The 114,498-nt window shown below is 67.1% G+C and carries 96 protein-coding genes and 1 riboswitch (2 of these 97 running past the window's edge); of the genes, 44 read left to right on the forward strand and 52 right to left on the reverse strand.

All coding sequences use genetic code 11. From position 1 onward, the window contains the following. Positions 1-722: the 3' portion of an IclR family transcriptional regulator gene (locus ACUTR7_RS19755; RefSeq protein ID WP_012207743.1), read on the forward strand. It extends 79 nt beyond the left edge of the window; only the last 722 of its 801 coding nucleotides appear in the window; the start codon falls outside the window, past its left edge; it ends in the stop codon at positions 720-722. Between the two features lie 134 nt (positions 723-856). Here ACUTR7_RS19755 and ACUTR7_RS19760 read toward each other — a convergent pair whose 3' ends face one another. The 20 genes from ACUTR7_RS19760 to ACUTR7_RS19855 form a co-directional block, all read right to left on the reverse strand. Further along, the gene (locus ACUTR7_RS19760) at positions 857-2,143 is read right to left on the reverse strand and encodes a TRAP transporter large permease (RefSeq protein ID WP_047327929.1); all 1,287 of its coding nucleotides are present in this window, start codon (positions 2,141-2,143) and stop codon (positions 857-859) included. Positions 2,144-2,277: 134 nt separating this feature from the next. After that, on the reverse strand, positions 2,278-2,793 hold the full coding sequence (locus ACUTR7_RS19765; protein ID WP_013800419.1) for a TRAP transporter small permease: 516 nt from the start codon (positions 2,791-2,793) through the stop codon (positions 2,278-2,280). 150 nt (positions 2,794-2,943) lie between these two features. Next, a complete protein-coding gene (locus ACUTR7_RS19770) occupies positions 2,944-3,930 on the reverse strand; it encodes a TRAP transporter substrate-binding protein (RefSeq protein ID WP_016450058.1) in 987 nt (328 codons plus the stop codon). A 232-nt stretch (positions 3,931-4,162) separates the two neighbouring features. Continuing rightward, positions 4,163-4,495: a helix-turn-helix domain-containing protein gene (locus tag ACUTR7_RS19775; RefSeq protein WP_013800421.1), complete on the reverse strand. Its 333-nt coding sequence runs from the start codon at positions 4,493-4,495 to the stop codon at positions 4,163-4,165. Beyond that, positions 4,492-4,836: a type II toxin-antitoxin system RelE/ParE family toxin gene (locus ACUTR7_RS19780; protein ID WP_445609615.1), complete on the reverse strand. Its 345-nt coding sequence runs from the start codon at positions 4,834-4,836 to the stop codon at positions 4,492-4,494. The genes ACUTR7_RS19775 and ACUTR7_RS19780 overlap by 4 nt, the downstream gene beginning before the upstream one ends. A 152-nt stretch (positions 4,837-4,988) precedes the next feature. Further along, entirely contained in the window at positions 4,989-6,491 is a 1,503-nt protein-coding gene (gene putP / locus ACUTR7_RS19785) for a sodium/proline symporter PutP (protein ID WP_445609616.1), read from the reverse strand. A 79-nt stretch (positions 6,492-6,570) separates the two neighbouring features. Next, positions 6,571-10,608 (reverse strand): trifunctional transcriptional regulator/proline dehydrogenase/L-glutamate gamma-semialdehyde dehydrogenase, encoded by a 4,038-nt coding sequence (gene putA / locus ACUTR7_RS19790; RefSeq protein WP_445609617.1) that lies wholly within the window; start codon positions 10,606-10,608, stop codon positions 6,571-6,573. 200 nt (positions 10,609-10,808) lie between these two features. Continuing rightward, on the reverse strand, positions 10,809-11,858 hold the full coding sequence (locus tag ACUTR7_RS19795) for a fimbrial protein (RefSeq protein ID WP_445609618.1): 1,050 nt from the start codon (positions 11,856-11,858) through the stop codon (positions 10,809-10,811). Between the two features lie 646 nt (positions 11,859-12,504). After that, the gene (locus ACUTR7_RS19800) at positions 12,505-15,597 is read right to left on the reverse strand and encodes a fimbria/pilus outer membrane usher protein (RefSeq protein WP_445609619.1); all 3,093 of its coding nucleotides are present in this window, start codon (positions 15,595-15,597) and stop codon (positions 12,505-12,507) included. Between the two features lie 274 nt (positions 15,598-15,871). Then, the gene (locus ACUTR7_RS19805) at positions 15,872-16,633 is read right to left on the reverse strand and encodes a fimbrial biogenesis chaperone (RefSeq protein ID WP_445609620.1); all 762 of its coding nucleotides are present in this window, start codon (positions 16,631-16,633) and stop codon (positions 15,872-15,874) included. 113 nt (positions 16,634-16,746) lie between these two features. After that, a complete protein-coding gene (locus ACUTR7_RS19810) occupies positions 16,747-17,337 on the reverse strand; it encodes a fimbrial protein (protein WP_123695492.1) in 591 nt (196 codons plus the stop codon). Positions 17,338-17,972: 635 nt separating this feature from the next. Then, positions 17,973-18,770, reverse strand: a complete 798-nt coding sequence (locus tag ACUTR7_RS19815) for an HAD-IIB family hydrolase (RefSeq protein ID WP_043820300.1) — start codon at positions 18,768-18,770, stop codon at positions 17,973-17,975. Positions 18,771-18,856: 86 nt separating this feature from the next. Further along, the gene (locus tag ACUTR7_RS19820) at positions 18,857-20,731 is read right to left on the reverse strand and encodes a hypothetical protein (RefSeq protein WP_445609621.1); all 1,875 of its coding nucleotides are present in this window, start codon (positions 20,729-20,731) and stop codon (positions 18,857-18,859) included. Between the two features lie 51 nt (positions 20,732-20,782). After that, positions 20,783-21,760 (reverse strand): glycosyltransferase, encoded by a 978-nt coding sequence (locus tag ACUTR7_RS19825; protein ID WP_445609622.1) that lies wholly within the window; start codon positions 21,758-21,760, stop codon positions 20,783-20,785. Between the two features lie 5 nt (positions 21,761-21,765). Beyond that, entirely contained in the window at positions 21,766-22,116 is a 351-nt protein-coding gene (locus ACUTR7_RS19830; protein ID WP_034397334.1) for an EamA family transporter, read from the reverse strand. Positions 22,117-22,137: 21 nt separating this feature from the next. Then, positions 22,138-24,153, reverse strand: a complete 2,016-nt coding sequence (locus tag ACUTR7_RS19835) for a hypothetical protein (protein ID WP_445609623.1) — start codon at positions 24,151-24,153, stop codon at positions 22,138-22,140. After that, the gene (locus ACUTR7_RS19840) at positions 24,150-25,970 is read right to left on the reverse strand and encodes an ArnT family glycosyltransferase (protein ID WP_445609624.1); all 1,821 of its coding nucleotides are present in this window, start codon (positions 25,968-25,970) and stop codon (positions 24,150-24,152) included. Before ACUTR7_RS19840 ends, ACUTR7_RS19835 begins: the two co-directional genes overlap by 4 nt. Positions 25,971-26,188: 218 nt before the next feature. Continuing rightward, the gene (locus ACUTR7_RS19845; RefSeq protein ID WP_445609625.1) at positions 26,189-27,217 is read right to left on the reverse strand and encodes an acyltransferase family protein; all 1,029 of its coding nucleotides are present in this window, start codon (positions 27,215-27,217) and stop codon (positions 26,189-26,191) included. 24 nt (positions 27,218-27,241) lie between these two features. Further along, the gene (locus tag ACUTR7_RS19850; protein WP_192368250.1) at positions 27,242-28,870 is read right to left on the reverse strand and encodes a peptide chain release factor 3; all 1,629 of its coding nucleotides are present in this window, start codon (positions 28,868-28,870) and stop codon (positions 27,242-27,244) included. A 146-nt stretch (positions 28,871-29,016) separates the two neighbouring features. Next, positions 29,017-30,414, reverse strand: a complete 1,398-nt coding sequence (locus tag ACUTR7_RS19855; protein ID WP_445609626.1) for a hypothetical protein — start codon at positions 30,412-30,414, stop codon at positions 29,017-29,019. A gap of 207 nt (positions 30,415-30,621) precedes the next feature. On the opposite strand from ACUTR7_RS19855, the gene kdpF reads away from it, so the two are divergent. From kdpF to ACUTR7_RS19910, 11 genes are all read left to right on the forward strand, one after another. Next, positions 30,622-30,720 (forward strand): K(+)-transporting ATPase subunit F, encoded by a 99-nt coding sequence (gene kdpF, locus ACUTR7_RS19860; protein WP_034397326.1) that lies wholly within the window; start codon positions 30,622-30,624, stop codon positions 30,718-30,720. Positions 30,721-30,834: 114 nt separating this feature from the next. Continuing rightward, entirely contained in the window at positions 30,835-32,541 is a 1,707-nt protein-coding gene (gene kdpA, locus ACUTR7_RS19865; RefSeq protein ID WP_445609627.1) for a potassium-transporting ATPase subunit KdpA, read from the forward strand. 77 nt (positions 32,542-32,618) lie between these two features. After that, positions 32,619-33,353, forward strand: a complete 735-nt coding sequence (gene kdpC / locus ACUTR7_RS19870; RefSeq protein WP_043820205.1) for a K(+)-transporting ATPase subunit C — start codon at positions 32,619-32,621, stop codon at positions 33,351-33,353. A gap of 3 nt (positions 33,354-33,356) precedes the next feature. Next, positions 33,357-35,441: a potassium-transporting ATPase subunit KdpB gene (kdpB, locus tag ACUTR7_RS19875; RefSeq protein ID WP_097205631.1), complete on the forward strand. Its 2,085-nt coding sequence runs from the start codon at positions 33,357-33,359 to the stop codon at positions 35,439-35,441. Between the two features lie 83 nt (positions 35,442-35,524). Next, positions 35,525-36,388: a TorF family putative porin gene (locus ACUTR7_RS19880; RefSeq protein WP_445609752.1), complete on the forward strand. Its 864-nt coding sequence runs from the start codon at positions 35,525-35,527 to the stop codon at positions 36,386-36,388. 34 nt (positions 36,389-36,422) lie between these two features. Next, positions 36,423-39,137 carry a DUF4118 domain-containing protein gene (locus tag ACUTR7_RS19885; protein ID WP_445609628.1) on the forward strand — a complete coding sequence of 905 codons (2,715 nt, stop codon included), beginning with the start codon at positions 36,423-36,425 and terminating at the stop codon, positions 39,135-39,137. A 26-nt stretch (positions 39,138-39,163) separates the two neighbouring features. Further along, positions 39,164-39,907, forward strand: a complete 744-nt coding sequence (locus tag ACUTR7_RS19890) for a response regulator (RefSeq protein WP_202758777.1) — start codon at positions 39,164-39,166, stop codon at positions 39,905-39,907. A gap of 7 nt (positions 39,908-39,914) precedes the next feature. Then, a riboswitch (S-adenosyl-L-homocysteine riboswitch) is annotated at positions 39,915-39,999 on the forward strand. Positions 40,000-40,069: 70 nt separating this feature from the next. Then, entirely contained in the window at positions 40,070-41,500 is a 1,431-nt protein-coding gene (ahcY, locus tag ACUTR7_RS19895) for an adenosylhomocysteinase (RefSeq protein ID WP_013800445.1), read from the forward strand. A gap of 157 nt (positions 41,501-41,657) precedes the next feature. Next, entirely contained in the window at positions 41,658-42,845 is a 1,188-nt protein-coding gene (locus ACUTR7_RS19900) for a TlyA family RNA methyltransferase (protein WP_202758776.1), read from the forward strand. 22 nt (positions 42,846-42,867) lie between these two features. After that, complete coding sequence (gene metF / locus ACUTR7_RS19905) at positions 42,868-43,695, forward strand: methylenetetrahydrofolate reductase [NAD(P)H] (RefSeq protein WP_034397320.1); 828 nt, start codon at positions 42,868-42,870, stop codon at positions 43,693-43,695. Between the two features lie 78 nt (positions 43,696-43,773). Beyond that, positions 43,774-44,691 carry a septal ring lytic transglycosylase RlpA family protein gene (locus tag ACUTR7_RS19910; RefSeq protein WP_445609629.1) on the forward strand — a complete coding sequence of 306 codons (918 nt, stop codon included), beginning with the start codon at positions 43,774-43,776 and terminating at the stop codon, positions 44,689-44,691. A 7-nt stretch (positions 44,692-44,698) separates the two neighbouring features. Here ACUTR7_RS19910 and ACUTR7_RS19915 read toward each other — a convergent pair whose 3' ends face one another. Continuing rightward, complete coding sequence (locus tag ACUTR7_RS19915) at positions 44,699-45,571, reverse strand: 23S rRNA (adenine(2030)-N(6))-methyltransferase RlmJ (RefSeq protein ID WP_063328516.1); 873 nt, start codon at positions 45,569-45,571, stop codon at positions 44,699-44,701. Positions 45,572-45,818: 247 nt separating this feature from the next. Here ACUTR7_RS19915 and rplM point away from each other — a divergent pair, with 247 nt between their 5' ends. The 7 genes from rplM (at position 45,819) to ACUTR7_RS19950 (ending at position 54,594) form a co-directional block, all read left to right on the forward strand. Beyond that, positions 45,819-46,247 (forward strand): 50S ribosomal protein L13, encoded by a 429-nt coding sequence (rplM, locus tag ACUTR7_RS19920; RefSeq protein ID WP_012207711.1) that lies wholly within the window; start codon positions 45,819-45,821, stop codon positions 46,245-46,247. Between the two features lie 10 nt (positions 46,248-46,257). Beyond that, positions 46,258-46,650, forward strand: coding sequence for a 30S ribosomal protein S9 (gene rpsI, locus ACUTR7_RS19925; RefSeq protein ID WP_012207710.1), 393 nt, complete (start codon positions 46,258-46,260; stop codon positions 46,648-46,650). Positions 46,651-46,864: 214 nt separating this feature from the next. Beyond that, positions 46,865-47,239, forward strand: coding sequence for an iron-sulfur cluster insertion protein ErpA (erpA, locus tag ACUTR7_RS19930; protein ID WP_013800449.1), 375 nt, complete (start codon positions 46,865-46,867; stop codon positions 47,237-47,239). A gap of 116 nt (positions 47,240-47,355) precedes the next feature. Beyond that, positions 47,356-48,798 (forward strand): multidrug transporter subunit MdtD, encoded by a 1,443-nt coding sequence (mdtD, locus tag ACUTR7_RS19935; RefSeq protein WP_043820192.1) that lies wholly within the window; start codon positions 47,356-47,358, stop codon positions 48,796-48,798. Positions 48,799-49,077: 279 nt separating this feature from the next. Further along, positions 49,078-50,691 carry a xanthine dehydrogenase small subunit gene (gene xdhA / locus ACUTR7_RS19940; RefSeq protein ID WP_047218459.1) on the forward strand — a complete coding sequence of 538 codons (1,614 nt, stop codon included), beginning with the start codon at positions 49,078-49,080 and terminating at the stop codon, positions 50,689-50,691. Position 50,692: 1 nt separating this feature from the next. Next, positions 50,693-53,119, forward strand: a complete 2,427-nt coding sequence (gene xdhB / locus ACUTR7_RS19945) for a xanthine dehydrogenase molybdopterin binding subunit (protein ID WP_445609630.1) — start codon at positions 50,693-50,695, stop codon at positions 53,117-53,119. Between the two features lie 176 nt (positions 53,120-53,295). After that, positions 53,296-54,594 (forward strand): NCS2 family permease, encoded by a 1,299-nt coding sequence (locus tag ACUTR7_RS19950; protein ID WP_012207705.1) that lies wholly within the window; start codon positions 53,296-53,298, stop codon positions 54,592-54,594. 87 nt (positions 54,595-54,681) lie between these two features. On the opposite strand, the gene ACUTR7_RS19955 is transcribed toward ACUTR7_RS19950, so the two are convergent. Next, entirely contained in the window at positions 54,682-55,836 is a 1,155-nt protein-coding gene (locus ACUTR7_RS19955) for an anhydro-N-acetylmuramic acid kinase (RefSeq protein WP_445609631.1), read from the reverse strand. A 103-nt stretch (positions 55,837-55,939) separates the two neighbouring features. Next, positions 55,940-57,334, reverse strand: a complete 1,395-nt coding sequence (locus ACUTR7_RS19960) for a peptidoglycan DD-metalloendopeptidase family protein (RefSeq protein WP_012207703.1) — start codon at positions 57,332-57,334, stop codon at positions 55,940-55,942. Between the two features lie 167 nt (positions 57,335-57,501). Between ACUTR7_RS19960 and tyrS the strand changes: the two genes are divergently transcribed. Then, positions 57,502-58,734, forward strand: coding sequence for a tyrosine--tRNA ligase (gene tyrS, locus ACUTR7_RS19965; RefSeq protein WP_012207702.1), 1,233 nt, complete (start codon positions 57,502-57,504; stop codon positions 58,732-58,734). 127 nt (positions 58,735-58,861) lie between these two features. On the opposite strand, the gene ACUTR7_RS19970 is transcribed toward tyrS, so the two are convergent. After that, the gene (locus tag ACUTR7_RS19970) at positions 58,862-59,836 is read right to left on the reverse strand and encodes a LysR substrate-binding domain-containing protein (protein WP_012207701.1); all 975 of its coding nucleotides are present in this window, start codon (positions 59,834-59,836) and stop codon (positions 58,862-58,864) included. Positions 59,837-59,940: 104 nt separating this feature from the next. Here ACUTR7_RS19970 and glmU point away from each other — a divergent pair, with 104 nt between their 5' ends. Together glmU and ACUTR7_RS19980 are read left to right on the forward strand one after the other, a co-directional pair. Continuing rightward, a complete protein-coding gene (glmU, locus tag ACUTR7_RS19975; RefSeq protein ID WP_445609632.1) occupies positions 59,941-61,371 on the forward strand; it encodes a bifunctional UDP-N-acetylglucosamine diphosphorylase/glucosamine-1-phosphate N-acetyltransferase GlmU in 1,431 nt (476 codons plus the stop codon). Positions 61,372-61,465: 94 nt separating this feature from the next. Further along, positions 61,466-62,326 carry a sensor histidine kinase gene (locus ACUTR7_RS19980; protein ID WP_445609633.1) on the forward strand — a complete coding sequence of 287 codons (861 nt, stop codon included), beginning with the start codon at positions 61,466-61,468 and terminating at the stop codon, positions 62,324-62,326. 25 nt (positions 62,327-62,351) lie between these two features. Here the strand turns inward: ACUTR7_RS19980 and ACUTR7_RS19985 are convergent, their stop codons facing one another. Together ACUTR7_RS19985 and ACUTR7_RS19990 are read right to left on the reverse strand one after the other, a co-directional pair. Then, on the reverse strand, positions 62,352-63,512 hold the full coding sequence (locus ACUTR7_RS19985; RefSeq protein WP_445609634.1) for a diguanylate cyclase: 1,161 nt from the start codon (positions 63,510-63,512) through the stop codon (positions 62,352-62,354). Positions 63,513-63,729: 217 nt separating this feature from the next. Then, positions 63,730-64,245: an Lrp/AsnC family transcriptional regulator gene (locus ACUTR7_RS19990; protein ID WP_097205653.1), complete on the reverse strand. Its 516-nt coding sequence runs from the start codon at positions 64,243-64,245 to the stop codon at positions 63,730-63,732. A gap of 137 nt (positions 64,246-64,382) precedes the next feature. Here ACUTR7_RS19990 and glmS point away from each other — a divergent pair, with 137 nt between their 5' ends. From glmS to ACUTR7_RS20005, 3 genes are all read left to right on the forward strand, one after another. Then, positions 64,383-66,302, forward strand: coding sequence for a glutamine--fructose-6-phosphate transaminase (isomerizing) (gene glmS / locus ACUTR7_RS19995; protein ID WP_013800458.1), 1,920 nt, complete (start codon positions 64,383-64,385; stop codon positions 66,300-66,302). Between the two features lie 257 nt (positions 66,303-66,559). Then, positions 66,560-66,718 (forward strand): hypothetical protein, encoded by a 159-nt coding sequence (locus ACUTR7_RS20000; protein WP_016448437.1) that lies wholly within the window; start codon positions 66,560-66,562, stop codon positions 66,716-66,718. A gap of 345 nt (positions 66,719-67,063) precedes the next feature. Next, positions 67,064-68,110, forward strand: coding sequence for a hypothetical protein (locus ACUTR7_RS20005; protein WP_063328508.1), 1,047 nt, complete (start codon positions 67,064-67,066; stop codon positions 68,108-68,110). A 90-nt stretch (positions 68,111-68,200) separates the two neighbouring features. Here the strand turns inward: ACUTR7_RS20005 and ACUTR7_RS20010 are convergent, their stop codons facing one another. The 9 genes from ACUTR7_RS20010 to ACUTR7_RS20050 all read right to left on the reverse strand — a co-directional run bounded on the left by ACUTR7_RS20010 (position 68,201) and on the right by ACUTR7_RS20050 (position 81,125). After that, positions 68,201-70,318 (reverse strand): TonB-dependent siderophore receptor, encoded by a 2,118-nt coding sequence (locus ACUTR7_RS20010; protein ID WP_202760287.1) that lies wholly within the window; start codon positions 70,316-70,318, stop codon positions 68,201-68,203. A gap of 176 nt (positions 70,319-70,494) precedes the next feature. Then, positions 70,495-72,990: a TonB-dependent siderophore receptor gene (locus ACUTR7_RS20015; RefSeq protein WP_445609635.1), complete on the reverse strand. Its 2,496-nt coding sequence runs from the start codon at positions 72,988-72,990 to the stop codon at positions 70,495-70,497. 142 nt (positions 72,991-73,132) lie between these two features. Next, positions 73,133-74,194: a FecR domain-containing protein gene (locus tag ACUTR7_RS20020; protein ID WP_445609636.1), complete on the reverse strand. Its 1,062-nt coding sequence runs from the start codon at positions 74,192-74,194 to the stop codon at positions 73,133-73,135. Beyond that, complete coding sequence (locus tag ACUTR7_RS20025; RefSeq protein WP_012207690.1) at positions 74,191-74,706, reverse strand: sigma-70 family RNA polymerase sigma factor; 516 nt, start codon at positions 74,704-74,706, stop codon at positions 74,191-74,193. Before ACUTR7_RS20025 ends, ACUTR7_RS20020 begins: the two co-directional genes overlap by 4 nt. A gap of 137 nt (positions 74,707-74,843) precedes the next feature. Continuing rightward, a complete protein-coding gene (locus ACUTR7_RS20030; protein WP_445609637.1) occupies positions 74,844-77,369 on the reverse strand; it encodes a TonB-dependent siderophore receptor in 2,526 nt (841 codons plus the stop codon). A gap of 97 nt (positions 77,370-77,466) precedes the next feature. Beyond that, positions 77,467-78,420 (reverse strand): FecR domain-containing protein, encoded by a 954-nt coding sequence (locus ACUTR7_RS20035; protein WP_445609638.1) that lies wholly within the window; start codon positions 78,418-78,420, stop codon positions 77,467-77,469. 2 nt (positions 78,421-78,422) lie between these two features. Next, positions 78,423-78,902: a sigma-70 family RNA polymerase sigma factor gene (locus ACUTR7_RS20040; RefSeq protein ID WP_051941123.1), complete on the reverse strand. Its 480-nt coding sequence runs from the start codon at positions 78,900-78,902 to the stop codon at positions 78,423-78,425. A gap of 301 nt (positions 78,903-79,203) precedes the next feature. Next, positions 79,204-80,265 carry a helix-turn-helix domain-containing protein gene (locus ACUTR7_RS20045; RefSeq protein ID WP_445609639.1) on the reverse strand — a complete coding sequence of 354 codons (1,062 nt, stop codon included), beginning with the start codon at positions 80,263-80,265 and terminating at the stop codon, positions 79,204-79,206. A 221-nt stretch (positions 80,266-80,486) separates the two neighbouring features. Beyond that, entirely contained in the window at positions 80,487-81,125 is a 639-nt protein-coding gene (locus tag ACUTR7_RS20050) for a TetR/AcrR family transcriptional regulator (RefSeq protein ID WP_445609640.1), read from the reverse strand. A 140-nt stretch (positions 81,126-81,265) separates the two neighbouring features. Here ACUTR7_RS20050 and ACUTR7_RS20055 point away from each other — a divergent pair, with 140 nt between their 5' ends. Genes ACUTR7_RS20055 through ACUTR7_RS20090 form a run of 8 tightly spaced genes read left to right on the forward strand, consistent with a single transcriptional unit; the run spans position 81,266 to position 88,405 of the window. Further along, positions 81,266-82,612: an NAD(P)/FAD-dependent oxidoreductase gene (locus ACUTR7_RS20055; protein ID WP_445609641.1), complete on the forward strand. Its 1,347-nt coding sequence runs from the start codon at positions 81,266-81,268 to the stop codon at positions 82,610-82,612. Further along, complete coding sequence (locus ACUTR7_RS20060) at positions 82,609-83,361, forward strand: DUF1365 domain-containing protein (RefSeq protein WP_445609642.1); 753 nt, start codon at positions 82,609-82,611, stop codon at positions 83,359-83,361. Before ACUTR7_RS20055 ends, ACUTR7_RS20060 begins: the two co-directional genes overlap by 4 nt. Continuing rightward, a complete protein-coding gene (locus ACUTR7_RS20065; RefSeq protein ID WP_445609643.1) occupies positions 83,358-84,626 on the forward strand; it encodes a class I SAM-dependent methyltransferase in 1,269 nt (422 codons plus the stop codon). Before ACUTR7_RS20060 ends, ACUTR7_RS20065 begins: the two co-directional genes overlap by 4 nt. Next, positions 84,623-85,258, forward strand: coding sequence for a hypothetical protein (locus tag ACUTR7_RS20070; protein WP_445609644.1), 636 nt, complete (start codon positions 84,623-84,625; stop codon positions 85,256-85,258). The genes ACUTR7_RS20065 and ACUTR7_RS20070 overlap by 4 nt, the downstream gene beginning before the upstream one ends. A gap of 18 nt (positions 85,259-85,276) precedes the next feature. Next, positions 85,277-86,605, forward strand: a complete 1,329-nt coding sequence (locus ACUTR7_RS20075) for an MFS transporter (protein ID WP_445609645.1) — start codon at positions 85,277-85,279, stop codon at positions 86,603-86,605. Beyond that, the gene (locus tag ACUTR7_RS20080) at positions 86,602-87,162 is read left to right on the forward strand and encodes a DUF3833 domain-containing protein (protein WP_063328496.1); all 561 of its coding nucleotides are present in this window, start codon (positions 86,602-86,604) and stop codon (positions 87,160-87,162) included. The genes ACUTR7_RS20075 and ACUTR7_RS20080 overlap by 4 nt, the downstream gene beginning before the upstream one ends. Positions 87,163-87,167: 5 nt before the next feature. Continuing rightward, complete coding sequence (locus tag ACUTR7_RS20085; protein ID WP_096916793.1) at positions 87,168-87,959, forward strand: SDR family NAD(P)-dependent oxidoreductase; 792 nt, start codon at positions 87,168-87,170, stop codon at positions 87,957-87,959. A 5-nt stretch (positions 87,960-87,964) separates the two neighbouring features. Beyond that, positions 87,965-88,405 carry a nuclear transport factor 2 family protein gene (locus ACUTR7_RS20090; RefSeq protein ID WP_013800474.1) on the forward strand — a complete coding sequence of 147 codons (441 nt, stop codon included), beginning with the start codon at positions 87,965-87,967 and terminating at the stop codon, positions 88,403-88,405. Here the strand turns inward: ACUTR7_RS20090 and ACUTR7_RS20095 are convergent. Beyond that, the gene (locus ACUTR7_RS20095) at positions 88,389-89,756 is read right to left on the reverse strand and encodes an aminotransferase-like domain-containing protein (RefSeq protein ID WP_445609646.1); all 1,368 of its coding nucleotides are present in this window, start codon (positions 89,754-89,756) and stop codon (positions 88,389-88,391) included. The genes ACUTR7_RS20090 and ACUTR7_RS20095 overlap by 17 nt on opposite strands. A gap of 69 nt (positions 89,757-89,825) precedes the next feature. On the opposite strand from ACUTR7_RS20095, the gene ACUTR7_RS20100 reads away from it, so the two are divergent. From ACUTR7_RS20100 to ACUTR7_RS20110, 3 genes are all read left to right on the forward strand, one after another. Further along, positions 89,826-90,230 carry a VOC family protein gene (locus ACUTR7_RS20100; RefSeq protein WP_445609647.1) on the forward strand — a complete coding sequence of 135 codons (405 nt, stop codon included), beginning with the start codon at positions 89,826-89,828 and terminating at the stop codon, positions 90,228-90,230. 63 nt (positions 90,231-90,293) lie between these two features. Further along, positions 90,294-91,151 (forward strand): PhzF family phenazine biosynthesis protein, encoded by an 858-nt coding sequence (locus tag ACUTR7_RS20105; RefSeq protein ID WP_445609648.1) that lies wholly within the window; start codon positions 90,294-90,296, stop codon positions 91,149-91,151. Positions 91,152-91,173: 22 nt separating this feature from the next. Continuing rightward, complete coding sequence (locus ACUTR7_RS20110; protein ID WP_445609649.1) at positions 91,174-91,734, forward strand: DinB family protein; 561 nt, start codon at positions 91,174-91,176, stop codon at positions 91,732-91,734. Here the strand turns inward: ACUTR7_RS20110 and ACUTR7_RS20115 are convergent. The 9 genes from ACUTR7_RS20115 to ACUTR7_RS20155 all read right to left on the reverse strand — a co-directional run bounded on the left by ACUTR7_RS20115 (position 91,704) and on the right by ACUTR7_RS20155 (position 101,256). Then, positions 91,704-92,462 carry a glycosyltransferase gene (locus ACUTR7_RS20115; RefSeq protein WP_445609650.1) on the reverse strand — a complete coding sequence of 253 codons (759 nt, stop codon included), beginning with the start codon at positions 92,460-92,462 and terminating at the stop codon, positions 91,704-91,706. The two genes, ACUTR7_RS20110 and ACUTR7_RS20115, sit on opposite strands and share 31 nt — an antisense overlap. Then, a complete protein-coding gene (locus tag ACUTR7_RS20120) occupies positions 92,459-93,067 on the reverse strand; it encodes a class I SAM-dependent methyltransferase (RefSeq protein WP_445609651.1) in 609 nt (202 codons plus the stop codon). Before ACUTR7_RS20120 ends, ACUTR7_RS20115 begins: the two co-directional genes overlap by 4 nt. After that, positions 93,064-93,822, reverse strand: coding sequence for a PIG-L deacetylase family protein (locus tag ACUTR7_RS20125; RefSeq protein WP_202758823.1), 759 nt, complete (start codon positions 93,820-93,822; stop codon positions 93,064-93,066). The genes ACUTR7_RS20120 and ACUTR7_RS20125 overlap by 4 nt, the downstream gene beginning before the upstream one ends. Beyond that, complete coding sequence (locus ACUTR7_RS20130) at positions 93,810-94,898, reverse strand: acyl-CoA dehydrogenase (RefSeq protein ID WP_445609652.1); 1,089 nt, start codon at positions 94,896-94,898, stop codon at positions 93,810-93,812. Before ACUTR7_RS20130 ends, ACUTR7_RS20125 begins: the two co-directional genes overlap by 13 nt. Positions 94,899-95,009: 111 nt before the next feature. Continuing rightward, complete coding sequence (locus ACUTR7_RS20135; RefSeq protein WP_445609653.1) at positions 95,010-96,536, reverse strand: alpha,alpha-trehalose-phosphate synthase (UDP-forming); 1,527 nt, start codon at positions 96,534-96,536, stop codon at positions 95,010-95,012. Next, complete coding sequence (gene otsB, locus ACUTR7_RS20140) at positions 96,533-97,306, reverse strand: trehalose-phosphatase (protein WP_445609654.1); 774 nt, start codon at positions 97,304-97,306, stop codon at positions 96,533-96,535. Before otsB ends, ACUTR7_RS20135 begins: the two co-directional genes overlap by 4 nt. A 100-nt stretch (positions 97,307-97,406) precedes the next feature. Then, a complete protein-coding gene (gene ctaD / locus ACUTR7_RS20145; RefSeq protein ID WP_445609655.1) occupies positions 97,407-99,956 on the reverse strand; it encodes a cytochrome c oxidase subunit I in 2,550 nt (849 codons plus the stop codon). Continuing rightward, on the reverse strand, positions 99,935-100,873 hold the full coding sequence (locus tag ACUTR7_RS20150) for a cytochrome c oxidase subunit II (RefSeq protein ID WP_445609656.1): 939 nt from the start codon (positions 100,871-100,873) through the stop codon (positions 99,935-99,937). Before ACUTR7_RS20150 ends, ctaD begins: the two co-directional genes overlap by 22 nt. Beyond that, positions 100,870-101,256 (reverse strand): c-type cytochrome, encoded by a 387-nt coding sequence (locus ACUTR7_RS20155; protein WP_445609657.1) that lies wholly within the window; start codon positions 101,254-101,256, stop codon positions 100,870-100,872. Before ACUTR7_RS20155 ends, ACUTR7_RS20150 begins: the two co-directional genes overlap by 4 nt. Before the next feature lie 72 nt (positions 101,257-101,328). Between ACUTR7_RS20155 and ACUTR7_RS20160 the strand changes: the two genes are divergently transcribed. Beyond that, positions 101,329-102,207, forward strand: coding sequence for a c-type cytochrome (locus ACUTR7_RS20160; protein WP_043821625.1), 879 nt, complete (start codon positions 101,329-101,331; stop codon positions 102,205-102,207). A gap of 7 nt (positions 102,208-102,214) precedes the next feature. Here the strand turns inward: ACUTR7_RS20160 and ACUTR7_RS20165 are convergent, their stop codons facing one another. The 3 genes from ACUTR7_RS20165 to ACUTR7_RS20175 are packed head-to-tail and all read right to left on the reverse strand — an operon-like array spanning position 102,215 to position 103,355. Continuing rightward, positions 102,215-102,448 (reverse strand): hypothetical protein, encoded by a 234-nt coding sequence (locus tag ACUTR7_RS20165; protein ID WP_096914134.1) that lies wholly within the window; start codon positions 102,446-102,448, stop codon positions 102,215-102,217. A 34-nt stretch (positions 102,449-102,482) separates the two neighbouring features. Then, entirely contained in the window at positions 102,483-103,004 is a 522-nt protein-coding gene (locus tag ACUTR7_RS20170) for a low affinity iron permease family protein (protein ID WP_043821626.1), read from the reverse strand. 27 nt (positions 103,005-103,031) lie between these two features. Then, on the reverse strand, positions 103,032-103,355 hold the full coding sequence (locus ACUTR7_RS20175) for a hypothetical protein (protein ID WP_043821628.1): 324 nt from the start codon (positions 103,353-103,355) through the stop codon (positions 103,032-103,034). A 271-nt stretch (positions 103,356-103,626) separates the two neighbouring features. Between ACUTR7_RS20175 and ACUTR7_RS20180 the strand changes: the two genes are divergently transcribed. After that, positions 103,627-103,833 (forward strand): hypothetical protein, encoded by a 207-nt coding sequence (locus tag ACUTR7_RS20180; protein WP_013800491.1) that lies wholly within the window; start codon positions 103,627-103,629, stop codon positions 103,831-103,833. Positions 103,834-103,897: 64 nt separating this feature from the next. Here the strand turns inward: ACUTR7_RS20180 and ACUTR7_RS20185 are convergent, their stop codons facing one another. Next, positions 103,898-104,248 carry a hypothetical protein gene (locus ACUTR7_RS20185; RefSeq protein ID WP_013800492.1) on the reverse strand — a complete coding sequence of 117 codons (351 nt, stop codon included), beginning with the start codon at positions 104,246-104,248 and terminating at the stop codon, positions 103,898-103,900. Between the two features lie 332 nt (positions 104,249-104,580). Here ACUTR7_RS20185 and ACUTR7_RS20190 point away from each other — a divergent pair, with 332 nt between their 5' ends. Then, a complete protein-coding gene (locus ACUTR7_RS20190; protein ID WP_445609658.1) occupies positions 104,581-105,546 on the forward strand; it encodes a ferritin-like domain-containing protein in 966 nt (321 codons plus the stop codon). Positions 105,547-105,582: 36 nt separating this feature from the next. Here ACUTR7_RS20190 and ACUTR7_RS20195 read toward each other — a convergent pair whose 3' ends face one another. Next, complete coding sequence (locus ACUTR7_RS20195) at positions 105,583-106,995, reverse strand: short-chain fatty acyl-CoA regulator family protein (RefSeq protein WP_445609659.1); 1,413 nt, start codon at positions 106,993-106,995, stop codon at positions 105,583-105,585. A 117-nt stretch (positions 106,996-107,112) separates the two neighbouring features. On the opposite strand from ACUTR7_RS20195, the gene ACUTR7_RS20200 reads away from it, so the two are divergent. The 3 genes from ACUTR7_RS20200 to acnD are packed head-to-tail and all read left to right on the forward strand — an operon-like array spanning position 107,113 to position 111,392. Next, positions 107,113-107,511, forward strand: a complete 399-nt coding sequence (locus tag ACUTR7_RS20200; RefSeq protein ID WP_012207660.1) for an acyl-CoA thioesterase — start codon at positions 107,113-107,115, stop codon at positions 107,509-107,511. Then, positions 107,508-108,704 carry a bifunctional 2-methylcitrate synthase/citrate synthase gene (gene prpC, locus ACUTR7_RS20205; RefSeq protein ID WP_445609660.1) on the forward strand — a complete coding sequence of 399 codons (1,197 nt, stop codon included), beginning with the start codon at positions 107,508-107,510 and terminating at the stop codon, positions 108,702-108,704. The genes ACUTR7_RS20200 and prpC overlap by 4 nt, the downstream gene beginning before the upstream one ends. Positions 108,705-108,764: 60 nt before the next feature. Continuing rightward, positions 108,765-111,392, forward strand: coding sequence for a Fe/S-dependent 2-methylisocitrate dehydratase AcnD (gene acnD, locus ACUTR7_RS20210; protein WP_445609661.1), 2,628 nt, complete (start codon positions 108,765-108,767; stop codon positions 111,390-111,392). Here acnD and ACUTR7_RS20215 read toward each other — a convergent pair. Together ACUTR7_RS20215 and ACUTR7_RS20220 are read right to left on the reverse strand one after the other, a co-directional pair. After that, entirely contained in the window at positions 111,380-112,294 is a 915-nt protein-coding gene (locus tag ACUTR7_RS20215; RefSeq protein WP_043821638.1) for a LysR family transcriptional regulator, read from the reverse strand. The two genes, acnD and ACUTR7_RS20215, sit on opposite strands and share 13 nt — an antisense overlap. Positions 112,295-112,437: 143 nt before the next feature. After that, positions 112,438-113,004 carry a TetR/AcrR family transcriptional regulator gene (locus ACUTR7_RS20220; protein WP_034397250.1) on the reverse strand — a complete coding sequence of 189 codons (567 nt, stop codon included), beginning with the start codon at positions 113,002-113,004 and terminating at the stop codon, positions 112,438-112,440. A gap of 137 nt (positions 113,005-113,141) precedes the next feature. Between ACUTR7_RS20220 and ACUTR7_RS20225 the strand changes: the two genes are divergently transcribed. Both ACUTR7_RS20225 and ACUTR7_RS20230 read left to right on the forward strand, forming a co-directional pair. Beyond that, positions 113,142-114,371 (forward strand): efflux RND transporter periplasmic adaptor subunit, encoded by a 1,230-nt coding sequence (locus ACUTR7_RS20225; protein ID WP_445609662.1) that lies wholly within the window; start codon positions 113,142-113,144, stop codon positions 114,369-114,371. Positions 114,372-114,397: 26 nt separating this feature from the next. After that, positions 114,398-114,498: the beginning of a multidrug efflux RND transporter permease subunit gene (locus tag ACUTR7_RS20230; protein WP_445609663.1), read on the forward strand. It continues 3,079 nt past the right edge of the window; only the first 101 of its 3,180 coding nucleotides appear in the window; the start codon lies at positions 114,398-114,400; its stop codon lies off the right edge, out of view.

The following is a 114,498-nucleotide window of genomic DNA, read 5'->3' on the forward strand; positions in this document are numbered from 1 at the left end:
CCCTGGCCGTGCTCGATTTCGTGACCCAGGCCGAGGCCCCGCCGGGCCTCATGGACATCGCAGCCGCGCTCAACCTGCCCAAGGCCACGGCCTCGCGCCTGTGCTCCCACCTGGAGGCGCGGCAATGGCTGTTGCGCCATGAGGGTGACCGCAGCTTCTCCCCGGGCCCCAAGCTGCTGAGCCTGGCCGTGCGCGCCCTGCAAGCCGACCCGCGCCAGGCCCTGCGCCATGAGCTGCTGTCCCAACTGGTCGCGCGGCTGGGCGAGACCTGCAACCTCACCGTGCTGGACGGCACGCGCGTGCGCTACCTGGACCGTGTCGAGACCCACTGGCCGCTGCGCATCCAGCTGGAGGCCGGATCGATGGTGCCCATCCACGCCACGGCCAGCGGCAAGCTGTTCCTGGCCCATATGCCTGCGGCCCGGCGCGCCGCCATTCTGGACAGCGTGGAACTCACCGCCTGCACGGCCAACACGCTGACCACGCCCGAGGCGCTGGCGCAGGAGTGCGCGCGCATCGTGCGCGAAGGCCACTCCTGCGACCGCGAGGAATTCATGCGCGGCATGATCGCCGTGGCCGTGCCCGTGCGCGATGCCAAGGGCCAGTGCCGCGCCACGCTGGCCGTGCATGCGCCCGAGGCGCGCATGCCGCTGGCGCAGGCGCTGGAGGGCCTGCCGCACCTGAAGGAAACGGCCCAGCGCATGGCCGGCCTGCTCTTCTGAGGCGCTGGGCACCCCAGAAAAAAGGCCCCCACGCTACCCTTGCTGCGCAAGGTCCGCTGCCCCCCAGGGGGGCGCTTTTTGCCTTGGGGCGGCCCGGCGGCAAAAAAAAGGGCCTCACTCGGAGGCCCTTGTCGTCACTGGAAGCCCAGCGTATGCGGCAACCAGGTGGACAGCGCGGGGATGAAGGTCAGCAGGCACAGCACCACGAAGTGGGCCAGCAGGAACAGCGGCATCTCGCGCGTGAGATCGGTGATGGACACGCGCGTGGCCACCGAGGTCACGAACAGCAGCCCGCCCACGGGCGGCGTGATCATGCCCAGCGTCAGGTTCACGATCACCACCATGGCGAAGTGCGTGGGATCGATGCCCAGGCTGAACGCAATGGGCGCCAGGATGGGCACCAGGATCATCACGCCGGGCAGCGGCTCCATGAAGATGCCGAACACCAGCAGCAGGATGTTCACCGCGATCAGGAACAGGGTGGGCGACAGCTCCCAGCTCACGATCAGCTCGGACAGGTACTGCGGAATGCCCTCCACTGTCAGCACCCAGGCAAAGGCGGCCGAAGTCGCCATCACCAGCAGCACCGAGGCCGTCAGCATGGCCGAGCGCGCCGCAATGCCCGGCAGCGCCGACCACTGCAGCGTGCGGTACACCCACTTGCCGCAGACCAGGGCGTAGAACACGGCCACCACCGACGCCTCGGTGGGCGTGAAGATGCCGAAGCGGATGCCCACCACGATGAGCACGATCAGCATCAGCGCGGGAATCGCCTTGAAGCTGTTGATCCACATCGTGCGGCCGTCGGGGCGCGGCTCGGTGGAGCGGTAGTCGCGCTTCCTGCACACCCACCAGTTCACGGCGGCCATGGCCAGCGCGATCAGGATGCCGGGAATGAAGCCGGCCATGAACAGCCCGCCCACCGACACGTTCTCATCCTGCAGCGCGTAGATGATCATGCTCACCGACGGCGGAATGATGGGCCCCACGATGGCCGTGCTGGCCGTCAGCGCCGCCGCGTAGGAGCGTGCATAGCCGGCCTTGTCCATCATCTTGACCATCATCGAGCCGGGGCCGGCCGCATCGGCCAGGGCCGAGCCCGAAATGCCCGAGAACAGCGTCAGCGACAGCACATTGGCATAGCCCAGGCCGCCGCGCAGATGGCCCACGAACTGCGCGGCAAAGCGCAGCAGCACATGCGTGAGCGCCCCGCCCGACATCAGCTCGGCTGCCAGGATGAAGAAGGGCACGGCCATCAGCGGAAAGCTGTCTATGCCCGTGAACATCTCCTTGAACACGATGAGCTGCGGATAGCGCCCCCCCACGAAGACGGCCAGCGCAGCGGAGATCGCCAGCGCGAAGGCCACCGGAAACCCCAGCGTGAGCAGGACGATGATGGCGATGAAAAGCGTGATACCCATGATGTGCGTTCGAATCAGTTATTCATGGCAGAGCGATGGAACTGACACGCTCCAAGGCAGGAGACACCAAGCAAGGGCCGCCCCGCAGCGAGGGTGTCGTCCCCTGGGGGAAGGCGCGCAGCGACTCAGGGGGGTCATATGGATGCGGCTGCGTCGGCATCCATCTCATCCGACTCCGCGAACGAGCCGTCTGCGATATACCCGCGCGCAATGAACAGCAGATGCACCAGCATCAGCACGAAGCCCACGGGCATGGCCGCGTAGACGAAGGAGATCGGAATGTCCGTGGCCGCCGTGGTCTGGAAGCGCGTGGCCCAGACGTACTGCGACGAGGCCACCGCCATCACCGCGCAGAACAGGCCCACGCCCAGCACCACGAGGCGGCGAAGCCATTGCGCCTTGCGCGTGCCCACCGAGCGGTGCAGGTTGTCGATGGCCACATGGCCGCCGAAGCGCAGCACCAGCCCCGCGCCCAGGAAGGTGACCCAGATCATCATGTGCCGGGCCACTTCCTCGGCCCAGACAATGGAGTCGCCCGTGGTGTAGCGCAGCACCACATTGGCAAACACGATGCAGGCCATGGCCAGCAACAGCACGATCAGCAGCCAGCGGTTGCAGGCCACAAGGGCGCGTTCGATTCGGTTGAGCATAGGAGTGGGCGAGGGCAGGAGGGGAGTGGCGCAAGGGCCGGGCTGCCGCCGGATGTCAGATCATCGGCGCAGGCGCCGTGCGGGGCCACAGGTGTTGCCCGCAGCGGGGCGCCCTGCATTGCGGGCCGCAGCCCGCAATGCGTCAGGGGATTACTTGGCGTTGGCGATGGTATCCAGCGTCTTCTGGCCGAACTTTTTCGCGTATTCCTTGTAGGCCGGCTCCAGCGCGGTGCGGAAGGCGGCCTGGTCCACCTTCTCCACCACCTGCATGCCGTGGCTCTTGGCCTCTTCCACTCCCTTCTTCTCCACCGTGTCCACGAACACGCGCGAAGCGATGGCACCCGACTTGGCGCCCTGCGTGAAGGCCGCCTTCTGGCTGTCGTTCAGCGTGCCCCAGAACGAGGGCGACACCAGCAGGGCCATGGGCGCGTACACATGGGCCGTCAGCGTCAGGTGCTTTTGCACCTGCCACAGCTTGGCCGAGGCCAGCACCGAGATCGGGTTCTCCTGGCCGTCGATCGTGCCCTGCTGCAGCGCACCGATCACCTCGGGCCAGGACATGGGCGTGGGCGATGCGCCCAGCGTGCGGAAGGCCGTGATGTGCACGGGGTTCTCGGTCACGCGGATCTTCAGGCCCTTGAGATCGGCCACGCCGTTGACGGCGTGCTTGTTGTTGGACAGGTGGCGAAAGCCCTGCTCGCCCCAGGCCAGCGCGACCAGGCCGCGCTTGCTGAACTTGGCCAGCAGCTCCTGGCCGAAGGCGCCGTCCAGCACGGCGCGCGCATGCTGCGTGTCGCGGAACAGGAAGGGAATGTCCACCACGCCCACATCGGGCACGAAGTTGCTGATGGCGCCCGTGGAGACGATGGCCGCCTCCACCGTGCCCAGCTGCAGGCCCTCGATCAGCTCGCGTTCGCCGCCCAGGGCGGACGCGGGGAACTGCTTGAACTTGTAGGCGCCGTTCGTGCCCTTTTCCACCGCATCGGCCCAGGCCTGGGCGGCCGCGCCGTAGTGCGAATTCACGGCCAGGGCGTAGCCCACCTTGACCTCCTTGGTCTGGGCCAGTACGGCGCCAGCCGAGGCAGCCGCCATGGCGGCCACGCAGGTCGAAAGAAGGGTGCGGCGGATCATTTGCATAGCGGCAGTCTCACTTGTTGTGTGTTGAAAAATGGCCCCCACGCTCCCCTTGCAGGGCAAGGTCCGCGGTCCCCCGCAGGGGGCCGCTTTTCATCCTGGGGCGGCCCGGCGATGAAAAAAAGAGCCCATGGATTGTAGTGACCACTCCCCTTGTGGCGACCACGTACAAAGCGCTCGTCATGTGCGTTGAGGTGCATCTGATTTGGCGATGTCGTGGGCAGCGATCGGCATATCAACCAATGGACAGACGCACCGGCTTTCCCACGCGGCTCAACATTTCAACCAGGGCGTCAATGGTGAACTTTGCAGTCTTTCTGTTCACCACATCCGAGATGCGCGGGCGGGACACCATCAGGATCTCTGCCGCGTCTGACTGCTTCAGGTGATGCTGTGCAATCCATTGCGCCAGCTCCGCCATCAGTTGCTCCTTGAGAAGATGGGTGTCGTTGATCTGCTGGCGCGATGCAGCTTGCAGCTTCAATGCCTCGTCTTCAGGAAAGCCCAGCTCCAGAAAGAGGTTTGCCTTCGCCTTGGTCACATGGCGGATTTCTGTATCGATCTTCATTTGTTGGCCTTTCTCATGTGGACCACGGCACTGTAGCGCGCCGATGCGATGTCCTTGTCGTGCCGGCTTGTCACCTGTGATTTCTTCTGGAAGCAGTGCAAGACATAGACCGCTTCCTCGAACTTGGCCACATACATCACCCGGAACGCTCCGCTGGCGTCCCTCACGCGGATCTCCCGTGTCCCGGCGCCCACGTCGTCGAAGGGTTTCCAGTCCTCCGGTTCCTGGCCTGCCTGAACCTTGCTCAACTGAAAGCCCGCATCTCGCCTGGGGCCTGCGGGAAAGTCCCGCAGGTCGTCGTATGAGGATCCGACCCAGCGGATGTCTTTGTCCTGCTCCATGGAATATCCTTGTATAAAATTTTATACAGGCATGCCGAAGGCGTAAAGCGGCTGTATGGTCTATTGATTGCGTGCATCAAAGCAAAAACGCCCGAGGCGCAGGCATCGGGCGTTTTGCGTCATGGCAGGGGTGCCGTCTTCGTGCGCACGGCTCAGCGTGCCCCGATCTGCTCGAACTCGCTCTCCACCGCCGCATGCGCTTTCAGGATGCTTTGCGAAGGCGCAGGGCCCATGCGGCTGACGACCACCGTGGCCAGCCAGGCCAGGATGAAGCCGGGGATGATCTCGTACAGGCCCAGCCAGCCGAACTGCTTCCACACCAGCACGGTTACGGCGCCGGTGATGATGCCGGCCAGCGCGCCGCCGCGCGTCATGCGGCTCCAGAACAGCGACAGGATGATCACCGGGCCGAAGGCGGCGCCGAAGCCGGCCCAGGCGTAGCTGACCATGCCCAGCACCTTGGAGTCGGGGTTGCTGGCGATGGCGATGGCGATCAAGGCCACCAGCAGCACCATGGCGCGGCCGATCCAGACCAGTTCGATCTGGCTGGCGTTCTTGCGCAGGAAGGTGCGGTAGATGTCCTCGGTCAGGGCGCTGGAGCACACCAGCAACTGGCACGACAGCGTGCTCATCACGGCCGCCAGGATGGCCGCCAGTAGCGCGCCCGAGATCCAGGGGTTGAACAGCTGCTTGGTGATCTCCATGAACACCGTCTCGGCATTGGCGTTCACGGCAGCGGCGCCACCGGGGTTGGCCGCGAAGTAGGGGATGCCGATGAAGCCCACGGCCACGGCACCGGCCAGGCACAGGATCATCCAGGTCATGCTGATGCGGCGGGCCGAGGGAATGGTCTGCACCGACGATGCCGCCATGAAGCGCACCAGGATGTGCGGCTGGCCGAAGTAGCCCAGGCCCCAGGCCAGCAGCGAGACCACGCCCACGAAGCTGGCGCCACGGAACAGGTCGAACTTCTCTGCCGCCACGATGGCGTGCAGGTCCTGGCCCGGCTGCAGATGGCCCTGCACGGCCAGCCAGGCGATCACGGGCGCCAGGATCAGCGCCGTGATCATCATCGAGGCCTGGATGGTGTCCGTCCAGCTCACGGCCAGGAAGCCGCCGATGAACACATAGGCGATGGTGCACAGCGCGCCCACCCACAGGGCCGTGCTGTAGGGCATGCCGAACATGTTTTCGAACAGGCGCGCGCCCGCCACTACGCCCGAGGCGCAGTACAGCGTGAAGAACACCAGAATCACCACGGCCGTCACGATGCGCAGCACGTTGGAGTGGTCCTCGAAGCGGTTGGCCAGGTAGTCGGGCAGGGTCAGCGCATTGCCTGCACGCTCTGTGTACAGGCGCAGCCGCGCCGCCACCAGGCGCCAGTTCAGGTAGGCGCCCAGGATCAGGCCGATGGCGATCCAGGCTTCCGACAGGCCGGACAGGTAGATGGCGCCGGGCAGGCCCATCAGCAGCCAGCCGCTCATGTCCGAGGCGCCGGCCGACAGCGCCGTCACGAAGCTGCCCAGGCTGCGGCCGCCCAGGATGTAGTCGGAAAGATTCTTGGTGCTGAAGTAGCCGATGGCGCCGATGCCGAGCATGGCGACCAGGTAGATGGCGAACATGATCGCCGTCGGGTCGTTCCAGTTGAATTGCATTGAAGTGTCCTGCGTTGGTCGTGTTTTTTCGGGTGGTGCGGGGCGCTTGCCAGGGGCCGGTTGTGCCGGCCCCGGCGGTTCAAGCCATGGTCATGAGCTGTGCATTGCCGCCTGCGGCGGCGGTATTGGTGCTGATGGATTGCTCGTGGAACAGCGCGGCCAGGTCATAGCCGCGGCCCGCATGCAGCTCGTCGCTGTTGCGGCTTTCCACGCGCACCAGGGCACCGTCGCGCGCGGCGACCTGGGCGCAGACCTGCAGCAGGGCGTCGCCGTCGCCCTCGAACAGCAAGGCCGCCATGGGCGCTGCCGAATCGGCCAGGGAGTCGGCGCTGGCGCTGTGCAGCCATGGCACACCGGCATCGCCCGCAGCGGCGCGCAGCACCTGCCAGGTGGCGGCGCAGCCGCTGTCGGCGCCTGCTCCGTTGTCGGGCAGCACGGCATGGCAGGCGTTGCCGCTGGCCAGGGCTGCTGCCACCTGGGCCACCAGGCCCAGCGGCGTGCGCGGCAATGCCCAGACGGGGCCGCGCGGCAGCAGGCGGTAACGGTTGGATTCGCCCGTGGGGCCGGGCAGCAGCATGGCGGCGTCAAGGCGCGAGGCGGCCAGGGCCTCGTCGCAGGCGGCCAGGGCCTGCACCTGCTCATCGGCGGACATGTCCTGGGGCGGGGCCTTGGACAGCGTCTCGCGCAGCAGGCCCAGCAATTGCAGCGGTGCCTGGGCGGACGACTCGGCCCGCGCAAAGACGGACAGCGCCGCGCTGGCCGGCCCCTGCGCCAGTCGGTGCAGGTACAGCGGGCCGCCGGCCTTGGGGCCGGTGCCGGACAGGCCCATGCCGCCAAAGGGCTGCACGCCCACCATGGCGCCGATCACATTGCGGTTCACATAGATGTTGCCCGCATGCACGCGCTGGGTGAGGTGGGCAATGGTCTCGTCGATGCGGCTGTGCACGCCGAAGGTCAGGCCGTAGCCGGTGGCGTTGATGCCATCGACCAGCGCGTCCAGCTGCTCGCGCTTGAAGCGGATCACATGCAGCACGGGGCCGAAGACCTCGCGCTGCAGGCGCGTGGTGCTGTCGATCTCGATGAGGGCCGGGGCCACGTAGTGGCCATTGAGCACGCCGTCCTTGCGTTCCACGCGGGTGACCTTCTGGCCCGCTGCGGCCATCTGCTCTATGTGCTGCTCGATCTGGCGGCGCGCCGCATCGTCGATCACGGGGCCCACATCGGTGCTCAGGCGGTCGGGGTTGCCCAGCTTCCACTCCTGCAGCGCATCGCGCAGCATGGTCAGCGTGCGGTCGGCCACCTCGTCCTGCAGGCACAGCAGGCGCAGGGCAGAGCAGCGCTGGCCGGCCGAATCGAAGGCCGAGGCCAGCACATCGGCCACCACCTGCTCGGCCAGGGCCGAGGAGTCCACCACCATGGCGTTCTGGCCGCCGGTCTCGGCAATCAGCGGAATGGTGCGGCCTGCAGGCGACAGGCGGCGGGACAGCTGGCGTGCAATCAGGCGCGCTACCTCGGTGGAACCCGTGAACATCACGCCCGCCACCTGGGCATGGGCCACCAGGGCTGCGCCCACGGTCTCGCCCGTGCCCGGCACCAGTTGCAGCGCGTCGCGCGGCACGCCAGCCTCGTGCAGCAGGGCCACCATGGCGGCGGCCGTCAGCGGTGTCTGCTCGGCAGGCTTGGCCAGCACCGTGTTGCCGGCGGCCAGGGCCGCAGCCACCTGTCCGCAGAAGATGGCCAGCGGGAAGTTCCAGGGACTGATGGCCAGCACCACGCCCAGAGGGCGCTGCGCGGCGTTGTCGAAATGCGCGGCCGCCTGGGCGCCGTAGTAGCGCAGGAAGTCCACGGCCTCGCGGACCTCAGCCACGGCGTTGGAAAGGGTCTTGCCCGCCTCCCGCATGATCAGGCCCATCAGCGGCTGGCTGCGTTGCTCCAGCAGGTCGGCGGCGCGGGCCAGCGCGTCGGCACGGGCGGCGGGCGGTGTGCCGGCCCAAATGGGCGCGGCCTGCGCGGCGCGCGCGGCGGCGGCTTCGGCCTCGGCCGCCGTGGCCTCGCGCACCCAGCCCACGATGTCGGACAGCTCGGCAGGGTTGCGCATGGGCTGCCAGCCTTCGGTACGCGCCGGGTCGGCAGGCAGGTCGGCATCCGCGGGGGCGGCCAGATAGGTCTGGCGCGTGCTGTGCAGCAGCGCGGCGGCCAGCGATGCCAGTTGCTGCTCGTGCGCCAGGTTCAGGCCCTGGGAATTGGCGCGGGCCTGCCCTGGCTTGTCTCCCTGCTGCGCGAACAGATCGGCCGGCAGCGCAATGCGCGGGTGGGGGGCGCCCAGCCGGCCTTCGTTGCGCGCGATCTTCATCACCTCGTCCACCGGGTCGGCCACCAGGTCGGAGACCGGCACGGAGGCATCGCCGATGCGGTTCACGAACGAGGTATTGGCACCGTTCTCCAGCAGGCGGCGCACCAGATAGGCCAGCAGCGTCTCATGGCTGCCCACGGGCGCATAGATGCGGCAGGGGCGGGCCAGCTTGCCTTCGGAGGCCGGGCCCGTCACCTGTGCGTACAGCGGCTCGCCCATGCCGTGCAGGCACTGGAACTCGTACTGGCCGCTGTAGTAGCTGCCGCCCACGGCCTGGGCCAGGTGGTAGATGCTGGCCAGGGTCTGTGCGTTGTGCGTGGCGAACTGGGGATAGATGGCATCGGGCGCATCCAGCAGCTTGCGCGCGCAGGCCAGGTAGCTCACATCGGTATAGACCTTGCGCGTATAGACCGGGTAGCCGGCCTGGCCGCCTTCCTGGGCGCGCTTGATCTCGCTGTCCCAGTAGGCGCCCTTGACCAGGCGCACCATCAGGCGGCGGCGGCTGCGGCGGGCCAGGTCCACCAGGTAATCCAGCACCTGCGGGCAGCGCTTCTGGTAGGCCTGGACCACAAAGCCTATGCCGTTCCAGCCCTTGAGCGAGGGCGCGGCACACAAGGCCTCCAGCAGGTCCAGCGACAGCTCCAGCCGGTCGGCCTCTTCGGCATCGATGTTCATGCCGATGTCGTACTGCTTGGCCAGCTCGGCCAGCTGCAGCACGCGCGGCAGCAGCTCGGCCATCACGCGCTCGTACTGCGCGCGGCTATAGCGCGGGTGCAGGGCCGACAGCTTGATGGAGATGCCAGGCCCCTCGAAGATGCCGCGCCCGTTGGAGGCCGCGCCAATCGCGTGGATGGCCTGCTCGTAGGCCTGCAGGTAGCGCTGTGCGTCGGAATCGGTGGCGGCCGCCTCGCCCAGCATGTCGTAGCTGTAGCGAAAGCCCTGTTTTTCATAGGCGCGGCTATTGGCCAGCGCCTCGGCAATGTCCTGGCCCGTCACGAACTGCTCGCCCATCAGCTTCATGGCGCGGTGCACGCCCTGGCGGATCAGCGGCTCGCCGCCCTTGCCGATCACGCGCGTCAGCGCCGACGACAGGTTCTTCTCGCTGCTGGTGGACGTGAGCTTGCCCGTCAGCACCAGGCCCCAGGCCGCCGCGTTCACGAACAGCGAGGGCGAGCGGCCCACATGGGCGCGCCAGTCGCCCTTGCTGATCTTGTCGCGGATCAGCGCATCGCGCGTGGCACGGTCGGGAATGCGCAGCAGCGCCTCGGCCAGGCACATCAGCGCCACGCCTTCCTGGCTGGACAGCGAGAACTCCTGTACCAGCGCCGCCACGCCGCTGCCGGCCGGCGCATCGCGCAGGCCCTGCACCAGCCGGGTCGCCAGCTCGCGCACCTTGTCGGCCTGCTGGGCATCCTGAGCGCGTGCCAGCGGCAGCAGCACCGGCAGGCACTCGGGCTCGGGTCGGTGCCAGGCGGCCGTGATGGCAGCGCGCAACGGCGTCTGCGGCAGGATGGACTGGGCGAATTCCAGAAAAGGTTGTACCTCTTGGCCAGCGTTGGGTTGCGCCTCTTCGATCGCGACATCGCCAGGGCTGTCGCCTGCGCCTGCAAGCCGGATGGTGGTTGCGCCGCGCTCCAGCGCATCGACGTACTGAACGACGGCCTGTTTGATCAGCCAGTGCGGTGTGCGACCCATCTGCTGGGCTGCGACGCGGATGCGCTCGCGCAAGGCGTCGTCGACTTTGATGCCTACGGTGGTGGACATAATGGATTGGAAAGGGAAAGAGCTTTTTCGATGACTGGGGTGCAACCGGATTCGGCGTGATTTCACATGGGTTGCACCTTTTTTGATAGGGGGTAAACCCTTTATATTTACTCAGGCAAGCTGGGTCCCATGGAGCCCGTCCAGGCGGGCCGCTCTCACGGCTTCCCGGGTCGTCCTGCGGATGGCTCCAGCGCCTGCGCTTACTGGTAATGGATGGTGAACTCTGCGGAAGCGTTGGCGCTGCCGGGTACAACCCGGTCTTCCGTCTGCACGTAGCGTCCCTGCAGCGGAATCGAGAACGCCGTCTGCCCTTGGGGAACGTCGCCCGCCAACCATCGGCTGGTGTCGTCCGCCTCTGCGCCGAACCGCACCGGCTTGCCGTTGCTGAGGATTTGCGCGGCAATGCCTCGTGCCGTGGAGGTCCTGTTCAGCGTGAGGTTGGAGGACGTGTTGTTGCGGTCGGTCACATCGGTCAGTGTCACGTACACCTGCGTTGCGGTCCCTGTATCGCCGCCCGAGCAGTCCAGCTGAATGTTCTGTTCCTCGCTGCTGGCGCTGGTGGCTCCCACGCCACCGGACGACCTTATGAGCACGGCGCCCATGTCGAACCTTATTTCTTTCATCCTGACCTTGCAGGTAGGAACGCGGGGACGAATGACGACCGGGGCCGCGAAACGAAAATCGACCAGCAATTGTCCGGCCGCATCATTGGCACGGGATTGAGCGAATGAGCCAGATAAGATTCCACCACTGGTGATAGGGCCCGTTTTTATCAATTCGATATCATAGTAAAAGCTTGCTTCATTCCAGTTTCCAGATATCTTTGGGTCTTTTGAGTAGACTAGGAAAGGGAAAGGTATTGTGAAGGCGCTTAATCTTATCTTGATGTTCTTGATGGTTCCAGGGGCCGCATAAAGTCCATTTTCTTGGGGGCCGATGCCTGTAAGGTAGTCTCTCATTCCAGTTGTTTCAGGTGTTCCATTTGTTTCAGATTTGCATTGAAATTGTGGCTTCTCGGAGTTTAGGATTTTATTGGTGAGTTTCAATAGGCCGCTGTATTTGAAGATGGTGCTTCCAATGTCGTAGTCACCAGGTGCGAAATCAGGAACCGTCATGCCTGCAAGCTCGGCCGTGAAGTACGGCAAGCCGTCGCTGGTGTTCAATTTGCACAAGGCCCATGTTGAAGGGGTAGTCAAGGCCCAAGTCAATGGAATAAATGAACTTTTGAGGATGCGAAGTGCATTTTTCACGGAGTTTCCTTTCGAGCATCGGGTAAGGTCTGCCCAATGCACGCATGAACGTTGGTTCCCCAAAGGCTCAGAAGTATCAGACCGTGCTACTGATAGCTCATCGTGAATGTGGCCGCGCACCATTGGCCTTGCCCGGCGTCACCTGGGGAGCGGTGTTCAGATGGCGGGCCTCAAGGGAATATCCAGTTTGCCTTGCCAGAATACGGCGCTGCCTGCAAACCACTGGTTGGTATTGCCTACGGCTCTGCGAAGTGGTGCCCACGGGCGTGGAAGACGAAAAATGCACATTTCCCAAAAGAAGATTGATAGGGGGCGGATACCTGAGGGGTAATTCTTAATGGGGTGCTTATTTGAAAATAGACCAAGAGTTGGCCAGAATTGCTGCCGGCACGGTATTGCATATTGAACCGCTCATTTTTTCAATCTGCTGCGCAGCCGAGCCGCCGGTTGCAGCCGTCAAACGGCAAGCAGGCGTGGCAACACGAGCCAATGACTGCAAGAGTGCGTTGTGTACGGTACGGCCGCGCAGTGCTGCGTGCCGCTGGCGCGTAAAAGGGCACTATCGAAATGCTTGTCGGTTGCCGCACCATGTGGCGTTTCCTGGGCTAGCGCGAACCCTCTTTTGGGAAGAGGGTTCGCCTCAGATTCAGGTCTTGTCAGCCGCCTTCAAGGCGCTGATCTTCAGGCTGGGCTGCAGGATGGCCAGCGGACGGTCAGCCCGCAGGGTTTGCTGCGGCGGCTTGTGCTTGCCGGTGCCTGCGTCGTGCCCTGCCGCCACGGGAGTTCTGCCCGTGTTGCTGGTGACTGGCACCGTGGTGGGCAAGGCGCTGATCTTGACGCTCATGCGCAGGCCGTCCAGGTTGCGCTCCAGCTTCAGTGCCTGCTGGCTGTCGCTCGGCTGTGTGGCACGAGCGGGCAGCACTGCCGCCGTAGTGACTGCCGGGGCGCTGGCGACTACCGTGGCCGGTGCCGTTGCTGCCGTACGTTCCTGGGTCATGCCGGCCAGAGCCACGGCCGACGCAGCGTTGGAGGCCGGGGCGTCTGCCACGGCTGTCTTGGCATTGGTGGTTGCGGTTGAGGTTGCCGCGGTCTTGCCCGGCTTGGCCGATGCCACGTCGGTGGCCGCAGGCAGCAGCTTGTTGCTGGCCACGCAGGGCAGTTCCAGGCTTTGCGGCGGCTGGTAGGTGGTGCTGCGCTTTCTTTCAGGCAGGGTATAGGAGAGGTTGCAGCCCACCATGCCGGTGTCGGTCTTCCACTGCACCTGCAGCTCGCCCTGGTCTGACAGCCCGCGCGCCAGCAGCTTGCCGGCCTGGCCGATCACGCCTAGTTCCTTGCCGTCCATGTCCAGCACGCTGGCGCCAAAGGGCACAGGCATGTTGCCTGCCTGCCGCGCGCGGATCACGGCCGAGCGGCCATAGGCTGTCTTGAACACCAGCAGTGGCACGGCGCCGGCCAGCGGCGCGACGTGCTGGCTAGTCTCCTTGAGTTCCACGTCCGTCGACAGGCCCTTGGGATCGATGGAGACCTCGTTCATCGAGAACGGCGTCAGATACGGGACGACGGCATAGCCCCGGCTGTCCACCTTCACTCCGGGCGCGTTGTTGATGCGCGCGCCTTCCGCGTTCTTGGCCTCCACGATGGCAAAGGTGTCAGATACCGATTGCGACAGCGTCACGCCGCCCGGGTGGGCCACGATGGCGCCACGCGCGCCTACCGAGAACTGCTGGTAGCCGCTGCTGGCGCTGACGCTGCCGCTGAGTTCGGTCTGCGATGCGCGGTAGGTGGCGTTGGCGCTGGCACTGGTGCTGCTGCCATTCATGCCACCGGTGTTGTGGTTGGCGCTGAGGCCGTAGGAGATGGCGTTGTCGTCGCCCAGCAGCCCGGACAGGTTGGCCTGGGCCTGCACGCGGCCGCGCGAGTCGCGGTTGGTATTGGTGGAGAGCATCATGCCGCGCTCCATGCTCAGCGGAATCGACAGGCCCACGTGCAGGAACGTGTTGGACTGTCCCCAGGCATCGCGCTGGCGCGCCGCGGAGAGGTTGTAGGAGATGTTGCGGAACGAGTTGCTGTAGCCAATGGCGTAGTCGACGTTGGAGCCCTGGCGGTTCCAGTACTTGGCAGTGGACGCCGTGAGGCTGAGACTGCCTCCCCCGGGGCCAAACTGCTGGCCCATGACCAGGGAGGCGCGGTTGCGAGGCCGGTACAGGTCCGTGGAGGGCCGTAGCAGATTGGCCTGATCCCGTGCGCGCATGGCGTCGTTGAGGCCGAAGAATCCGTTGGTGGAGTAGCGATAGGCGGCAATGGCCACGTGGGTGCCGGTCTGCGCAAAGGACTTGGCGTAGCTGGCACGCAAGCTCTGTCCGGAAAAGGAGCCGTCATTGGGAATGCTGGTGGAGGCGTGCGTGATGTCTGCACCAAAGGCACCCCAGGGCGTGGTGAGCGCCGCGCCAATCATGGGCGAGATATGGCCCTTGGCCACGGACACACCGCCGTAGCCGGTCAGCATGTTGGTGAAGCCGTGCTGCCAGGTCGCCTGCGAGAACAGCGGCGAGGTATTGGGCAGGTGGCGCACCACGCCCGCCGTGAGGCTGTAGCGGTCCTGCCCCTCGCGCAGCGACAGCGGCACGGCCGCGTAGGGCACGGCAAAGCTGCGCACGGCGCCATTGGCCTCGGTGATGCTGACTTGCAGGTCGCCACCGTAGCCCGTGGGATAGAGGTCGTTGATGACGAAGGCGCCGGGCGCCACCGTGGTTTCGTAGAGCTTGATGCCGTTCTGCGTGATGGTGACTCGGGCATTGGTGTTGGCCACGCCGCGCACCACGGGCGCGTAGCCGCGCTGGGAGTCGGGCAGCATGCGGTCGTCACTGTTCAAGCGTATGCCGCGAAACGAGGTGGAGTCCATCAGGTCGCCACCCGTGTAGGTGTCGCCCAGTATGAGCTGGGAAGACCAGTCGGCAATGTCGCGCTGTGCGTAGGTGGAGATGTTCTGGTAGTTGCCCCGTCCAGTGTCCGCCCAGCTGAAGGAGCCGTTGTGCCGGAAATGCCAGCGGTCGATGTTGACGCCGCCGTTCAGGCCCAGATAGCTCTGAGTGGTGTTTTCTGCGTTGCTGGAGCGCCCGTGGTAGGTGTTGAACTGGTAGCCGAGCAGGCCGACAGGCACGCCGGCGCTCCATTGGTCGGGGCTGACATAGCCGCGCACCGAGCGGCGCAGCGAGGCCTGGGGCACGCTCAGGTCCAGTCGCTGCTTGCTGAAGTCGAAACTGGTGAAGGCGCCCGCGATGATCTGGTCCAGACGGTTGCAGCCACCGTCGGCCACCAGCTTCAAGGCGGCCTCGGGCGGCAGGCGCGAGAGGTCGATGCCCACCTTCTCCAGCAGTGCTTTGTCCAGGCAGGGCAGCGCGTCCTGCGAACCGGCCAGTGCCTTGAACTGCACTTCGCTGCGGCCAACCCAGTTGCCGTTGATGTAGATGTCTGGGTTGTAGCTGCCTGCCGTGACCACGTTGGCGCGCGAGTAGCGCGAGACGTCAATGGTCTGCTTGCCGGTGTTCAGAAAGCTGGGGTCGAAGTCGACGGCAGCCGGCGTGGGCTGCCACTGGCCGGTGGACGTGGAGGTCGTGACTTCCTTGACCTGCTGGCCCTGCTGGGCTTCGGACTGCCAGCACACCAGCACGGAGAGCAGCAGCGCATGGCCGGGCTTCAGTTGGAAATATCCGGCAGGGCCTTGGCCTGGCCCCGGCATTGTTCCTTTTCCTTGCCTTGTATGCCGGCTTTTGATTCCCTTTTCTGAATCTGGAAAGACTGGCCTGATCATTTGCTTATCTCCTAATGCTGTGCGCCCGATGCAAAGCGAACGGCCAAGGCCGATGTGCCAGTCCCGGTAAAGAGACCGATGCAGTTTTGCTGGGTATTAACGCTGTGTATCGGTGTGCTGGCCGGGCTGAAAATGCAGTGGCGTTAGATAATCAGACCGGAGAGGACGGGGGATTCGCGTGGCTTTGCTCGCATTGCCCTGTTTATTGGGCGGAATTGCCAATTATGGCTTCGTGGTTGAGACTGGCGCCCCAATCATTGATGCTGCTGAACATCACCGTGGCACCGGTCGCACCAGCCATATTGGCACCCGCAGGTTCCTTGATTGGGAAGGTGGCCACCTGGCCGGGAAGAACAGGCCCGACACCTGCCTCGAAGGATTTACCGTTGAGCTGCACTTCAACGCCAGCCACATTGACCACAAAGGCGCTGGGATTGCGTGCGTTCAACACAGGCTGGTTTTTGGCGTCAACGCCTGCCGACCATTGAAGCAGGGCAGGAGCCTCCTGGGCATTGCCGGGCAGATTGCTGGGCCGGTACATGAGCTTGACACGAGTGCGAAAGGCGAACTGGAGATTGTTGGAGTCGCCTTCCATTTTCGCCTTGGGCGGGACGTCCAGCACGTTGAGCCAGAACAGGGATTCCTTGTCAGCAGGCAGTGCTTCGCCCGAATAGATGATGCGCAACGTCTGGGTCTTGCCCGCCTCGATGCGCATGATGGTGGGCGTGATGACGAAGGGAACGTCGATGTTCTCAGGCGATTCCTGGTTGTTGCCCTTGTCCAGCCAGGCCTGCACCAGGGCAGGTTTGCTGCCTTCGTTGGTGAGCTGGATGGTGGCTTCCTTCTCGCCACTGGGGAAGATGATGCGCGTGCCCGTCAATGTCACGCTGGCCTGTGCCGCCGTTCCAAGAAGAAGGGACAACAGGATGGCAGCAAGCCCATATGAACGTTTGATCGTCAGCATCGGAGAACTCTCTGGGTTTTGAGCGAAAGAATGGGGCCGGGCCCATGTCAGAAAAGCAGAAGACACGGCATATCGACCACCGCAAGGCAGCCGATATGCCTGAAAGTCAGTGATTACTGATAGACCAGCGAGTAGGTCACCGAGGTGTCGGTACGTCCGGCCGTCACGGGGCCGGTGGCCACGTATTCGGAGGCGAAACGCATGACGGCCCGGCCCGTGCCACCGACCTTGTTGTCGATGTCCACAAAGCGCGACTGGGCGGAACCGATCTTCAGGCGCTCGTTGTTGCTGGGATCCACGATGGCGATCTGGACACCGGAGGCCACGGTGGGCGCACCAGTACCGCTGGCAGCTGCGGGCTTGAGCATGCCGGTGACCAGGTCCACGTTGGGTCCGGCTTCGAAGAACACGGCGACCTTGGAGACCGGCGTCGTGGCGGTGGCGCTGGAGGCCAGCTCACAGCCACTGAGTTCCAGCGAGAACGCCTGGCGGCCGACGGTGGCGCCCACGGTGGCCAGCTGGTTGTTCGCCACGTTGGGCAGCTTCACGCCGTCCTTGGCGGCGCCGGCGACCGTGGTGTCCACCTTGCAGGTGGTGGTGACCACCTCGCCCGTGAAGTTGATGGTGCCGTCTGCTGCTTGAGCGGTGTTCGTGGCCATCATGACCAGGCCGGCAACCGATGTCAGCAATGCGATCTTTTTCATGGGTATTCCCTCGAGTTGAAGAGATAAATGAAATTCCAGCAGCGATGAATGCGCTGGTGGAATAAGAGACTGTGTGAATGTTTGAGTGGTTAATAAATCATCAGTGTTCCATGTTCACCTCATCAATCCAATGGTTGGTAACTGTCAGCATGGTCAAGGATTTGCAGGGGTTGCGATCATGCTGGAATAGGTGGTGGCGCTGACATGGAGAAATTGTTCGGATGAGGGAGCGTTGGCGAGGGATGGGCGAGGTTTGTTTCTCTGGCATGTTTGAAGTTGAATTTTTCAAATACACCAGTGCCCAATGGCGCGGATGGGATGCAGGAGAGAATCTGTCAAAGAAAAAGGCGAAACAAAAACCTGTTCTTTGGGTATGTGATGGATTCTAGGTGTGCACCGCCGCTATATGAAATAGGGCGCATTCTGATAATTGATGCTTGATCTAGGAATAGTCCTAGATTTGCTCTGTCGAATGGGGGAAAGAGGGTGCACAGCCCGCCTGCGCCGGGCGGTTGGCTGTGCTGAGGGTGATGGTGTCTGCGGGGGGAGCGCGGGTCGCGCAGATCAGGAGGGGCCGATGGGGGTGGTCGAGGGCGAAGGCCCGCAAGGGCTGCACCGACCCTCGGCCCTGTGGATCAGGGGCGCTGGGTCAGCAGGTACTGCGCCATTTCGGCAAAGCCGTCTCCACGCTCGGCCTGGGTGACGTGGCGAGGCAGGTGCTTGAGCTGGGGCACGAAGCGCGCGATGTTGGCCACGCCCAGGCTGTGGGGCATGTGCTCGAACATGAGCTGGTCGTTGGTGGAGTCGCCGATGTAGATCCAGCGGTCCAGCGTGGCGTCGAGGTCGATGTCGAACAGGGTGCGCAGGATCCATCGCGCGCCTTCGAGCTTGTTGTGCGCACCGAACCAGCCGTTGATGTGGATGGAGCTGACGGTGGCGTTCATGCCCGCCGCCTTCATGATGGCCACGCAGCGGTCAATGTCCTGCTGGGGCATCTGGGTGAATTCGCTGTGGTCCACGGCAATATCGCATTCGCGGCCCGCCGAGTCGGTGGCGCGCAGCGCCCCGGGCACGGTGGCCTCGATCTCGGCCAGCACCTGCTGCATGCGCGCGTAGTTGGCGGTGCGCGTGGCCTCGTCCTGCTGGTAGAGCTTGTCCAGCCCGCCCTGCGCATTGCGCCGCAGGGCCACGGCGCCGTTCTCGGCCACGATGGCATCCACGGGCCAGGCCTGGGCAAAAGGCTCGCTCCAGCCCACGGGCCTGCCCGTGATCGGCACCACGCGCAGGCCGGACTGCTTGAGCCGGGCGATGGCATCGACGACATGGTCCGGCACCACGCCCTCGGTGGTCAGGGTGTCGTCGATGTCGGTGAGGATGCCGAGCGGCGATGCGGGAGGTGTCCAGAGGGACAGCGGCTGGAGGGTTGTAGGCACGGTCGTCAAAATGCAAAAAGCCGCCCGGGGCGGCTTGTAAAAGGGCAGCGTTTGCGCGCACGGACCGTGCGCGCAAGGGCTCCATCCTACTGCCTGGCGAATTCGACGATGGCCTTGTAGAACTTGTCGGAGCCGTCCTTGGGGTTGTCGGGGGACAGCTCCATGCGGTTGACGCCGTGTTCGGCCGCGCCCTTGAAGCGCTGGTTGATCACCGAGAAGTAGTAGGGGCTGATGAAGGTGGCGCCTGCGTCATAGTGGGCCTTCAGCGCGGCCAGGTGCGTTCCGTCAAGTTTCCATTGCTGCGGATTGAACTCGGGCGCGCCGTAGCCGCTGCCGATCTGGTGCTGCTTCATGAAACCGCGCAGCCAGTCGCTGTTTGTGGCGCCGCCGTACATGTTCAGGCCCTGCTTCCAAGGTGCCTTGCCATCCAGGGTCTGGGTGGAGGCGAACAGCTGCGGATTCCACGAGGGGTTCACATCGGGAATGATTTGGTGGGAGTAGAGCTTGGCGGCGGGCAGGCCGGCAGCAATGGCGCGTTCGTGGAACACCGCAAGCTGTGCGTACACCTGCGATTCGCGGTAGTGGTTCCAGTCGCGGGCCAAGGGGTTGTAGTAGACGTCCTGCAGTTGCGCCGGCATGTCGAGCCACGACCGCACGCCCTGCTTTTCCAGTATGGACGTGGGCGGCATCCAGCCGAGCCGCCGGGGGTACATGTTGACGATCTTGCCCTGATTGCGCGGAACGACAACGAAGTTGGCATTGGCCAACTGGTATTTGCGGCCCTTGGACTCGGCCACGACCTGGACGATGTGCTGTCCAGCGGACAGGTTGCTGAAGTCGAGGTTGTAGCGGAACCCGGTGTTGGGGCTGGTGATGTTGTCCACGGCGCGGTAGACGTCCAGCCGGTTGAGGCCGCGGGCCATGGGCCCTACCAGCTTGCCGTCCAGATAGAGATCCAGGCGCTCGATTGCCTGCTTTGGGTCCCACAGCCAGCCGCCCACGGGAAGTGTGCCGTCGGCGAATGCGTCGTAGTGTTCACCGAAGCCGTTGAGCTTTTCCTTGCGTATGTCCTTGGAGGGGGCCGGAATGACGTCGAACGACGCGTAGTCCAGCCCGGTCTGCGCCTTGAACTGGGCAATGTCCTTGTATTTGGTGCGAAGCCATTGGCGAAAGCCTGCGACCGAGCCCGGGCTGTAGTCGGTGACACGGATGTCCTGATAGGCACCCATGCCGTTCTCGAAGTCCGGGAACATGTGGTGCAGTTCACCGGGCAGGGTATAGGCAATGATGCGGTCCTGTACGGGCTTGGGCAGCTCCCGGATCTTCCTGGCCATGTATTCAAGGGCCTTGAAGCGGTAGTGGTTGACGGGAACCGAAGCATCCGTCGAGAGCGTGTAGGGCAGGATGCGGTAGCCGAAATAGCCCAGTTCCAGAGGCTTGCCGTCGCGTAGCTGCATCAGGTTGACGGGGTCCTTGGCCAGCTCGGCGGCAATGGGGCCGACCGAGTCGAAATGGTCTGCCGAGAAATACAGCACGACCGGACGCTGCACCTTGCGGATGACGTTCAGGAAGCTGTCCACCTTGGCTTCGTCGATTTCCCAGCCCTTGGCCGTGCGCTGGTACAGCCCCAGCAATTGCAGTGTGGCGGTGTAGCCGATCTGCACGTTGCCCTTGGGGCCGCCTGGCTCCAGCGTGTCCAGCAGGCGGTTGACGGCAGCGGAGCCGTCCAGCTTGCGCTGCTGGCAGAAGGCATAGGCCTCGTCCATGGACTTGATCCTGGTGTCTGCAACGGCTTCATCGCACAGGAGCATGCCTTCCACCGTGGGCGCGATGACCAGGGGCTGGCTGCGCGTGGCACCAGAACCTGTCTGTGCATGGGCTGCCATGGATGCCAGGGCAAGGCCTGCGGCGATCAGCGTGGATGCGTATGGAGGGTGGAAGGTGCGAGGCAGGTGGGGCATGGATGGGCTGGTGGACAGGACTGGATGTGGCAGGCCGCGAAGACGGCGCGGTCAGGCGACGGCTTCGTCTTCGAGGGACAGGCTGACCGGCTCGGTGGGCACGCTGCTCACGTCGTAGTGCAGAAAGGCGATCAGGCACTGGATGCCGATGATGATGGGCAGCGCCGCCAGCATGACGGTTCCGCTGGTGGCGGGATGGCTGGTGCTGTTGCTGACGATCCAGCGCCAGAGGCCGAAGAAGGTGCCCAGCAGCACAAGCATGACACCGCTCAGGCTGTAGAGCGTGCCCACGTTGAAGTCTCGCACCAGGTAGTTGTAGACATAGCGTCGCCACAGGCGCGAGGCGTGCTTGCGCAGGAATTCGGGCAGCACCTTGCCGATCTTGAGGTTGGACTCCTCATCGGCATAGACCGAATCCATGGGCACGTCCTTGACGACGGCGCGCACGGTGTTCAGGCGGAACAGCATGTCAGTCTCGAAGAAATACCGGCTTTCCAGCTTGTCCAGCGGCAGCTCGGCCAGCACGCAAGTGCGCACGGCGGTGTAGCCATTGGTGGGGTCCATCACGTTCCAGTAGCCGCAGCTGAGCTTGGTCATGAAGGACAGCACGGCATTGCCGAACAGGCGTACCGGAGGCATGTCCTGTACCGACTCAGGCCGGTAGAAGCGGTTGCCTTTGGTGTAATCGGCCTGGTGGCGCAGCAGGGGACGCACGAACAGCGGCAGCAGCGAGGGGTCCATCTGGCCGTCGCCGTCGATCTTCACCACGATGTCCATGCCGTCGGCAATCGCCGCCTTGTAGGCCGTGACGATGGCGCCGCCCACGCCCCGGTTCTCGGGGTTGTAGAGCACGCGCACGCGTGGGTCCGTGTTGTTCTCCTCGATGAAGCGTCCGCTGCCGGCAGGGCAGGCATCGTCCACGGCATAGATGGCCTCGACTTCGGGGCCGATGGCGTTGATGACACCGAGCACATGCTGGGTGACCTTGTAGCAGGGGATGGCGACGGCGATGCGCATGGGAGTGGACATGGGTCTCAGGATGCGTGGGCGGTAATGGTGATTCCGGCAAGGATGAGGGCGCCGCCCACCAGCGTGGGAATGCGGATGGGTTCGTTCAGGAACAGCCACCCCAGGCAGGGAACGATCACGAAGGCCAGTCCCATGAAGGGGTAGGCCAGATGCAGCGGCGCGTGCCGCAGCACCCAGATCCATACCAGGGTGGTAATGCCGTAGAGGGCCAGAGCGGTAATGAGCCAGCCGTTGAAGACCCAGTGCTGCCAGGTGGCAGCCTCGGGTATGGACAGCGCGGCTTTCTTGAAAAGCATCTGTCCGAGCGAGATGCCCAGGACGCACAGGATGGTGATGCTGGTGAGAAACGGAGTCATGTCGTGGATTCGAAGAGGGCGTCAGCGAGGTTCGTTGCGGTAATAGGGGTCGATGGGCACGCCGTGCTGAACCAGGGCCCGTGCCGCCTCGGGAAGCGTGGACCTTAGCAGCTCCGCCCCAGACCAGGTGATGACGGTGTCCTTGGGGCAGTGGAAGGTAATGATCAGCTTGCCTGGTCCTGCCGGGCGAAGATGGTCGTTTCCGTGGAGGGCGTAGGTGTGGGCTTTCCCATCGGGGCGCAGCCGCAGGGCGGTATCGGGCTCATACCAGTCGTTCGACTGATAGGCGTTGGAGACCTGTACGGCGGCTTTGCGGCAGGTGCGGGCTTCTTCTCCCTGCAGCTCGATGGCGAAGCGCGCTCGCCAGATGGCATCCATGGTGCGATGCGGGGAAAGGATGCCGGGCTCCTTGATTTCCAGCGGTATGACCAGGGCGGCCGGGCTGGTGGTCAGCTTCCACCGGCCCTCGCCGAGGTCCGTGGCATCCTGGGACTGAAGGGCGCCCATGGCGGTGCGGTCCAGTGCCATCTCCACAGGGCCGGGCCGATACGGGTCCATGCCCCAGGTTTCGTGACGGGCCGTGTAGCGTGCGAGCGCAGGCGGCAGCAGTGCGAGCACCAGCACGATGGCCACCTTGCGCGGCAGCCATTGCGCCAGCTGGCGCAGACCCCTGGCCGCAGAGCCGGAGGATGTGGCCAGCGCGGCAGGTTTTTGCAGCAGGATGGCGCATGCCACGCCGCACAGCAGCATCAGCCAGGGCTCCAGGAAAAAGAGGTTGTAGCGCGTGTTGTAGAGCACAGGCGCCAGTTGCGCCGCCATGGCCAGCACCAGAATGAGCAGTGTCAGCAGGATGGTGAGCCGCTCCGGCTCGCGCCCTGGAGGGCCGGGCAGCCGCAGGCGTTCGCCCTTGGGGCGTCGCCGCGCCTGGAGAGCGAGCGAGATGGCGGCAAAGCCGATGGCAAGCCACTCGAAGACCCGCAAAGCGCGCAGTTTGCGCAGGAACTGCAGTTCGGGCGTGCTGTAGATCAGCCAAGCCTTGATTTTGTGGGCGAAGAACACGGCGTTGTCCATTAGCAGGGTGTTCTTGACGATTTCCAGGCCCACACGGGCATTGATGCGGTCCGACTCGTGGGCAAGGGGGTTGGTCGTGGTCATGTCGGAGGCCGTCTGCGGGACGAGCGATGCGTCGTAGCCAAAGCCCGAGTAGACGGGCTCCAATCCCATCTTGGAGGGGCTCAGGCCATAGAGCAGGCCCGAGCCTGCTCCCGTGCCCAATCCCCAGACACCGAAGCAGGTGCCGTTCTTCACTACAACTGCGGCGGGCAGCAGGATGGCGGCCAGCAGTGCCACGCAGAGGCGGCGATCAATGATGCGCGAAAGGCAGCGCAGAGTGCGGCCAAGCGCCGGGCCGCGCCAGGCAGCGTATGCCGTCAGCACCAGCGCAGCGATCAGGGCCGCCAGTGTGAAGACCTGCAGAACAGGGCGCGACAGCAGGGTGATGGTCAGGCCGATGGCGAACAGGCCTAGCAGCAGGCGAGGCCGCCGCCCTCCCAGTGCGTATTCAATGCCCGCTGTCATGCACAGCATCAGGCCGAAGAGATAGATCGATTCGGTCAGTACCTGCGGAATGAACGAAGCCAGTGCCGGGTAGCTGACCAGCAGGCTGGTCGCGATCACCCCGGCCCACAGTCCGCCCAGCCGCGTGGCGCAGCGCCACATCATCAGAACGCAGGCAAGAAAGAGTACGCAGTTGGCCAGTTCGACGCGCGCATGGTCGGCGCCCCATACGGCGGCCCAGATGTAGCCCAGCGGGGCGACGTAGTAGCTGGCGGGGTCGGTGGTCAGGAAGGTCCAGGGGTCTGCAAGCAGCTTGCGGGCGTTGGGAAGGTAGGTCCAGTAGGCGTCGCCGTTGATTTCGGCATCTGCTGAAGGAAAGTAGCGGATCAGCTGTTTGGTTGCTGCATGCAGAATCCAGGCCAGCCAGGCAGCCGTGAAAAGCCGAACCGTACGTTCTTTGTTATGTGCGGTGAAAGTCATTGCTCAGTGTGTGCTGACAGGGAGTTCAGCCATTGCCCCAAGCTGGCTTCATGCAGTTCCATGGCAGAAAAGCGCACGCTCGTGTCTGTACTGCATTCGAATTTAATACGCAGCTGTGTGCTGGGGGTTGCATGCTGCATGTTGTTGAGGCCCCACGCGAAATCGGGTTCGCCACGCCAGCCTCGCAACCGAATATGCGTCGTCTTTTCTTCGCCTTGCTGGCTGGTGTGGGTCAGCCATGCCTGTGAGCAGCGACCGTGCATTTCCTGAACACGCAGACGGACTAGCTTGCTGCCGTCGAGGGCCGAGAACTGTGCGCGCCATGTCACGGAAAACACGTTGCCCGAGGCAATAGCCGCAGTTTCCTGAAATGGATTGCCTTGCAAGCCATCGACCATGATTTCATCCAAGGCTGCGGATCTCATAAGCTGTTGAGGCGCGTCGTTCACCTGGGGCAGTGCGGGGGGGCTATAGCGTTGGTGCCAGGCACCGCCCAGGACACTTGCCACAATGATCGCGGCTGTGCATGAAATGAAAAGTTTCCGACGAGGTAAGCTCCAGAGCATGCCTGCACCTGCTGCGGCAAGCAAGGTTAATCCTGTGTCGAGCGCACTGACGCTGTATCGCTGATTGTAGAGAACGGGGATGTGGACAGCCCATTGATAGATAAGCACGCCTGCCAGTAGCCAAGTCATAGGCTTGTGGCGGCCGAGCCAGGCACCGCAGATTGCCAGCACCAACAGAAAGATCCGCCATGCTCTCTCCGAGTAATTGCGTAAATGACTTTTGCTAAAAAATAGAAAAGTAGCTGCCTTGTCAAGGTGTGTTTTGAACAATGAGGCGAGTGGCAATGATGAAGCAATTTTTCTATGGGCCTGCGTCAGAATGGAGTCGCCTTCAATGGATAAGTGACTCATTTGTGTGGGGCTGCTATGCGCAAGACCAAAATAGGGCGGTTCTTGCCCTCGCAGCATGGGATTGATTCCGAAAAAGAGTGCTGCTCCTGCCCCATTTGCGATAGTCAGTTTGTGAAATTTCTGAGCATTGGCCGCCATGTAGGCGCCAATGCAAATCAGCGCTATTACGTGCGCGAGCAACAGCTTTTTCCAGGGTAGAAGGTGACGCCATCGTGCCGAAATAGCTAGGATGCACAGGGCCACAATGGCCGAGGGAATCCAATACATGTAGGTGGCTCGCGTCAAGGTCGCCATTCCCAGAGCAAGGCCGGCCAGCATGGGGGAAATCCATGCGAGCACTTTGCCTGCATGTCGATCCATACAGCAGGCGCTGGCCCAAAGCCATAGTGCCACCAGAAACAGGTATGGAGGCTCTGCCATCAGCCAAATGCTGATTAAGACCAGAACTGGTGAACAGGCACAGAGCCAAGCTGCCACAGATGCGGCCACGAAGCCGAAGCTGCGTCGGGTTGCATCGAAGAGCAGAATTACCGAGGTTAAAGCCAGAGTTAAATTGAAAGTCTGGATGGTTACCACATCTGCATGTGCCAGTGCCATGTAGACAAAAATACCAGGAGCGGCTGCCAAAATATCGGGGCTGTTCCAAAAGGACGTGGAATCCTGCAACAGTCTACGGGCCAGCGGCAGATAGGTGTACTCGGTATCAAACCAAAGAAAGCCGTCTGCCACGATAGGGGTGGCCCGTGCCACATAAATCATCAATGGAAGAACCAAACCAATCAATAACCAGCGCATATCGGTATTGCGCTGTTGCGCGGGAGGCATCTGAGATGGCTGGTTCAGGATTTGTTGCATTTCAAATTCAGTACTGTTTTCCCGAGTGCCGATGTCGCCGCCCAAGGAAAATTTTCCCAGAACAGTGCACCGCATATGTGGCGCACCCAAAGTCTTCTCGTTTGAAGGTGTTACGGTAGGTGCCATAGAAGACCATTGTTCCGGCTACCGCATAGTTATGGCCTTCATGGGTGCAACTCCATTGTATACGGGGTGTGCGTTGGTGCAAAATGGGGTATATAAGACGCAAGAATATCTGCCAGAATTTCTGGAATGGAAAAACGTCATGGCTTTCGAGGTTTGAAGTTCATCGCGCCTTTTTCCACGGTATGCCACGAAAGGTAAGCCAAACTGGTAGTGATGGCGATGGACAATAGCATGGTACCCATCAACCCCCCAGTTGGCCATAACCATTGCAGAACAGCTTGTTGCGTTGGAAAAGCAATCAGATAGATCCCATAAGAGGGATCGCCCCAACGGCCAAAGGACCTTATCACGGGCGTAGACAGCGAGCCGAGGTAGATGAGAAGGTATGGAACAGCAATCGTGAATCCAAGATAGCGATAGCCGAATTTCCATATCGCCATGCCAACGCACACCAAGATGATGGCAGTCATTAGTGGCCGCTTGCTCCAGAGTGGCTGCAGCATAAACATCGCTGAGCCCAGCAAGAAGTAGACCATCATTTCGCGCTTGACCTTCCAGTCCGCATGAAAATCAGGTCCATATTTGGACTGGTACCAAATGAATGTTGCCAAGACTGCCAGTACCCAGAAAGCCCGCGAGCGCAAGGCACCCAGAACACCGGCGCAAGCAAGAATCACGTAGCACTGCACCTCAAAAGATATGGTCCACAGAGATCCATTGATTGCTCTCGGGTAGATGTTTTTCTCAAAAACTCCGGGTAGCCAGCCCTTGTTTTCCAGCCAGATGTTGGACAGATATTCACGCGTCAATGGAGAGCGCAGATACTCGCTTGGCGGCAGTGTCGTGAGCGACGTTCCCATGACATAGGTCGTGAGAAGAATGACAGCTATGAGTGCTGGCCATAAACGTAAAGCACGGCGTAAGCTGAAGCGCAATAGATGCGGGTCATTGTGCCAGCTTGCGGTAACGAGGTAGCCGCTTAATACGAAGAACGCAAGCACTGCAAAACCGCCCAGGGTGTGTATGCCCAGTACCAAAGGTTCGAATTGCCCGGTAAGCGCATGGTGGTGACTGACGAGAACCGCCAGTGCCGCAACGATTCGAATGGCATCGAAATTGTTGGTGTGGGAAACGGGCCGATGAAGATTGGGGGTGCTTGCTGTCATGCCTATGGTATGGTCTGTCTTTGGTCAGTTTCCGGATTGCAACGCCAACCCCGCATGCTCGCGCAGCGGATGGAAATGGATCTTCGGAAACCGCTCCTGCGCCAATCGCACGTCATAGGGTGACGTGCACAGATAGGCCAGCGTATCGGCAGCATCGCGCGCCATGCGCAGCGGGTAGGCGTTCTCGAATTCGCGCAGTTCGGCCGGGGTGTCGGCCGTGATCCAGCGGGCGCCGGTGTACTGGCAGCCTTCCAGGCGGATGTCGCAGTCGTATTCGGCGTTCAGGCGGTGCTGGACGACTTCGAATTGCAGCTGGCCCACGGCGCCCAGCAGCATGTTGCCGCCGGCCTCGGGCTTGAAGACCTGGATGGCGCCTTCCTCGCCCAGCTGCATCAGGCCCTGCTGCAGCTGCTTGGTGCGCAGCGGATTCTTGAGCACCACGGTCATGAACATTTCCGGGGCGAAGAAGGGCAGGCCCGTGAATTGGAGGTTGGTGCCGTCGGTGATGGTGTCGCCCAACTGAACGCCGCCGTGCGTGGTGAAGCCGATGATGTCGCCCGCATAGGCTTCCTCCACGGCTTCGCGGCGCTGGCTCATGAAGGTCACGACCGATGTGGGGCGCAGCTCCTTGGCAGTGCGCTGGACCTTCATCTTCATGCCGGGCGTGTACTTGCCCGAGGCCACGCGCACGAAGGCGATGCGGTCGCGGTGGTTGGCATCCATGTTGGCCTGGACCTTGAAGACCACGCCGGAGAAGCCTTCGTCCTCGGGCTGGATGATCTTTTCCACAGGCTGCTTGTTGACCAGCAGCGAGCTTTTGCGGGGGCCGGGCGGGGGCGACATGTCCACCACGGCATCCAGCACTTCCATGACACCGAAGTTGTTCACGCCGGAGCCGAAGAAGACCGGCGTGAGCTTGCCTGCCAGGAAGGCCTCGTGGTCCCAGGGGGCCGAGGCGCCCTGGGCCAGTTCCATGCTTTCCAGCGCATCGTCGAAGGACTGGCCGAAGCGCGCGCGCAGCTTGTCGGCCTCGGCCAGGGGGATGGCCTCGAAATCCTGCGGGCGGCGTTCGCTGCCGGGCTGGAACACCGTCATGGTCTGGGTGAGCAGGTTGATGATGCCGCCGAACTGCCGGCCCTGGCCCACGGGCCAGGTGACGGGGCAGCAGGGCATGCCCAGTTCGCGCTCGACTTCGTCGAGGATGTCCAGCGGATCGCGCACTTCGCGGTCCATCTTGTTGACGAAGGTGATGATGGGCGTGTCGCGCTGGCGGCAGACCTCGATCAGGCGGCGGGTCTGCGATTCCACGCCGTTGGCGGCGTCGATGACCATCAGCGCCGAGTCCACGGCCGTGAGCACGCGGTAGGTGTCTTCCGAAAAGTCCTTGTGTCCAGGGGTGTCGAGCAGATTGACCACGTGGTCGCGGTAGCTCATCTGCATGACCGAGCTGGCCACCGAGATGCCGCGCTGCTTTTCGATTTCCATCCAGTCGGAGGTGGCATGGCGGCTGGCCTTGCGGCCCTTGACGGCGCCCGCGATCTGGATCGCGCCCGAGAACAGCAGCAGCTTTTCGGTCAGCGTGGTCTTGCCCGCGTCGGGGTGGGAAATGATGGCAAAAGTCCGGCGGCGCCGGGTTTCCAGGGCGTAAGTCAAGGGGAAATCCAGGAGATGGGCTGTCGAGAGCGCACGGGTGTCCGGCACCCGTGGCGAATCGGCGCATTTTACAGAGCGTGGGCAAAAGATGGCTTTTACACGGTGTCCCTGATTGGCCCATGCATTGACCTGCCGCCTGGGGGCTGTTACGACCTGTTTTCGTGCGCTGACGAAATCATTATGGGAATGAGTACCAGCGGCATGGTGAAGAAAAGCAGTAAGTAACGATATTCGCCTGCCGAAGCGAATGCAGCGATACCTGCCAGTTGAAACGCCAGGGGAATTGTCACAAGCAGGGCTGGCAGGTCCTTGCCGCGGCAACTGCGCCACAGCAGCAAGGCCAGCAGGCCCATGCCCAGCCAAGGTGTCCACAGCAGCCACCGCCAAGCGTAGCTATATCTGTGCACGGCGCGCAGTGCCTGTTCTGCCTGGTCCAGCCCGAACCGGCGCATCTGCGACTGTGTCTGGGTGCGCTTCAGGACGTATTGCGCATAGTCGAGCGCAGGAAATCCACCCTGCGCAAGCGCCGCAGCCAAAAAAACGTTCACACGGCTGGCCACCACGTCCGGCAGGTTGTGCCACAGGTTGTAGCGGAAGAATTCCTGCACCAGTTCCTTGCGCTGGTCCTCGGGCAGCCCGAAGAGCTGGGGGCCTGACGGATGGAACACCAGCATGTCCCAGTAGGCTGGGTCCGAGTAGGTGAGCAACAGCTCCCGGGGGCGGTAGCTGTCGAGGATTTCCAGGGTGCGCGCGGAAAGCTTGGGCTCCTGCAGTACCCAAGGGTCGTTCATGAGGGGCTGCTTTTGCCATAGATCGTTCATGGCCCTGGGCTGGAGCAGCTTGACGGTCTCGAAGAGGACCAGTGAATCCGTGGCGCTTTGCGCGGTCGATTTGTGCAATTGGGTTCCTGCATAGACCGTGGCGCACCAGAACGCGATGATGGTCCCGAGATACCAGCGGCTGCGGCGGTCGGCGAGAAACAGGGCCAGCATGGCAGGTGCCAGGAAAACGATCCCGTTGGCGCGCACGAACACGGCGAAGGGCAAGGCAAGGGCAATCACGGCCAGGGATGCCCGACTGTGCTGGCGCCGGCTGCACAGCAGCCAGAGCTCGAACAGCAGCGCGCAAGAAGCCACGGCGAAGATGGCGTCCGGGTACAGCGTGCCTGTGAAATAGACCATGTGCGGCGCCGCGCAGATGAAGAGCAGCAGAAAGACGCACAGCGCGCGGTGCCGCGAGGTCCAGTACCAGCCCAGCATGCGGGCGAAGAACATGGCACACAGCAATATCAACGCGATGATGGGTACTTCCACCAAGTGGGTGGCGCCGTAGGTGAGACGGATGAAGTAGTACCACAGCACCCCTTTGCCGGAGCGGAATTTGTCCGGGTTGTCCACTTCCATGAGGACGGCCGCACTGTCCTCGCCCAGCACGCCGGGCCAGAAGATCAGCAGCCATCCCAGGTACAGGAGGCTGAGCAAACCCCAGAAACGAAGGAAAGTCCTGCCATCGGTTGCCTGGCCTGTCGTGGAAGTGTTTTTCACTGGGAGTGCAGGGGTCATAAGGGTGGGATGGCAGAGCGTGAAGGGCGGGGTTCTGAACCGTTCGATAAGAGGCATTGGTGGACATCTTGATGCCGTCTTGATACGGCATGCCGCAATCTCAATCCGCTTTTGACAGCCCCGGCCCTAGAGTTTTCCCCATCGCAACAACAGGTGCCGCAAAGCGGTGCCGATGCGGGAGAAATTCCTATGACCCTGACCGAAATCACCGGATGGCTGGGCGCCTTGGGCGCCCTGGCTCTGTTTGTCTACCTCGGATACGCATTGCTGCGGCCCGAGCAGTTCTGAGGTGGCGCAGATGCAAGACCTTATCTTTATCGCCCTGAGCCTGGGCTGCTTCGGGGGCCTGCTGGCCTTCGTGGCGGCGCTGGGCCGGATTTGACTGCCTGAAAGGAGACCGCCATGTGGTTGACCTGGATGGAATATGCACTGGTGCTGCTGGTGATGACGGCGCTGGCCGTGCCCATGGGGCAGTGGCTGGCACGCTGCTTCACGAGTGAGCACCATGTCTGGATCGAGCGGCTGAGCTTTCGCGCCCTGGGCGTGAACCCGGCCGAGCACATGGGCTGGCAGCGCTACGGGCTGGCGCTGCTGCTGTCCAACGGCGCCATGCTGCTGCTGGGCTATGCGCTGCTGCGCGCGCAGGGCTGGCTGCCGCTGAATGCGCTGGGCAATGCGGCACAGACGCCGGATCTGGCCTTCAACACGGCCGCGTCCTTTGTGACCAACACCAACTGGCAGGCGTATTCGGGCGAGAGCAGCCTGTCCAACGCCACGCAGATGGTGGCCATCACCTTCATGATGTTTGCGGGTGCTATCACGGGCGTGGTCGCGGCTGCGGGCTTCATCCGCGGCCTGGCGCGCTCCAGTGCGTCGGACCTGGGCAACTACTGGGTGGACTATGTGCGCGTGCTGTGGCGCGTGATGCTGCCGCTGAGCTTTGTGGTGGCCCTGGTCTATGTGTGGCAGGGCGTGCCGCAGGCGCTGGACGGCCAGGTCTGGGCGACGACGCTGGAGGGCGCGCGCCAGCAGATCCTGCTGGGCCCCGTGGCCAGCCTGGAGAGCATCAAGCACATCGGCACCAACGGCGGCGGATTCTTCGGCATGAACGCGGCCCATCCGTTCGAAAACCCCACGCCGCTGACCAATGCCATCCACATCCTGGGCATGCTGCTGATTCCCTCGGCCATGACCTATGCCTTCGGCTCCATGCTGCTGCGCCGCCGCCAGGGCTGGGTGCTGTTCGGCGCCTGCCTGGTGATGTTCGTGGGCTTTCTGGCGCTGGTGTTCACGGCCGAGCAGGCCGGCAATCCGCTGCTCACGGCCGCAGGTGCCGACCAGCAGATCAGCGCCACCCAGCCGGGCGGCAACATGGAGGGCAAGGAGCTGCGCTTCGGCATCGCCGACACGGCGCTGTTCGTGGCCACGACCACGGCCGCGACCACGGGCTCGGTCAATGCCATGCATGACTCGCTGACGCCGCTGGGCGGGCTGGTGCCGCTGGCACAGATGATGCTCAACTGCGTGTTCGGCGGTGATGGCGTGGGCCTGATCAACCTGCTGCAGTACGCCATCCTCACGGTCTTCCTGGCCGGCATGATGATCGGCCGCACGCCCGAGTTCCTGGGCAAGAAGATCGAAGCGCGCGAGATCAAGCTGGTGATGCTGGCCGTGATGGCGCACCCGATCTCCATCCTGGGCTTCACGGCGTTGGCTGCGGTCTGGCCCGACACCATGGCCAGTCTGACCAACCGGGGGCCGCACGGCTTCTCGGAGGTGCTCTATGCCTATGCCTCGGGCACGGCCAACAACGGTTCGGCCTTTGCGGGCCTGAATGCGAACACGCCGTTCTTCAACACCACCATCGGCCTGGCCATGCTGGCGGGCCGGTATCTGACGCTGCTGCCCATGCTGGCCCTGGCCGGCAGCCTGGCGGCCAAGCCCACCGTGCCTGCGGGGCCGGGCACCTTCCCGACGGCCACGCCGCTGTTCATGGGGCTGCTGGTCTTCGTGGTGGTCGTGGTCGGCGGGCTGACCTTCCTGCCTTCGCTGGCCCTGGGGCCCGTGGTCGAGCAGCTGCAGATGCTGTCAGGACAGGTCTACCCCTGAATCCCTGAGCCAGCTGAGCCCTTTTTTTCTTGGTCGCCGGTTCTGCCTTGGCAGGGCCGCGCGGCGGAGGTTTCGAGATGCAAGTTCAAACACATACTTCCGGCCCCTTGCCGGTGCTGCGCGCTGATGCGCAGGCCCAAGCGCAGGCCGTTCCAGGCGGGCTGCGCTCGCTGTTCGGCCCCAGCCTGCGGTCGGCACTGTTCGTCGCCGTGGTCACGGGCCTGGCCTATCCGCTGGTCACCACGCTCGTGGCCCAGGCCGCGTTTCCCAAGACCGCCAATGGCAGCCTGGTCATGCGCCAGGGCTCGGTCGTGGGTTCGGCCCTGATCGGGCAGGAGTTCGCTTCGCCGCGCTATTTCCAGGGCAGGCCCAGCGCCACCACGGCGCCTGATCCCGACAAGGCCGATGCCACGGTGGCCGCGCCTTACAACGCTGCGCTGTCGGCCGCCACCAACCAGGGGCCGACCCATGCGGCGCTCAAGGAGTCCGTGGCGGCGCGCGTGGCGGCCTACCGCGAACTCAATGGCCTGGCTGCAGATGCTGCGGTGCCTGTGGATGCCGTGACGGCCTCGGCCTCCGGCCTGGATCCGCACATCTCGGTGGCCAATGCCGAGCTGCAACTGCCGCGCGTGGCCCGCGAGCGCCAACTGCCCGTGGCCAAGGTCCAGGAACTGTTGCGCCAGCAGGTGGAGCCGCGCGTGCTGGGCCTGCTGGGCGAGCCGCGCGTGAACGTGCTGCAGCTGAATCTGGCGCTGGACGATCTTTCGGCCGCGACGCTGCAGCCTGCGGCAGTCCATGCCGCCAAGGAGTAAGCCATGTCGCGCAAAACTGCTTTGTCCCTGTTCGATCCTTCGCTGGTGCGCCAGGCGCTGGGTGACTCCGTCCGAAAGCTGGCACCCAGCGCGCAATGGCGCAACCCGGTGATGTTCGTGGTCTACCTGGGCGCCATCTTCACCAGCCTGCTCTGGGCCCAGGCCCTGGCGGGCGAAGGCGAGGCGCCTGCGGGCTTCATCCTGGCGATTGCGCTGTGGCTGTGGTTCACCGTGCTGTTCGCCAACTTTGCGGAGGCGCTGGCCGAGGGGCGCAGCCGCGCCCAGGCCGCCAGCCTGCGCAGCATGAAGCGCAGCACCGTCGCCAAGAAGCTGGAGCAGGCCAACTACCAGAGCCGCTGGCATCCCGTGGGTGCCGAAGAACTGCGTTCGGGCATGTGGGTGCTGGTGGAGGCCGGCGACACCGTGCCGCTGGACGGCACCGTGATCGAGGGCGTGGCCTCGGTGGACGAGAGCGCCATCACCGGCGAATCGGCCCCCGTGATCCGCGAGGCCGGCGGCGACTTCTCTTCGGTCACCGGCGGCACGCGCGTGCTGTCGGACTGGCTGGTGGTGCAGATCACCGTCAATCCCGGTGAGTCCTTCCTCGACCGCATGATCTCCATGGTGGAGTCGGCCCGCCGCCACAAGACGCCCAACGAGCTGGCGCTGACCATTTTGCTGGTCGGGCTGACGCTGCTGTTCCTGCTGGTCATCGTTACGCTGCGGCCCTATTCGTCCTTTGCGGTGGAGCTGACGGGCAGCGGCCAGGTCGTGGGACTGACGGTGCTGGTGGCGCTGCTGGTGTGCCTGATCCCGACCACCATCGGAGGCCTGCTGTCGGCCATTGGCGTGGCGGGCATGAGCCGCATGATGCAGGCAAACGTGATCGCCACCTCGGGCCGCGCCGTGGAGGCGGCCGGCGACGTGGACGTGCTGCTGCTGGACAAGACCGGCACCATCACGCTGGGCAACCGCCAGGCCAGCGAGTTCCTGCCCGCGCCCGGCGTGACGGCCGCGCAACTGGTGGATGCGGCGCAGCTGGCCTCGCTGGCCGACGAGACGCCTGAAGGCCGCAGCGTGGTCGTGCTGGCCAAGGAGATGCATGGCCTGCGCGAGCGCGACCTGGCCACGCTGCATGCGGTCTTCGTGCCCTTCACGGCCCAGACGCGCATGAGCGGCGTGGACATGCCCCAGCCGGACGGCGCCACGCGCAGCCTGCGCAAGGGCGCGGCCGACGCCGTGCGCCGCCACGTTGAATCCCTGGGTGGCCAGTTCCCGCCCGCCATGCTCAAGGTGGTGGAGGATGTGTCACGGCGCGGCAGCACGCCGCTGGTCGTGGCCGACGGTGCCCGCGTGCTGGGCGTGATCGAGCTCAAGGACGTGGTCAAGCACGGCATACGCGAACGCTTTGCCGAGCTGCGCCGCATGGGCATCAAGACCGTGATGATCACGGGCGACAACCCGCTCACGGCGGCGGCCATTGCGGCCGAGGCCGGCGTGGACGACTACCTGGCCGAAGCCACGCCCGAGGACAAGCTGCGCCTGATCCGCGAACATCAGGCCGCCGGCCGGCTTGTGGCCATGACCGGCGACGGCACCAACGACGCACCTGCCCTGGCCCAGGCCGACGTGGCCGTGGCCATGAACAGCGGCACCCAGGCGGCCAAGGAAGCCGGCAACATGGTGGACCTGGACAGCAATCCGACCAAGCTCATCGAGGTCGTGGAGACCGGCAAGCAGATGCTGATGACGCGCGGCGCGCTGACCACCTTCAGCGTGGCCAACGACGTGGCCAAGTACTTCGCCATCATCCCGGCCGCCTTCGTGGGTACCTATCCGCAGCTGTCGGCGCTCAACGTCATGGGGCTGGCCAGCCCGGGCTCGGCCATCCTGAGTGCCGTGATCTTCAACGCGCTGATCATCATCGTGCTGATCCCGCTGGCCCTGCGCGGCGTGCCCTACCGTGCCATCGGTGCCTCGGCCCTGTTGCGGCGCAACCTGCTGATCTACGGCCTGGGTGGCCTGGTCGTTCCCTTCATCGGCATCAAGCTGATCGACATGCTGCTGGTGGCTCTGAACCTGGCGTGACCCTGTGCGGCCCGCCTGCCCGGCCGGGCAGGCCCCGCTTTGCTCTTCTCTTCAAGAAAACCAAGATGAAATCCGTTTCTTCCATGACGGCCGCTGGTGCCGTCCCCCATTTCTCCCTGGCCGCACTGCTGTCGCTGGCGGCCGCATCCTGCCATGCGCAGGCCGAGACCTCCCCCGTCAGCGCTGCCAGCGCCGCTGCCCAGGAATCGCCCGCACCCGCCTACGCCCTCACCGGCAGCGTGGCGCTGCTCAGCGACTACCGTTTCCGTGGCATCTCGCAAAGCTGGATGGGGCCGGCGCTGCAGGGCGGGCTGGAGCTGTCGCTGCCGCGCGGCGCCTACCTGGGCGTGTCCGGCTCCAGCGTGTCGCGCCACAGCTATCTGGATGGCCGCGCGCTGGAGCTGGACCTGTACGGCGGCTGGCGTACCGAGCTGCTGCCGGGCTGGACGGGCGACATCGGCCTGCTGCACTACAACTACCCCGGCGCGCGCGTGCCCCGCGGGGATGGCAGCGGCGGCGTGCGCTACGACACCACCGAGGCCTATCTGGGCGTCACCAACGGCGGCTTCAGCGCCAAATGGTCGCTGGCGCTCACGCCTTACTTCGGGCTGCGCGACAGCACGGCGGCCACGGCCTTTGCCGAGGCGCTTCCCGGCAGCGGCAGCTCACGCGGCAGCAGCTATCTGGACCTGAACTACCAGCACCCGTTGGGCGACTGGGCCGTGCTGGGCCTGCATGCCGGCCACACGCAGGTGCGCAACTACAGCGAACTGTCGTATGCCGACTGGCGCGTCTCGCTGGCCCGCAGCTGGGGACCGTGGACGGCCACGCTGGCCTGGGCCGGCACCTCGGCCGACACGCGCTACTACCGCGCGGCCAACGCGGCGGGCCAGATGCAAAGCCTGGGCCGCAGCGGCTGGGTGCTGTCGCTGTCGGCGGCGTTCTAGTGTGGGAGCACGCTCTGGTGCTAGGCTGAGAACCATGCCCATTTCGTCCTCTGCCGAGCCGGCGCCGCCCGGTCTGCCGCGCCCCGATCCCGACGCCCTGGTCGCGCGCCTGCGCCATGAGCGGGCGCAGGAGGGACGGGGCAAGCTGCGCATCTACTTCGGATCGAATGCAGGCGTGGGCAAGACCTACGCCATGCTGGCCGCCGCCCAGCGCGAACGCCAGGGGGGCCGCGAGGTTCTGGTGGGACTCGTGGAAACCCATGGCCGCAAGGAAACGGCGCAGCAACTGCATGGCCTGGAGCAACTGCCGCTGCGCGAGCTGCCGCATCAGGGGCGGACGCTGCGCGAGTTCGACCTGGATGCGGCGCTCGCGCGGCGGCCGCGCGTGCTGCTGCTCGATGAACTGGCGCACAGCAATGCGCCGGGTTCGCGCCATCCCAAGCGCTGGCAGGACGTGCAGGAGCTGCTGGACGCAGGCATCGATGTCTGGACCACGATCAACGTGCAGCACCTGGAAAGCCTGAACGACGTGGTGGGCGGCATCGTGGGCATCACGGTGCGCGAGACCGTGCCCGACCAGATCTTCGACGATGCCGACGAGGTCATCGTCGTCGACATCTCGCCCGACGAGCTGCTGCGCCGCTTGAAGGACGGCAAGGTCTACATGCTGGAGCAGGCCGAGCGGGCCTCGCGCAACTTCTTTCGCCGCGGCAACCTGCTGGCGCTGCGCGAGCTGGCGCTGCGCCGCACGGCCGATCGCGTGGACGAGGACATGCGCGACTACCGGCGCGAACGCTCCATAGGCACGGTCTGGCCTGCGCGTGAGCGCCTGCTGGTGGCCGTGGCAGGACACGCGGGCGACGACGCCCTGGTGCGCCAGGTCGCGCGCATGGCGCGCCGGCTCGATGCGGACTGGATGGTGGTCTACGTGGACGCGCCCCAGCGCCAGCACCGCCCACGCAGCGTGCAGGCCGCCGTGCTCAAGACCCTGGCCCTGGCCGCGCGCCTGGGGGCCGAGACGGCTACGCTGCCGGGCGCCGATGTGGCCGAGGCCCTGGTTGCCTTCGCGCGCGAGCGCAACGCCAGCCGCCTGGTGCTGGCCCAACCGCCGCGCCCGGCATGGTCGCCCTGGCGCTGGTGGGGCCGCAGCCTGCCCGACCGCATCACGCACCTGCATCCCGATATCGATGTGCTGGTGCTCTCCGGCGGCTCCAGCGCGGCCCGGACCGAGGCCGCTCCTGCCGCGACTTCCGCGCTGCCGCGGCGCGCACCGCTGCCGTGGAAGGGCTATGCCGGCGTCACCCTGGCCTGCCTGGCCGCCACGGCGCTGGCCGAGCAGCTGCTGCGCGTCTTCGACCCGGCCAACGTGGTCATGCTGTTCCTGCTCATCGTCGTGCTGTCCTCGCTGCGCTGGGGGCGGGGCCCCGGTGCCTGGGCCGCGCTGCTGTCGGTACTGTGCTTCGACTACTTCTTCGTGCCGCCGCGCGGCTCCTTCCATGTCAACGACACGCAGTACCTGTTCACCTTCGTGCTGATGCTGGGCGTGGCCCTGGTCTGCGGCCAGCTCATGGCGCGGCTGCGGCATGAGGCGCGCGTGGCGGCCGAGCGCGAGCGCCGCGCAGGCGCCCTGGCACGGCTGGCGCGCGATCTGTCGGGCGCGCTCACGCAGGAGCAGGTGGTGGAGATCGCGCTGCGCACGGTCTCGGGCGTGTTCGACGCCCAGGCCGGGCTGCTGCTGCCCGATGCCGACGAGCGCCTGCGGCCCGCGGGCGGCGGCCCCTGCCCCATGGATGACAGCATTGCGCGCTGGGCCATGGACCATGGCCAGCAGGCCGGCCAGGGCACGGACACGCTGCCGGCCGCACCGGCCCGCTATGTGCCGCTGGCGGCACCCGTGCGCATGCGCGGCGTGCTGGTGCTGCAGCTGCGCGCGCCGCAGCGCCTGGAGGTGCCCGAGGAGCAGCGCCTGCTGGAGGCCTGTGCCAGCCAGGTGGCGCTGGCGCTGGAGCGTCAGCACTTCGTGGCCGTGGCCCAGCAGACCCAGATCGCCATGGAGGGCGAGCGCATGCGCAACACCCTGCTGTCGGCCGTCTCGCACGACCTGCGCACCCCGCTGACCACCATCCTGGGCGCGGCCGAGGCCGCGCAGCGCCATGTGCCGCCGGGCGGCGCGGCCGACATGCTGGAGCAGGTCCGCATCCAGGCGCAGGCCATGCAGCGCCTGGTGGAGAATCTGCTGGACATGGCGCGCCTGCAGCAAGGCGGCGTGCACCTGCAGCGCGAATGGCTGCCGCTGGACGAAGTGGTGGGCAGCGCGCTGCGCCAGATGCGCGCGCGCCTGGGCCAGCATCCCGTGAGCACCGACGTGCCCGCCAGCCTGCCGCTGCTGCAGCTCGATGCCCTGCTCATGGAGCGCGTGCTGGTCAACCTTCTGGACAACGCCGCCAAGTACACGCCGGCCGGCACGCCGCTGGCCATCAGTGCGTGTGTGCAGGATGGCGAACTGCTGCTGTCCGTGCGCGATGGCGGGCCGGGCCTGCCATCCCACCTGCCGGTGGAGACGCTGTTCGAACCCTTCACGCGCGGCACGGCCGAGTCCACCGTCTCGGGCATCGGCCTGGGCCTGGCGCTGGTGCGCAGCATTGTCGAGGCGCATGGCGGGCGCATCGAGGCTGCCGCCGCACGGCCCGGCCCGGGCACCATCTTCACGCTGCGCTTTCCCGTGCCCGAGCAGCCTGCGCTGGATTAGAGTCCCGCCATGCACGAAAGCACTCCATGAGCACGCCCGCCAACCGCATCCTGATGATCGAGGACGACCCCGGCATCCGCCGCTTCGTGCGCCTGGTGCTGGAAGACGAAGGCTGGCAGGTCTTCGAGGCCGACAGCGCGCGCCGTGGCCTGATAGAGGCGGCGAGCCGCCAGCCCGATCTGGTCATCCTCGACCTGGGCCTGCCGGACGCCGATGGCAAGCAGGTCCTGACCGAGCTGCGCGGGTGGTCCTCCGTGCCCGTCCTCGTGCTCTCCGCGCGCGAGCGTGAGGACGAGAAGGTGGCCGCATTGGATGCCGGCGCCGACGACTACCTGGTCAAGCCCTTCGGCGTGCCCGAGCTGCTGGCCCGGCTGCGCGTGATGCTGCGCCGCCGCCAGCAGCTGGGCGCCGCCGGTGGGGCGGGCGGCACCGCCGCGTCCAGCAAGGTGCACTTCGGCCCGGTGCAGGTGGACCTGGCCACGCATGAGGTGCGGCGCGCGGGGCAGTTGGTGCACCTCACGCCCATCGAATTCCGCCTGCTGGCGGCCCTGATCGCCGCCCAGGGCCGTGTGATGACCCACCGCCAGCTGCTGCTGCAGGTCTGGGGCCCCGAGTACCTGAGCCGCGCCCACTACCTGCGCGTGCACATGGCCAATCTGCGCCAGAAGATCGAGGACGAGCCGGCCCAGCCGCGCCACCTGGTGACCGAGCTGCAGGTGGGCTACCGGCTTGTGGGGCTGGGCGGTGAGGCATCCCCGGGATCGGTATAATCGGCGCCTCTCCGAGGAGCGTTGCAGCGGCCCCCACACATCAGGCGTGGTCGCGAGGCTCGGAGTCATACCTGCAACGACGCTCGCCCACGCTTTCTGTGCGGTGAGCTTTTTTTCGTCTCCCGCAGAACGTGGTTTTTCATTCATCTTTTGGAGAAAACCATGAACGCTGCTGTTCGTCCCGTTTCCGCCGACACGGCCATCGCTGACATTTCCCTCGCTGCCTGGGGCCGCAAGGAAATCCTGATCGCCGAAACCGAAATGCCCGGCCTGATGGCCACGCGCGAGGAATTCGCCGCTGCCCAGCCCCTCAAGGGCGCGCGCATCACCGGCTCGCTGCACATGACCATCCAGACGGCCGTGCTGATCGAGACGCTCAAGGCCCTGGGCGCCGAAGTGCGCTGGGCGTCGTGCAACATCTTCTCGACGCAGGACCACGCTGCTGCCGCCATCGCGGAAACCGGCACGCCCGTGTTCGCCATCAAGGGCGAATCGCTGGCCGACTACTGGGACTACACCCACCGCATCTTTGAATTCGGCGCCGCCGGCACCGAAGGCGAAGGCCCGAACATGATCCTGGACGACGGCGGCGACGCCACCATGCTGCTGCACCTGGGCATGCGCGCCGAAAAGGACCTGTCCGTGCTGGACAACCCCGCCTCCGAAGAAGAGAAGATCGCCTTCGCCGCCATCCGCGCCAAGCTGGCCCAGGACCCCACCTGGTACACGCGCAAGAGCGCCCACATCATCGGCGTGACCGAAGAGACCACGACCGGCGTGCACCGCCTCAACGAGATGTCGGCCAAGGGCACGCTGAAGTTCCGTGCCATCAACGTCAACGACTCCGTCACCAAGAGCAAGTTCGACAACCTCTACGGCTGCCGCGAATCGCTGGTGGACGGCATCAAGCGCGCCACCGACGTGATGATCGCCGGCAAGGTTGCCGTGGTGGCCGGCTACGGCGACGTGGGCAAGGGCTGCGCCCAGGCGCTGCGCGCGCTGTCGGCCCAGGTCTGGGTCACCGAGATCGATCCCATCAACGCCCTGCAGGCGGCCATGGAAGGCTACAAGGTCGTGACCATGGAATGGGCGGCAGACAAGGCCGACATCTTCGTGACCACCACCGGCAACCGCGACATCATCCGCCACGAGCACATGGTGGCCATGAAGAACGAAGCCATCGTCTGCAACATCGGCCACTTCGACAACGAGATCGACGTCGCCTCCATCGAGCAGTACCAGTGGGAAGAGATCAAGCCCCAGGTGGACCACATCACCTTCCCTGACGGCAAGAAGATCATCCTGCTGGCCAAGGGCCGCCTGGTGAACCTGGGTTGCGCCACCGGCCACCCCAGCTTCGTGATGAGCGCCTCGTTCGCCAACCAGACCATCGCCCAGATCGAGCTGTTCACCAAGCCCGATGCCTACGAGGTCGGCAAGGTCTACGTGCTGCCCAAGATCCTGGACGAGAAGGTCGCCCGCCTGCACCTGAAGAAGGTCGGCGCCATGCTGACCGAACTGACGGACGGCCAGGCTGCCTATATCGGCGTGAGCAAGCAGGGCCCCTACAAGCCCGAAACTTATCGCTATTAAGCACCCCCTGAGCGGCTTGCGCCGCTTCCCCCTCTCTACCCGCTCCGCGGGGGAGGGGGGCGACGCCCTCGCTGCGGGGCGGCCCTTGCTTGGCGTCCCTGAGTTGGGTCGCGCCGGTTTCGGGCATTAGTCAACTGAGATTTCCTGGAGCGACGCTATGCGCGCAGATGTATTTTTGGTGGAAGCCGGCCATGCGGCCACGCGCTCGCAGGCGCAGCGGCTGATTGCAGGCGGCGTGCAATGGCGCATGACGCCGCTGACGCCTTGGAAGAAGGTTGCCAAGAACGGCGACGAGATTCCTGCGGGTGCCGAGCTGCAGCTGCTGGACGGGGCCGAGGCCCGGTTCATCTCGCGCGGCGGGCTGAAGCTGGAAGGCGCGCTGGCGGCCACCAAGCTGTCGGTGCAGGGCCTGCGCTGCCTGGACGTGGGCCAGAGCACGGGCGGTTTCACCGACTGCCTGCTGCAGGCGGGCGCCGCCCAGGTCATCGGCGTGGACGTGGGCCATGGCCAGTTGCATGACCGGCTGCGCTCGGATGTGCGTGTGATCTGCGTCGAGGGTGTCAATGCCCGCGCGGTGACGGCCGAGGGCCTGCAGGAGTCCTGCGAGGAAGTGCTGTCCGAACGCTGGGAAGAAGATCCCGACGACAACGACACCCAGCCCGTGGCGCCCTATGCCTGGATGCGCAACGGCGGTCTGGTCGATGAAGACTACGACGACAGCGACGACGCCAAGGAAAAAGAGATCGAGGCCTTCAAGGCCGAGCGCGCGGCCAAGGGCAAGGCCCGGGAAGAAGGCACGGTGGCCACGCAGCGCCGCCGCCGCGCCGAGTTTGCCGACGTGGACATCACGCCGCAGTTCGACTTCGTCACGGGCGATCTGTCCTTCATCTCGCTGACCCTGGTGCTGCCGGCCGTCACGCGCCTGCTCAAGCCGCATGGTCAGCTGCTGATGCTGGTCAAGCCGCAGTTCGAACTGCAGCCGGGCCAGGTCGGCAAGGGCGGCATCGTGCGCGATGCGGCCCTGTTCACCGAGGTGGAGCAGCGCATCCGCACCTGCCTGGGCGAGCTGGGGCTGGAGGTCAAGGGCTGGATGGAGTCGGCCATCGAAGGCGGTGACGGCAACCGCGAATTCTTCGTGCATGCCCAGCAGGCGGCCGTGGTGAAGGAGCCTGCACAGCCTGAAACGCAGGACGACGACGAGCCCCGTTCGGCCGTGAAGGCCGCGCCCAAGCGCGTGTCCCGCACCGTGCTGCGCGAGCAGCGCAACGAGCGTGTGATCGACACCAGCACCGAGTTCGGCGTGCCCGGACCGGGGCGCGCCAAGCTGCGCAAACGCAACGAATGAAACACTGAGCAGTGAGTCTTACATGAGCTTTCCGATCAGCTTCGAATTTTTCCCGACCAAGACGCCCGAAGGCGCGGCCAAGCATGTGCAGGTGCGCAAGAACCTCTATGCGCGCAAGCCCCAGTTCTGCTCCGTCACCTATGGCGCGGGCGGCTCCACGCAGGCCGGCACATTCAACATGGTGCGTGACATCCAGAGCGAAGGCGTCAGCGCGGCATCGCATTTCTCCTGCGTGGGCGCCACGCACGACAAGGTGCGTGCCGAGCTGCAGGAGCTCAAGGCCATGGGCGTGCGCCGCATCGTCGCGCTGCGCGGCGACCTGCCCAGCGGCTATGGCCTGGGCGGTGAATTCCAGTACGCCAGCGACCTCGTGGAATTCATCCGCCGCGAGTTCGGCGACTGGTTCCACATCGAGGTGGCAGCCTATCCCGAGGTCCACCCGCAGGCGAAATCCCCACATTCCGATCTGGAAGCGTTTGCGGCTAAAGTGCGCGCTGGCGCGGATTCCGCGATCACCCAATATTTCTACAATGCCGACGCCTACTGCCGTTTCGTTGATGCGGCGCGCGGCATGGGGCTTGATGCACCGGTTGTTCCCGGCATCATGCCCATCACCAGCTCTACGCAGCTGATGCGCTTCTCGGACGCCTGCGGCGCCGAGATCCCGCGCTGGATCCGCCTGCGTCTGCAGGCTTACGGAGATGACACGGCGTCCATTCGCGCCTTCGGCCTCGATGTCGTGTCCCGTCTATGCGAGCAGTTGCGCAGCCAGGGCGCTCCCGGGCTGCACTTCTATACGATGAACCAGAGCGTCGCCACGCTGGAAATCTGCGATCGATTGGGCCTTTGAGCGCGCAGCCACTGCGCCGGCCCCGGGCGGCCCTCTAGAACTTGGGAACGGTCAGGCGTTCCCTGGAGGTTTTTGCCCATGGATCGTAATTTTCGACGCCTGCATTGGCGCTGGCTGGCCATGTGTGCCATCACCGCCACCCTGGCTGGCTGCGCACCGGCTCCCGTGGCCGAAACCGATGCCGAGTCCGGCGCCCTGATGGCCGGTTCTGCAGGTTCGGCAGGTGCCGAGGCCATGGCTGAAGGCCAGACGCCTGCGGCCGTTCCCTCCGCAGGCAAGCGCAGCAGCCGCGCCTCGCGGGCCGCGCAGCCCGCCACCAGGTCCGCGGATGCCAGGCCCTCCGAACCGGCTTCGCCCGAAGAGAGTGCCGACACTCCCTCCAATCCCGATTTCGCCCTCGTTCCATCTCGCGACAGCGACCAGCAAGGCCTGGCCTCCTGGTATGGCCCGGGCCTGCATGGCCGGCTGACGGCCAGCGGCGAGCGTTTCGACAAGGAAGAGCTGACGGCTGCGCACCGCAGCTTCGCCTTCGGCAGCCGTGTCTGCGTGCGCAGCGCCGCGACAGGCAGGACGGTGGTGGTGCGCATCAATGACCGGGGGCCGTTTGCGCCCGGCCGCGTGATCGACCTGAGCCAGGCCGCTGCGCAGGAGCTGGGCATGGTCGGCCTGGGCATCAAGCCCGTGGAGCTGTGGCAGCTCGATGAAGGCGAGGAAGAATGCCCCGAAACCCTGGTCACGGCCAGGAAGGCAGAGTCCCTCAAGAAGACGCAGCAGGCCAGGGCACAGACACAAACACAAACGCAGGCGCGGACCCAGATTCAGGCAAAGGCTCCGGTCCGGCCGCGTGTGCAGGCCAAGGCGCCCGCATCCAGGCCCAATGCACGCACGGCCGTGGCCAGCCGTGCCGCCCCTGCCGCCAGGCCGGTGGCGAAGGCCGCAGCGCCCGCCGCAGCCTCGGCCACGGCAGTGGCCTCTGCGGCGTCGAGCTCGCGCTGAACCGTGTTCAGCCGCCGGATTCGAGCGTGAAGGCCGCGTTCTCGTCCTGACCGAGCAGCTTGACCAGCTGCGGCATGGCCGGCTTGAGCTGTTCCTTGAGATTGAACGGCGGATTGATCAGGAACATGCCGCTGGCCGGCAGGCCGCCGCGCTCCGACGTCTTGTTGCTCTTGACCGTGAGCTCCACGTGCAGCCAGCTCTTGCCGGCCTTGGTGGTCATGGTCTTCAGGCGGCGCGGCAGATCGTGCGCCTCGGGGCGCGGGATGATCGGATACCAGACCGCATACGTGCCTGTGGCAAAGCGCTTGAGGCTGTCGGCCGCCATGTCCAGCACCTTGGCGTAGTCGCTCTTGAGCTCGTAGCTGGGGTCGCACAGCACCAGGGCGCGGCGTGACGGTGGCGGCAGGAATTTCTTGATGCCCTCGAAGCCGTCCTCGTGCAGCACGGCCACCTGGCGGCCCGCTTCGAGCTGGGCAATGTTGCCCGCCAGCGAGCGCATGTCGGTGGGATGCAGCTCGAAGACCTTGAGCTTGTCGCGCTCCTGCACGCGCAGCAGGGACTGGATGATGAAGGGGGAGCCCGGGTAGTTGCGCAACTGCGCGCCCTGGTTGAAGGAGCGCACCGTGGCCAGGTAGGCCTGCAGCACCGGGGCCAGCTCGGCCTCCTTGGCCTGGGCCAGGCGCATGATGCCGTCGGCGGACTCGCCGCTCTTGTTGGCGTAGTCGCCGTCCAGTCGGTACAGGCCGGCGCCGGCGTGCGTGTCCAGCACCGTGAGGGCGGCATCCTTCTGGAGGAGGTATTGCAGGGTGGCGATCAGCACGGTGTGCTTGAGCACATCGGCATGGTTGCCTGCATGGAAGGCGTGGCGGTAACTGAACATAGGCGTATGGTAACCAGCCGCGCTGCCGGGTGGTTGCCCGTGGCGGCTGAAGGATGGGGGCCGGCGCTGAAGCCAGTGCGGCGCAAGGGGGGATGGCGAAGGCCTGCCGTTTTTGTATAATGGAGGGCTTCGCAGCGATTTTAGGGTCCCGCGGCGAAGTTTACATCCCCGCCTAAGAGGCTTCCTTTTTGAAGAAGCGCCGACCGCGGAAAAGGACCCGCCAAACCTTTCTTGAAAGAGAAAACTCATGTCTACATTCAGCGCAAAGCCCGCTGAGGTGCAACACGAGTGGTTTGTGATTGACGCCACCGATAAGGTGCTCGGACGTGTCGCCAGCGAAGTGGCACTCCGTCTGCGCGGCAAGCACAAAGCCATTTACACACCTCACGTTGACACCGGCGACTTCATCGTCATCATCAACGCCTCCAAGCTCAAGGTCACCGGCACCAAGAACCTGGACAAGGTGTACTACCGCCACTCTGGTTTCCCCGGCGGCATCACTGCCACCAACTTCCGCGACATGCAGGCCAAGTTCCCCGGCCGCGCTCTGGAAAAGGCCGTCAAGGGCATGCTGCCCAAGGGTCCCCTGGGCTACGCAATGATCAAGAAGCTCAAGGTGTACGGCGGTGCTGAGCATCCCCACACCGCCCAGCAGCCCAAGGCTCTGGAAATCTAAGGAGACCTAGATGATTGGTGATTGGAACAATGGCACCGGCCGTCGCAAATCCAGCGTCGCACGCGTGTTCCTGAAGAAGGGCTCCGGCAAGATTACCGTGAATGGCAAGGACATTCAGGAATATTTCGGCCGCGAAACCTCGATCATGATCGCAAAGCAGCCCCTGGCTCTGACGAGCAACCTGGAAGCTTTCGACATTCAAGTGAACGTCCACGGTGGTGGTGAATCCGGCCAGGCCGGCGCTACCCGCCACGGCATCACCCGCGCCCTGATCGACTATGACGCAGCGCTCAAGCCCGTCCTGAGCCAAGCCGGCTTCGTGACGCGTGACGCTCGTGAAGTCGAACGTAAGAAGGTCGGCCTGCGCTCCGCACGCCGCGCCAAGCAGTTCTCCAAGCGTTAATCCGCTGGCACTGCAGGAAAGTCCCCCGGGGCTTTCCCCAGAAAAAAACCGCCTTTGCCGGCGGTTTTTTTCTGGGCGATGCAAACCCTTCGCATTCACCTTCGCCGTCGGTGGCCAATGCCCCCACTTGCACTGTCGTCAAGCCGGCGGCCCCGGGAATTCCCGAGCCCTTTGCTGTACCATTCGGGCCAATTGAGAACTTCGGAGTATCCCCATGAGCGCCGTCGCAGAAATCACCGAAACCACCACCGCCGAAATGCCCACCCCGATCGTCTTCACCGACAGCGCAGCTGCCAAGGTGGCCGATCTGATCGCCGAGGAAGGCAACCCTGACCTGAAGCTGCGCGTGTTCGTGCAGGGTGGCGGCTGCTCGGGCTTCCAGTACGGCTTCACCTTCGACGAGATCACCAACGACGACGACACGACCATGACCAAGAATGGCGTGTCGCTGCTGATCGACGCCATGAGCTACCAGTACCTGGTGGGTGCCGAGATCGACTACAAGGAAGACCTGCAGGGCGCGCAGTTCGTGATCAAGAACCCCAACGCCTCCACCACCTGCGGCTGCGGATCGAGCTTCTCGGTGTAAGCCTTGTCGGCCGCGCTGCAGTGAAGCCCGCAGCAGCCCGCCGCACAACACGCCACCAACCGCCGCGCAGCAATGCGCAGGCGGTTTTTTAACGCCTGCGCCCTTCCTGCCTTGCCATGATTCCTGAAGACAAAAGCGCTTCCGCCTCCTCCACATCCTCCTCGCGTTCGGTGCTGCTATGGCTTGTGGCCATCGGCTTTTTCATGCAGACGCTGGACGGCACCATCGTCAACACCGCGCTGCCCACCATGGCCGAGGCCCTGGGCGAGAGCCCGCTGCGCATGCAGTCGGTCATCGTCGCCTACTCGCTGACCATGGCCATGCTGATCCCGGCCTCGGGCTGGATGGCCGACCGCTTCGGCACGCGGCGCGTCTACCTGTGGGCGATTGCGCTGTTCGTGCTGGGCTCGGTGATGTGCGCGATTGCGCCCAACCTGCAGCTGATGGTGGCCGCGCGCGTGCTGCAGGGCATGGGCGGGGCACTGCTCATGCCGGTGGGGCGGCTGGCCGTGCTGCGCGCCTTTCCGCGCGAGCAGTTCCTCAAGGCCATGAGCTTCGTGGCCATCCCCGGCCTGGTCGGGCCGCTGATCGGCCCTACGCTGGGCGGCTGGATGGTGGAGTACGTGAGCTGGCACTGGATCTTCCTGGTCAACGTGCCCGTGGGCCTGATCGGCCTGGCCGCCACGCTGCGCTTCATGCCCGTGGGTGACCGCTTTGCCGTCAAGCGCTTCGACGGCGTGGGCTATGCGCTGCTGGCCTTTGGCATGGTGGCCGTGTCGCTGGCGCTGGACAGCATGTCGGGCAAGGGCATCCATGGCGCCATGGTCTTCGTGCTGCTGATCTTCGGCCTGGCCAGCCTGGCCGCCTACTGGCTGCATGCGCTGCGCCGGCCCGACCCGCTGTTCGCCCCCGAGCTGTTCGCCGTGCGCAGCCTGCGCGTGGGCCTGCTGGGCAACCTGTTCTCGCGCCTGGGCAGCTCCTGCATGCCCTTCCTGATCCCGCTGGTGCTGCAGGTCTGCCTGGGCTTTTCGCCGCTGCAGGCCGGCATGATGATGCTGCCCACGGTGCTGGCCAGCATGGCCATGAAGCGCCAGACCACCACGCTGATCCAGCGCATCGGCTACCGCCGCGTGCTCATGGGCAACACCCTGGTGCTGTCGCTGATGATCGCCAGCTTCGGTACGGTCTCCACGGCGCTGCCGCTGTGGGTGGTCATCGTCCAGCTGCTGATCTTCGGCGCCACCAACTCCATGCAGTTCACGGCCATGAACACCGTCACGCTCAAGGACCTCGATGCCGGCAACGCCAGCAGCGGCAACAGCCTGCTGTCCATGGTGCAGATGCTGGCCATGGGCATGGGCGTGGCCGCCGCAGGTGCGGTGCTGGCCGGTTTCAGCGAATGGTTCGGCGGCGACACGCCGCAGCACACCCTCAATGCCTTCCGCGCCACCTTTGTCTGCATGGGCGCGGTGACGCTGGCCTCGACCATGATCTTCTCGCAGCTCGGCGACGATGAGGATGTGCGGCCCAAGCCTCTGGAGCCGGCCGAGCACGAGTGAGGGCTGTGCATAGCTTTTGAACCCTGAACCGCTGCAATCCACACTTTTGTTGCGGGTTTACCCTTGTTTTTGGCAAGGATATATGGCAGCCCGCATAGGAAATATCGAGGCCGTCTTATGCGTTTGGGCGGGGCTGGACTTAATCTCGGGTACATCCGCAGGACTTACGCAAGCAAGAACGCAAACACGCCATCGCCACAGGGCCAGCGGCTTTCTTCCTCGGAATTTGCGTAAGTCGTGATCCGAACAGTCCACGCACCAGCAGTTGCCCCCACGAGCATGAGCCAGAGCCCCAGTTCCCAACCCATCCGCTTCTATCACCGCGGCCAGATCGTCGAGGTACAGGGGCCGCATCCCACGCGCTCGGTGCTCGACTGGCTGCGCGGCGACGCGCGCTGCACCGGCACCAAGGAGGGCTGCAACGAAGGTGACTGCGGCGCCTGCACCGTGGTCATCGCCGAGCTGGCCGAAGACGGCGCGCCCGACGCCGTGGGCGGCCTGCAGCTGCAGACGGTCAATGCCTGCATCCAGTTCCTGCCCACGCTGCATGGCAAGGCGCTGTTCACGGTGGAGGACGTCAAGGGCCAGTGCGCCGGCAAGCAGGGCTGTGCCACGGGCAAGCCCGCAGGCGGTGCCGAGCTGCACCCCGTGCAGCAGGCGCTGGTGGACTGTCACGGCTCGCAGTGCGGCTTTTGCACGCCGGGCTTCGTGATGTCGCTGTGGTCGGCCTACGAGCACCACCAGCAGGCCGGCACGCGCCCCTCGCGCCAGCAGCTGGCCGACGAGCTGTCGGGCAATCTGTGCCGCTGCACGGGCTACCGTCCCATCCTGGATGCAGGCCAGCGCATGTTCGACCTGCCCGCCACGCGCATGGCCACCGAACCCGTGGTGCAGGCACTGCAGGGCCTGCGCGCGCAGGATGCCGGCTTGGACTACGCCGCTCCCAACGCCGCCCAGGGCGGCCGTGTGGACAGCTTCCACGCTCCGCGCACGCTGGACGAGCTGGCCGCCGTGTGCGAGGCCAAGCCCCGCGCGCGCCTGCTGGCAGGCTCCACCGATGTGGGGCTGTGGGTGACCAAGCAGTTCCGCGACCTGGGCGACATCGTCTATGTGGGCGACGTGGCCGAGATGAAGCGCGTCGAGGAGCGCCGCGGCGCGGGCAGCCTGGACGGCGGCGAGTTGTACATCGGCGCCGGTGCCTCGCTGGAATCGGCCTGGTCGGCTCTGTCGCAGCGCTTCGAGGGGCTGACCGACGTGTGGCTGCGCTTTGCCTCCGTGCCCATCCGCCATGCGGGCACCATGGGCGGCAACGTGGCCAATGGCTCGCCCATTGGCGACTCCCCGCCCGTGCTGATGGCGCTGGACGCGCAGATCGAGCTGCGCAAGGGCGCACGCGTGCGCCGCATGCCGCTGCATGACTTCTATCTGGACTACATGAAGAACCAGCTGGAACCGGGCGAGTTCGTGCAGGCACTGGCCGTGCCGCTGGACGCTGCACGGCGCCAGACCCGTGCCTACAAGATCAGCAAGCGCTTTGACTGCGACATCTCGGCGCTGTGCGCGGGGCTGGCCATCGAGCTCGATGGCGAGGTGGTGAAGTCCGCCCGCCTGGCCTTTGGCGGCATGGCCGCCGTGGTCAAGCGTGCGGCCCTGGCGGAGGCGGCCATCGTGGGCCAGCCCTGGGACCAGGCCGCAGTGAAGGCCGCCCAGGCCGCGCTGGCCCAGGACTTCAAGCCCATGTCCGACATGCGCGCCAGCGCCGACTACCGGCTCAAGGTGGCGCAGAACCTGCTGCAGCGCCTGTGGCTGGAGACACGTCCGCAGCAGCCGCTGCCGCTGCAGGCCACCAGCGTCTGGAGCGTGATGCCCCACGCAGTGCACCAAGGAGCCTGAAATGAACCGCCCCATCGATCCCTCCCTGCTGCACTCGTCCGAGGCCTTTGCGCATTACCTGAAGAACACCGCCTTCCGCGTGGACGAGCGTGCCGAGGCCGGTGCCCACACCCAGGGCCAGCGCGTGGGCATCAGCCGCCCGCATGAGTCGGCCCATCTGCATGTGGCCGGCGAGGCCGCCTACATCGACGACCTGCCCGAGCTGGACGGCACGCTGCACTGTGCGCTGGGCCTGTCGCCCGTGGCCAATGGCCGGCTCAATGCGCTCAGGCTCGACGCCATCCGCGCCATGCCCGGCGTGGTGGCCGTGCTCACGGGCGAGGACATTCCCGGCGTCAACGACTGTGGCTCCATCATCCACGACGACCCCATCCTGTGCAGCGGCGAGATCCGCTACCTGGGCCAGCCGCTGTTCGCCGTGATCGCCGAAAGCCGCGAGGCTGCGCGCCTGGCTGCGGCCCAGGCCAAGGCGGCGGCCGACATCACGGCCGAGCCGCCCGTGCTCACGCCCCAGCAGGCGCATGAGTTGGGCCAGTACGTGCTGCCGCCCATGCACCTGGCGCGCAGCACGAATGAAGGCGGCGCGCGCCGCGCCATGGACGAGGCGCCGCACCGCCTGAAGTCATCGTTCTACGTGGGCGGCCAGGAGCAGTTCTACCTGGAAGGCCAGATCAGCTACGCCATTCCCAAGGAGGACGGCGCCGTCCACCTGTACTGCTCCACCCAGCACCCCAGCGAGATGCAACACCTGGTGGCGCATGCGCTGGGCGTGGCCTCGCACGCCGTGCATGTGGAGTGCCGCCGCATGGGCGGCGGCTTCGGCGGCAAGGAGTCGCAGTCGGCCCTGTTCGCCTGCGTGGCCTCGGTGGCCGCGACGCGGCTGCGCCGCCCCGTCAAGCTGCGCCTGGACCGCGATGACGACTTCATGATCACGGGCCGCCGCCACTGCTTCTGGTACGAGTACGAGGTGGGCTACGACGACGAGGGCCGCATCCTCGGCGCCGAGATCTCCATGGTCTCGCGCGCTGGCCACTCGGCCGACCTGTCCGGCCCCGTGATGACGCGCGCGCTGTGCCACTTCGACAACACGTACTGGCTGCCCGATGTGTCCATGCACGGCTACTCGGGCAAGACCAATACGCAGAGCAATACGGCGTTCCGCGGCTTCGGCGGCCCGCAGGGCGCGATCGCCATCGAGAACATCATGGAGACGGTGGCGCGCGAGCTGGGGCGCGATGCGCTCGATGTGCGCCGCGTCAACTTCTACGGCAAGACCGAGCGCAATGTCACGCCCTACAGCCAGGTCGTGACCGACAACGTGATCCACGAGCTGGTGGCCGAGCTGGAGACCTGCAGCGACTACCGCGCGCGCCGCGATGCCATCGCCGAGTTCAACGCGGCCAGCCCCGTGCTCAAGCGCGGCCTGTCGCTGACGCCGCTCAAGTTCGGCATCTCCTTCAACGTCAAGCACTTCAACCAGGCCGGCGCCCTGGTCCATGTCTACAACGACGGCTCCATCCTCGTGAACCACGGCGGCACCGAGATGGGCCAGGGCCTGAACACCAAGGTGGCCCAGGTCGTGGCGCATGAGCTGGGCGTGGGCTTCTGGCGCGTGCGCGTCACGGCCACCGACACCACCAAGGTGGCCAATACCTCGGCCACGGCGGCATCGACGGGGGCCGACCTCAACGGCAAGGCCGCGCAGGACGCGGCGCGCCAGATCCGCGAACGCCTGGCCGCCTGCGCCGCCGAGCGCCATGGCGGCCGCGCGGAGGACGTGCGCTTTGCCAACGACCAGGTCCACGTCAACGGCAAGGTGCTGGATTTCAAGGCCGTGGTGGGCGAGGCCTACATCGAGCGCGTGCAGCTGTGGTCCGACGGCTTCTATGCCACGCCCGGCCTGTCGTGGAACAAGGACACCATGCAGGGCCGGCCCTTCTACTACTACGCCTACGGCGCGGCCGTGAGCGAGGTGGTGGTGGACACGCTGACCGGCGAGTTCAAGCTGCTGCGCGCCGACGTGCTGCACGACGTGGGCCGCTCGCTGAACCCGGCCGTGGACGTGGGCCAGGTCGAGGGCGCCTTCATCCAGGGCATGGGCTGGCTGACCACGGAAGAGCTGGTCTGGCACCCGCAAAGCGGCAAGCTCACCACGCACGCGCCCAGCACCTACAAGATCCCGACGGCCAATGACTGCCCGCCCGTGTTCAACGTGCGGCTGTTCGAGGGCGACAACTTCGAGGACTCCATCCACCGCAGCAAGGCCGTGGGCGAGCCGCCGCTGCTGCTGCCGTTCTCGGTGTTCTTCGCCATCCGCGACGCCGTCTCGGCCGCGGGCGGGCACCGCAGCAACCCGCCGCTGCAATCGCCGGCCACGCCGGAATCCATCCTGCGCGCCATCGAGGCCGTGCAGGCCGCCGGGAGCTGAGCGGACCGGCGCCGCCCCCTCATTCCTTGAATCCGCGCGCAGCGATGCGCGCCACCAGGTCCATGGCCGCCCGGCAGGGTGCCATGCCTTGTGCCGGCCTGGACAGCCGGTGCTCAACCCTGGGCGCTTTCACAACCGTTGCGCCCCGCATGCGAAAACAACACGGAGACAATGCGATGAACTGGATGGAACGGGTGTTCAAGCTCAGTGAGCACGGCACCAATGTAAGAACCGAGCTGGTCGCGGGCCTGACGACCTTTCTGACGATGGCCTACATCATCTTCGTCAATCCCTCGATCCTGGGGGATGCGGGGATGCCCAAGGGGGCCGTCTTCGTGGCCACCTGCCTGATCGCGGCGCTGGGAACGACCATCATGGCGCTGTACGCCAACTATCCCATCGCACTGGCGCCGGGCATGGGCCTGAACGCCTATTTCGCCTACGTGGTGGTGCTGCACATGGGCTTCACCTGGCAGGCCGCGCTGGGCGCGGTCTTCGTCTCGGGCTGCCTGTTCCTGCTGGTGACGCTGTTCGGCCTGCGGGAGCTGATCATCAAGGGCATACCGCAGTCCATACGCATAGCGATCACCGTGGGCATCGGCCTGTTCCTGGCGCTGATCGCGCTCAAGAGCGCGGGCATCGTCGCCGCATCGCCGGCCACCTTCGTGACCCTGGGCGACCTGCACAAGCCCGAAGTCATCCTGGCCTCGCTGGGCTTTCTGATCATCGTGGTGCTGGACCGCCTGAAGGTGCCGGGCGCCATCCTGATCGGCATCGTCGCGGTCACCGTGGCCTCGTTCTTCTTCGCAGGCAACGAGTTCCACGGCGTGTTCTCGGCGCCGCCCTCCATTGCGCCCACCTTCCTGCAGCTGGACATCAAGTCCGCGCTGACGGGCGGCATCCTCAACGTGGTGCTGGTGTTCTTCCTGGTCGAGCTGTTCGATGCCACGGGCACGCTGATGGGCGTGGCCAAGCGCGCCGGCCTGCTGGTGCCCAGCCGCATGGGCCGCTTCAACCGTTCGCTGCTGGCCGACAGCGGCGCCATCTTCGCGGGCTCGCTGCTGGGCACCTCCAGCACCACGGCCTATGTGGAAAGCGCGGCCGGCGTGCAAGCGGGCGGCCGCACGGGCCTGACGGCGCTGACCGTGGCCGTGCTCTTCCTGTGCTGCCTGTTCCTGTCGCCGCTGGCCGGCGTGGTGCCCGGCTACGCCACGGCGCCCGCGCTGTTCTTCGTGGCCTGCCTGATGCTCAAGGAGCTGACCGAGATCGAATGGGGCGAGACCACCGAGGCCATCCCCGCCGCCGTCACGGCCCTGCTCATGCCTTTCACCTACTCGGTGGCCAATGGCCTGGCCTTCGGCTTCATCACCTATGCCGTGCTCAAGCTGTTCACGGGGCGCGCCAAGGAAGTGCACTGGATGGTGTGGCTGATCGGCGGCGTCTTCCTCTTCAAGTTCGTCTATATCGGCGGCTGACGTAGCGCACTGTTTTTGGTGGGGGGCCCGCGCCTGGCAGCAATGCCTTGCGCGGGCCTTTTTGCTGGCGCTGCTTTTCCGCGGTACTCATGCGGGGTGGATGGCGCCCAGGATGCGTGGTCCGCGTGCGCCCGTCACGGCGGGCAGGTTGCCCGGCAAACCCAGCAGGGCCTGGCGTGCCAGCCAGGCGAAGGCGGCGGCTTCCACCTGCTGAGGCGGCAGGCCGCGCGCGGCCGTGGTGTCCACGGCCACGCCGGGCAGCAAGGCGGCGATGCGCTGCATCAGTTGCGTGTTGAAGGCGCCTCCGCCGCAGACCAGAAGCTCGCCGCCGCCACGCCCGAAGCGCTGCACGGCACCGGCGCAGGCGCGGGCCGTGAATTCGGTGAGCGTGGCCTGCACGTCGGCAGGGCGGGCATCGGCGGCGCTGGTCGCACTGGCGGAAAGATGGCCGGCCAGCCAGTCCGCGTGGAACAGGTCGCGCCCCGTGCTCTTGGGCGGCGGCTGCTGCAGGAAAGGCTCGGCCAGCAGGCGGTCGAGCAGGGCGGGCAGCACCTGGCCCGTGGCCGCCCATTGGCCGCCGTCGTCATAGGGCTGGCCCGTGTGCGCCTGGCACCAGCCGTCCATCAGCGCATTGCCGGGGCCGCAGTCGAAGCCCAGCACCGTGCCATCGCCAGCCAGCACGCTGAGATTGGCAATGCCGCCGATGTTGAGCACCAGCACCGTCTCGCCGGGCCGGCCGAACACGCCCTGGTGGAAGGCGGGCACCAGCGGCGCGCCCTGGCCGCCAGCGGCCACGTCGCGGCTGCGCAGGTCGGCCACCACGGCAACGCCGCTGAGCTCGGCCAGCAGGGCCGGGCTGTTGAGCTGCAAGGTGTAGCCCGTGCCGTCGAACATCTGGGGCCGGTGGCGCACGGTCTGGCCGTGGGCGCTAATGGCGGCGATCTGCGCGGGCGCCAGGCCCGTGGCCTGCAGCAACTCCCGCACCACCTCGGCATAGCTGCGCGCCAGCGCATTGGCCGCCAGCGCCGCGCGGTGCAGCTCGTCGCGGCCATCGGGGGTGTTCAGCGCCAGCAGCTCGGCGCGCAGCGCGGCGTCGAACCCCCGGCTGGCATGCCACAGCACCTGCGTGCCTTCGGCAAAGTCCACAAGCACGCCGTCCACCCCGTCAAGCGAGGTGCCGGACATCAGGCCTATGCAGTAGCGGTGGGCGATGGGGGAGGGGGTGGGGGTGGGCTGGTTCATGCCGGCAATGGTAGCCCTGCGGCCTGGGAGCCGCGATCACAAAAGGATGCGCCTGAAACAACAAAGGCTGCCAGGGCAGCCTTTGCGTGATCGCAGCGATGGCTCAGCGTTCGCTGGCCAGGGCCAGTGCTTCGTTCGATGCCTGCAGCTCGATGCGCATCTGCGCGGCCATCTTGTCGAAGGCGGCGCGGCCGGCCTTGGAGACGGGGCGGGCGGCATCGGTGGCCTGGACGATGGTCATGGGATCGCGGTGCTCGCCGTTGACGCGGAACTCGAAGTGCAGGTGCGGGCCGGTGGCCCAGCCCGTGGAGCCCACGTTGCCGATGATGTCGCCCTGTTCCACGCGCTGGCCGCGCGTGACGCCGATGTGGCTCAGGTGGGCGTAGACCGTGGTGTGGTTGTTGGCGTGGTCCACGAAGATCACGTTGCCATAGCCGTTCTGCACACCCGCGAAGGAGACGGTGCCGTCGCCCACGGTACGCACCTTGGTGCCCGTGGCAGCGGCGAAGTCCGTGCCCAGGTGGGCGCGCCAGGTCTTGTGGATGGGGTGCATGCGCATGGCAAAGCCGCTGCTGATGCGCGAGAACTCCACGGGCGAGGTCAGGTAGGCCTGGCGGCGGCTCTTGCCGTCCATGGTGTAGTAGTCGCCCTTGGCCTTGCCTTCGTCCTGGAACCACAGCGCCTGCACGACCTTGCCGTTGTTGTGGAATTCGGCGCTGAGCACGCGGCCGGCGCGCAGCGGCTCGCCATCGGCTTCCAGCGATTCGTAGACCACGGAGAAGCGGTCGCCCTTGCGCAGGCTGCGGCGGAAGTCCACGTCGCCCTGGAAGATGTCGGCCATCTGCATGGCCACGGCATCGGGGATGGAGGCCGCGTCGGTGGCGGCGAACAGCGAGCTGCGGATGATGCCGCCGGCCAGGCGGGGCGAGGCCGTCAGCTTGCCCGTCTCGATGCGGGTGCTCAGTTCATTGTTCTTGCGCTCGACCACAAGGCGGCGGAAGCTGCCGTCCTCGTCGGGCGCCCAGCGCACGGTCAGCTGCGACAGCTGGTGGTCGGGCGTGGTCTCGGCCGTCACCAGGCGGCCGGCGCGGCCCAGCACATGCTGGCGAACCTGGTCGTTGCCGCGCATGAAGGCGGCGGCGGCCGGATCGGCCACGCCCAGGCGCTGGAGCAGGGTTTCGGCCGTGTCGCTGCCGCGCGTGTATTCGGAACGGTACAGGGACATGCCCTGCACGCTGTCGGTCAGCTCGGCCAGGGTCTGGCCTTCGGCCAGCGATTCCACGGGCGTGGAGAGCATGCGCACCGGCAGGTCGGCAGGATCGGGTCCCAGGTTGGCCACGGCGAAGGCGCCGCCGCCGCCCGTGAGCAAGATGGCTGCCAGTGCTGCGGTGACACGCTTGGGGTGTTGCTGGATCACGGAGGTCAGCCGCGCAACAAGAGCACCGCTGGCATGGTTCAAGCCATATTTCACAACATCAGATCCTTGGGTTGCGCGCATCCGGCCCTGCGGGGGCCGGACAGCATCGCAGCGGCGGGATACGCTCTCCAGACGGGCAACAAGTCCGCGCTCTGCGGTGCGGATAGGCGGGCGTCTAGAATTCGCCGCAGCGGGAAAATCCCCGGAGTATACCGACGCAGTCCTACGCGGCCTGGCGAAAAACCCTTATGAATCAATCTGCTGTTACAACATACCCGGTCACCGACGGTGTAAGCCAAGCGCTTGAAACCACCCTGCGCGGCGTGGATGAGCTGCTGCCCCAGGCGGACTGGGTGCAAAAGCTGGCCCGTTCCGAGGCCACCGGCGTGCCGCTGCGCATCAAGCTGGGCCTGGACCCGACGGCGCCCGACATCCATCTGGGCCACACCGTGGTGCTCAACAAGATGCGCCAGCTGCAGGACCTGGGCCACCAGGTGATCTTCCTGATCGGCGACTTCACCACCCTGATCGGCGACCCTTCGGGCCGCAACAGCACGCGCCCGCCGCTGACGGCCGAGCAGATCAAGGTCAACGCCGAGACCTACTACACCCAGGCCGCCAAGGTGCTGGACCCCGCCCGCACCGAGGTGCGCTACAACAGCGAGTGGTGCGACAAGCTGGGCGCGCGCGGCATGATCGAGCTGTCGGCCAAGTACACGGTGGCCCGCATGATGGAGCGCAACGACTTCCACCAGCGCTTCACCGACGGCAGCTCCATCAGCCTGCACGAGTTCCTCTACCCGCTGCTGCAGGGCTATGACTCGGTGGCGCTGCGCGCCGACCTGGAGATGGGCGGCACGGACCAGAAGTTCAACCTGCTCATGGGCCGCCATCTGCAGCAGGAATACGGGCAGGACACGCAGTGCGTGCTCACCATGCCGCTGCTGGTGGGCCTGGACGGCGAGCACAAGATGTCCAAGTCCAAGAACAACTACATCGGCATTACCGAGGACGCCAACACCATGTTCGCCAAGGTGCTGAGCATCTCGGACACGCTGATGTGGAACTGGTACACCCTGCTGTCGTTCAAGAGCCTGGCCGAGATCGCCGCGCTCAAGGCCGAGGTGGAAGGCGGGCGCAATCCCAAGGACGCCAAGGTGCTGCTGGCCAAGGAAATCACGGCGCGCTTTCACAGCGCGGCGCTGGCCGATGCGGCCGAGCAGGATTTCAACAACCGCAGCAAGGGCGGCATTCCCGACCAGATCGACGAGGTCAGCCTGTCGGGCGCGCCGCTGGGCATCGGTGCCCTGCTCAAGCAGGCCAACCTGGCGCCCTCGACCAGCGAGGCCAACCGCCTGATCGACGGCGGCGGCGTGCGCGTGGACGGCACGGCCATCAGCGACCGGGGCCTCAAGCTCGAAGCCGGCACCTATGTGGTGCAGGTGGGCAAGCGCAAGTTTGCGCGCGTGACGCTGGGCTGATGCCCGCGCCGGGCCATGCGCCCGGCTGCACAGGAATGAAGGACGCCGGCATGCCCGCGTCCTTTTTTTCATCGCCGGGCCGCCCCAAGATGAAAACGGCCCTCTCGGGGGAGCGTGGGGGCATTTTTCATGCCGGGGGCGATTCGACGGTTTCGCGCGTGACCTCGGCCTGCTCCTGCAGCCACCGGCAGAAGGCGGCCACCTCGGGACGCGCGGCGCTGCGCGGGCCCACGATCAGCCAGTAGGCCAGCGGCGATTCCAGCCGGTGCGCGGGCAGCACCTCGACCAGGTCGCCAGCCGCCAGCGCATCGGCCACCAGCGGCAGCCGCGCAATCGCCAGGCCCTGGCCGGCCAGGGCGGCCTGCACGATCTGGTGGGCGTAGTTGAAGTACAGCCAGCGCGGCGGCTGCAGCTGGTCGCAGCCCTGCACGCCGAACCAGCGCTGCCAGCCCAGCCATTCCAGCTGGGGCATGCGGTGGGCGTCGCCGGTCTCGATCAGCGTGTAGCGCGCGGCATCGGCCGGCGTCCTGAGCGGCGGGCCGCCGGCCAGCAGGCGCGGGCTGGCCACCACGGCCAGCTGTTCGCCGAACAGGCGCTGCGCCTGGGGCCAGCCGTCGCCCGCGCGGCCGTAGCGCAGGGCCAGGTCCACGTCGGTGGTATCCAGGTCCATCACGGTGTCGCTGGTGTCGATGCGGATGTCGATATCGGGCCAGGCGCGCTGGAAGGACTCCAGGCGCGGGATCAGCCACATGGCGGCAAAGCTGGCCCAGGTGGTGATAGCCACGCTCTTGCGGCCCACGGTCTGGCGGATCTGGCGCACCGAGGCGTCGATCTGCTCCAGCGCGGGCGCCACCGAGCGTAGCAACTGGGCGCCGGCCCCGGTCAGCTCCACGGCGCGCGTGTGGCGCAGGAACAGCGGCACGCCGACTTCATCCTCCAGCGACTGGATCTGGCGGCTCACGGCCGACTGCGTCAGCGACAGCTCGTCGGCGGCCGCGCGGAAATTCAGGTGCCGGGCCACGGCCAGGAAGGCACGCAGATGGCCGGCTCCGATGGCGCGTGTGCGCAGCAGGGGAACGGGTGCAGTGGTGGCATGGGGCATGGCGCCGCCAGCATACGTCAATCGTGTGACCGGCCGCAGCCCTTGGCGGGCAGATAATCGGCGGCGTTGCCGGCACAGGTTCTGGCGTTTTGGATGAATCACCTATGACAGCACCTCTGGATCTCGTCATCATGGCCGCGGGCAAGGGCACGCGCATGAAAAGCCGCCTTCCCAAAGTCCTGCAGCGCCTGGCGGGGCGCCCGTTGCTGGGCCATGTGCTGTCCACGGCGGCGCAGCTGGATGCGCGCTCGGCCGTGGTGGTCACGGGCCACGGCGCGGACCAGGTGGAGCCCGCCATGGCGGCGGCCTGCCAGGGCGGCTCCATGGCGCTGAAGTTCGTGCGCCAGGAGCCGCAGCTGGGCACGGGCCACGCGGTGCAGCAGGCCGTGCCCGCGCTGGCGGGCGACGGCATGGTCATCGTGCTCTCGGGCGATGTGCCGCTGACGCAGGCCGACACGCTGCGCGCCCTGGTCGATGCGGCCGATGGCCAGCGGCTGGCGCTGCTGACCGTGCGCCTGCCCGATCCCACGGGATATGGCCGCATCGTGCGCGGCGAAGACGGCACGGTGCAGCGCATCGTCGAGCAAAAGGATGCCAATGACGCCCAGCGCGCCATCCAGGAAATCTACAGCGGCATCATGGCCGTGCCGGCCCGCCACCTGGCCGGCTGGCTGGCCCGCCTGACCAATGACAACGCCCAGGGCGAGTACTACCTGACCGACGTGGTCGCCATGGCCGTGGCCGACGGGGTGCCCGTGGTCGCGCACTGCATTGCCGACCCGGTGCAGGTGGCGGGCGTCAACAGTCCGCTGCAACTGGCCGAGCTGGAGCGCGCCCACCAGGGCGCCCAGGCCCGCACGCTGATGGAGCAGGGCGTGCGCCTGGCCGACCCCGCGCGCTTTGACCTGCGCGACGACCCGCGCACGGGCCGCGCCGCACGCCTGGCCTGCGGGCAGGATGTGGAGATCGACGTGGGCTGCATCTTCAGCGGCCATGTGGAGATTGGCGAAGGTGCGCGCATCGGCGCCTATTGCAGCATTGCCAACGCCACGATTGCGGCGGGCGCCGTCCTCCATCCGTACACGCATGTCGATGGCGAGAAGGCCGGCGTCAGCGTGGGCGAGGGCGCCCTGGTCGGCCCGTTTGCGCGCCTGCGCCCCGGAGCGCAACTGGGCCGCGAAGTGCACATCGGCAACTTCGTCGAGGTCAAGAACTCCGTGCTGGCCGATGGTGCCAAGGCCAACCACCTGGCCTACCTGGGCGATGCCACGGTGGGCGAGCGCGTCAACTACGGCGCCGGCTCCATCACGGCCAACTATGACGGCGTGAACAAGCACCGCACGGTGATCGAGGCCGACGTGCATATCGGCAGCAATTGCGTGCTGGTGGCGCCCATCACCATTGGCGCGGGTGGCACGGTGGGCGGCGGCTCCACGGTCACCAAGAGCACCGAGCCCGGCGTGCTCACGGTATCGCGGGGCAGGCAGGTGAGCATCACCAGCTGGAAGCGCCCAGTCAAACTGCCCAAGTCCTGAGACTTCCGAGACACGTGGGCTCGAGGGCCCGCATCGCCGGCGGGTCCCGTACGGGGTACGCCGATTTGCCGAATCTCCTGACCCTGTCCATGCCATGACGGAACCTTTCGCACCCCATCCGCCCCCCGACCCCGCCGCCGACCTGCAGGGCCCTCCCCGCACGTTGCAGGATGCGCTGGAGCGCCTGGCCCAGCGCGAGCAGGAACTGCAGGCCCTGCGCGCCGCGCAGCAGGAATGGCTGCATGCGGTGTCGCACGACCTGCGCGCGCCGCTGCGCCATGTGCTGTCCTTCGGCCCCCTGGTCGATGAGCTGCTGTCGCAGGCCGCGCCTTCGCCGCAGGAGCTGCAGGAGGCGCACGGCTTCCTGCAGACCATGGACCAGTCGGCGCGCCGCATGGGCGGCATGCTCGACGGCCTGCTGGCCCTGTCGCGCGCCGCGCGCACGCCCATGCAGTGGCAGCCCGTCGCCTTGCAGGAGCTGCTGGAGCAGGCGCGCACGGCGGTGCTGGCGCAGCCGCGCTGGGCGGCCTGCGGCGCTGCGGCGCGGCTGCAATGGAGCCTGCCGCAGCAAAGTCCCGCCGTGCGTGCCGACGCGGCCCTGCTGCGCCAGGTGCTGGAGGCGCTGCTGGACAACGCCGTCAAGTTCACCCGGCCCGTGGACCAGCCGCGCATTGCCATCGATGTGGAGCGCCATGCCGACGGCGGCATCACGCTCAGCGTGACGGACAACGGCGTGGGGTTCGACCCCTCGCGTGCGGGAGCGCTGTTTGGCATCTTCCAGCGCATGCACCGCGAATCCGAGTTCCCCGGCCTGGGCACGGGCCTGGCCCTGGTGCGCGGCGTGATGCGCCGCCACGGCGGCGAGGCCACCATCCGCGCCACGCCCGCGGGCGGCTGCTGCGTTTGCCTGAACTGGCCCGGCGGCGAAGTGCGGCGCGCCGATCGCGGGCTCTGAGACCGCCTGCCGCTGGCGCCTGCCCTCAGATCAGCGTGTCGTCCGGCTCGGGCTGGTGCGTGTGGCGGGAGTCCCTGGTGTCCGGGCCCGTGTCGGAGCCAGTATCGGGGTCTGTGTCCGAGCCTGTTCCCGCTCGGGCAGGCGCGCTGCCGGCCATCAGCGGCGCGGCGGGAATCACCTGGTCGCGCCCGGCATCCTTGGCGCTGTAGAGCGCGCTGTCGGCCGCATTGATCCAGTCCTTGACCGACAGAAAACTCGGGTCCGCCGCCGCCACGCCAATGCTGGCGCTCACGCGCAGCTGGGGATGCTCGCGCACGCGCAGCTGGCTCAACTGGTTGCGTATGCGCAGCGCCACCGCATAGGCGTCGTCCAGCTGGGTGTGCATGCACAGCACGGCGAACTCGTCGCCGCCATAACGGCCCGCCGCGTCGTGCGAGCGCAGGCAGTGCCGGATGGTCAGGCCTATGGCCTGCAGCACCTCGTCGCCCACGGTGTGGCCAAAGCTGTCGTTGATGCGCTTGAAGTGGTCTATGTCCACGATCAGCAGGCAGGCCGAGGCCTGCGTCTGCCGGTAGTCGCGCAGCGCGGCGCGGGCCTTTTGCCACCAGTAGTCCCGGCTGTACAGCGTGGTCAGCGGGTCGATGCGGCTGAGCACCTGCAGCTTCACGTTCTGGCGCGCCAGCTTGCGCACCAGCTGGCGCGTGGACCAGCTGGAGAACACGCTGTGCAGCAGGAGCAGGGGCAGCATGCTCAGCTGCACGGCCAGGCTGGCCTCCCAGTCGGGCGCGGGCCGCAGCAGCAGGGCCACCAGCGCGGCGGCCAGCAAGGTGGCCACCAGCGATTGCAGCCAGCCGTCGCGCGTAGCCGTGTGGTTGCGGTCGGCAATGCTGATGGCCAGCAGCGCAATGCTGGGCAATGCGCAGAAATGCATCACGGGAATCCAGCTGCCGATGATCAGCGCGTCTATCTGCAGATTGGCGTGTTCGGCGCGGTGGCTGTCACGGCTGTGGCGGGCGTGCAAAAAGGCGATGTGCGGCCAGACCAGGGCGCTCACCAGCACAAAGCCCCAGACCGCCGGGCTGGCGCCCATCTCGGTCATGGCCGTGCCCACGACGAGGCCGCCCAATGCCATGCTGGAGACGCGCAAGGGGTAGGTTCGGCGATGGATGCGCTGGCGCAAGGACATGGCGGTGCGAGCCGAGTGCGCGCCGATTGCCTAGCGCGTCAGAAAGTGTTGTTGCATCAATTTGTATCATTGTCCCCGTGCGTGCGCAACGCCTTAAAGTTTAACGTTGCCCAAAGTTGGCGTTCGGGACACATTGCAGGCCTCTTGTCCTACGCGGGCCCGATGCAGCGTAGCTTCCTGATGAGCACAAATACTCACAAAATCAAGGCTCCTGGCCTCATTCGGCGGCTGTTCCGGGATTTGTGGATGGCAGCGGCATGGCGGTGGAAAACTTGGCGCGCTTGACGCTGAAAAAACTCTTGACATTGCGCACGTTGGCGTCGCCCGTGAATAGCGCGCGGCTCAACTCCAGGTAGGCCGGCATGTCGGGCGCGGCCACCACGAGGATGAAATCAGGCCCGGCCGACACGCGCCAGCACTGCTGCACGGCGTCCAGCGCCACGGCGCGGCGCTCGAAGCTGTCCAGCGAATCACTGTCCTGGCGGTCCAGCGAGACTTCCACGATGGCCTGCAGCCCGTGGCCCAGGGCGGCGGCCAGGCGTTCCGGCTGGAGGATGGCCACCTGCCGCTCGATCAGCCCGGTCTCCTGCAACCGCCGCACGCGGCGCAGGCAGGTGGGCGGCGACAGCTGCAGCAGCGCGGCCAGGGCCTGGTTGCTGCGGCTGGCATCAACCTGCAGCAATTGCAGCAAACGCAGATCGATGGCGTCCAGTTCTATGGAATTTTGTGTCATTGAATTCTATGAATTGAAATAATATTTCTTGCGCTGGTTTTGATGAAATATTAGTTCAATAGACAAAGAAATTTGGCGAGAAATTTCTTTTCAACCTGCGTAGCATCCGTCGTCATCTCGAAACAAGGAGCTTGTCCATGTGTGGCATCGTCGCAGCGGTTTCCTTCCGCGATATCGTCCCCGTCCTCGTCCAGGGCCTGCAGCGCCTGGAATATCGCGGCTATGACTCCTGCGGCGTGGCCGTGCAGGCGCTGGACGCCCAGGGCGTGCACAGCCAGGGCCTGCAGCGCGCCCGTTCCACGGCGCGCGTGGCCGAACTCATGGCCCAGGTGCAGCAGGACAAGGTCATCGGCCACACCGGCATTGCCCATACCCGCTGGGCCACGCATGGCGAGCCGGCCGTGCGCAACGCCCATCCGCATTTCAGCCACGGCCCCGGCGTCTCGCCCGTGGCCGACACCGACCAGCCGGCCCGCGTGGCCCTGGTGCACAACGGCATCATCGAAAACTACGAAGCCCTGCGCGCCGAGCTGCAGTCCAAGGGCTATGTCTTCGCCAGCCAGACCGATACCGAGGTCATCGCCCACCTGGTGGACAGCCTCTACGGCGGCGACCTGTTCGAGGCCGTGCAGGCCGCCACGCAGCGGCTGCATGGCGCCTTCGCCATCGCCGTCATGCACAAGGACGAACCGCAGCGCGTGGTCGGCTCGCGCGCCGGCTCGCCGCTGATCCTGGGCGTGGGCCAGGACGGCGCCGAACACTTCCTGGCCAGCGACGCCATGGCCCTGGCCGGCGTGACCGACCAGATCGTCTACCTGGAAGAGGGCGACATCGTGGACCTGCAGCCCGGCCGCTACTGGCTGGTGGGCAAGGGCGGCGAGCGCCTGGCGCCCGAGCAGCGCCCCGTACGCACCGTGCACGCCCACAGCGGCGCGGCCGAGCTGGGGCCCTACCGCCACTACATGCAAAAGGAAATCTTCGAGCAGCCGCGCGCCATTGCCGACACGCTGGAAGGCGTGCAGGCCATCGTGCCCGAGCTGTTCGACGGCGCGGGCTCGGACGGCAAGGCCGGCACCTCGGCCTGGCGCGTGTTCAAGGAAATCGACCGCGTGCTCATCCTGGCCTGCGGCACCAGCTACTACAGCGGCTGCACGGCCAAGTACTGGATCGAAGCGCTGGCCGGCCTGCCCTGCAGCGTGGAAGTGGCCAGCGAGTACCGCTACCGCACCAGCGTTCCCCATCCCAAGACCCTGGTCGTCACCATCAGCCAGTCGGGCGAGACCGCCGACACCCTGGCCGCGCTGCGCCACGCGCAGAGCCTGGGCATGAAGCACACGCTGACCGTCTGCAACGTGGCCACCAGCGCCATGGTGCGCGAATGCGAGCTGGCCTACATCACGCGCGCCGGCGTGGAGATCGGCGTGGCCTCCACCAAGGCCTTCACCACCCAGCTGGCGGGCCTGTTCCTGCTGACCCTGGCCCTGGCGCAGTCGCAAGGACGCCTGAGCGAGGAAAAGGAGCAGCAGTACCTGGCCGCCATGCGCCACCTGCCCGTGGCCCTGCAATCGGTGCTGGCGCTGGAGCCCCAGGTCATCAGCTGGTCCGAGGACTTCGCCAAGCGTGAGAACGCGCTCTTCCTGGGCCGTGGCATCCACTACCCGATTGCGCTGGAAGGCGCGCTCAAGCTCAAGGAAATCAGCTACATCCACGCCGAGGCCTATCCGGCGGGCGAGCTCAAGCACGGCCCGCTGGCCCTGGTGGACAGCGCCATGCCCGTGGTCACGGTCGCGCCCAACGACGAGCTGCTGGAAAAGCTCAAGAGCAACATGCAGGAAGTGCGCGCGCGCGGCGGCGTGCTCTACGTGCTGGCCGATGCCAAGACCAACATCGAAAGCAGCGAAGGCATGCACGTCATCCGCATGCCCGAGAACTACGGCGCCCTGAGCCCCATCCTGCACGTGGTCCCGCTGCAGCTGCTGGCCTACCACACGGCCTGCGCACGCGGCACCGACGTGGACAAGCCGCGCAACCTGGCCAAGAGCGTGACGGTGGAGTGAGGCAAAGGGCCGGGGGCAGCAGGGCGCAGGTCGTGACCTGCCCTGGTCCTTCGTTGCCCCTGTGCGAAATGTCCGTCGGACACCCGGCGGCTGGCCTACCTGCGGTGTCGCAACATGGGGCTGCGCACGCTCTGGCCGGTCCTACGGCTGAGCCGCATGCCTGGTCCCACACTGGTTACCAGCGCAGTGCATATCTGCGCTGCAGTCGGGCGCTTCGTTTGACGCGCCTCTTTGACCACCATGTGAAGGAGATACCCATGGCTCAGCAAAACGACCAGCAACAGCAGCAGCAAAACAACCCGCAGCAGCAGAACCCGAACCAGCAAAACCCGGGACAGCAGCAGCAGGACAACCCCCAGCACAAGCAACCTGGCCAGAACCAGCCAGGCCAGCAGCAGCCCAATCAGCCCCGCTGACGGGCTGGGCGGCGTTCCGTTTGACGTGAGGATGGAACCATGAAACAGCTTCTTCCCACGAGAGGCCCGCGGCATCCGGTCCATGTTCCCATGCAGATGGGGCAACCCATCACGGACAGGAACTACAGCCAGATGCAGTGCAAGGCGAACGTCCGCCAACAAGGGCAGCCTTTGCGCCAGCCACAGCAACGCTGATTGATCGCAGCCAGCGCTGGTGCAGCGCTCCCTGGAACCGGCCGCCTTCGGGCGGCTTTTCCGTGTCGAGGGCCTGCCCCTGGCCGGGGCCGCCGGAGATCTCCCCGCAAAATGACGCCTTTCCAGCATCAACCCCCAAGGATTTCAACGATGACACTGCAGCGCCCCTGCTTCGTTTTGCCGACCCTGGTGCTCGCCCTGGGATTGTCAGGGTGTGCCGCGCCGCCTTCCAGCGGGCAGCTCGAGAAGGAGGAAGCGGAGCAGGCAAAGACGCTGTGGGTGATCAGCGAAGCCTTGAAGGCCAACATGGCCGTGGTGCTGGTGGCTGATCTGACGCCGCACAAGTCGCTGGCCGACGCCGATGGCATGTCGAAGTGGACTCCCAACGTGGTCTGGACCCATGAGGACAAGCCGGAGATCGTGTTTGGCCGCAAGTTCCAGAACAACGCGCTGCAGCGCGACCCCAAGACCACCTATCTGTTCAAGGCCTTCGAGGTCCATGTGCTGCCGCCGGGCAAGTACCTGATGACGGGGGGTGACGACTACCGGCTCAATGCCCAGCTTGACCAGCTGGGCGCCAAGGCCGGGGCCACCGGCGCAGGCCGCGGCACCCTTGGAACGGCCACGTTGTCGCCGGAAACCTATCGCCAGTTCTATACCGAGATGAACTGGAAGGAGGGCACGACGCACTCGCAAAGCCGGATCGAGAAGTACTGCACCACGGTTCACCGCGCCTCTGGCAATTGCGTGGCCTGGGGCGAGCGCATGGTCACCGACAGCACGCCGGGCATGGCGGCGGGCTACTACCAGGACACGGATTCGCGCGACATTCCCGCACTCAAGGTCCAGGTGCGCGTGCCGCCCAGGCAGGCGCTGGCCAGCTTCACGCTGGAGGGCGGCCAACTGGTGCTGAGCCAGCGTTCGCACCTGAAGACGCCCAGCTACCAGTTCCGCCAGGCCGGCTGCCGCAAGGTGGCGGCCGAGAAGGTGGAATGCCCGCTGGAAGACTTCACCGTCCACACACTGCCGCCGCCCATGGAGTTCACGCGCAACTATCTGGCCACGCGCGCCAATCTCAACGCCGAGCAGGAAAAGCTGATGGCACGCCTGGTGCCCATGCAGGTCACCACGCTGGGCCGCCAGGGCGCGGCCGACCCGGTGTGGGGCACGCCGATCTCGCTGCGCAAGGGGCCATGAAGCCGGGGCGCAGCCGGCGCCCGCCTATCGGCGGCGCCGGGTTGCGCACCTTCGCTGAAAGGCTCGCATGCTTGAAGGAGCCAGCCAGCCTCAGTACTTGAACCTGGCACTCACCATCAGCGTGCGCGGGCTGCCGAAGCTCAGCAGTTGCGCGTTCGGCGTGGTGCCCTGGACGTAGTCCTTGTCCAGCAGGTTCTTGATGGCCAGGCTCAGGCCCCATGACTTCGCTTCATAGCCCAGGTTCAGGTCGAGCAGGGTGTACTTGGCCAGGTTGACGAAGGCCGTGCCGCGCTGCGCCGTGCGGGCGCCCTGCATGCGCAGGCCTGCGCCCATGTTCCAGCCCAGGCGGTCGGGGTTGAAGTAGTACTGCGTGAAGACGGAGCCCGCGTTCTTGGGCACATGGTTGATGCGCTTGCCGATTTCGCTGGCCGTCAGGCTTTGGGAGGTCCGGGCCGAGGGGATGTAGCTGTAGGCGGCCGAGACATTCCATTGCCGCGTCAGCGAGGCGACGACTTCCGCTTCGAAACCCTTGGTGGTCTGCTCGCCGGTCTGGACGGCGTAGCCCAGGGTGGCGTCGTTCTCGGTGACGTTCTTGCGCCGCAGGTCATACACCGCCAGATAGCCTTGCACGCGCCGGTCCAGGGCCTGGAATTTCACGCCCAGCTCGGTCTGCTTGCCTTCCTCGGGATTGAGCAGCGTGCCGTTGATGCCGGCATCCGTCACGGGCATGAAGGAGGTGGAGTAGCTGACGTAGGGTGCCAGGAACTCGCTGGCCTGGTACATCAGCGAGGCGCTGCCCGTGAAGGCGGTGTTGCTGTTGCTGACCGAGCCGCCGGCCAGCCTGTCCTGGATTTCCACGCGCGTCCAGTCATGGCGGCCATTCAGGCCGACGATCCATTTCTCGTCGATCTTGATGGTGTTGCGCAGGTACAGGCCCACGTACTGGCTGTAGGTCAGGTTGTGAGAGGGCTTGCCCTCCTTGATGGAGGTGACGCCATAGACCGGGTTGTCGGCGTTGAAGGGGTTGATGTTGTCCACGCGCTGGTAGTAGTCGCTGCGCTCTCGCATCATGTCGATGCCGGCGGTCAGCTCGTAGTTCACGCGGTCGAATCGGAAGTTGCGCTGCAGGTAGTTGTCCAGGGCGATGTTGACGTCCTGCTTGTCCTGGTAGTTGATCTGGCGCGCCACCAGGGGAAACCTGGCATTGGCCGCCGCAAAGACCGAGTTGCTCAGGCTGCTGCCCTTGGTGAGCGCGAAGTTCTGGCGGAACACCCATTCGTTGTCGAAGTAGTGCGCGTAGTTGGCGCCCAGGCGGTAGGAGTCCACCTCGTAGCTGCGGTCGGGTTCGCCGATGAAGACATTGCGCCCGTACTTCTCGTAGTTCTGCGGAATGCCCTGGTTGCGGATGTAGTTGCGGTGCTGGTAGCTGGCGATGACGGACAGCTCGTTCCTGCCGTCCAGGTCGAAGTTGTACGAGCCCGCCAGGTACTGGTTCTTGAAGTAGACGTAGTCCGTGGGATCGTTCTGGTCGGACGCGCGGCCCACGATGCGAAAGGCGCCCTTGCGGCTTGCGTCGGGCGAGTAGTTCAGGTCGAAGTTGGCCTCCTTCAATCCATAGCTGCCCACGCTGATGCCGGCGCGCGAGAACGACTCGGCCTGCGGGCGCTTGGTGGTCAGGTTGACCAGGCCGCCCGGCAGGGCCAGGCCGAAGCCCACCGAGGTGGGGCCCTTGACCACTTCGATGGAGCCGATGCCGAAGATGTCCTCGGAGCGCAGCACATTGGTGGAGGTCTGCGCCCGCAGGCCGTCCACATAGGTTTGCGCGCTGGAGATCTGGCCGCGGATGATGAAGTCATCCCAGCCGCGCCGGCCGTACGAGCCGGACGCCACGCCGGCCACGCTCTCCAGCGCCTCGGCCACGGACCTGACCTGTTTTTCCTCGATCTGCCGCTGGGTCACCACGCTGATGGACTGCGCGGTCTCGAACAGCGGCGCATCGGAGCGCAGCACGCCCGTGGTTTTGCGGGCGACGAAGTTGTCTTCGTTGTTCTGCTGCTTCTCGGCCTGGATCTGCACGGTTTCCAGTTGCGTGGACGGTGCGTCGGCGGCCTGGGAGAAGGCCATCACGGGGATGGCAGCCAGGGCAAGGCACAGGCAGGAGCGGGGCATGCCGGCAATGGCGGGGAGGGTATGGAAGGAGGAAGGCATGCGCAATGGCCAGTCAATAGAGGAAAAAAGCGTTTGGCGGGGCGTTCGGCGAGGCGATAAGCGGGGAGATAAGTTCATGGAGGTGATGCGTGATGCGTGATGCGCGGCATCGCATGCGGCTGCGGGCCGGGACAGACACAGGAAAAGGAAAGGCCGGGGGCGGGGCTGGCGCCCGCTCAGAACTCGACCGTGGCGCGCAGCAGCACCTGGCGTGCGTCGCCCATCGAGATGAAGTAGGTGTTGGCGCTCGACGGGTAGTAGGTGCGGTCGAACAGGTTCTTCACGTTGAGCTGAAAGCGCGTCCTGTAGCCGTTGATCCGCGTGTCATACGTGGCAAAGGCATGGGCCACGGTGTAGCCCGGCAGCCAGAAGGAGTTGGCCGAGTCGCCGGGCCGCCTGCCCACGTACTGCAGGCCGCCGCCCACGCGCAGCCGGCCCTCGCCCAGCACATCGCCCAGCCCATCGCCCAGCACACCGCCCAGGACCTGGCCAAAGTCGTACACGGCCGACAGCGAGGCCGTCTGCCGCGCCACGTTCCACAGCTGGTTGCCCTGGTAGAGCGGGTCCTGCGTGGTCTTGGCATCCACATAGGCAAAGGCCGCGATGGCGCTCCAGTGGCGGCCCAGCTCGCCGGCCACATCCACCTCCAGCCCGCGCGATCGCGCCGCGCCCGAGGTGCGCCAGTCGGTCAGCTTGGTGGCGTCGTTGAACTGCGAGACCAGCACGTTCTTCTTGCGGATGTCGAACAGCGCCAGCGTGCCGGTGAGCTGCCCTGGCAGGTCCAGCTTGGCGCCGGCTTCCCAGGACCGGGCTTCCTCGGGCGCCACGCCCGAGTCGATCACGGTGCCGCTGGCCAGCGGCGCGATGGTGGAGGTGGGCCTGAGCGACTGCGAGTAGTTGCCGTAGAGCGACAGGCCGCTGGCCAGTTGATAGACCAGGCCGGCGCGCGGCAGCCAGGCCGTGCCGTCGGCCTGGGTGTTGGCCTTGAACGGGCGGCCCCGGCCGGCGGTCTGGCGCCAGGTCTGGTAGCGCAGGCCGGTGGTCAGCACCCAGCGGTCGCCCAGGTGGATGGCGTCCTGCAGGAAAAGCGACTGGTTGTGCAGCTGGTCCCTCTGGTCGCTGTCGCTGGCCGAGACGGTGGCCGAGGGCTGCTCCAGCCCATAGACGGGGTTGGTGTAGCTGAAGGTGGAGGTGACGGCCTGGCGCAGCAGGTCGGAGCGGTAGATCAGCCGGTACTCGGCATCGGCGCCGAACTGCAGGTCATGGCGCAGGCCCGCCAGCTGCACGCTGCCGTCCACATAGGCCGAGCCATAGCTGTCGGTGCTGAGTGCGCCGTGCGTGGCGTCGTTGCTGCGCTGCAGGGTGCCGCGCGCGGTGTTCACGCCGTTCACGCGCAGCTGGTTGGCGTCGTAGATCTCGCGGTTGTAGCTCAGGTTCAGGTGGGCGGCCCAGCCGCTGCCCAGGCGGTGGTCCACGGAGAGCTGGGCCAGGTGGGTCTCGCCCGTCATCTGGTTGAAGGGCTCGTCCAGCCGGCGCGTGGCCGGAAGGTCCAGCGGGCGCCGGGTGACCGGGTCCAGCGCCGTGCCGCGATCGAAGGGCGTCAGGTACTTGCGGTACTCGTACCAGAGCACGGCCTGCGTGTCGTCGCCATACCAGGCCAGCGACGGCGCCACCAGCGTCTCGCGGTGCTGGCCGAAGTTGCGCCAGTAGTCCTCGTCCACATGGTCGACGACCAGGCGGTAGGCCAGACCGTGCTCACCGATGGGGCCGGTGGTGTCCAGCGTGGCACCCGTGCCGTTGCGCCCGCCCGCGTAGCCCGAACCCTGCAGCGACAGCGCCGTGCGCTGGCGCAGCTGCGGCTTCTTGCTGACCACGTTGATCACGCCGCCCGGGTCCATGAGGCCGTACAGCAGCGAGGACGGGCCCTTGATCACTTCCACGCTCTCGGCGGCGGCGTTCATGCCGCGCCCCTGTACCAGGGGCATGCCGTTGTGCATGACGGAGCCGTCGCGGTTGGTGCCGAAGCCGCGCTTCATGATGGTGTCCTGCGTGCTGGCCAGGGTGTTGCCCTGGGTGACGCCGCTGACATTGGCCAGCGCCTCGTCCAGGTTGCGCGGGCGCTGGTCGCGGATCACCTGGGCCGGCACCACGTTGACCACCTGCGGGATCTCCAGCACGGGCGCCGTGGTGCGCAGGCTGGAGGCATCGGGCGTGGGCTGGTAGCGCTCGTCGGCATCGACCGGGGCAGGGGCCGCCCGGGCCACGACGCGCACGGCGGGCAGCTCGGTGGCGTCGGCCGCTGCAGCGCCGGCCGTGGCGGGCATGGCCGCCTTGCGCACGATGAATTCACCCGCGCCGCCTTCCACCGCCTCCAGCCCGGAGCCCGCCAGGATGGCCGCAAAGCCCGCGCCCACGGTATAGCTGCCGCGCAGGCCGCCCGACTGCCGCTGGCGCGTGCTGGCCGGGTCATAGGACAGGGCCACGCCTGCGGCCGCCGCAAACTGGCCCAGCACCGAGGCCAGCGGGCCGGCCCCGATCTCATAGGCCCTGGCGGCCTGGCGGGTCTGCGCCAGGGGCTCGGCCGCATGGCCGGGGGCCGCACATGCCACCGTCGCAGCCAGCAGGCAGGTCAGCGCCGCGCGGGCGGGTGTCGGTGTGAAGGGCGTTTGCATTCGGGTTTCCTGGCCATGAACAGCGGTGAGACAAGGGCTTTCATGAAGGGAGCCGAACGAGATCGCAGAAGATGAAAATGCGCCGCGAAGTTTTTTGTGCGGCATGGGGAAATGGCTGACCCTGGCTGGCCCTGGGCTGGCCCTAGACGGGCACCAGGGTCAGCCAGTAGCGCGACAGGCCGGCCGCGCGCACCGGGAAGGCGCGCGTGATGACGGCCAGCGCCTTGTCCGTGTCGGCCAGCGGAAACACGCCGGACACGCGCAGGCCGGCCACGGCCGGGTCGCAGGCCAGGCGGCCGGGCCGGTAGCGTGCGAGTTCGCGCACCACGTCCTCCAGCCGCCAGCCGTCCACGATGAGGCTGCCGCCCACCCAGCTGACCAGGGCCGGGTCGGCGGCCTGGGCGGGCAGCATGCCGTTGCGGCTGAAGCTGGCCTGCTGGCCGGCCTGCAGCCGCAGGCTGCGGCTGGGGTCCTGCAGGGGCTGGATTTCCACGGCGTCCTGCAGCACGCTCACCACGGTGTCACCGCCCTCGCCACCCTCGCTGCGCACGGTGAAGCGCGTGCCCAGCGCCAGGATGCGGCCCTGCGGCGTGTGCACCATGAACGGGCGGCCATCCTTGGCGCCCGCGCCGGGCCCGGCCAGGGAATGGGCGGTCTGCACCAGGATCTCGCCCTCGCGCAGCACCAGCAGCCGGCGCGTGGGGTCCATGGACACATCCACCGAGGTCCGGGTGTTCAGCGTCAGCTCGGACCCGTCGGCCAGCGTGACGGTGCGCCGCTCGCCCGTGCCGGTGCGGTAGTCGGCCAGCCAGGAGCGCACGCCGCCCTGCCCGCCGGCCAGCTGCCATGACAGGCCCGCCACGGCCCCGCTGCCCACCAGTGCGCCGATGCCGCGCAGCACCCGGCGGCGGCTGCGCCGGCTGGCCTGCAGCGTGGAGGCGGCCAGGTGGCCCGGCACGCGCTGCAGCATGGACTGCAGGGCGTCGAAATGCCGCCATGCGCGCTGGTGCTCGGGGTGGGACTCATGCCAGCGCTGCCAGGCGGCACGGTCGGCGTCGGTGGCATCGCCGGAGCAAAGTCGGGCGTACCAGGCAATCGCTTCCTGGCGGATGCGGGCCTGTGCCTGGGCTGGGGTGGTGGTGTGGGTGGGCGGGTGTGCAGCCGCGTCCACGGCGCTGTCGCTGTTCGAGGGCAAGGCCGTCATGCGCCGTCTGCCACGATGAGGTAGCAGTGCTCCAGCGCCTTGAGCATGTAGTTGTTGACGGTGCGCACGGTCACCTGCAGCCGGGCGGCGATCTGCGCATAGGTCAGGCCTTCGAGCTGTGAGAGGATGAAGGCCTGGCGCACGGCGGGCTTCATGCCGTCGAGCATGGCGTCGATGGCCACCAGGGCCTCCAGCACGATGGCCCGCGCCTCGGGCGAAGGCGCCTGCGGCTCGGGCAGTGCGGCCAGCGACTCCAGGTAGGCCCGCTCCAGCGCCCGGCGCCGGTGAAAGTCCACCACCAGGCCGTGGGCGATGGTGGTCAGGTAGGCGCGGGGGTCCACCGGGTCCGCCCGCTCCTTGCGGCCGAGCAGGCGCACGAAGGTGTCGTGGGCCAGGTCGGCGGCATGGTGGGAACAGCCCAGTTTTCTGCGCAGCCAATCGCGCAGCCATCGGTGATGGTCACGATAGAGCGACTGGACCTCGTTGTGCAGCGCGAATTCGCCGGATGACATGCTGACCCCCACAACCGCAAAGATGAATCCCCTGATATCAATGACTTAATGCGATTGGTTCTCATTTTAACCAAGGGGTCGTCCGGGCTGCACGGGTGGGTATTGGCAGGCCCCGGCGATCGGTGCTTGCCCGCAGGTCACCAGGTGTGCGCGTAGCTGATCTTCAGCACCGTGCCGGCCGCTGGCAGGCGGCTGGTGTTGTTGTTGCTGCGCAGCAGCTGGCTGTAGAGCGGGAAGTACTGGCGGTTGAACAGGTTTTCCACGCCCAGGGACACGCGGTTCTTGGGGTCGATCTTCCATTGGCTGATCAGGTCCACCGTGGTGTAGCCCCGCGTGTCATAGCGGCCAAAGCCGGTCTTGCCGTCCAGGCGGTAGTCCTTGGCGGCATACGAGGTTGCCTGCAGGCGGTGGCTCCAGCGGGCATCGGGCCGGTACTCCACATAGGCCGTCAGCTTGAGCGGTGGGATGCGAAAGCCCGTCATGTCCTGGTAGCCGCTGGCGGCCTGGGGCAGCTCGCGACCCTTCATCCAGGTGAAGCTGCCGCCCGCGCTCCAGTGGTCGTCATCGCTGAAGTAGTCCAGGCCGCCTTCGATGCCGTGGATCTTCTCGCGGGTGCGCAGCAGGGACAGGCCGTTGTTGAAGCTTTGCACGGCGCCCAGGTTGGAGCGCGACTGGAAGACGCTGAGATTGGCCATCGCGTTGGAGAACTTGGCGCGCCAGCCCATTTCATAGGTGTTGGTCTTGACCGCCTGCAGGTTGGAGTTGCCCAGGTTGAAGGCCGGCGTGGCATTGCGCACCACCACGCCGATGTCCGGCAGCTCGAAGCCCTGGCTGTACGAGGCATAGAACTCCTGGCCCTTCACCGGCGTGAAGACCGTGCCCAGGTTGTAGGTCCAGGCGTTGTACTGGACGGTGCCGCCATTCACGGACTGGGGGTTGGGCACCCGCGATTGCGACAGCGGCGTGAAGTCGTTGAAGCTGGCCTGGGCGCGGTCGTAGCGCAGGCCGCCTTCGGCCGACCATTGGTCGCTGAACTGGTGCTGCAGCTGGGCGAAGGCGCCGATGCTGCGCGTGGTGACCGGGGGCATGTAGACCAGGCGGCCGGTCTTGTTGAAGACCAGGCCGCCGCTGGCGTCATAGGCCCTGGGGTCGAAGATGTCGATGGGCATGTCGGTGCGCTCCTGGTGGAAGTCCGCTCCCCAGATCAGCAGGCTTTTCTTGCTGGCGCCCAGCGGCGTCTTCAGTGTCAGGCGCCCGCCAAAGACCTCGGAGTTCTGCATGGACTGATCGACATTGGCGCCCCGCACCGGCACGGCGCGTGCGTCGAAGGGTGCAAACCGCGTGAAGAAATCCCGGTAGTAGAGCTGGGCGGCCAGCGTGCTGCCTGCGATGTCCCGGTTCTCGTAGTCCAGGCCCAGCATGGTGTTCTTGATCTGGTTCTGGTCGGCCAGCACCAGGCCCTTGATGGGGCGGGCCGCCGCCGTTCCGGCCGGCAGCCGCGCCACCGACGGGTCGGAGGCGTAGTCCGTGTCCTGGGCCGCGTTGTAGTGGCTGGCGGTCAATTGCAGGCGCTGATCGGCATCGAGCTTGAAGCCGATCTTGGCCGAGGCGTTGTAGATGTTGGAGTCGAACAGGTCGCCCTGGCTGGGCTCGGGCGCAATGCGGCTGCCCTTGGCGTCAAAGGCACCGCCCATGTGTTTTGCGCCCAGGCTCACCGAGTAGTCGACCACCTCGCCGCCGCCGGACAGGTAGTGCTGCACCTCGCCGCCCAGCCCCGCGCCGCGCAGGCGCGACAGGGGGGCCGAGCCGGTGACGATGGTCTCGGCCCGCGTCTCGCCAGAGGGCCGCTTGGTGCGGATGGAGACAATGCCGCCCGCCGCACCGCTGCCGTAGATGGCGCTGCTGCCGCGCAGCACCTCGATCTGCTCGATGTCGGCCGGGTTGATGTTGGCCAGGTTCCTGGACGAATCGCGGTTGGTGTTCAGCGGAACGCCGTCCACCAGCACCAGCATGTTGCGGCCCCGCAGCGTCTGGCCGTAGTCGGTGATGGTGTGGCTGGAGTCCGCCATGCCAGGCACCACCTTGCTGAGCATGGTGGCCAGGCTGTCCGAGCCCTGGCGCAGCTGCTCCACCTCTTGGCCTTCCAGAATCGTGACCTGCCGCGAGGGCGCGACCAGGTTGTTCTGCGTGCGCGCGGTCACCGTGATGGCGGCAAGTTCCGTGGCCTCTGCTGCGGCTGGGGCTGCGGCCGGCGCTGCGGGCACGGCCGCTGCAGCGGACGGCGCCTGGCGGGCCGCCGCAGGCAGCTTCTCCAGCGCATAGTTGCCCGCACCCACGCGGCGTGCTGTCCAGCCTGACGTGTTCAGCAGCTGCGCAAAGCCGTCCTCCACGGAGAACGTGCCGGACAGGCCGCGTGTCTCCATGCCACCGAGCTGCTGCAGGTCCATGCCCAGGTTCACGCCTGCCTGTGCGGCAAAGGCCATCAGCGCCGGGCCCAGCGGACCCGGCTGGATCTGGTAGCTCCGGGCAGCGGCGCTGGCAGCCGGCTCGGCCGCCTGGACTGGCAGCGCGTGCAGCAGCAGCGAGGTGCTGACGGCCAGGGCCGCCAAGGCGGTGGCGCGCAGGCTGGCGCGTGGTCCGGCGGTGGAAGAAGGGGAGTGCATGGTGTTCTGTCCTCTGGGCGGTCGATGAAAGTGCTTTTCACACCCCTTGACAGGCGAGAGTGAAAAACCGGACAGCCCTGGCAGAAAAAAATCCAAATCAGCGCCGCGCCACCGTCACCCAGTACCGGCTGCGCTCGTGCACGCGCACCGGCAGGGTCTGGGCCAGCAGGGCCAGGATGCGGTCGGTGTCTTGCAACTGGTACGTGCCGGAGACGCGCAGGTCGGCGACATCGTCGTCGCACCGCACAAAGCCTTCGCGGTAGCGCGACAGCTCGGCCAGGAAGTCCTGCAGCCGCAGGTTCTCGGCATAGAGCACGCCCAGCGTCCAGGCCGAGTCCCGCGCCGCCACCGGGCGGGTGGCGCTGGCGCCATGGCCGTCGAAATGCAGTTGCTCGCCCGCATGCACCACCACGGCCTTGGCCGATGCTGCCGGCGTGACGCGCACCGCGCCCTCCAGCACGGCCAGCGCCGTGCCGTGCTCCAGCTTGCGCACGATGAAGCGCGTGCCCAGGGCCTGCATCTGGCCGTCGTCTGTCTGCACCATGAAAGGCTGGGAGGCGTAGGGCGGGGCATGCGCGGTCTCGACCAGGATTTCCCCCGCATGCTGGCGGATGCGCCGCGCCGTGCCATCCATGCGCACGCTGATGGCCGAGGCCGTGTTCAGCTGCACGCGGCTGCCATCGGCCAGCGTGACCGCGCGGCGCTCGCCCCTGGCCGTGCGGTAGTCGGCCGTCCAGTCCTGCCAGGGCAGGTGGCGCCAGGCCAGCCAGCCCAGCGCGGGCGTGGCCAGGGCCAGCACCGCCGAGCGCAGCAGCTGGCGCCGTGCGGCCGAGGGACGCGCGCGGTTGAGCGTGGCCATGCCGATGGCGCCGGGAACGGCGTTGAAGCGGCCCTTGAGCTGCTCGGCGCACTGCCAGATCTGTTCATGCCGGCTGCTCTGGCTGCGCCAGCGTGCCAGCTCGGCCTGCTCGGCGGCGCTGAAGTCCGAGGCGTGCCTGCGGGCCAGCCAGCGGGCAGCCTCGTCCAGGATGCGTGCGTCTGCGGCCTGCATGCTCAGCGCTCCAGCATCACCAGCAGGCATTGCCGAAAGCCCTGGGCCATGTAGCGCGTCACGGTGCGCACGCTCAGTTGCATGTGGGCGGCAATGTCCTCGTAGGACAGGCCTTCGAGCTGGGACATGAGAAAGGCCGTGCGCACCTTGGCGGGCAGGGCGTCCAGCAGCGCATCGAGCTCCTGCAGCGTCTCCAGCAGGATGGCCCGCGCCTCCACGGACAGCACGGTGGCCTGGGGCAGAAGGTGCAGGGAGGCCAGGTAGGCTTGCTCCAGCGAGCGGCGCTCCAGGTGGTTGACCAGCAGCCGCCGGGCCACCGTCGTCAGGTAGGCGCGGGGCTCCTGGATGTCCTCGATGGCCTGTGTCCTGGCGCTGACCCAGATGCGCGTGAACGTGTCCTGGGCCAGGTCGGCCGCATCGCAGCGGTTGCCCAGCCTGCGCTGCAGCCACGCGACCAGCCAATGGTTGTGCTGCGCGTACATGCTGCCCAGAGCCTGGCTGGCGCCACTGTCGGTGGATGGATGCACGTGCCGGGCCTTTCCTCTTGTGCGTCAAAGAACTCCCGGTATTTTATCCAATTGATATGAATTCTCATTTGCATTGGCTGCAGGGTCCGTGCTGCGATTCATGACCATGCTGCAGCGGCTGCTGGCCAGGGCGCGGATGGCATTTCTGCTGTCGCAGCTCGATGGCCTGATAAATGCCGGGACCATGTGCCGCGCCCATGTGCCGCGCCCATGGACCCGCTGGACCTGCACGCTCTCGTGCCCGGCCATCCCTCGCTCAGGCCATGAGCCCGAGCAGCCAGTCGGCATATTCCGCCGATGTGGTCGTGGTGCCGGGTGGGGGATTGATGCGCACGGCATCAGCCGCCTCGGCCATGGCGCGCACATCGCTGGGCGTGTGGCCGAAGGCGGCACGGAAGGCGCGGCTGAAATGCGCCTCGCTGGCAAAGCCCAGGCGTGCGGCCACCTCGGCAATGCGCAGGCGCCGGTAGGCGGGATTGAACAGCGTGTGGAAGGCCCGCTGCAGACGGCGCTGCTGCACATAGCGCATCACGCCGCCCAGGGGCTCGAAGAGGTGGTAGAGCCGGTGGCGCGAAATGCCGAAGCAGCGGCACAGTGCCTCGGGCGAGAGCGGCGTGCCCAGGTTCCGCGCGATATGGCGCTGGATGCGCTCCAGCGTGGCGGCATGCACCTCGGCGCGGGCTTCGGCCAGGGTGCGCTGGCTGGGGCGCAGGCAGGCGGCCAGCATTTGCAGGGTGGCGTGCACCACGTCATCGGCCTGCGCCGGGCCGATAGAGGGCAGGCGCCGGTGCAGTGCGCCCAGGTGGTCTGCCAGCAGGCCGCCGAACAGGCTGTCGGCGGCCAGCACGGTGCCGTGGGTGCCCGGGCCCGGGGACCCGCAGGCAGCCTCGCCCAGCCTGCGGGGAACGATCAGCGAGAGCACATGGGAATCCTGGGCCACGGTGTGCTGGGTGCGGGCCATGTCGAAGACGACCACGTCACCGGGGCGGACCCGCAGTTCGCTGCCGTCGCCATGCTGGCCCACGAAACCCCCTGCGCGGTACCACTGCACCAAGTAGTGGTCCAGGCCGTCGTGGGCGGCGCGTGCCTGGCCGCGCGAGAAGCGCTGCGCGCCGAAGCGCAGGTCGCCCAGCAGCAATTGGCCCAGGTGGACCGCATGCACCGAGGCATGGAAGCGCCCTGGCGACGCGCCGCGCTCCAGCGGCGCCACGTCGAAAAGCACGGAGATGCTGCTGCGCCACGCCTCGAAGCGGTCTGCCTGCGCCAATTGGTCGGTGGCGAACGTCGTGCTGGGCAGGGCTGTGGCTGGGGGCTGCATTGCGAGGTATCAGCGCAGTAAAAGACAGGATCTGGCAGGACAATCCCGCACGGCGCGGGGTGTTGCCGTGGTCGCCAGGCCGCAACTATACAGGCGCCCCCGGCTGTGTTTCGCAGGAGTCGCGAAGGCGGCACGATGCGCAACAGGGAGCCCGCGGGGACCGGCTGCCGGCCATGCTGGAGCCGGGTCGACGCATCGCAGCTGTCGCTGCGCGGCCTAGGTCAATCCGCCGCCGCCAGCCCGTCGAACGTGGTGCTCGTGACCCAGTCGATGATTTGCGCGTGCGTGTACTGGCCCGATTCCTTGAGCAGGGCCACCACCGGATCGCAGGCCCGAGCGAACAGCGTGTAGAGCACCAGCTCGGGCGGCAGCGCGGGCTGCAGCTGGCCGCTGGTCTGGGCCTCGGTGATCCAGATGCTCAGGCGGTTGCTCAGGGCGATCAGCCGGTCCATGTAGGCATCGTTGGATTGCAGGGAGGCGCTGAGGTTGGAGTTCTGCGCCGGCAGGGAGGGCATTTCGCCTTCCAGCTGGGTCTGCATGGCCCAGCACGTCACGGCCTTGAGCTGGTCCAGCGGGCGCACCGGCGTGCCGGCCTCGGCGGCCTGGGCCGCCGTGTCGCGCAGGCCGTCCACAAAGGCCAGGGCGCGGTCCAGCACGCCCACCATGGCGGCGCCCGCCAGTTCTTCCTTGGAGGTGAACAGCTTGTACAGGCTGGCCTTGGCCATGCCGGCCTCGGCCGCGACCTCGTCCACCGTCATGGCGTCGTAGCCCTTGGTGGCCAGCAGCCGGTTGACGGCCGCCACGATGGCCTGCTCGCGCACGCGCTGTATCTGTTCTTTGATGGAGGAGCGGCTAGTCATAGCGATATTTTAGACCTCGCAGGTCATATCTGATACCAAATAGTACAAAGCGGGTATGTTTGGTTTATAGTTTGAACTCATCAGTTCACGATTTGGTCTTTGTGGTCTAGTCGGGCTGTTCAACCAAGAAGGGCGCCTCCATGCATCGCATTGCTGTCATCGGTTCGGGGATTGCGGGGCTGGCCGCAGCGAGCCGCCTGGCCGCTGCGCCGGGCGGGCCTGCCGTGACCTTGCTGGAGGCGGGCGGCCACTTCGGGGGGCACGCCAACACGGTGGACCTGACGCTGGGCGGCGTGAGCCAGGGCGTGGACACCGGCTTTCTGGTCTTCAACCACCGCACCTATCCGCTGCTGACGCGTTTGTTCGAGCAGCTGCAGGTGCCCACGGCTGCCGCCGAGATGTCGTTTTCCGTGCAGGTGCCTGAGGCCGATGGCCGCGCGGGCCTGGAATGGAGCGGCAGTTCGCTGGGCGGCGTGTTCGCGCAGCGGGGCAATCTGCTGCGCCCGCGCTTTCTGAAGATGCTGGCCGAGATCCTGCGCTTCAACCGCCTGGCCACACGCATCGCCCAGGAAGGCGATGAAGCGCGGCTGCGCAGCGCCATCGGCGATTTTCTGGACGACCACGGCTTTGGCGCCGCCTTCCGTCAGGACTACCTGCTGCCCATGATGGGCTGCATCTGGTCCTGCCCCACCGACCAGATGCTGCGCTTTCCCGTGGCCACGCTGATCCGCTTTTGCCACAACCACGGCCTGATCCAGGTCACGGACCGGCCGCAGTGGCACACGGTGCGTGGCGGCTCGCGCCAGTACGTGCGGCGCATGGTGGCCGCGCTGCTGAAGGACGGCCGCCACGAGGCGCGCCTGAATGCGCCCGTGCTGGGCCTGCGCCGCGCGGCGCACGGCGCGCTGCTGCAGACGGCGAACGGCACGGAGCCGTTCGACGCCGTGGTGCTGGCCTGCCACAGCGACCAGGCCCTGCGCCTGCTCGGCAGCGATGCCACGCCACAGGAGCGCAGCGTGCTGGGCGCCATCCGCTACCAGCCCAACCAGGCCGTTCTGCACACCGATGCCAGCGTGCTGCCGCGCAGGCGGGCGGCCTGGGCCGCCTGGAACTACGAACGCGCGGCCGACCCGGGGCGGGACCAGGCCGGCGTCTGCCTGCACTACCTGCTCAACCGCCTGCAGCCCCTGCCGTGGCAGCAGCCCGTGATGGTTTCGCTGAACCCGGTGCGCCCGATCGATGAAGGCCAGGTCCATGCGCGCATCGAGTACAGCCACCCGGTGTTCGACCTGGCGGCCATCGAGGCCCAGGGCCGCGTGGCCGGCGTGCAGGGCCAGCGCCGGACCTGGTTCTGCGGCGCATGGTGCGGCTACGGCTTTCACGAAGACGGCCTGCGCTCGGGCCTGGACGCGGCCGATGGCCTGCTGCGCGCCCTGCCGGCCTTGCCCGTTCTGCCCGCCAGCGCGGCCTTCGAGGGGGTCGCATGACGGCCCGCCCCCTCATCGGCTTCGGCCATGTCTGGCACCGCCGCCTGCGGCCTGTCGAGCATGCCTTCCGCTATCCCGGCTACTTTCTGATGCTGCCGCTGCGCAGCCTGCGCACGCAGCCGGACGCCGCGCTGCGGCGCAACCGGCTGGGCTGGCTGAGCTTTCATGACAGCGACCACGGCGAGGGCGGCTGCGACGCACTGGCCTGGTTCGAGCAGCTGCTGCACAGCGAAGGCATAGCCGACGCCGATGGCGAGGTCTGGCTGCACACCTTCCCACGCGTGCTGGGCTACGCGTTCAAGCCCGTGAGCTTTTGGTATGCGCACCGCGCCGACGGCTCGCTGGCCGCCGTGCTGGCCGAGGTCAACAACACCTTTGGCGAGCGCCATGCCTATCTGCTGGCGGGGCCGGACCTGGACTGGGGCCGCGAGCAGGTGGCGCGCAAGCAATTCCATGTCTCGCCGTTCTGCGAGGTGCGCGGCGAGTACCGCTTCCGCTTCGATCGCGGCGAAGACCGCACCCTGGCGCGCGTGGACCTGCACGACGAGGACGGCCCGCTGCTGCAGACCAGCGTGGGCGGCGTGCTGCACCCGCTCGACGGCGCCACCGTGCGCCGCGCCTTCTTCGGCACGCCCCTGATGACGCTGGGCGTGGTCGCCCGCATCCACTGGCATGCGCTGCGCCTTTGGGCCAAGCGCGTGCCTTTCCATGGCAAACCCTCCGAGCCCAAGCGCTTCGTCACACGATGAACACTACCGCCGCCCCCCTGCTGAGCCCCTCCGCTGCCGCGCCGCGCCGCACGCCTGCACGGGCGCGCCGGGTGCTGAACCTGCTCGAACGCCTGCCCCACGGGCAACTGGACCTGGAGCAGCCCGATGGCCGCCTGCTGCACCTGCCCCGCCCGCCGTCGGGGGCTGCCGATGCGCATTGCGTGCTGCACGACTGGCAGGCGCTGGAGCGCACGCTCAAATCGGGCGACATCGGGCTGGCCGAAGGCTATATCGCCGGTGAGTGGGACAGCCCCGACCTGGCTGCCCTGCTGCGGCTGTGCATGGCCAACCGCGACCATGTGCAAAGCCTGGTCTATGGCAGCTGGTGGGGCCGGCTGGGCTACCGCCTGCGCCATCTGCTGCAACGCAATACGCGGGCCGGCAGTGCCAGGAACATCCATGCCCACTACGACCTAGGCAATGATTTCTACCGCCTGTGGCTGGACCCGGGCATGAGCTACAGCGCGGCCTGGTTCCAGGGCCGCACGGGCCAAGCGCTGCGCAACGCAGACCTCCAGCAAGCCCAGCAGGCCAAGCTCAGGCGTACGCTGGACGAGGTGCGGCTGCAGCCCGGCCAGCGCCTGCTGGAAATCGGCTGCGGCTGGGGCGGCCTGGCCGAGGCGGCGGCGCAGGAGTTCGGCGCCCGCGTCACGGGCGTGACCCTGTCGCGCGAGCAACTGGTCTGGGGGCAGCAGCGCATGCAGCAGGCGGGCCTGGCCGACGCGGTGGAGCTGCGCTACCAGGACTACCGCGACCTGCCCGCGCGCCATGCGGGCGAGCCCTTCGACGCCATCGTCTCCATCGAGATGTTCGAGGCCGTGGGCCGCGAGTACTGGCGCGGCTACTTCCAGACGCTGCGCGACTGCCTCAAGCCCGGGGGCCTGGCCTGCATACAGACCATCACGCTGCGAGAGGACCTGTTCGCGCGCTATCTGCGCTCCACCGACTTCATCCAGCAGTACATCTTCCCGGGCGGCCTGCTGCCCAGCATCCCCGCCTTCGAGCAGGAGGCGCGCCGCGCCGGCCTGGTGGTGGAAGGCCGCATGGCCTTCGGCCGCGACTATGCGGAGACGCTGCGGCGCTGGCGCCAGGCCTTCGATCACAACCTCGACGCCGTGCGGGCCCAGGGCTTTGACGAACGCTTCGTGCGCATCTGGACCTTCTACCTGGCGTATTGCGAGGCGGCCTTCGACACCGGCAACACCTATGTCGTCCAGTTCACGCTGCGCAAGCCCCTGCCATGACAGCCCCGCAACCTCACGCGCGCCGCGCGCCGCGCTCCCCCCGTGCAGCCCATGCACCCCATGCACCCCGCCGCCAGGCCCTGGCCTGGGGCGCCGCCTGCGTCCTTGCCCCTTCATTGATCACCATGTCCAACGCCCTGCACGCCATCACCCCGACCGCCGAACTTCCGGCCGAACTGCGCAGCACCCTGCCGTCCGCGCGCCTGATGGGCACGGCCGTGCTGCGCTTTTTCGGCCTGCGCGTCTATGAGGCGCGGCTGTGGGCCGCGCCCGGACTGCTGCCCGAGGACTACGCCCGCCACCCGTTTGCGCTGGAGCTGGTCTACGACCGCAAGCTCGAAGGCGCGGCCATTGCCGAGCGCTCCATCGCCGAAATGCGAAGGGTCGGCAGCTTCACCGAAGAGCAGGCCCGCCAATGGCTGGACCTGATGAAGCAGGCCTTTCCCGATGTGGTGGCCAAGGACCGGCTGCTGGGCCTGAACGACGGCCAGGGCGATGTGCGCTTTTTCCACAACGGCCGGCAGACGGCGCAGCTGCGCGATGCCGACTATGCGCGCCTGTTCTTCGGCATCTGGCTGGCGCCGCAGACCTCGGCGCCTGCCATGCGCACCTCGCTGCTGGGCCAGGGCTGAACGCCAGCGGACCACGCCATGACCTCCGTCCCGGCCCCCGCTCCTGCCCCCGTGCTGCCCTGGCGCACAGGGCTGGCCTATGGCGGGCTGGCCGCGCCGCTGGCCTTTGTGTCCCTGCCCCTGTATGTGAACCTGCCCTACCACTACGCCAGCGTGGCCGGCGCGCCGCTGGCCGGGCTGGGCGCCGTGCTGCTGGCCACGCGGGCGCTCGATGCCGTGGTCGATCCGGCCATTGGCCGCCAGGCCGACAGGCTGTTGCGCGGCGGTGTGCGGCCGGCCTGGCGGGCGGCTGCGCTGGGCAGCCTGCTGATGGTGCTGGGTTTCGGGGCGCTGTGGCATCCGCCGCGCGGCTCCGAGGCCGCCATGCTGGGCTGGCTGGCCGGCAGCCTGCTGGTGTGCACGCTGGCCTACAGCTTCGTCACCATCCTCCACCAAGCCTGGGGCACCCGCTGGGGCGGGCAGCCCGCCTGGCGTGCCCGTGTGACGGCCTGGCGCGAGGGCGCCACGCTGGCGGGCGTGCTGCTGGCCATCGTGCTGCCGGCCGTGATGGGCCTTGACGCCACCAGCGCCGTGCTGGCGCTGGGCCTGGCGCTGGGGCTGATGGGGCTGTACCGGCTCCGGGCGCCCGTGGCTCCTGTGCCCCATGTGTCCTCTGCGCCCCGCATGCCGCAAGCGGAGTCCCCGGCCTCGGCCGCCCTGGCCTCTTCCACTTCTCCATGGGCGGATGCCGGGTTTCGCCGGCTGCTGGCCATCTTCATGCTCAATGGCGTGGCCGCGGCCGTTCCCGCCACCTTGCTGCCCTTCTTTGTGGCCGACAGGCTGCAGGCGCCTGCACTGCAGCCCCTGCTGCTGCTGTGCTTCTTTGGCGCGGCGGCCCTGGGCCTGCCGCTGTGGGTGAAGGCCGTCTCGCGCTGGGGCCTGGCGCCCAGCTGGCGCGCGGGCATGCTGGCCAGCGTGCTGGCCTTCGGCTTCACGCCCTGGCTGGGCGCGGGCGATGCCATGGCCTTTGCCGTGATCTGCCTGGCCAGCGGGCTGGCCCTGGGCGCGGACCTGGCCTTGCCGGGCGCACTGCTCACGGGCGTGATCCACGAGTCCGGCCAGGGCGGCCGGGGCGAGGGCCGCTACCTGGGCTGGTGGACCTGCGCCACCAAGCTCAACCTGGCCCTGGCTGCGGGCCTGGCCCTGCCCCTGCTGTCCGCCGCGGGCTACCGCAGCGGCGGCACCGACCCGGCCGGGCTGCAGGCGCTGGCCTGGGCCTATGGCGGGCTGCCCTGCCTGCTCAAGCTGGCGGCGGCGCTGCTGCTTTGGCGCGCCGAGCGATTGCATTCTTCCTGGAGTCACACATGAGCCACATCACCCACTGCGCTTCGTTTTCGCCGCTGCGGCGCGTCTGCCTGGGGGCGGCCTTGGCACTGTCCCTGGCGGGCTGTGCCGGGCCTTCGGTCCAGGACTACGCCAAGGAGCAGCCGCAGCTGGACCTGCGCCAGTATTTCAACGGGCCGCTGACGGCGCATGGCATGTTCACGGACCGATCGGGCAAGGTGGTCAAGCGATTCACCGTGCGCATGACGGGCCGCTGGAATGGCGACGAGGGATCCCTGGAGGAGCACTTCGTCTACAGCGACGGCAGCACGCAGGAACGGGTCTGGCATATCCGCCACCTGGGCGAGGGCCGCTACAGCGGCCGGGCCGACGACGTGGTGGGCGAGGCCCAGGGCCAGAGCGCGGGCAATGCCATCCGCTGGAGCTATGTGCTGGCCCTGCCCGTGAATGGGCGGGTCTGGAACGTCCACATGGATGACTGGATGTACCTCATGGACGGGCGCACCCTGCTCAACCGCACGGCCATGAGCAAGCTCGGCGTGCACCTGGGCGATGTGACGCTGTCCTTTGTCAAGGAGTGATGGCCATGCCGCTGTTCTCGCGCGGGCTGAACCCGCTGCTGGCTGACTGGAAGGGACGCTCGGCATGGGTGGTGGGCGCCTCCTCGGGCATAGGGCGTGCCACGGCCGAGGCGCTGCACCGGCAGGGCGCCCGTGTGATCGTCTCCGCCCGGCATGGCGGCGCGCTGCAGGACTTCGTGCGCGGCCGCGAGGGCTGCCTGGCCCTGCCGCTGGATGTGACCGATGCCGCCGCCGTGGATGCGGCCGCCCAGGCCGTGCTGTCCCATGCGGGCGGGGCGCCCGACCTGATCCTCTACTGCGCAGGCCACTACAGGCCCCTGCGCGCCACCGAGTTCGACCTGGCCGAGATGCAGCACCACCTGGCCGTGAACTATGGCGGCGTGCTGCACCTGCTCGATGCCGCGCTGCCCATGCTGCTCAAGGCTGGCCGGGGCCATCTGGCCCTGGTCGGCTCGGTGGCCGGCTACCGGGGGCTGCCCATGTCCCTGGCCTACGGCCCCACCAAGGCGGCGCTCAACAACCTGGCGGAAAACCTCTATCTGGACCTGCATGGCCTGGGCCTGGGCGTGTCCATCATCAATCCCGGCTTTGTCGATACGCCGCTGACGGCGCAAAACAGCTTCAGCATGCCGGCCCTGATCGGCGCCGACGAGGCGGCCCGGCATATGCTGCAGGGCTGGGCGCAGGGGCGTTTCGAGATGAATTTTCCGCGCCGCTTCACGCGCTGGGTGCGCCTGCTGCGCTGCCTGCCAGACGCCTGGTATTTCTCTGCGGTCCGCCGCTTCACCGGAGCATGAAACCCATGAGCAGCGGCATATCCGATCCGCGACTGGCCCGCTTGGCCCAGGCCTACGAGGCCCTGCGCCGCGACAACCTGCCGGCGCTGCTGTCCCTGTATGCCGAGCAGGCCCTGTTCAAGGACCCGTTCAACGAGGTGCGCGGCCACGCTGCGATCGAGCGCGTGTTTTCCCACATGTTCGAGCAGCTCGACCGGCCCCGCTTCGCCGTCAGCCACGGCGCGGTGCAGGGCGACAGCGGCTTTTTGCTGTGGGAGCTGGGCTTTGTGCGCTCATCCGGCCAGCCCATGCACATCTGCGGCACCAGCTACCTGCAGTTCGATGGCGACGGGCTGGTGGCGACGCACCGGGATTTCTGGGACCCGGTGGAGGAAATCTTCGCCAAGGTCCCCGTGCTGGGCGCCGTGGCCAGGGCGCTGCAGCACAAGCTCAGGGCGCCGCAGTAAGCAGCCGGGCCAACTGCGCCAGGGCGCCGTCCAGCGCGTCCAAACGCGGCGCACCCAGGCAGATGCGCAACCCGCTGGCCTGTTCCTGCGGGTCCACCATGAGCGAGCCCGGATCGGTCAGCTTCAAACCCAGCGCCGCTGCGGCCGATACCAGTCGGTCGGCGGCTTCGCGCTCCATGGGCAGCCAGGCGTTGTAGGCCTCGGGGTGCAGCACCAGGCCGGAGCCACTCAGGTGTGAGGCGAGGTGTGATGCGGCCAGCCGGCAGCGCCGCTGTGCCTCATGGCGCAGGTCGGCCTGCAGGGAAGCGACCACGCCGTGCGACAGCCATTCATCGATCACGGCGCAGGAGAGGGCCGAAGGCGCCATGGACATCTCCTGCACAAGCTCCACAGCCGCGCCGCACAGCGAAGCGGGCAGCACCAGCATGCCCACCTGCAGCCCCGGTCCCAGGGACTTGGACAGCCCGTTCACATGCAGCGTGATTTCGGGCGCCAGCGTGGCCAGATGGGCCAAGGGTGCGTGATCGGGCAAGCAGGCGGCATACACGCCGTCTTCGATGATCCAGGCGCCTGCGCTGCGGCAGATGTCCACGATCGCCTGCCTGCGCTCCGCGCCCATGGTGGCCGTGGTCGGGTTGTGCAGCGTGGGGGTGAGGTAGACCACCTTGCCATGGCCTGCCGGAATGCCGTCCAGCGCATCGGCCAGCGCCTGCGGCAGCAGGCCCTGAGCGTCGATGGCCAGGCCCTGCAGGGCCCAGCCCTTGCGCCGGGCCAGGGCAATGGCGCCGGGGTAGGTGATGCGCTCGGTCAGCAGCCGGCCCCGGGGCTGGCAGACCAGGTCAAGGGCCAGCGACAGCGCCTGGCGCGCGCTGCTGGTCAGCACCATGTGGTCGGGTTCCACGTTCAGGCCCAGCGTCTGCAGCCAGCGCGCGAGCACGCGGCGATGCTCCGGATGTCCGCCCGGCGGCGCGTAGGAATTGAAGTGATCGGCATCGATGCGGCGCGCAATGGCGGTCAGCGTGCGCGCCAGCATGCGTTCGCTGATGGCGGCCGGCGGCGCGTTGGAAGACAGGTCGATGTCCTCGCCAGCCTGCGCCTGCTGTGACGCCACGAAGGTGCCCCGGCCCTTGACGCTGCGTGTCAGCCCCCGGCGCTCCAGCAGCGCATAGGCCCTGGTCACCGAGCCCAGGCCGATCTGCAGCCTGTCGGCCAGGTCTCTGTGGGCGGGGAGGCGGTCGCCGCCGGCCAGCCGGCCTTCGACGATGTCGTCGGCCAGGGCGCGCGCCAGCCGCTCGGTGGCACTGGCTTCAATGCGCGCAAGACGGGGCGTCCAGGGGGAGGGCAGGAGCATGGTCGGGGCAAGGAAAAAATGAGTGTGCCGTGACACTATTTCATTTCTCGATAGTGTAACGTTCACCCCATGTTCAGCCACATCACCGTCGGCTCCCGTGATCTCGAGCGGGCCGGCCGCTTCTATGACGCGGTGCTTTTCCCGCTGGGACTGCAGCGCCGCGCCGTCCAGCCCGATGGCGGGCCGGCCGCGCTGTGCTGGGTGGCGCCGCCGGCGGCCTTGCCGCGCTTTTATGTCTACAGCCCCTTCAACGGCGAGCCGGCCACGGCGGGCAATGGCGCCATGGTGGCCTTTGTGGCCCCGTCGCCCGACGCGGTGGACGCGGCCCATGCCGCCGGCCTGGCCCGGGGCGGCAGCGACGAAGGCCCGCCCGGCCCGCGCCCGCATTACGGCGATGGCTACTACGGCGCCTACCTGCGCGATCCCGACGGCAACAAGGTCCATGTGGTGCATCGCGCCGATGTGCGGCCGTAGCGCGGCACGGGCCCGCCGCCCGTTTCCCTTTCTTTTCCTTTCCATGCAACAAGGACTGTCTTCATGAGCATTGCCGTTCATATGGTCGACGTTTTCGCCAGCGGCCCGCTGTCTGGCAATCCGCTGGCCGTGATCACCGGTGGGCAGGTGCTGACCACCGCACAGATGCAGCAGCTGACACGCTGGTTCAACCTCTCCGAAACCGCGTTCCTGCTGCCGCCCACGCAGGCGCAGGCCGACTACCGCGTGAGGATTTTCACGCTGGACCGGGAGATGCCTTTTGCCGGCCATCCCACGCTGGGCAGCTGCCATGCCTGGCTGTCCCAGCGCGGTGCGCCCAAGAACGCAGGCCACATCGTCCAGGAGTGCGGGGCGGGACTGGTGCAGATACGGCAGGAGCATGGGCGGCTGGCATTCGCCGCGCCGCCCATGCTGCGCTTTGGCGCGCCCACCGCCGATGAGCTGGATGCCGCGCTGCGCATGCTGGGCATCACTGCCGAAGAGGTGCAGGGCGCCTCGTGGATAGACAACGGCCCCGGCTGGCTGGGCATCCGCCTGGCCTCGGCCGAGAAGGTGCTTGCGCTGAACCCGGCCCGGCAGTGGCCCACCCGCATGGACGTGGGCGTGGTGGGACCCTATGCCAGGGGTGTCGGCGGTGCCAGCCCTGCCGCCTGCGAGGTGCGCGCCTTCTTCTCCGATCACCAGGGCGCCATCGTCGAAGACCCCGTCACCGGCAGCCTCAACGCCTCGCTGGCGCAGTGGCTGTTTGCGACAGGGGTGATGGACAGCGACTACGTTGCCGCCCAGGGCCGCTGTCTGGGCCGTGACGGCCGCATCTTCCTGACCCGTGACGGCACGGGCCAGGTCTGGGTGGGCGGCACTGCGCGCACCCATGTCGAAGGCGCACTGAGCGGCCTTTGATCCACACCGAAAGAAACCACGAATGACAGCGATACAAGAGAGCCCGCGCGCTCCCGTCTCATCGGCCAGGGCCAACCTGAAAATGCTGGTGCGCTACAAGGCCTGGGCCAACGGCCTGACCTTCAAGAGCGTGATGGAGCTGCCCGAAGGCGAGGCCCTGAAGCAGCGGCCCACGAGCTTCGGCAACATGGTGCGCACGCTGAACCACGTCCTTGTGGTGGAGGACATCTTCAGGCACCACCTGCAGGGCCGCAAACATGGCTACACCATGCGCAACACCGACCACACGCCCACGCTGCCGGCGCTGTGGGAATCGGTGCAGGAAATGGACCGCTGGTACACGGAGTTCGTCGACGCATGCCCGGACGAGGAACTGGCGAAGGTCGTGCACTTCGAGTTCGTGGGCGGCGGGCAGGGCGCCATGACGCGCGAGCAGATCGTGCTGCACGTGGTGAACCACGGCAGCTACCACCGTGGCTTTGTCAGCGACATGATGTACCAGGTGCCCTTCGTGCCGCCGGCCAACGACCTGCCGGTGTTCCTCAGGGATTGCTACCGCGTGGACGAGCCGGCCTGCGGTTGAGGCAGGGCCAGGGCCTGCTGCACCAGGGCGCCCTGGAGCACGGGTAGCTCAGGCGGCGTGTTGCCGGGCAGGGCCCATCCCTGGCGCAGCGCACCGGCAAAACCGTCGGCCACGCGCGAGTAGGCGCGGCCGCTGGTCATCACCCGGGGCCGGGCTGACCAGGCGATGCGGGCGCCGCCGGCCGCCAGGCGGTCCACCAGGTCCTGGTCCTCGCCGCAGGTGCGTGCGTCGAACCCGCCGGCCTGGCGGTAGTGCCAGGCTGAGATGCCCAGGTTGGCGCCGTGCACGTGGCGGTGGCCGTCGCGGTCCGTGTAGGTGGTCTCGAAGTGCCGCCGCGCCGTGTCCGCCTGGACGCCGTGGGCCGACCAGTCGGCCACTTGCACCGTGCCGCAGACCACGTCGGACTGAAGCGCCAGCTGGTCGGCCAGCCAACTCTGGGAGACCGTGGTGTCGGCATCCGTGAAGGCCAGCCAGCGGGCGCCCAGCAGCAGCAGGTACTCCGACCCCAGGGCCCGCGCCTTGCCCACGTTGCGCGCGGCAATGGACAACGGGATGGCGGGCCAGCGGCGCACGGCCGATTCGGTGGCGTCCTGGCAGCTGTCCAGCACTACGACGACGGCCACGGTCTCGCCTTGCAGGTCGGCATGGGCGGCCGCGCAAAACACGCTGTCAAGGCAGCGGCCTATGAGGTCTTCCTCGTCATGGGCTGGGATGCACACGCCGATCATCTGTCCGTCCTTTCAGGGGTTTTCTGCCAGATGTCCAGCTGGAAATCCGGCTCGCTGTGGCTCAGCAGCAAGTGCAGCTGCGCATGGGCCGACACGCTGTCATGCAGGGTGCGAGTGGTCTGCAGGTGATCGTGCGCGCCATGCCGCCAGTGGCACATGAGCCAGTGGCCGCCGCCCTGCAGCGAGACCAGGCACTGGCGGTTGAAATGCGCCAGTGCCGCGTCGTCGAAGTAGTAGGCGAGCTCCGAGACCACGATGAGATCGAAGCCTTGCTGCGGCATCTGTGGCACCTGTGGCCATTGCCAGGGCAGGGGCAGGGCCTGCAGGTCCAGGCGTGCGCGGTCCTGCGGTGCAATCCGCTGGCGGCACAGATCCACGGCCCTGTCCGAGAAATCGACGGCGCACAGCCGGTCGCAGCGCTGCAGCAGGCGCTGCGTGGCCTCGCCATTGCCGCAGCCGGGCTCGAAGCCGTGGGCATAGCGCTCGCGCGGCAGGGCGGCCAGCAGCAGATCGCGCTTGCGCCGCTCGTACCAGCGCGATGCGACCTGCCAGGGGTCGGGGTCGGACTGGTACATCTGCTCGAAGTGCTGCCTGGCGCCGTTCATAGAAACACCACTTCAAACGGGCGCAGCAGGCGCTGCGTGGCCCAGGACGGCAGGACGGCGTCGCGGCCCGTGGACGGGTCTGGCAGCAGCTGGCTGCGAAAGCACGACAGGGCCTTGCGCTTGAGCGCCAGCTCCTGCGGTGCCAGCGCAATGGCGGCGGCGCGGTGCCAGGGCACGCGCGCGTCGCCGGGCTCGGCCCAGTGCCAGGCCCAGATCGGCAGCTCGAAGAGCCGGCAGCCCGTGTGCCGGGCCGCCGCGGCGCAGGCCTGTCCCGTGGCCTCGTGGTCCGGGTGACCGTCTTCGCGCCAGGTGCACAGCAGCGCGTCCGAGGGCTGCAGCAACTGCTCCAGCCGCTGCAGCAACTGCGCTGCATGCTCGGCGATACGGCCGTCGGGCAGGCCCAGCCGCAGCACCTGCGCCTGCGGCGCAAGCAGGGCCAGGGCCTGGGTGCTCTCCTGCACGCGCTCGCGCACCAGACGCTGCGGCGGCCACAGCGTCGAGTCGGGGTGGCTGGCTCCGCCATCGGTCACGGAGACGATGAGGCAGGGCATGCCCCGCTCGGCACAGCGGTGCAGCAGGCCGGCGCAGCCCAGGATTTCATCATCCGGGTGCGGCGCGACGATGACGGCGCGGCGCCGGCCCTCCAGCAGGTCGTCCATGGATACCTGCGCTGGCCGGCGTTGCGCAAACCAGGCCTGCCAGCGCGATTCGGGCGTGCCACGGCCCTCGATGAGGCGCGGCTTCACAGCATCCATGCCGCGCCTCCCGGTGCCTGCGAGGCCTGTGCTTTCTCGGCCAGCAGGCGGCCCAGCGCGGCCTGGTCGCGCTCGGCATGGCTTTGGCGGATGAAAACGGGCAGGTCGGCCATCAGCAGGGCCAGGCTCTTGTTCTTGCACAGCGGCCCCGGGCCGATGGCGCGCGGCACGCGCCGCAGCACCTCTTCGGCGGCGGCTTCCACGGCCAGGCGGGCGCGGCTCACGGCCAGCAGGCAGGGGTCCGAGGGCGTGGCATCGATGCAGGCCGCAGCGTCGCGCAGCAGGCCGGCCGCGCTGGCCAGGGCCACGTCCAGCGCGCCCAGGTGGGCCTGGCGGTGCGGGTCCTCTCCTTGACTGACGGCCTGCTGCAGATGGCTGGCAATGCGGGCGGCGGCACCGTACCAGCAGGCGGCCACTCCCGCGCCACCGTGGTGAAAGCCGGGGCGGCTCAGGTACTGGCCCGGGGCCCCGACCAGCACGCCGGTGGCGCCGTCGAAGTGCACATCGGCGCTGGCGCTGGCGGCCATGCCCACGGCCTGCCAGTGGCTGTCGTCCCTGCGGATGCCGGGCTGGTCCATGGTGACGGCGATCAGGCAGCGCTGGCCGTCTGCCAGCCAGCCGCTGACCAGGGCGCGGTCCACGGCCCGTGCGCCGGAGCACCAGGGCTTGTGGCCGGACAGGCGAACCGCCGAGCCTGCCTGCAGCGTCGTCCGTTGCGTGGCGTCGGGAGATGTCGCCGTGGCCTGCACGCGCTCGCCCGGTGGCTCGGCGCACCAGACGGCCCAGCGCAGTCCCTCGGTGGCCAGGTCGGCCTGCAGTTCGGACAGGATGGCCAGGGCATCGGTATGGCCTTCATAGAGCTTGGCCAGGCCCAGGCTGTGGGCGGCCACTTCGGCCAGTGCTCGCCAGCGCTGCAGCGTGTGGCCATGGCCCGGCAGCGGCAGGCGGTCGGCGCCCTGCGCTACCAGCAGGGCCAATTGGTCCGCTGGCGACAGGTCAGCATGGCCGCGCAAGGCCTGGGCCAGCGTGTCGCTGCATGTCCACGCATTGGCGTGCTCGTCGTTGTTCTGGGCCATCACCGCTCACCTTCCTTTTTCGTGCCTTGCGCAGCCTGGAAATGGGGGGAGGCGCCAGGCGATGCCATGGTGCCGGGAGGATGAACGCGGCGCCGCAGGAGCAGGAAGGCATTACCTGTCGGAGACCACCGACCGGCAGGCGTCCCGCTCCACGCCGTCGGCAGGGCAGGCGGCCAGTTCCAGGCGCAGCGGTGCCTGCTCCTGCCTGATCGAGGGAACGGGAATGCCGAAGCCTTCCCTTTCCCTGTGCTCCAGCGGCCTGGCCTCTTTCAAGGCAGACAAAAAGGCCTTGCGCCACCAGTGCACGTCCTGATCGGCAATGCGCTGCAGCAGCCGCTGGTGCCGCTGGCGCCTTTCCTGCAGCGGCATCTGCAGGGCCTGCTGCACCACGGCTGCCGTGCCGTGCACGTCGTAGGGATTGACCAGCAGCGCCTCCTGCAGCTGCTCGGCAGCGCCGGCAAACCGCGACAGCACCAGCACGCCGGGGTCGGCCGGGTCCTGGGCCGCCACGTATTCCTTGGCCACCAGGTTCATGCCATCGCGCAGCGGGGTGACCAGGCCCACGGCCGCCGCACGGCACAGGCCCGGAATGCCATCGCGCGGCAGGGTCTGGTGGATGTAGCGCACGGGCATCCAGTCCAGTTCGCCGTAGTCGCCGTTGATGGCGCCACACAGCGATTCGAGTTCACGCCGTATGTCGGCATACGCGTCCAGGCCCTCGCGCGTGGGCGAGCCGATCTGGATCAGCGTGGCGCGGCGGCGCTGCTCGGGATGACGGGCCAGCAGCTCCCGGAAGGCGCGCAGGCGCTGCGGCAGGCCCTTGGAGTAGTCCAGCCGGTCTATGCCCAGCAGCAGGCGACGCTGGGCGTATTCGTGCTTCATGCGCTCGTACATGTCCCGCGAGGCGCCGCCCTGTGCAAGCGCCATGAAACCTTCCACATCGATGCCTATGGGGAAGGCGCGGCAGACCAGGCGCTGGCCATGGGCGCGGAATGCGCCGTCGCCCAGGGCTTGGCCGCCCGCCTCCTCGCAGACATAGCGCTCGAAATGCTGCACGTCCTGTCGGGTCTGCAGGCCCACGAGGTCATAGGCGAACAGGCAGCGCATCAGCCATGCATGCTCGGGAATGGCCGCAAGCAGGGTCGGCGGGGGCAATGGGATGTGCAGGAAAAAGCCGATGCGCTGGCGGCAGCCCAGGGCGCGCAGCTCGGCCGCCAGCGGGATCAGGTGGTAGTCATGCACCCAGAGGATGTCGTCCTCCGCCAGCAGGGGCAGCAGCCGGCGCGCGAGCAATTGGTTCACGCGGCGGTAGCCGGCCGCAAGGCCCGTGTCGAAGTTCGCCAGGTCCAGCCGACCATGGAAGACGGGCCACAGCACGCCATTGCTGTAGCCCGCGTAGTAGCTGTCGTGGTCCGCGCGGTCCAGGTCCACCGTGGCCAGCGTGACCTTGCCGGCCTGGGTGCGGTGCACATGGCCGGCAGGCGCGGCCTGGGCACCGTCGTCGGTGACGGTTCCGCTCCAGCCGAACCACAGGCCGCCCGTCTGCCGCAGCGCATCGCCCATGGCCACGGCAAGGCCCCCGGCTGCGGTCCTGCCCGGATCGGCCACGCGGTTGGAGATCACCACCAGCCGGCTCATGGCAGGGCCTCCGCGCAGGTCTGCGCAGCCAGTGCCAGTGATGCCTGGCGCAGCCAGGCATGCACGGTGCAAGGGCTGTCCAGCCGGTGTCGCGCCACGCTCCTTCCCACGCCCACCTTGACGGCCATGCCGCCCAGCGACTGCACCATGGCAAAGCCGCTTTCATCGGTGACATCGTCGCCCACGAAGACGGGGACGCGGCCAGCGAACGGGCTTTCGCGCAGGAAGGCCGCAATGGCGCTGCCCTTGCCGGTGCCCATGCCGGAGCCCATGTCTGCAGGCCTGACCTCCAGCACGCACTTGCCCTGCAGCAGCTCCAGCTGCGGCCAGCGCTGCAAGGCGCGGGTCAATGTATCCAGGCACAGCGCCGCCAGCTGTGGCGCGCGCCGGTAGTGCAGCGCGATGGACGAGGGCTTGCGCTCCACCAGCAAGGCCGGATGTTCCTGCGCCAGCGCATGGCACAGCTGCAGCAAAGGCGCGGGCATGGCGCATGCCCGGCCGTGCAGCCGGCCGCTGCAGTCCCGCCGGCGCAGGCCGTGCTCGCCGGCGGCGGGCAGGCACAGCGGCGCCAGGTAGCGGTCCAGCACCTCGATCTGACGGCCTGTGACGATGGCCAGCGCGCCATCGAGCCGGCCCTGCAGGCCGGCCAGCAGCGGGAGCAGGGCGGGATCCGGCCGGATGGCGTCCGGTGTCTCGGCCAGGGGCACGAGCGTGCCATCGAAGTCGAGGAACAGCGCGGATCTGCAGGTGGGGAGCGGAGGTGTTTCCATGGAGAGACCAAGGTATCGAGTGCCGGGTCCATCGGCCGTCAGCCGAGCGCTTGTGCGGGGATCGGCCATGCGCCGCAGTCTCTCGATGAAAGCGGTCCGGTTAGCCCATGAGCGTCGGCACCAGGCGCAAAATGGCCTCGCCCAGAATGCCCTGCAGGGCTGCGGCCTGCCAGAGCAGGCCCACGTTGTCCAGCGTGGCGCGCGCCCGGGGCTGCAGATGGCCGGACCATGATCGGGCCAGCAAAAAGCCGCCCAGCACCATCATCAGCACGCAGTGAAAGCCCTGGTAGGCCACGATGACGCCCACGGCCGCGCTCCAGCCGTCCGCACGCGGTGAAAGCCCCGCGTCCAGATGGCCTGCCAGCGACAGGCCAAAGGCTCCCACCGCGCACACCAGGGCCCCCAAGGCGCAGGCACGCAGCAGGCGCTGCCTGTGCGGTCCCTCTCCCAAAGGTGAGCGCGTGCAGTGCCGCAGCAGCAGGGCACTGGCGGCCAGCAGCACCACGTTGGCCATGGCCCGGGAGGGCGCGGGCAGGGCCGCGCCCGGCGGAGGGCAGACCTCCAGCGCCATCGACAGGTGGATGTAGGCATAGGCGAAGGAGGCGAAGACCGTGAAGTCCACCGTGCACAGGATGAGCACGGCCCACCAGGAATGCGATCGCCTGCCGGCCGGCTGCACGGGCAGGAAGATGCCCGTGGCCACCTCGGCCCGGGGGGCCGGCGCAGTGCGGTCCAGCTGCCAGATCCAGGCCAGCATGGCGGCGATGGCGCCCAGGCCGCAGGCAAAGGCCAGCGCCACCCATTCCACGGTCAGCAGCAAAAAGAAGGCGGCCGTGCCCGCTGCGGCCAGCAGCGGCGGCCAGCCATCGGTGGGCAGGCGCAGCAGTTGCACGGGCCGCGCGCTGCGCGCATCGGTGAGCAGGGTTTCCCGGCCGCCGAAGACGGTGCCGGGCAGCCAGTGGCGCCCTTCCTCCACTTCCTGCGCCAGCGATGGCCGGTCCCACAACGGCTCGGTGCCGCGCACTTCGGGAATGCTGCGCACGCCGTACTCGCGCGGCGGCAGCCATTCCAGCGTGCCTGCGCGCCAGGGATTGCGATGGTCGCGGTCCGGCCGGCGCACGGCCCGGGCCACGTCGATGAACAGCAGCAGCACGCCCAGCGCAAAGATGAAGGCGCCCACGGTGGACAGCAGGTTCAGCCCGTTCCAGCCCAGCGCGTCCGCGTAGGTGTAGACACGGCGCGGCATGCCCAGCAGGCCTGTCAGGTGCATGGGGAAAAAGGCGATGTTGAAGCCGCCGAACAGCAGGGCGAATATCCAGCGTCCCAGCCGCTCGGACAGCGCCGCGCCGTTGAACACGGGCAGCCAGTAGTACAGGGCCGCGAACACGGGGAACACCATGCCGCCGATCAGCACGTAGTGCAGGTGGGCGACGATGAAGTAGCTGTCATGCGCCTGCCAGTCGAACGGAATCACGGCCACCATCACGCCCGTCAGCCCGCCCAGAACGAAGATGAAGTGAAAGCCCAGCAGGAACAGCGTGGGCGTGTCCATGCGCACGCGGCCCTGCCAGAAGGTGGCAATCCAGGCGAAGACCTGAAGCCCGCTCGGAATGGCCACCACGAAGCTGGCGATGGAAGTCAGCAGCAGCGCCGTCAGCCCCAGGCCGGCCGCGAACATGTGGTGTATCCACAGCAGCAGGCTGACCACGCCCACGCCGGCCAGCGCCCAGACCACGGCGCGCTGGCCCACCAGGGGCGTGCCTGCCATGGCGGGCACCATCATGGACACCATGCCGGCCGCAGGCAGGAAGATGATGTAGACCTCCGGGTGGCCGAAGAACCAGAAGAGATGCTGCCAGAGCACCGGGTCGCCGCCGGACTGCGGATTGAAGAAGGGCCAGTCGAAGGCGCGCTCCAGCTCCAGCAGCGTGGTGGCCGCGATCACGGCCGGGAAGGCGAACACGATCATCAGCGCGCTGACCAGGGTGGCCCAGGCGAACACCGGCATCCGGCTCAGCGTCATGCCCGGTGCGCGCGTGAAGAGAATGCCGACGATCAGCTCGATGGCGCCCGCAATCGCCGAGATCTCGATGAAGCCGATGCCCAGCAGCCAGAAGTCCGCGCCGATGCCGGGCGAGTACTGCTTGTTCGTGAGCGGCGGGTACATGAACCAGCCGCCATCGGGCGACACACCCCAGAAGATGGTGCAGAAGAACGCCAGGCCGCCGATCGCATAGGCCCAGAAGGCATAGGCGGACAGCCGGGGAAAGGGCAGGTCCCGGGCGCCCAGCATGCCCGGCAGCAGAAAGACTGCAATCGCCTCCACCACGGGCACGGCGAACAGGAACATCATCACCGTGCCGTGCATGGTGAACATCTGGTTGTAGGTGGCGGCGTCCAGCAGGTCGTTGTCGGGCACGGCCAGCTGCACGCGCATCACCAGCGCCAGGATGCCGCCCAGCACGAAGAACAGCAGTGCCGTCACGATGTAGAAGGCGCCGATCTGCGTGTTGTTCACGGCGCTGAAAATGCGCCAGCCGCGCGGGCGTGCCCAGGCACGCTCCAGTGCTTCGCGCTCCCCGGCGGGGCGGGGCAGGGCGCTGGGAAAGCCGTGCGGCGGGGCAGCATCTATTTCAGGGTGCTCAGCCATGCGGCGATGTCTTCCAGTTCGTGGTCGGGCACACGTCCGGCGCCCGAGGGCATGCGCGCCCCGGCCTTGAGCTGCTGCGTATGGGTGATCCAGGAGCGAAGGTTCTGCGGCGTGTTGGGCAGGCTGGCGGCGGCCAGCGACAGGCGGCCGCCCACATGGGTCAGGTCCGGCCCCAGGCCGCGCGAGGCCTCGTCGGCCACGCCGCGCACGCGGTGGCAGAAGCTGCAGCGGTGCTTCTCGAAAGCCTGCAGCCCCGGATGGTTCTCGGCAACGGAGGCGGGCCGCGCCTGCGCGGCGGACCAGCGCTCGAACGCCTGCGGCGCCACCACCAGTACGTCGAGCGCCATGCGCGCATGCTGCTCGCCGCAATACTCGGCGCATTGCCCGCGCCAGCGGCCCTCGGCTGTGGGATGTACCAGCAGGTGCTGCAGACGGCCCGGCACCATGTCCATTTTTCCGCCCAGTGCCGGCACCCAGAAGCTGTGGATCACATCGCCGCTGGCCAGCGCGAAGTACACGGGCCGGCCCACGGGCAGCCGGACCTCGTTGGCCGTCACGAACTCGGCGCCCGTGCGCGGATCGCTGTAGCGTATGTCCCACCACCACAGGTGTGCCGTCACGGTCACCACCAATGCGTCGGCCGGGGGCATGGGGCGCCAGTCGGGGCGGCGGCTTTCTCCGTAGAAGAACAGGGCTGTCAGCACGGCAACGGGCAGGGCGATGCCGCCACCCACCAGCCACAGGCGCACGCGCACCGGACGCGCGCGGCCCAGCGACAGGGCCAGCAGCAGCATCACGCCCAGCAGCAGCGCCGCCGCGCCCACGGACAGCACGGCACTGAGTTCTCCGAACGAGGCCGCCTGCACGCTGCCCGCATGCAGCGATGACTGGGGGGTGGCGGCTGCCGCGCCGCTCATTGGAGGCTGCCCAGGTAGGCTGCCATGTCGCGCGCCTGCACTGCCGATACGCCCAGCGACGGCATGGTGGTGGAGGGCACCAGTGCCTGCGGGTGCACGATCCAGGCGCTCAGGATGTCCGGAAGGTTGGGCAGCCGCCCGGCGATATAGCTGCGCCGCCCGAAGCCGTCCAGCGGCGTGGCGTCCCGTCCCCGGGCATCGGCCACCCCCGGAATGCTGTGGCAGCTGCCGCAGCGGTACTGGGCCAGCAGGAGCCTGCCGCGCTCGACCGACGCGCTTTCCTCTCCAGCTGCCGCACCGCCGCTCGCAAGCCAGAAAGCGGCGCACAGGCTTGCGGCGACTCGCTGGCGCCGGTGCAGGAAGGAAGGGAGCGCCTCGGGCATGGGGAAATTATTCCGCGTCCCCAATCAGGATCTGCTGACATTCGCGCAGCAGGGCGGGTAGGACAATTTCTCATGGCCTCCACCAAGCTGCGCACCGTGGCACTCACGCTTTTGGCCGTTGCCTGCGCGGCAGCGGGGCTGGCTGCCGCCCTGGTGTCCAGCGGCGTCTACAACGTGGCCGCCAATCGCCAGCACCTGAAGCCGGTCTACCAGTTGCTGGACATTGCCATGCGCCAGTCCGTGCGCTACCACGCGCGGGGCCTGGAGCCGCCGCGCGCGGCGGACGAAGCCATGCTGGCGCGCGGTGCGCAGTGCTATCGCCAGCACTGCGTGCAGTGCCACGGCGGCCCCGGCGTGGCCCAGGGGGCGGCGGGCCAGGGCATGCAGCCGCTGCCCGGGCCCCTGATCGACGCCACGCAGCGATGGAACGCCGGCCAGCTGTACTGGCTCACGCGCAACGGGCTGAAGATGACGGGCATGCCTTCCTGGGAATTTCGCCTGTCGGAGGACGATCTCTGGGCGGTGGTCGCCTTCGTGCAGAAGATGCCGCAGCTGTCGCCGCCGCAGTTCGCCGCGATGGCGGGGCAGGACTGGGTGGTGGGCTCCGCAGGACACGCGGGCCGGGACGATGTCTTCCAGCCGTGCAGGCCGCCCGTGCAGGCGCTGCGGCCCGGTGATGCCGTGCGCGGGCAGCGGGCCCTGTACCAGTACGCCTGTGTGGGCTGCCACACGGTGGCGGGCCAGGCCCAGGCCAGCCCGCAGGTGGGGCCGCCGCTGGACGGCATGGCGCGCCGCACCCGCATTGCCGGCGTGCTGGACAACACGCCCGACAACATGGTGCGCTGGCTGGTGCAGACCGACGCCGTCAAGCCGGGAACCGCCATGCCCGCCATGGGGGTCGCCGAGCAGGATGCACGGGACATTGCTGCCTACCTGGCCAGCTTGCGCTAGCGCTGGCTCAACGCTCGGCCTTGATGGAGCCGCGGATGTTGGTGATGGCCAGGCAGGCCTGCAGCGTCACCAGTGCCCAGGCACCCGTGGACCATCCCCACAGCGCCCACAGCACATTGCTGAGCATCAGGATCCAGAAGCCCACATTGCGCCGCCCGGCGGAACGCGAGCCCACCCACCATGCGCCGATGAGGGAGGCCGCAAAGGCAGGCCACTGGAGCCAATCGGGAATGTCTGGCATGGGTTCTACCTGGATGGAGTGCAGTCAGGCCGCCTCAGTTGCCGGGCCGTGCCGGGTCGTCCTCGTCGATGGAGTGGCATTCCTTGCAGGCTCCGCTTTCGCGCGCGCGGGCGGCCAGGTTGACGTAGAAGGCCGCCACTTGCTGCAGCTGCTCCTCGTCCAGCCCCTCGATGCCGATCATGCGGTTGCTGGCAATCTTGTTGGCTGCCAGCAGCTCGTTGAGCTTCAGGTGCAGGGCCACGCTGTCCTTGTTCTGGCTTTGCTGGATGAGGAACACCATCAGAAAGGTCACGATGGTCGTGCCCGTGTTGATGACCAGCTGCCAGTTCTCCGAGAAGTGGAACATCGGCCCCGCCACGGCCCATACGGCCACACAGATCAGGGCCACGCAAAAGGCCATGGGCGTGCCGGCCCAGCGCGTCACTCTGCTGGCGAAATGATCGAAGGCCGACAGCAGGCGCGAGTGGTCGGCATACGAGGCACTGCTTGTCTCGGGCATGGAGCCCAGGGCGTCTCCCGGTGTGCGGCGGCTTGGTGTGGAACTTGTGCTTTGCATGGGGGAAAACCGTCCGGAAAAAATCGATCAAGGCTGCTTGCGCACCATCTTCTTGCGCTGCTCGGCATCCAGTCCCGGCGTCTGCCGCATGTCGGTATCCACCTGGCCGGAAACAATGTCGTCATGGGCCTGGCGCATCACCGGATCGGGCGCATCGCTGGTGGCGTCCAGGCTCTGGTCGCGCTCGTGCGGAAGGCGCAGGCCTTGCTCGGATGCGTCGGCTGCATCGGATTCACCGGGCGCATGGGGCGCCTTGCCGACCTGTCCGGGCAGCTTGGTCTGGCCATCGCCCGACGGCTTCGCCTGTGTGGGTGCAGAGGACTTGGATGCGGATGGGGTCTTGTCTTTCATGGCGTCTTCCTTTCGTTCGCGGGCCTGCGCAGGCGGCGCTTGGGCCATGGTCTCTTCGCCCGTGCGCAGCCGCCGTGGGACCACGCCGAAAGCGCAGGAACGAAAAGATGCCTCGCGCATGAACGCCGTTCTCAGGCACGTCGTTTGCTCTGTGGGAGACGCCCCACGCCGGCGGGCGCCCATGGCCCGCTGCCTGGGCCTTGCGCGCTGCCTAGACTGGAAGTCCGGCCCTGCAGCGATGGGGCCCGGCACCATAGACAAGGAGCGCGATATGAGCAGCGACAGACAGGAGCCCGGCAAGGGCAAGGTGGAGAACGATCACAACCGCCAGGGCGCGAAGCCGCCCACGCAAAGGAACGAAGGCCAGCGAACGCCCGAAAGCCGCCATGACCGTGAGGCCCATGTCGGCAGCGGCAACCAGGCCCAGACGCGCCAGAACAAGGGCGGCGGCCCAGGCGGTGACCGCGGCGCTGGATGAATTGCCGTTTCCTCGCGACAAGGGCACCCTCGGGTGCCCTTTTTTCATGGCGTGCGAGGGTGCATCAACGCCCGTTCTTGCGGTCGCTGGGGCCATTGCGGTCGGACAGGATTTCGGCGGGCGGCCTGAGGCTGCCGCTGTCCGCGCCCTCGGCCTGCCAGGTGCCGCCTTCGCGCTGCGTGTTGCCGCGCGGGTGGCCCATGTCGGTTCCATCGTCGAAGTTCAGCGGGCCGTCCTGCGGCATGTCGTCGAAACGGTGCGCCGAGGCCTCGGCGATGGAATCGGCCACATCCTTTTCCGCGCTCAGGTGCTCGTTGATGTCCTTGCCTTCGGGCAGGTCGGCGCTGGCGTCCTCGCTGCGGTCGATCTGGGGAGTGTCGCTGCCGGTGGCAGCCGTGTTGTTCGGGGTGCGCATGGTGATCTCCAAGGGGGTCCGGCCACCGTGGCCGGGTCATGGATCAAGCCTGCCTGCGCGGGCTTGCAGCGGGGGTGGGCACAGCACTTTCCTGGAGGTAGGAGCGTGCCGATGCGCTCGGATGCAGTCCGATGCGGGAGGGCCGGCAGGCACGCCGATTGCCCTGTATTTGCCCCGTGCGGCAGTGCGAAAAATGGCCACAGGGGACTGGCGCGATGTCCGCAAGGGCAGGGCGCTGCGTTCCTACGGCACATGGCCGCAAGCGCGCACGCCGGACGGCCGCCGCGGCCATCAGCATAGAAATCACTTTCAACTGCCAAGGAGCACATTCCATGACGCAATCGAACCCCGCAAACCGTGACCCGCTGTCCGACGCACCCGGCGCGCACCCGGTGGGCACCGGCATAGGCGCAGCAGGCGGCGCCGTCACCGGCGCTGCATTCGGCGCAATGGGTGGCCCCATCGGCGCTGCCGTGGGCGGCGTGGCCGGTGCCGTGGTCGGCGGGCTGGCCGGCAAGGGTGCAGCCGAGGCCGTGAACCCCACGGTTGAAGATGCCTACTGGCGCGATGCCTACCAGAGCGAGCCCTATTACGTGGCTGGCCGCAGCTACGAGGAATACCGCCCCGCCTACGAGCTGGGCTGGAACGCGGCCGCCGCACGCCGCGATGCCGACTTCGATGCCTTCGACGCCGAGTGGGAGCGCGAATGGACCACGCGCCGTGGCGCCAGCCATCTGGACTGGGACCAGGCCCGGCCCGCAGCCCGCGCCGCCTGGGCGCGCGCAGGCAGCCGTGATGTCCGTGACGAGACGGGCACCATCGTCGCCCCCGCCTATACGGGCGATATCGACAACGACGATGTGGTGGACGTGCTCAACGACCTGCTTGAATCCTGCCGCGATGGCGAGTACGGCTTCCGCACCTCCTCCGAGAACGCCGACTCGCCCGACCTCAAGGCCCTGTTCATGCGCCATTCCACCGAGTGCGGTGTTGCCGCGCGGGAGCTGGAAGCGGAAATCCGCAGGCTCGGCGGAGAGCCGGCATCGGGCGGCACGGTGGCTGGCGCGCTGCACCGGGGCTGGGTGTCCGTGAAGACGGCCCTGACCTCGCAGGACGACAAGGCGGTGCTGGAGGAATGCGAGCGCGGCGAGGACTCCGCCGTCGCCCAGTACCGCAAGGCGCTCAAGCAACCGCTGCCACCGGCCGTGCGCGTGGTGGTGGAACGCCAGGCCCAGGGTGCCCAGCGCAACCACGATGAAGTGCGCGACCTGCGCGACCGTTACCGCAGCGCAGCCTGACCGCGCATCCCGCGCACCGCGCGGGCCACGGAATCGTCAGCCGCCCACGCCATAGGGCGCAAAGCGGCTGGCGTTCTCATCCACATGCAGCGCCTTTCCCACATAGGGAAAGGCGCGCTGCGTGCACTGGTCGCGTTCGCAGACCTTGCAGCCCATGCCGATGGGCGTGGCCGATTCCGGATCGCCCAGATCCAGCCCCTTGGCATAGACCAGGCGCGCGGCATGGCGTATGTCGCAGCCCAGACCGATGGAGAAGGTCTTGCGCGGCGAACCATAGCCGCGCTGGCCATGCGAGACCGAGCGTGCAATCCACAGGTAGCGCCGCCCGTCGGGCATGCTGGCCAGCTGGCGCAGGACCTGGTCGGGCTGGCCGAAGGCCTCGTACACCGTCCACAGCGGGCAGGTGCCGCCCGTGCGGCTGAAGTGGAAATGCGTGGCCGACTGGCGCTTGGAGATATTGCCCGCGCGGTCCACGCGCACGAAGAAGAACGGCACGCCCGGTGCGCCCGGCCGCTGCAGCGTGCTCAGCCGGTGGCAGACGGTTTCAAAGCCCACGCCAAAGCGCTGGCCCAGCAGGTCGATGTCGTATCGCAGTTGCTCGGCCTCCTCCAGGAACAGGTCGTAGGGCAGCAGCAGCGCGCCCGCAAAGTAGTTGGCCAGGCCCACGCGGGCCAGCTTGCATGACGCCGGATCGCCCTGGAAGGCGGCGGTGGCGATCAGCCGGTCCAGCGTCTCGCCCATCTCCAGCAAGGCCAGCTGCGTGCCCAGCTGGAAGGCCTGTTGCGCAGGCTCCAGCGCCGAGGACAGCCACAGCGAGCGCGTGGCCGGGTCGAAGCGGCGCTGGCTTTGCCGGGAGTCTTCCGAGCGATGCACCTGCACGCCGTGGCGCTGCTGCAGCCGCCGGACCAGCCAGTCCGCCAGATGGCCCGGGTCCGCGCGCGCCTCGCCGGCCAGGGCCTGGGCCGCGCGGTCCACCTCATCGAAATAGTTCTGGTGCGCAAAGAAGAAATCGCGCACGGCCTCGAACGGCATGGTGCGCGCCACCGGCATGTCCGAGCGGTCATCGCCCAGCCTGAGCGACATGCTCTCGATGCGCTCCAGGGCTTCCAGATGGCGGCGGTGCAGCGCCATCACCGCACGCCCCAGGGCGGGCATCTGCGCGGCGACTTCCTGCAGCTCGGGCAGGGCAATGGATTCGGGCGCCTCGGCAAGGGCCTCGCGCAGGCCGGCGACCAGGCGCGCTTCCTCGTCCTCCGAGAACTGCTGGATATCGACGCCCAGCGCACGGTTGAGCTTGAGCAGCACCGACACCGTCAGCGGCCGCTGGTTCTGCTCCAGCTGGTTCAGATAGCTGGGCGACAGGCCTAGCGCGTGGGCCAGGGCGATCTGGGACAGGCCGTGCTCCGCGCGCAGTTTGCGCAGCTTGACGCCCATGAATGTCTTCTTCATGCCTGTTTCCTCGGGTGGCTGTTATTCGCAGAATTCGCAATATCGTGGGTTTCGTTTCGCAAGAATTTGCCTTTTCAGCCCTATGGCTGAGCCGCTATTTTGCGTAGATTGCGAAGCATGACAACACCTGCTGGAACCGCCGAGTTGCGCGAACTGGTATTGCCCGCGCTGGCCAACCACCACGGCACGCTGTTCGCGGGCCAGGGCCTGCAGCTCATGGCCAAGGCCGCCTTTCTCGCAGCGCGCAGCCTGGCGCAGCGCGAGGTGGTGATGGCCGCCGTCACCGGCATCGACTTCCTGGCGCCCGTGCCCGTGGGCCACGAGATCGTCCTGCGCGGCTGGGTCAGCCGGGTAGGGCGCAGCTCCATGACGGTCTGCGTCACCGCGTCGGCCCAGGCGCCGGGCATTGCCTGCGAGGACGTGCTCAAGGGCCTGTTCGAGATGGTGGCTGTCGACCACAACGGCCTTCCCGCCGCCATTGCCCATTCCTATCTGAACCAGGAGACCCTTCCATGAGTACCACGATCATCGACGCGCCATCTGCGCCATCTGCGCCAACTGCACAATCTGCGTCCGCATTCAAGCCCAAGAAATCCGTCGCGCTGTCGGGTGTGACCGCCGGCAACACGGCGCTGTGCACTGTGGGCCGCTCGGGCAACGACCTGCACTATCGCGGCTACGACATCCTGGACATTGCCGAGGTCTGCGAGTTCGAGGAAATCGCCCATCTGCTGGTGCACGGCAAGCTGCCCACGCGCCCCGAATTGCAGGCCTACAAGACCAAATTGCAGGCGCTGCGCGGCCTGCCGGCCAGTGTCAGGCAGGCGCTGGAGCAGCTGCCTGCCGGCGCCCACCCGATGGACGTGATGCGCACCGGCGTCTCGGCCCTGGGCTGCGTGCTGCCCGAAAAGGACGACCACAACCTGGCGGGTGCCCGCGACATTGCCGACCGGCTCATGGCCAGCCTGGGCTCCATGCTGCTGTACTGGTACCACTGGAGCAATTCGGGCCGGCGCATCGAGGTGGAGACCGATGACGACTCCATCGGCGGCCACTTCCTGCACCTGCTGCACGGCCACCGGCCGTCGGAAGGCTGGGTGCGCGCCATGCACACCTCGCTCAACCTCTATGCAGAGCATGAGTTCAACGCCTCCACCTTCACGGCGCGCGTGATCGCGGGCACGGGCAGCGATATGTATTCGTCCATCGCAGGAGCCATCGGTGCGCTGCGCGGCCCCAAGCATGGCGGCGCCAACGAGGTGGCCTTCGAGATCCAGAAGCGCTACGACACGCCCGACGAGGCCGAGGCCGACATCCGCCGCCGCGTCGATGCCAAGGAAGTGGTCATCGGCTTCGGCCACCCGGTCTACACCGTCAGCGACCCGCGCAACGTGGTCATCAAGGGCGTGGCCAAGCGCCTGTCCGACGAGGCGGGAACCACCCGCATGTACGACATTGCCGACCGGCTGGAAGCGGTGATGTGGGAGGTCAAGAAGATGTTCCCCAACCTGGACTGGTTCAGCGCCGTCAGCTACCACATGATGGGCGTGCCCACGGCCATGTTCACGCCGCTGTTCGTGATCGCGCGCACCAGCGGCTGGGCAGCGCACGTTATCGAGCAGCGCCAGGACAACAAGATCATCCGCCCCAGCGCCAACTACACGGGGCCGGAGGACCAGAAGTTCGTGCCCCTCGATGCGCGCGCCTGAGCCGCAGCTGTCCTGAACCTGGCGGGCGGGCTGCAGGCCCGCCCGCATTGCATCCGCCCCATGAACCATACCCACAAGAAACCCCTGCCCGGCACCACGCTGCACTACATCGACGCCCGCGCCGCCGTCGATGCCCTCTCGCCCGGTGCCTGGGCACGCCTGCCCTACACCGCCCGCGTCCACGCCGAGAACCTCGTGCGCCGCGCCGATCCCGCGCAGCTGGACAGCTACCTGCTGCAGCTCATCGAACGCCGGCGCGACATCGACTTTCCCTGGTATCCCGTGCGCGTGGTCTGCCACGACATCCTGGGCCAGACGGCCCTGGTGGACCTGGCCGGCCTGCGCGACGCCATCGCGGCCGAAGGCGGCGACCCCGCCCAGGTCAACCCCGTCGTGCCCGTGCAGCTCATCGTGGACCACTCGCTGGCCGTGGAGTGCGGCGGCTTCGATCCCGACGCCTTTGCGAAGAACCGCGCCATCGAGGACCGCCGCAACGAGGACCGCTTCCACTTCATCGAGTGGACAAAAAAAGCCTTTGCCAACGTGGATGTGATCCCTGCAGGGAACGGGATCATGCACCAGATCAATCTGGAGAAGATGTCCCCTGTGGTCACCGTGCAGGATGGCCTGGCCTTCCCAGACACCTGTGTCGGCACCGACTCGCACACGCCCCATGTGGACGCGCTGGGCGTGATCGCCGTGGGCGTGGGCGGGCTGGAGGCCGAGAACGTCATGCTGGGCCGCGCCTGCTGGATGCGCCTGCCCGAGATCGTGGGCGTGCGCCTCACGGGCCGGCGCCAGGCGGGCATCACCGCCACCGACATCGTGCTGGCCCTGACCGAATTCCTGCGCCAGCAAAAGGTGGTGGGCGCCTATGTGGAATTCTTTGGCGAGGGCGCCGACAGCCTGAGCATTGGCGACCGCGCCACCATCTCCAACATGTGCCCCGAATACGGCGCCACGGCGGCCATGTTCTCCATTGATGACCAGACCCTGGCCTACCTGCGCCTGACCGGCCGCGACGAGGCCCGGGTGCGCCTGGTCGAAGCCTATGCGCGCACCGCAGGTTTCTGGAGCGACAGCCTGGCCGATGCCCAGTACGAGCGCCTGCTGCAGTTCGACCTGTCCACCGTGGTGCGCAACATGGCCGGCCCCTCGAATCCGCACCGGCGCCTGCCCACCTCTGCCCTGGCCGAGCGCGGCATTGCCGATGCCGCAAAACTGCAGGCCGCCCGCGCCCAGCAGAGCCAGGGCCTGATGCCCGATGGGGCGGTCATCATCGCGGCCATCACCAGCTGCACCAACACCAGCAACCCGCGCAATGTCATCGCCGCCGCCTTGCTGGCGCGCAATGCCAATCGTCTTGGATTGGTGCGCAAGCCCTGGGTCAAGACCTCGCTGGCGCCGGGCTCCAAGGCCGTGGAGCTGTATCTGAAGGAGGCCGGGCTGCTCAGCGAGCTGGAGCAGCTGGGCTTTGGCATCGTCGCCTTTGCCTGCACCACCTGCAACGGCATGAGCGGCGCGCTGGACCCCAGGATCCAGCAGGAAATCGTCGAGCGCGACCTCTACGCCACGGCCGTGCTCTCGGGCAACCGCAACTTCGACGGGCGCATCCATCCCCAGGCCAAACAAGCCTTCCTGGCCTCGCCGCCGCTGGTCGTGGCCTATGCGCTGGCGGGCACGGTGCGCTTTGACATCGAGCAGGATGTGCTGGGCGTGGTGGACGGCCGCGAGATCCGCCTGAAGGACCTGTGGCCCTCCGACGAAGAGATCGACGCCATCGTCGAGCGCGCCGTGCGTCCGGAGCAATTCCGCGCCGTCTACGAACCCATGTTCGCCATCCGCAAGGACGACGGAAACAAGGCCTCGCCCCAGTACGACTGGCGCCCCCAGTCCACCTACATCCGCCGCCCGCCGTACTGGGACACCGAAGGCGTGGGCGCGCTGGCGGCCTTCCCGCGCACGCTGCGCAACATGCGGCCGCTGGCCCTGCTGCCCGACAACATCACCACCGACCACCTGTCGCCCTCCAACGCCATCCTGGCCGACAGCGCGGCGGGCGAATACCTGGCGCGCATGGGCCTGCCCGAGGAAGACTTCAACTCCTACGCTACCCACCGCGGCGACCACCTGACGGCCATGCGCGCCACCTTCGCCAACCCGCAGCTGGTCAACGAGATGGCCGTCATCGACGGCGTGCAGCACAAGGGCTCGCTGGCGCGCATCGAGCCCGAAGGCCGCGTGGTGCGCATGTGGGAGGCCATGGAAACCTACCTGAACCGCCGCCAGCCGCTGATCATCATCGCGGGCGCCGACTACGGCCAGGGCAGCTCACGCGACTGGGCGGCCAAGGGAGTGCGGCTGGCCGGAGTCGAGGTCGTGGTGGCCGAAGGCTTCGAGCGCATCCACCGCACCAACCTCATCGGCATGGGCGTGCTGCCGCTGCAGTTCCTGCCGGGCACCGACCGCAAGACCCTGGGGCTGGACGGCACGGAGATCTATGGCGTGGAAGGCGAGCGCACGCCGGGCACCCAACTCACTCTAGTGATTGAACGAAGAAGCGGCCAGACGCTGCGCGTGCCCGTGACCTGCCGGCTGGACACCGCCGAGGAGGTATCGGTCTACGAAGCGGGCGGCGTGCTGCAGCGCTTTGCGCAGGACTTCCTGGCGCAGGCTCAGGCAGCCTGAGCAGGGAGCGTGCCAGCGGCCAGCGGCTGGCGCGCCAGCTCGATGAAGGCCTGCAGATAGTCGGTCTGCAGGTCCGCCACGCGCGCGCCCAGGAAGATCTGCTTGGCAATGCCCTTGGCGCCCAGGCGCACGGGCACCACGTCCAGCTTGCCCGCGTACTCCTGCACCAGCCAGCGCGGCAGGGCCGCCACGCCCCGGCCGCTGGCCACCATCTGCATCATGATGTCCGTGGTCTCTATGGCCTTCTGGCGGCGCGGCGTGATGCCTGCCGGCATGAGGAACTGGTTGTAGATGTCCAGCCGGTCCATGGGCACGGGATAGGTGATCAGCACCTCGGGCGCGAGCTGGGCGGCTTCCACGAAATCGGCCCCTGCCAGCGCATGCGCGCTGGAGACCACCAGCACCTGCTCGTAGTCGAACACGGGCACGAACTCCAGGCCCGTCTTGAACAGAGGATCGGGCGTGACCAGCAGGTCGATCTCGTAGCCGAACAGCGCGCCGATGCCGCCGAACTGGAATTTCTGCTTCACATCCACATCCACATCGGGCCAGCTCGCCAGATAGGGCGCGACGATCTTGAGCAGCCACTGGTAGCAGGGATGGCACTCCATGCCGATGCGCAGCGCGCCGCGCTCGCCCTGGGCGAACTGGCGCAGCCGCTCCTCGGCCAGGTCCAGCTGGGGCAGCACGCGCTGGGCCACGGCCAGCAGGTACTGGCCGGCCTGCGTCAAGCGCAGGCTGCGGCCCTCGCGCAGCCAGATGTCCGTGCCCAGCTGCTGCTCCAGCTTCTTCATGCTGTGGCTCAGCGCCGACTGCGTCACGCACAGCACGCCGGCCGCCGCCGTCAGCGAGCCCTGTTTTTCGACTTCACGGACGATGGCGAGGTGGGTGCGTTCCAACATGTTGGTGAGAAAAATTCATGGATTTGTGAGCTAAAAAAATTCTAGTTCATTGATGTGAATCCATTCCATGGCTGCCTTCATCGATTGAAAGCAGTGCATGACCATCATTCATCACCTCGGTTTCCCCATCGGCGCCCGGCGTGCTACGCGGCCGGTGCGCCGGGCTGCAGGGCTCCGTGAAGGAAGGACTGCTCCATCACGGCCGCCACGCTGGCCCGCGCAACACGGCCGCGCCGCTCCGCATCCAGCAGGCCCACGGCCATGGAAAGCCACAGCTCGGTCATCGCCGCTGCCGTGATGTCGATGCGGAACACGCCGGCCTGCTGGCCGCGCAGGAAAAAGGCATCCATGGCCGCCACCCATTCGCTCTCTATCTGGCCGACCACCGAGATGTCGGAGCGCCAGAAATACATCAGGAACAGCAGCAGCGTCTGGTGGTCCTGGCAGTGGGCGGTGAGGCGGCGCAGCGCCTCCAGCGGCGCGTGGCGCTCCAGCTCGGCCGCGTGCATGGCGCGCGACAGGGTGTCGGCCGCATGCCCGATGAGCCGGTCGATGAGCTGGTCGCGCGTGGGGCAGAAGCGGTAGAGCGTGGCCTTGCTGATGCCGATGGCGCGTGCCAGCTCCTGCAGATTGGCCTTGGGATCGTCCAGCAGCGCCAGTGCCAGTGCGCCCAGCAGCTTGCCTTCGTCCTCTTGCTTGGTGCTCGTCATCGCTTGTCATGCCTCCTTGGAAAGTGCATGGATTCTATCTGTTGATGTTTTAAAGCATCAAATGAATCGATGTTGACTCATTTGATTCGGGTATGTACCATCGCGGCCTTCGTATCGAACTCAATCAGGTTGTGAACATGAGCATGCGTCTGAACAAGCGACGTGGCCTGCCGCTGGCGGCCCTGGTGCTGGCCGCCCTGGCCGCCCTGGCAGCGGGCTGCGGCCGCAACGAGGCTCCGGCCGCAGCGGGTGACGCGCTGCCGGTGGTGCAGGCCGTCACCGTGCAGCCCGCGCCGCTGGCCCTGTCCAGCGAGCTGCCGGGCCGTATCGAGCCCGTGCGCGTGGCCGAGGTGCGTGCGCGGGTGGCCGGCATCGTGCTGCGCCGCCATTTCGAGGAAGGTGCCGATGTCCGGGCCGGCCAGGTGCTGTTCCAGATCGACCCGGCGCCCCTGCGCGCCGCCCTGTCCCGCGCCCAGGGCCAGCTGGCCAGCGCCGAGGCGGCCCTGCTCGACGCGCGTGCCGTGGTCGGCCGCAACGCGCCGCTGGTGGCGCAGGAGGCGGTCAGCCGCCAGGACTTCGAGGCCATGCAGGCCCGCCTGCAGGCGGCCCAGGCCGCGCGGCAGTCCGCCCAGGCCGAGGTGCAGGCGGCCGCCCTGAACCTGGAATACGCCACGGTCAGGGCGCCGATCGCGGGCCGCATCGGCCGTGCGCTGGTCACCGAGGGCGCCCTGGTGGGCCAGGGCGAGGCCACGCCCATGGCGCTGGTCCAGCAGCTCGACCCGGTCTATGCCGACTTCCAGCAGTCCGTGGCCGAAGCCCAGCGCCTGCGCGCGGCCCTGGCCGAGGGCCGCCTGGCACAGACGGCGGGCAAGGACGGCACGCCGGTCTCCCTGAAGGTGGACGGCACGGGCCTGCAGCGCACGGGGCGGCTGCTGTTCTCGGATGTGACGGTGGACCGCGGCACCGGCCAGATGGCGCTGCGCGGGCGCTTCGACAACCGCGACGGCATGCTGCTGCCCGGCATGTATGTGCGCGTGACCGTGGGCCAGGGCGTGGACCCTGCCGCCATCCTGGTGCCGCAGCGGGCCGTGCAGCGCAGCACCGACGGGCAGGACCACGTGCTGGTGGTGGATGGCCAGGACACGCTGCAGATGCGCCCCGTGCAGACCGCGGCCATGCATGGCGCGCAGTGGCAGATCAGCGCAGGCCTCAAGGGCGGCGAGCGCGTGGTGGTGGGCCGCATGGCGGGCCTGCAGCCCGGGGCGCGGGTTCAGGTCACGGCCCTTTCCGATGCCGCGGCCTCCCCTACGGCGGGGCTGTCCGGCACCTTCAGCGCCTCCGGCAGCTCCGCCACGTCCAGCGACTGAGCCGGCGCGTGCCCAAGGAATAGACCATGTCCAAGTTCTTCATCAACCGCCCCAACTTCGCCTGGGTGGTGGCCATCTTCATCATGCTCGCCGGGCTGCTGGCCATACCGGCGCTGCCCGTCTCCCA

The sequence above is a fragment of the Delftia sp. NA_296.1 genome, from assembly GCF_052692095.1.

Coding starts and splice junctions, on each gene's coding strand:
- ACUTR7_RS19760 (WP_047327929.1), bottom strand. CDS start 2,143: ATGGGTATCACGCTTTTCATCGCCATCATCGTCCTGCTCACGCTGGGG.
- ACUTR7_RS19765 (WP_013800419.1), bottom strand. CDS start 2,793: ATGCTCAACCGAATCGAACGCGCCCTTGTGGCCTGCAACCGCTGGCTG.
- ACUTR7_RS19770 (WP_016450058.1), bottom strand. CDS start 3,930: ATGCAAATGATCCGCCGCACCCTTCTTTCGACCTGCGTGGCCGCCATG.
- ACUTR7_RS19775 (WP_013800421.1), bottom strand. CDS start 4,495: ATGAAGATCGATACAGAAATCCGCCATGTGACCAAGGCGAAGGCAAAC.
- ACUTR7_RS19780 (WP_445609615.1), bottom strand. CDS start 4,836: ATGGAGCAGGACAAAGACATCCGCTGGGTCGGATCCTCATACGACGAC.
- putP (WP_445609616.1), bottom strand. CDS start 6,491: ATGCAATTCAACTGGAACGACCCGACGGCGATCATGTTCGCCATCTAC.
- putA (WP_445609617.1), bottom strand. CDS start 10,608: ATGTCCACCACCGTAGGCATCAAAGTCGACGACGCCTTGCGCGAGCGC.
- ACUTR7_RS19800 (WP_445609619.1), bottom strand. CDS start 15,597: ATGCCGGGGCCAGGCCAAGGCCCTGCCGGATATTTCCAACTGAAGCCC.
- ACUTR7_RS19805 (WP_445609620.1), bottom strand. CDS start 16,633: ATGCTGACGATCAAACGTTCATATGGGCTTGCTGCCATCCTGTTGTCC.
- ACUTR7_RS19810 (WP_123695492.1), bottom strand. CDS start 17,337: ATGAAAAAGATCGCATTGCTGACATCGGTTGCCGGCCTGGTCATGATG.
- ACUTR7_RS19820 (WP_445609621.1), bottom strand. CDS start 20,731: ATGCCCCACCTGCCTCGCACCTTCCACCCTCCATACGCATCCACGCTG.
- ACUTR7_RS19825 (WP_445609622.1), bottom strand. CDS start 21,760: ATGTCCACTCCCATGCGCATCGCCGTCGCCATCCCCTGCTACAAGGTC.
- ACUTR7_RS19830 (WP_034397334.1), bottom strand. CDS start 22,116: ATGACTCCGTTTCTCACCAGCATCACCATCCTGTGCGTCCTGGGCATC.
- ACUTR7_RS19835 (WP_445609623.1), bottom strand. CDS start 24,153: ATGACTTTCACCGCACATAACAAAGAACGTACGGTTCGGCTTTTCACG.
- ACUTR7_RS19845 (WP_445609625.1), bottom strand. CDS start 27,217: ATGACAGCAAGCACCCCCAATCTTCATCGGCCCGTTTCCCACACCAAC.
- kdpF (WP_034397326.1), top strand. CDS start 30,622: ATGACCCTGACCGAAATCACCGGATGGCTGGGCGCCTTGGGCGCCCTG.
- kdpA (WP_445609627.1), top strand. CDS start 30,835: ATGTGGTTGACCTGGATGGAATATGCACTGGTGCTGCTGGTGATGACG.
- kdpC (WP_043820205.1), top strand. CDS start 32,619: ATGCAAGTTCAAACACATACTTCCGGCCCCTTGCCGGTGCTGCGCGCT.
- kdpB (WP_097205631.1), top strand. CDS start 33,357: ATGTCGCGCAAAACTGCTTTGTCCCTGTTCGATCCTTCGCTGGTGCGC.
- ACUTR7_RS19880 (WP_445609752.1), top strand. CDS start 35,525: ATGACGGCCGCTGGTGCCGTCCCCCATTTCTCCCTGGCCGCACTGCTG.
- ACUTR7_RS19885 (WP_445609628.1), top strand. CDS start 36,423: ATGCCCATTTCGTCCTCTGCCGAGCCGGCGCCGCCCGGTCTGCCGCGC.
- ACUTR7_RS19890 (WP_202758777.1), top strand. CDS start 39,164: ATGAGCACGCCCGCCAACCGCATCCTGATGATCGAGGACGACCCCGGC.
- ahcY (WP_013800445.1), top strand. CDS start 40,070: ATGAACGCTGCTGTTCGTCCCGTTTCCGCCGACACGGCCATCGCTGAC.
- ACUTR7_RS19900 (WP_202758776.1), top strand. CDS start 41,658: ATGCGCGCAGATGTATTTTTGGTGGAAGCCGGCCATGCGGCCACGCGC.
- metF (WP_034397320.1), top strand. CDS start 42,868: ATGAGCTTTCCGATCAGCTTCGAATTTTTCCCGACCAAGACGCCCGAA.
- ACUTR7_RS19910 (WP_445609629.1), top strand. CDS start 43,774: ATGGATCGTAATTTTCGACGCCTGCATTGGCGCTGGCTGGCCATGTGT.
- ACUTR7_RS19915 (WP_063328516.1), bottom strand. CDS start 45,571: ATGTTCAGTTACCGCCACGCCTTCCATGCAGGCAACCATGCCGATGTG.
- rplM (WP_012207711.1), top strand. CDS start 45,819: ATGTCTACATTCAGCGCAAAGCCCGCTGAGGTGCAACACGAGTGGTTT.
- rpsI (WP_012207710.1), top strand. CDS start 46,258: ATGATTGGTGATTGGAACAATGGCACCGGCCGTCGCAAATCCAGCGTC.
- erpA (WP_013800449.1), top strand. CDS start 46,865: ATGAGCGCCGTCGCAGAAATCACCGAAACCACCACCGCCGAAATGCCC.
- mdtD (WP_043820192.1), top strand. CDS start 47,356: ATGATTCCTGAAGACAAAAGCGCTTCCGCCTCCTCCACATCCTCCTCG.
- xdhA (WP_047218459.1), top strand. CDS start 49,078: ATGAGCCAGAGCCCCAGTTCCCAACCCATCCGCTTCTATCACCGCGGC.
- xdhB (WP_445609630.1), top strand. CDS start 50,693: ATGAACCGCCCCATCGATCCCTCCCTGCTGCACTCGTCCGAGGCCTTT.
- ACUTR7_RS19950 (WP_012207705.1), top strand. CDS start 53,296: ATGAACTGGATGGAACGGGTGTTCAAGCTCAGTGAGCACGGCACCAAT.
- ACUTR7_RS19955 (WP_445609631.1), bottom strand. CDS start 55,836: ATGAACCAGCCCACCCCCACCCCCTCCCCCATCGCCCACCGCTACTGC.
- ACUTR7_RS19960 (WP_012207703.1), bottom strand. CDS start 57,334: ATGCGCGCAACCCAAGGATCTGATGTTGTGAAATATGGCTTGAACCAT.
- tyrS (WP_012207702.1), top strand. CDS start 57,502: ATGAATCAATCTGCTGTTACAACATACCCGGTCACCGACGGTGTAAGC.
- ACUTR7_RS19970 (WP_012207701.1), bottom strand. CDS start 59,836: ATGCCCCATGCCACCACTGCACCCGTTCCCCTGCTGCGCACACGCGCC.
- glmU (WP_445609632.1), top strand. CDS start 59,941: ATGACAGCACCTCTGGATCTCGTCATCATGGCCGCGGGCAAGGGCACG.
- ACUTR7_RS19980 (WP_445609633.1), top strand. CDS start 61,466: ATGACGGAACCTTTCGCACCCCATCCGCCCCCCGACCCCGCCGCCGAC.
- ACUTR7_RS19985 (WP_445609634.1), bottom strand. CDS start 63,512: ATGTCCTTGCGCCAGCGCATCCATCGCCGAACCTACCCCTTGCGCGTC.
- ACUTR7_RS19990 (WP_097205653.1), bottom strand. CDS start 64,245: ATGACACAAAATTCCATAGAACTGGACGCCATCGATCTGCGTTTGCTG.
- glmS (WP_013800458.1), top strand. CDS start 64,383: ATGTGTGGCATCGTCGCAGCGGTTTCCTTCCGCGATATCGTCCCCGTC.
- ACUTR7_RS20000 (WP_016448437.1), top strand. CDS start 66,560: ATGGCTCAGCAAAACGACCAGCAACAGCAGCAGCAAAACAACCCGCAG.
- ACUTR7_RS20005 (WP_063328508.1), top strand. CDS start 67,064: ATGACACTGCAGCGCCCCTGCTTCGTTTTGCCGACCCTGGTGCTCGCC.
- ACUTR7_RS20010 (WP_202760287.1), bottom strand. CDS start 70,318: ATGCCTTCCTCCTTCCATACCCTCCCCGCCATTGCCGGCATGCCCCGC.
- ACUTR7_RS20015 (WP_445609635.1), bottom strand. CDS start 72,990: ATGCAAACGCCCTTCACACCGACACCCGCCCGCGCGGCGCTGACCTGC.
- ACUTR7_RS20020 (WP_445609636.1), bottom strand. CDS start 74,194: ATGACGGCCTTGCCCTCGAACAGCGACAGCGCCGTGGACGCGGCTGCA.
- ACUTR7_RS20025 (WP_012207690.1), bottom strand. CDS start 74,706: ATGTCATCCGGCGAATTCGCGCTGCACAACGAGGTCCAGTCGCTCTAT.
- ACUTR7_RS20030 (WP_445609637.1), bottom strand. CDS start 77,369: ATGCACTCCCCTTCTTCCACCGCCGGACCACGCGCCAGCCTGCGCGCC.
- ACUTR7_RS20035 (WP_445609638.1), bottom strand. CDS start 78,420: ATGCAGGCCGCAGACGCACGCATCCTGGACGAGGCTGCCCGCTGGCTG.
- ACUTR7_RS20040 (WP_051941123.1), bottom strand. CDS start 78,902: ATGTACGCGCAGCACAACCATTGGCTGGTCGCGTGGCTGCAGCGCAGG.
- ACUTR7_RS20045 (WP_445609639.1), bottom strand. CDS start 80,265: ATGCAGCCCCCAGCCACAGCCCTGCCCAGCACGACGTTCGCCACCGAC.
- ACUTR7_RS20050 (WP_445609640.1), bottom strand. CDS start 81,125: ATGACTAGCCGCTCCTCCATCAAAGAACAGATACAGCGCGTGCGCGAG.
- ACUTR7_RS20055 (WP_445609641.1), top strand. CDS start 81,266: ATGCATCGCATTGCTGTCATCGGTTCGGGGATTGCGGGGCTGGCCGCA.
- ACUTR7_RS20060 (WP_445609642.1), top strand. CDS start 82,609: ATGACGGCCCGCCCCCTCATCGGCTTCGGCCATGTCTGGCACCGCCGC.
- ACUTR7_RS20065 (WP_445609643.1), top strand. CDS start 83,358: ATGAACACTACCGCCGCCCCCCTGCTGAGCCCCTCCGCTGCCGCGCCG.
- ACUTR7_RS20070 (WP_445609644.1), top strand. CDS start 84,623: ATGACAGCCCCGCAACCTCACGCGCGCCGCGCGCCGCGCTCCCCCCGT.
- ACUTR7_RS20075 (WP_445609645.1), top strand. CDS start 85,277: ATGACCTCCGTCCCGGCCCCCGCTCCTGCCCCCGTGCTGCCCTGGCGC.
- ACUTR7_RS20080 (WP_063328496.1), top strand. CDS start 86,602: ATGAGCCACATCACCCACTGCGCTTCGTTTTCGCCGCTGCGGCGCGTC.
- ACUTR7_RS20085 (WP_096916793.1), top strand. CDS start 87,168: ATGCCGCTGTTCTCGCGCGGGCTGAACCCGCTGCTGGCTGACTGGAAG.
- ACUTR7_RS20090 (WP_013800474.1), top strand. CDS start 87,965: ATGAGCAGCGGCATATCCGATCCGCGACTGGCCCGCTTGGCCCAGGCC.
- ACUTR7_RS20095 (WP_445609646.1), bottom strand. CDS start 89,756: ATGCTCCTGCCCTCCCCCTGGACGCCCCGTCTTGCGCGCATTGAAGCC.
- ACUTR7_RS20100 (WP_445609647.1), top strand. CDS start 89,826: ATGTTCAGCCACATCACCGTCGGCTCCCGTGATCTCGAGCGGGCCGGC.
- ACUTR7_RS20105 (WP_445609648.1), top strand. CDS start 90,294: ATGAGCATTGCCGTTCATATGGTCGACGTTTTCGCCAGCGGCCCGCTG.
- ACUTR7_RS20110 (WP_445609649.1), top strand. CDS start 91,174: ATGACAGCGATACAAGAGAGCCCGCGCGCTCCCGTCTCATCGGCCAGG.
- ACUTR7_RS20115 (WP_445609650.1), bottom strand. CDS start 92,462: ATGATCGGCGTGTGCATCCCAGCCCATGACGAGGAAGACCTCATAGGC.
- ACUTR7_RS20120 (WP_445609651.1), bottom strand. CDS start 93,067: ATGAACGGCGCCAGGCAGCACTTCGAGCAGATGTACCAGTCCGACCCC.
- ACUTR7_RS20125 (WP_202758823.1), bottom strand. CDS start 93,822: ATGGATGCTGTGAAGCCGCGCCTCATCGAGGGCCGTGGCACGCCCGAA.
- ACUTR7_RS20130 (WP_445609652.1), bottom strand. CDS start 94,898: ATGGCCCAGAACAACGACGAGCACGCCAATGCGTGGACATGCAGCGAC.
- ACUTR7_RS20135 (WP_445609653.1), bottom strand. CDS start 96,536: ATGAGCCGGCTGGTGGTGATCTCCAACCGCGTGGCCGATCCGGGCAGG.
- otsB (WP_445609654.1), bottom strand. CDS start 97,306: ATGGAAACACCTCCGCTCCCCACCTGCAGATCCGCGCTGTTCCTCGAC.
- ctaD (WP_445609655.1), bottom strand. CDS start 99,956: ATGGCTGAGCACCCTGAAATAGATGCTGCCCCGCCGCACGGCTTTCCC.
- ACUTR7_RS20150 (WP_445609656.1), bottom strand. CDS start 100,873: ATGAGCGGCGCGGCAGCCGCCACCCCCCAGTCATCGCTGCATGCGGGC.
- ACUTR7_RS20155 (WP_445609657.1), bottom strand. CDS start 101,256: ATGCCCGAGGCGCTCCCTTCCTTCCTGCACCGGCGCCAGCGAGTCGCC.
- ACUTR7_RS20160 (WP_043821625.1), top strand. CDS start 101,329: ATGGCCTCCACCAAGCTGCGCACCGTGGCACTCACGCTTTTGGCCGTT.
- ACUTR7_RS20165 (WP_096914134.1), bottom strand. CDS start 102,448: ATGCCAGACATTCCCGATTGGCTCCAGTGGCCTGCCTTTGCGGCCTCC.
- ACUTR7_RS20170 (WP_043821626.1), bottom strand. CDS start 103,004: ATGCAAAGCACAAGTTCCACACCAAGCCGCCGCACACCGGGAGACGCC.
- ACUTR7_RS20175 (WP_043821628.1), bottom strand. CDS start 103,355: ATGAAAGACAAGACCCCATCCGCATCCAAGTCCTCTGCACCCACACAG.
- ACUTR7_RS20180 (WP_013800491.1), top strand. CDS start 103,627: ATGAGCAGCGACAGACAGGAGCCCGGCAAGGGCAAGGTGGAGAACGAT.
- ACUTR7_RS20185 (WP_013800492.1), bottom strand. CDS start 104,248: ATGCGCACCCCGAACAACACGGCTGCCACCGGCAGCGACACTCCCCAG.
- ACUTR7_RS20190 (WP_445609658.1), top strand. CDS start 104,581: ATGACGCAATCGAACCCCGCAAACCGTGACCCGCTGTCCGACGCACCC.
- ACUTR7_RS20195 (WP_445609659.1), bottom strand. CDS start 106,995: ATGAAGAAGACATTCATGGGCGTCAAGCTGCGCAAACTGCGCGCGGAG.
- ACUTR7_RS20200 (WP_012207660.1), top strand. CDS start 107,113: ATGACAACACCTGCTGGAACCGCCGAGTTGCGCGAACTGGTATTGCCC.
- prpC (WP_445609660.1), top strand. CDS start 107,508: ATGAGTACCACGATCATCGACGCGCCATCTGCGCCATCTGCGCCAACT.
- acnD (WP_445609661.1), top strand. CDS start 108,765: ATGAACCATACCCACAAGAAACCCCTGCCCGGCACCACGCTGCACTAC.
- ACUTR7_RS20215 (WP_043821638.1), bottom strand. CDS start 112,294: ATGTTGGAACGCACCCACCTCGCCATCGTCCGTGAAGTCGAAAAACAG.
- ACUTR7_RS20220 (WP_034397250.1), bottom strand. CDS start 113,004: ATGACGAGCACCAAGCAAGAGGACGAAGGCAAGCTGCTGGGCGCACTG.
- ACUTR7_RS20225 (WP_445609662.1), top strand. CDS start 113,142: ATGAGCATGCGTCTGAACAAGCGACGTGGCCTGCCGCTGGCGGCCCTG.